The organism is Planomicrobium sp. CPCC 101110, from assembly GCF_007859395.1.
Classification (GTDB): Bacteria; Bacillota; Bacilli; order Bacillales_A; family Planococcaceae; genus Planococcus.
Genome location: NZ_VOHD01000009.1, coordinates 1 through 114,811 on the forward strand (window position 1 = coordinate 1; position 114,811 = coordinate 114,811).

At 46.3% G+C, this 114,811-nt stretch carries 114 protein-coding genes, 8 tRNA genes, 1 pseudogene and 1 other annotated feature (1 of these 124 cut by a window edge); of the genes and pseudogenes, 25 read left to right on the plus strand and 98 right to left on the minus strand.

Annotated elements, in window-relative coordinates; translation table 11 throughout:
- Positions 1–267: 267 nt before the first annotated feature.
- The 22 genes from FQV30_RS13970 to acpS form a co-directional block, all read right to left on the minus strand.
- Positions 268–341, minus strand: a tRNA-Gly gene (locus tag FQV30_RS13970).
- Between the two features lie 20 nt (positions 342–361).
- Positions 362–438 (minus strand) — tRNA-Arg (locus tag FQV30_RS13975).
- A 10-nt stretch (positions 439–448) separates the two neighbouring features.
- Positions 449–534 (minus strand) — tRNA-Leu (locus FQV30_RS13980).
- A gap of 121 nt (positions 535–655) precedes the next feature.
- Positions 656–730, minus strand: a tRNA-Gln gene (locus tag FQV30_RS13985).
- Between the two features lie 5 nt (positions 731–735).
- Positions 736–811, minus strand: a tRNA-Asp gene (locus FQV30_RS13990).
- A 3-nt stretch (positions 812–814) separates the two neighbouring features.
- Positions 815–891: transfer RNA gene (locus FQV30_RS13995), tRNA-Met, on the minus strand.
- Between the two features lie 84 nt (positions 892–975).
- Positions 976–1,050: transfer RNA gene (locus tag FQV30_RS14000), tRNA-Glu, on the minus strand.
- A 4-nt stretch (positions 1,051–1,054) separates the two neighbouring features.
- Positions 1,055–1,129, minus strand: a tRNA-Asn gene (locus FQV30_RS14005).
- Positions 1,130–1,323: 194 nt separating this feature from the next.
- Positions 1,324–1,785 carry a SprT family protein gene (locus tag FQV30_RS14010; protein ID WP_146500782.1) on the minus strand — a complete coding sequence of 154 codons (462 nt, stop codon included), beginning with the start codon at positions 1,783–1,785 and terminating at the stop codon, positions 1,324–1,326.
- Between the two features lie 26 nt (positions 1,786–1,811).
- Complete coding sequence (locus FQV30_RS14015; RefSeq protein WP_146500783.1) at positions 1,812–3,986, minus strand: Tex family protein; 2,175 nt, start codon at positions 3,984–3,986, stop codon at positions 1,812–1,814.
- Between the two features lie 56 nt (positions 3,987–4,042).
- Positions 4,043–4,642, minus strand: a complete 600-nt coding sequence (locus FQV30_RS14020) for a PP2C family serine/threonine-protein phosphatase (protein WP_146496765.1) — start codon at positions 4,640–4,642, stop codon at positions 4,043–4,045.
- On the minus strand, positions 4,642–5,424 hold the full coding sequence (gene sigB / locus FQV30_RS14025; RefSeq protein WP_106534570.1) for an RNA polymerase sigma factor SigB: 783 nt from the start codon (positions 5,422–5,424) through the stop codon (positions 4,642–4,644). The genes FQV30_RS14020 and sigB overlap by 1 nt, the downstream gene beginning before the upstream one ends.
- On the minus strand, positions 5,402–5,872 hold the full coding sequence (gene rsbW / locus FQV30_RS14030; protein ID WP_146496766.1) for an anti-sigma B factor RsbW: 471 nt from the start codon (positions 5,870–5,872) through the stop codon (positions 5,402–5,404). Before rsbW ends, sigB begins: the two co-directional genes overlap by 23 nt.
- 1 nt (position 5,873) lies before the next feature.
- A complete protein-coding gene (locus tag FQV30_RS14035; protein ID WP_146496767.1) occupies positions 5,874–6,203 on the minus strand; it encodes an anti-sigma factor antagonist in 330 nt (109 codons plus the stop codon).
- 90 nt (positions 6,204–6,293) lie between these two features.
- Positions 6,294–7,295, minus strand: a complete 1,002-nt coding sequence (locus FQV30_RS14040; protein WP_146496768.1) for a PP2C family protein-serine/threonine phosphatase — start codon at positions 7,293–7,295, stop codon at positions 6,294–6,296.
- 12 nt (positions 7,296–7,307) lie between these two features.
- Complete coding sequence (locus FQV30_RS14045) at positions 7,308–7,709, minus strand: anti-sigma regulatory factor (RefSeq protein ID WP_146496769.1); 402 nt, start codon at positions 7,707–7,709, stop codon at positions 7,308–7,310.
- A 2-nt stretch (positions 7,710–7,711) separates the two neighbouring features.
- Entirely contained in the window at positions 7,712–8,074 is a 363-nt protein-coding gene (locus tag FQV30_RS14050; protein ID WP_106534565.1) for an STAS domain-containing protein, read from the minus strand.
- The gene (locus FQV30_RS14055) at positions 8,071–8,901 is read right to left on the minus strand and encodes an RsbT co-antagonist protein RsbRA (RefSeq protein ID WP_146500784.1); all 831 of its coding nucleotides are present in this window, start codon (positions 8,899–8,901) and stop codon (positions 8,071–8,073) included. The genes FQV30_RS14050 and FQV30_RS14055 overlap by 4 nt, the downstream gene beginning before the upstream one ends.
- A gap of 183 nt (positions 8,902–9,084) precedes the next feature.
- A complete protein-coding gene (locus tag FQV30_RS14060) occupies positions 9,085–9,435 on the minus strand; it encodes a type II toxin-antitoxin system PemK/MazF family toxin (RefSeq protein ID WP_146500785.1) in 351 nt (116 codons plus the stop codon).
- Between the two features lie 4 nt (positions 9,436–9,439).
- A complete protein-coding gene (locus tag FQV30_RS14065; protein ID WP_146500786.1) occupies positions 9,440–9,724 on the minus strand; it encodes a transcriptional regulator in 285 nt (94 codons plus the stop codon).
- A 97-nt stretch (positions 9,725–9,821) separates the two neighbouring features.
- A complete protein-coding gene (alr, locus tag FQV30_RS14070; RefSeq protein WP_146500787.1) occupies positions 9,822–10,925 on the minus strand; it encodes an alanine racemase in 1,104 nt (367 codons plus the stop codon).
- Between the two features lie 15 nt (positions 10,926–10,940).
- Positions 10,941–11,294, minus strand: a complete 354-nt coding sequence (gene acpS, locus FQV30_RS14075) for a holo-ACP synthase (RefSeq protein ID WP_146500788.1) — start codon at positions 11,292–11,294, stop codon at positions 10,941–10,943.
- A 68-nt stretch (positions 11,295–11,362) separates the two neighbouring features.
- On the opposite strand from acpS, the gene FQV30_RS14080 reads away from it, so the two are divergent.
- A complete protein-coding gene (locus tag FQV30_RS14080) occupies positions 11,363–11,971 on the plus strand; it encodes a rhomboid family intramembrane serine protease (RefSeq protein WP_146500789.1) in 609 nt (202 codons plus the stop codon).
- 32 nt (positions 11,972–12,003) lie between these two features.
- Here FQV30_RS14080 and FQV30_RS14085 read toward each other — a convergent pair whose 3' ends face one another.
- The 7 genes from FQV30_RS14085 to FQV30_RS14115 all read right to left on the minus strand — a co-directional run bounded on the left by FQV30_RS14085 (position 12,004) and on the right by FQV30_RS14115 (position 20,373).
- The gene (locus FQV30_RS14085; RefSeq protein ID WP_146500790.1) at positions 12,004–13,512 is read right to left on the minus strand and encodes a PH domain-containing protein; all 1,509 of its coding nucleotides are present in this window, start codon (positions 13,510–13,512) and stop codon (positions 12,004–12,006) included.
- Positions 13,505–13,984: a PH domain-containing protein gene (locus FQV30_RS14090; protein ID WP_146500791.1), complete on the minus strand. Its 480-nt coding sequence runs from the start codon at positions 13,982–13,984 to the stop codon at positions 13,505–13,507. The genes FQV30_RS14085 and FQV30_RS14090 overlap by 8 nt, the downstream gene beginning before the upstream one ends.
- 346 nt (positions 13,985–14,330) lie before the next feature.
- The gene (gene cshA / locus FQV30_RS14095) at positions 14,331–15,854 is read right to left on the minus strand and encodes a degradosome RNA helicase CshA (RefSeq protein WP_146500792.1); all 1,524 of its coding nucleotides are present in this window, start codon (positions 15,852–15,854) and stop codon (positions 14,331–14,333) included.
- 335 nt (positions 15,855–16,189) lie between these two features.
- A complete protein-coding gene (locus FQV30_RS14100; RefSeq protein WP_146500793.1) occupies positions 16,190–16,888 on the minus strand; it encodes an alpha/beta hydrolase in 699 nt (232 codons plus the stop codon).
- A gap of 15 nt (positions 16,889–16,903) precedes the next feature.
- A complete protein-coding gene (locus FQV30_RS14105) occupies positions 16,904–18,262 on the minus strand; it encodes a UDP-N-acetylmuramoyl-tripeptide--D-alanyl-D-alanine ligase (RefSeq protein ID WP_146500794.1) in 1,359 nt (452 codons plus the stop codon).
- Positions 18,263–18,275: 13 nt separating this feature from the next.
- On the minus strand, positions 18,276–19,346 hold the full coding sequence (locus tag FQV30_RS14110) for a D-alanine--D-alanine ligase (RefSeq protein ID WP_146500795.1): 1,071 nt from the start codon (positions 19,344–19,346) through the stop codon (positions 18,276–18,278).
- Between the two features lie 253 nt (positions 19,347–19,599).
- A complete protein-coding gene (locus FQV30_RS14115) occupies positions 19,600–20,373 on the minus strand; it encodes a hypothetical protein (RefSeq protein WP_146500796.1) in 774 nt (257 codons plus the stop codon).
- Between the two features lie 158 nt (positions 20,374–20,531).
- Between FQV30_RS14115 and FQV30_RS14120 the strand changes: the two genes are divergently transcribed.
- Positions 20,532–21,719, plus strand: coding sequence for an FtsW/RodA/SpoVE family cell cycle protein (locus FQV30_RS14120; protein WP_146500797.1), 1,188 nt, complete (start codon positions 20,532–20,534; stop codon positions 21,717–21,719).
- A gap of 35 nt (positions 21,720–21,754) precedes the next feature.
- On the opposite strand, the gene FQV30_RS18245 is transcribed toward FQV30_RS14120, so the two are convergent.
- Positions 21,755–21,889, minus strand: coding sequence for an Lmo0850 family protein (locus FQV30_RS18245; RefSeq protein ID WP_255473478.1), 135 nt, complete (start codon positions 21,887–21,889; stop codon positions 21,755–21,757).
- 311 nt (positions 21,890–22,200) lie between these two features.
- On the opposite strand from FQV30_RS18245, the gene FQV30_RS14125 reads away from it, so the two are divergent.
- Positions 22,201–23,382, plus strand: coding sequence for an MFS transporter (locus tag FQV30_RS14125; RefSeq protein ID WP_146500798.1), 1,182 nt, complete (start codon positions 22,201–22,203; stop codon positions 23,380–23,382).
- A 26-nt stretch (positions 23,383–23,408) separates the two neighbouring features.
- On the opposite strand, the gene FQV30_RS14130 is transcribed toward FQV30_RS14125, so the two are convergent.
- Both FQV30_RS14130 and FQV30_RS14135 read right to left on the minus strand, forming a co-directional pair.
- Positions 23,409–24,266, minus strand: coding sequence for an SDR family oxidoreductase (locus FQV30_RS14130; RefSeq protein WP_146500799.1), 858 nt, complete (start codon positions 24,264–24,266; stop codon positions 23,409–23,411).
- 131 nt (positions 24,267–24,397) lie between these two features.
- Complete coding sequence (locus FQV30_RS14135) at positions 24,398–25,687, minus strand: MFS transporter (protein WP_146500800.1); 1,290 nt, start codon at positions 25,685–25,687, stop codon at positions 24,398–24,400.
- Positions 25,688–25,803: 116 nt separating this feature from the next.
- Here FQV30_RS14135 and FQV30_RS14140 point away from each other — a divergent pair, with 116 nt between their 5' ends.
- The gene (locus FQV30_RS14140) at positions 25,804–27,021 is read left to right on the plus strand and encodes a helix-turn-helix domain-containing protein (RefSeq protein WP_146500801.1); all 1,218 of its coding nucleotides are present in this window, start codon (positions 25,804–25,806) and stop codon (positions 27,019–27,021) included.
- A gap of 23 nt (positions 27,022–27,044) precedes the next feature.
- On the opposite strand, the gene FQV30_RS14145 is transcribed toward FQV30_RS14140, so the two are convergent.
- Together FQV30_RS14145 and FQV30_RS14150 are read right to left on the minus strand one after the other, a co-directional pair.
- On the minus strand, positions 27,045–28,580 hold the full coding sequence (locus FQV30_RS14145; protein WP_146500802.1) for an aminotransferase class V-fold PLP-dependent enzyme: 1,536 nt from the start codon (positions 28,578–28,580) through the stop codon (positions 27,045–27,047).
- A 13-nt stretch (positions 28,581–28,593) separates the two neighbouring features.
- A complete protein-coding gene (locus tag FQV30_RS14150; RefSeq protein WP_146500803.1) occupies positions 28,594–29,712 on the minus strand; it encodes an NAD(P)/FAD-dependent oxidoreductase in 1,119 nt (372 codons plus the stop codon).
- Between the two features lie 228 nt (positions 29,713–29,940).
- Here FQV30_RS14150 and FQV30_RS14155 point away from each other — a divergent pair, with 228 nt between their 5' ends.
- From FQV30_RS14155 to cls, 5 genes are all read left to right on the plus strand, one after another.
- On the plus strand, positions 29,941–30,789 hold the full coding sequence (locus tag FQV30_RS14155) for an MBL fold metallo-hydrolase (protein WP_146500804.1): 849 nt from the start codon (positions 29,941–29,943) through the stop codon (positions 30,787–30,789).
- Between the two features lie 186 nt (positions 30,790–30,975).
- On the plus strand, positions 30,976–32,241 hold the full coding sequence (locus FQV30_RS14160; RefSeq protein ID WP_146500805.1) for a glycosyltransferase: 1,266 nt from the start codon (positions 30,976–30,978) through the stop codon (positions 32,239–32,241).
- A complete protein-coding gene (locus FQV30_RS14165) occupies positions 32,183–32,908 on the plus strand; it encodes an HAD-IIB family hydrolase (RefSeq protein WP_146500806.1) in 726 nt (241 codons plus the stop codon). Before FQV30_RS14160 ends, FQV30_RS14165 begins: the two co-directional genes overlap by 59 nt.
- 206 nt (positions 32,909–33,114) lie before the next feature.
- Positions 33,115–33,948: a squalene/phytoene synthase family protein gene (locus FQV30_RS14170; RefSeq protein ID WP_146500807.1), complete on the plus strand. Its 834-nt coding sequence runs from the start codon at positions 33,115–33,117 to the stop codon at positions 33,946–33,948.
- A 159-nt stretch (positions 33,949–34,107) separates the two neighbouring features.
- Positions 34,108–35,562: a cardiolipin synthase gene (gene cls / locus FQV30_RS14175; RefSeq protein WP_146500808.1), complete on the plus strand. Its 1,455-nt coding sequence runs from the start codon at positions 34,108–34,110 to the stop codon at positions 35,560–35,562.
- Between the two features lie 43 nt (positions 35,563–35,605).
- Here cls and FQV30_RS14180 read toward each other — a convergent pair whose 3' ends face one another.
- The 7 genes from FQV30_RS14180 to FQV30_RS14210 form a co-directional block, all read right to left on the minus strand.
- Positions 35,606–36,511: a M15 family metallopeptidase gene (locus FQV30_RS14180; RefSeq protein ID WP_146500809.1), complete on the minus strand. Its 906-nt coding sequence runs from the start codon at positions 36,509–36,511 to the stop codon at positions 35,606–35,608.
- Positions 36,512–36,983: 472 nt separating this feature from the next.
- Entirely contained in the window at positions 36,984–37,229 is a 246-nt protein-coding gene (locus FQV30_RS14185) for a hypothetical protein (RefSeq protein WP_146500810.1), read from the minus strand.
- A 50-nt stretch (positions 37,230–37,279) separates the two neighbouring features.
- The gene (yidC, locus tag FQV30_RS14190; protein WP_146500811.1) at positions 37,280–38,062 is read right to left on the minus strand and encodes a membrane protein insertase YidC; all 783 of its coding nucleotides are present in this window, start codon (positions 38,060–38,062) and stop codon (positions 37,280–37,282) included.
- Between the two features lie 169 nt (positions 38,063–38,231).
- Positions 38,232–39,017 (minus strand): AraC family transcriptional regulator, encoded by a 786-nt coding sequence (locus tag FQV30_RS14195; protein ID WP_146500812.1) that lies wholly within the window; start codon positions 39,015–39,017, stop codon positions 38,232–38,234.
- Positions 39,018–39,309: 292 nt separating this feature from the next.
- On the minus strand, positions 39,310–40,209 hold the full coding sequence (locus FQV30_RS14200; RefSeq protein ID WP_146500813.1) for a diacylglycerol/lipid kinase family protein: 900 nt from the start codon (positions 40,207–40,209) through the stop codon (positions 39,310–39,312).
- Positions 40,210–40,341: 132 nt separating this feature from the next.
- Positions 40,342–40,686 carry a hypothetical protein gene (locus FQV30_RS14205; RefSeq protein ID WP_146500814.1) on the minus strand — a complete coding sequence of 115 codons (345 nt, stop codon included), beginning with the start codon at positions 40,684–40,686 and terminating at the stop codon, positions 40,342–40,344.
- 72 nt (positions 40,687–40,758) lie between these two features.
- Positions 40,759–41,217: a GNAT family N-acetyltransferase gene (locus FQV30_RS14210; protein WP_146500815.1), complete on the minus strand. Its 459-nt coding sequence runs from the start codon at positions 41,215–41,217 to the stop codon at positions 40,759–40,761.
- Between the two features lie 96 nt (positions 41,218–41,313).
- On the opposite strand from FQV30_RS14210, the gene FQV30_RS14215 reads away from it, so the two are divergent.
- Positions 41,314–41,802 (plus strand): GNAT family N-acetyltransferase, encoded by a 489-nt coding sequence (locus FQV30_RS14215; RefSeq protein WP_146500816.1) that lies wholly within the window; start codon positions 41,314–41,316, stop codon positions 41,800–41,802.
- 141 nt (positions 41,803–41,943) lie between these two features.
- On the opposite strand, the gene FQV30_RS14220 is transcribed toward FQV30_RS14215, so the two are convergent.
- From FQV30_RS14220 to mntR, 6 genes are all read right to left on the minus strand, one after another.
- The gene (locus tag FQV30_RS14220; RefSeq protein WP_146500817.1) at positions 41,944–42,516 is read right to left on the minus strand and encodes a DUF4064 domain-containing protein; all 573 of its coding nucleotides are present in this window, start codon (positions 42,514–42,516) and stop codon (positions 41,944–41,946) included.
- Positions 42,517–42,848: 332 nt separating this feature from the next.
- On the minus strand, positions 42,849–43,130 hold the full coding sequence (locus tag FQV30_RS14225) for a GNAT family N-acetyltransferase (RefSeq protein ID WP_146500818.1): 282 nt from the start codon (positions 43,128–43,130) through the stop codon (positions 42,849–42,851).
- Positions 43,131–43,149: 19 nt separating this feature from the next.
- Positions 43,150–44,118 carry a ring-cleaving dioxygenase gene (locus FQV30_RS14230; RefSeq protein ID WP_146500819.1) on the minus strand — a complete coding sequence of 323 codons (969 nt, stop codon included), beginning with the start codon at positions 44,116–44,118 and terminating at the stop codon, positions 43,150–43,152.
- 142 nt (positions 44,119–44,260) lie between these two features.
- Complete coding sequence (locus FQV30_RS14235) at positions 44,261–45,145, minus strand: DUF1002 domain-containing protein (protein ID WP_146500820.1); 885 nt, start codon at positions 45,143–45,145, stop codon at positions 44,261–44,263.
- Positions 45,146–45,199: 54 nt separating this feature from the next.
- Positions 45,200–46,060, minus strand: coding sequence for a CvfB family protein (locus tag FQV30_RS14240; RefSeq protein ID WP_146500821.1), 861 nt, complete (start codon positions 46,058–46,060; stop codon positions 45,200–45,202).
- Between the two features lie 22 nt (positions 46,061–46,082).
- The gene (gene mntR, locus FQV30_RS14245) at positions 46,083–46,505 is read right to left on the minus strand and encodes a transcriptional regulator MntR (RefSeq protein WP_146500822.1); all 423 of its coding nucleotides are present in this window, start codon (positions 46,503–46,505) and stop codon (positions 46,083–46,085) included.
- A gap of 164 nt (positions 46,506–46,669) precedes the next feature.
- On the opposite strand from mntR, the gene FQV30_RS14250 reads away from it, so the two are divergent.
- Positions 46,670–46,825 carry a lmo0937 family membrane protein gene (locus FQV30_RS14250; RefSeq protein ID WP_146496808.1) on the plus strand — a complete coding sequence of 52 codons (156 nt, stop codon included), beginning with the start codon at positions 46,670–46,672 and terminating at the stop codon, positions 46,823–46,825.
- Positions 46,826–46,865: 40 nt separating this feature from the next.
- Here the strand turns inward: FQV30_RS14250 and FQV30_RS14255 are convergent, their stop codons facing one another.
- Genes FQV30_RS14255 through FQV30_RS14265 form a run of 3 tightly spaced genes read right to left on the minus strand, consistent with a single transcriptional unit; the run spans position 46,866 to position 50,425 of the window.
- Positions 46,866–47,984 carry a GNAT family N-acetyltransferase gene (locus FQV30_RS14255; RefSeq protein WP_146500823.1) on the minus strand — a complete coding sequence of 373 codons (1,119 nt, stop codon included), beginning with the start codon at positions 47,982–47,984 and terminating at the stop codon, positions 46,866–46,868.
- Positions 47,985–48,006: 22 nt separating this feature from the next.
- A complete protein-coding gene (locus tag FQV30_RS14260; RefSeq protein ID WP_146500824.1) occupies positions 48,007–50,076 on the minus strand; it encodes a heavy metal translocating P-type ATPase in 2,070 nt (689 codons plus the stop codon).
- A complete protein-coding gene (locus FQV30_RS14265) occupies positions 50,054–50,425 on the minus strand; it encodes an ArsR/SmtB family transcription factor (RefSeq protein WP_146500825.1) in 372 nt (123 codons plus the stop codon). Before FQV30_RS14265 ends, FQV30_RS14260 begins: the two co-directional genes overlap by 23 nt.
- A gap of 215 nt (positions 50,426–50,640) precedes the next feature.
- Here FQV30_RS14265 and FQV30_RS14270 point away from each other — a divergent pair, with 215 nt between their 5' ends.
- Both FQV30_RS14270 and FQV30_RS14275 read left to right on the plus strand, forming a co-directional pair.
- Positions 50,641–52,104 carry a SulP family inorganic anion transporter gene (locus tag FQV30_RS14270; protein WP_146501096.1) on the plus strand — a complete coding sequence of 488 codons (1,464 nt, stop codon included), beginning with the start codon at positions 50,641–50,643 and terminating at the stop codon, positions 52,102–52,104.
- 12 nt (positions 52,105–52,116) lie between these two features.
- Positions 52,117–52,536: a universal stress protein gene (locus FQV30_RS14275; RefSeq protein WP_146500826.1), complete on the plus strand. Its 420-nt coding sequence runs from the start codon at positions 52,117–52,119 to the stop codon at positions 52,534–52,536.
- A 174-nt stretch (positions 52,537–52,710) separates the two neighbouring features.
- On the opposite strand, the gene FQV30_RS14280 is transcribed toward FQV30_RS14275, so the two are convergent.
- The 5 genes from FQV30_RS14280 to murB all read right to left on the minus strand — a co-directional run bounded on the left by FQV30_RS14280 (position 52,711) and on the right by murB (position 58,376).
- Entirely contained in the window at positions 52,711–53,043 is a 333-nt protein-coding gene (locus tag FQV30_RS14280; protein WP_146500827.1) for a fluoride efflux transporter FluC, read from the minus strand.
- Positions 53,040–53,393 carry a fluoride efflux transporter FluC gene (locus tag FQV30_RS14285; RefSeq protein WP_146500828.1) on the minus strand — a complete coding sequence of 118 codons (354 nt, stop codon included), beginning with the start codon at positions 53,391–53,393 and terminating at the stop codon, positions 53,040–53,042. The genes FQV30_RS14280 and FQV30_RS14285 overlap by 4 nt, the downstream gene beginning before the upstream one ends.
- A gap of 35 nt (positions 53,394–53,428) precedes the next feature.
- Positions 53,429–55,747, minus strand: a complete 2,319-nt coding sequence (locus FQV30_RS14290; RefSeq protein ID WP_146500829.1) for a penicillin acylase family protein — start codon at positions 55,745–55,747, stop codon at positions 53,429–53,431.
- Between the two features lie 140 nt (positions 55,748–55,887).
- Positions 55,888–57,363 (minus strand): potassium/proton antiporter, encoded by a 1,476-nt coding sequence (locus tag FQV30_RS14295; RefSeq protein ID WP_146500830.1) that lies wholly within the window; start codon positions 57,361–57,363, stop codon positions 55,888–55,890.
- Positions 57,364–57,458: 95 nt separating this feature from the next.
- The gene (gene murB, locus FQV30_RS14300; RefSeq protein WP_146500831.1) at positions 57,459–58,376 is read right to left on the minus strand and encodes a UDP-N-acetylmuramate dehydrogenase; all 918 of its coding nucleotides are present in this window, start codon (positions 58,374–58,376) and stop codon (positions 57,459–57,461) included.
- A gap of 205 nt (positions 58,377–58,581) precedes the next feature.
- On the opposite strand from murB, the gene FQV30_RS14305 reads away from it, so the two are divergent.
- Complete coding sequence (locus tag FQV30_RS14305; protein WP_146500832.1) at positions 58,582–59,103, plus strand: YceI family protein; 522 nt, start codon at positions 58,582–58,584, stop codon at positions 59,101–59,103.
- A 344-nt stretch (positions 59,104–59,447) separates the two neighbouring features.
- Positions 59,448–60,797 carry an MATE family efflux transporter gene (locus FQV30_RS14310; RefSeq protein WP_370512404.1) on the plus strand — a complete coding sequence of 450 codons (1,350 nt, stop codon included), beginning with the start codon at positions 59,448–59,450 and terminating at the stop codon, positions 60,795–60,797.
- Between the two features lie 48 nt (positions 60,798–60,845).
- Here the strand turns inward: FQV30_RS14310 and FQV30_RS14315 are convergent, their stop codons facing one another.
- The 4 genes from FQV30_RS14315 to FQV30_RS14330 form a co-directional block, all read right to left on the minus strand.
- Positions 60,846–62,396 carry an FAD-dependent oxidoreductase gene (locus tag FQV30_RS14315; protein ID WP_146500833.1) on the minus strand — a complete coding sequence of 517 codons (1,551 nt, stop codon included), beginning with the start codon at positions 62,394–62,396 and terminating at the stop codon, positions 60,846–60,848.
- A gap of 111 nt (positions 62,397–62,507) precedes the next feature.
- Positions 62,508–63,137, minus strand: a complete 630-nt coding sequence (locus FQV30_RS14320) for an FMN-dependent NADH-azoreductase (protein ID WP_186725670.1) — start codon at positions 63,135–63,137, stop codon at positions 62,508–62,510.
- 101 nt (positions 63,138–63,238) lie between these two features.
- On the minus strand, positions 63,239–63,940 hold the full coding sequence (locus FQV30_RS14325) for a DsbA family oxidoreductase (protein ID WP_146500835.1): 702 nt from the start codon (positions 63,938–63,940) through the stop codon (positions 63,239–63,241).
- A 175-nt stretch (positions 63,941–64,115) separates the two neighbouring features.
- Positions 64,116–65,042 carry a manganese-dependent inorganic pyrophosphatase gene (locus FQV30_RS14330; RefSeq protein ID WP_146500836.1) on the minus strand — a complete coding sequence of 309 codons (927 nt, stop codon included), beginning with the start codon at positions 65,040–65,042 and terminating at the stop codon, positions 64,116–64,118.
- 217 nt (positions 65,043–65,259) lie between these two features.
- On the opposite strand from FQV30_RS14330, the gene FQV30_RS14335 reads away from it, so the two are divergent.
- On the plus strand, positions 65,260–66,063 hold the full coding sequence (locus FQV30_RS14335) for a GNAT family N-acetyltransferase (RefSeq protein WP_146500837.1): 804 nt from the start codon (positions 65,260–65,262) through the stop codon (positions 66,061–66,063).
- A gap of 42 nt (positions 66,064–66,105) precedes the next feature.
- Here the strand turns inward: FQV30_RS14335 and FQV30_RS14340 are convergent, their stop codons facing one another.
- The 19 genes and pseudogenes from FQV30_RS14340 to FQV30_RS14425 all read right to left on the minus strand — a co-directional run bounded on the left by FQV30_RS14340 (position 66,106) and on the right by FQV30_RS14425 (position 85,484).
- Entirely contained in the window at positions 66,106–67,401 is a 1,296-nt protein-coding gene (locus FQV30_RS14340) for an arsenic transporter (RefSeq protein WP_146500838.1), read from the minus strand.
- Positions 67,402–67,416: 15 nt separating this feature from the next.
- Complete coding sequence (locus tag FQV30_RS14345) at positions 67,417–67,746, minus strand: ArsR/SmtB family transcription factor (RefSeq protein ID WP_146500839.1); 330 nt, start codon at positions 67,744–67,746, stop codon at positions 67,417–67,419.
- A gap of 207 nt (positions 67,747–67,953) precedes the next feature.
- The gene (locus FQV30_RS14350; protein ID WP_146500840.1) at positions 67,954–68,478 is read right to left on the minus strand and encodes a type 1 glutamine amidotransferase domain-containing protein; all 525 of its coding nucleotides are present in this window, start codon (positions 68,476–68,478) and stop codon (positions 67,954–67,956) included.
- A gap of 70 nt (positions 68,479–68,548) precedes the next feature.
- Complete coding sequence (locus FQV30_RS14355; protein ID WP_146500841.1) at positions 68,549–69,139, minus strand: DNA-3-methyladenine glycosylase; 591 nt, start codon at positions 69,137–69,139, stop codon at positions 68,549–68,551.
- A 21-nt stretch (positions 69,140–69,160) separates the two neighbouring features.
- Positions 69,161–69,931, minus strand: a complete 771-nt coding sequence (gene trpA, locus FQV30_RS14360; protein ID WP_146500842.1) for a tryptophan synthase subunit alpha — start codon at positions 69,929–69,931, stop codon at positions 69,161–69,163.
- On the minus strand, positions 69,928–71,724 hold the full coding sequence (trpB, locus tag FQV30_RS14365) for a tryptophan synthase subunit beta (protein ID WP_146500843.1): 1,797 nt from the start codon (positions 71,722–71,724) through the stop codon (positions 69,928–69,930). The genes trpA and trpB overlap by 4 nt, the downstream gene beginning before the upstream one ends.
- The gene (gene trpC / locus FQV30_RS14370) at positions 71,721–72,479 is read right to left on the minus strand and encodes an indole-3-glycerol phosphate synthase TrpC (protein ID WP_146500844.1); all 759 of its coding nucleotides are present in this window, start codon (positions 72,477–72,479) and stop codon (positions 71,721–71,723) included. The genes trpB and trpC overlap by 4 nt, the downstream gene beginning before the upstream one ends.
- Positions 72,476–73,468, minus strand: coding sequence for an anthranilate phosphoribosyltransferase (trpD, locus tag FQV30_RS14375; protein ID WP_146500845.1), 993 nt, complete (start codon positions 73,466–73,468; stop codon positions 72,476–72,478). The genes trpC and trpD overlap by 4 nt, the downstream gene beginning before the upstream one ends.
- Before the next feature lie 62 nt (positions 73,469–73,530).
- Positions 73,531–73,761, minus strand: a binding site (T-box leader).
- Positions 73,762–73,903: 142 nt separating this feature from the next.
- Complete coding sequence (locus FQV30_RS14380; RefSeq protein ID WP_146500846.1) at positions 73,904–75,052, minus strand: acyl-CoA dehydrogenase family protein; 1,149 nt, start codon at positions 75,050–75,052, stop codon at positions 73,904–73,906.
- Positions 75,053–75,262: 210 nt separating this feature from the next.
- A pseudogene (locus FQV30_RS14385) lies at positions 75,263–76,410 on the minus strand (thiolase family protein).
- 146 nt (positions 76,411–76,556) lie between these two features.
- Complete coding sequence (locus FQV30_RS14390; protein WP_146500847.1) at positions 76,557–77,465, minus strand: ABC transporter substrate-binding protein; 909 nt, start codon at positions 77,463–77,465, stop codon at positions 76,557–76,559.
- A gap of 13 nt (positions 77,466–77,478) precedes the next feature.
- Positions 77,479–78,117 carry an ABC transporter permease gene (locus FQV30_RS14395; protein ID WP_146500848.1) on the minus strand — a complete coding sequence of 213 codons (639 nt, stop codon included), beginning with the start codon at positions 78,115–78,117 and terminating at the stop codon, positions 77,479–77,481.
- Complete coding sequence (locus FQV30_RS14400) at positions 78,114–79,082, minus strand: ABC transporter ATP-binding protein (protein WP_146500849.1); 969 nt, start codon at positions 79,080–79,082, stop codon at positions 78,114–78,116. Before FQV30_RS14400 ends, FQV30_RS14395 begins: the two co-directional genes overlap by 4 nt.
- Positions 79,083–79,194: 112 nt before the next feature.
- On the minus strand, positions 79,195–80,838 hold the full coding sequence (abc-f, locus tag FQV30_RS14405; protein ID WP_146500850.1) for a ribosomal protection-like ABC-F family protein: 1,644 nt from the start codon (positions 80,836–80,838) through the stop codon (positions 79,195–79,197).
- A gap of 239 nt (positions 80,839–81,077) precedes the next feature.
- The gene (locus FQV30_RS14410; RefSeq protein ID WP_146500851.1) at positions 81,078–81,917 is read right to left on the minus strand and encodes a GNAT family N-acetyltransferase; all 840 of its coding nucleotides are present in this window, start codon (positions 81,915–81,917) and stop codon (positions 81,078–81,080) included.
- 180 nt (positions 81,918–82,097) lie between these two features.
- Positions 82,098–83,315: an MFS transporter gene (locus FQV30_RS14415; RefSeq protein WP_146500852.1), complete on the minus strand. Its 1,218-nt coding sequence runs from the start codon at positions 83,313–83,315 to the stop codon at positions 82,098–82,100.
- Positions 83,316–83,449: 134 nt separating this feature from the next.
- Positions 83,450–83,584: a hypothetical protein gene (locus tag FQV30_RS18255; protein WP_255473479.1), complete on the minus strand. Its 135-nt coding sequence runs from the start codon at positions 83,582–83,584 to the stop codon at positions 83,450–83,452.
- A 246-nt stretch (positions 83,585–83,830) separates the two neighbouring features.
- A complete protein-coding gene (gene zupT / locus FQV30_RS14420; protein ID WP_146501098.1) occupies positions 83,831–84,640 on the minus strand; it encodes a zinc transporter ZupT in 810 nt (269 codons plus the stop codon).
- A gap of 199 nt (positions 84,641–84,839) precedes the next feature.
- Positions 84,840–85,484, minus strand: a complete 645-nt coding sequence (locus FQV30_RS14425) for a uracil-DNA glycosylase (protein ID WP_146500853.1) — start codon at positions 85,482–85,484, stop codon at positions 84,840–84,842.
- 131 nt (positions 85,485–85,615) lie between these two features.
- Between FQV30_RS14425 and FQV30_RS14430 the strand changes: the two genes are divergently transcribed.
- Positions 85,616–85,957, plus strand: coding sequence for a P-II family nitrogen regulator (locus tag FQV30_RS14430; protein WP_146496842.1), 342 nt, complete (start codon positions 85,616–85,618; stop codon positions 85,955–85,957).
- A 12-nt stretch (positions 85,958–85,969) separates the two neighbouring features.
- A complete protein-coding gene (locus FQV30_RS14435; RefSeq protein ID WP_146500854.1) occupies positions 85,970–87,253 on the plus strand; it encodes an ammonium transporter in 1,284 nt (427 codons plus the stop codon).
- Between the two features lie 38 nt (positions 87,254–87,291).
- Here FQV30_RS14435 and FQV30_RS14440 read toward each other — a convergent pair whose 3' ends face one another.
- The 7 genes from FQV30_RS14440 to FQV30_RS14470 form a co-directional block, all read right to left on the minus strand.
- A complete protein-coding gene (locus tag FQV30_RS14440; RefSeq protein WP_186725671.1) occupies positions 87,292–87,915 on the minus strand; it encodes a phosphatase PAP2 family protein in 624 nt (207 codons plus the stop codon).
- A gap of 183 nt (positions 87,916–88,098) precedes the next feature.
- Positions 88,099–88,407, minus strand: a complete 309-nt coding sequence (locus FQV30_RS14445) for an antibiotic biosynthesis monooxygenase family protein (RefSeq protein WP_146500856.1) — start codon at positions 88,405–88,407, stop codon at positions 88,099–88,101.
- Between the two features lie 16 nt (positions 88,408–88,423).
- A complete protein-coding gene (locus FQV30_RS14450) occupies positions 88,424–89,368 on the minus strand; it encodes a siderophore ABC transporter substrate-binding protein (protein ID WP_146500857.1) in 945 nt (314 codons plus the stop codon).
- An 18-nt stretch (positions 89,369–89,386) separates the two neighbouring features.
- Positions 89,387–90,148 carry an iron ABC transporter ATP-binding protein gene (locus FQV30_RS14455; protein ID WP_146500858.1) on the minus strand — a complete coding sequence of 254 codons (762 nt, stop codon included), beginning with the start codon at positions 90,146–90,148 and terminating at the stop codon, positions 89,387–89,389.
- A complete protein-coding gene (locus FQV30_RS14460) occupies positions 90,145–91,095 on the minus strand; it encodes an iron chelate uptake ABC transporter family permease subunit (RefSeq protein ID WP_146500859.1) in 951 nt (316 codons plus the stop codon). Before FQV30_RS14460 ends, FQV30_RS14455 begins: the two co-directional genes overlap by 4 nt.
- Positions 91,088–92,038: an ABC transporter permease gene (locus tag FQV30_RS14465; RefSeq protein ID WP_146500860.1), complete on the minus strand. Its 951-nt coding sequence runs from the start codon at positions 92,036–92,038 to the stop codon at positions 91,088–91,090. The genes FQV30_RS14460 and FQV30_RS14465 overlap by 8 nt, the downstream gene beginning before the upstream one ends.
- Positions 92,039–92,250: 212 nt before the next feature.
- Positions 92,251–93,111 carry a DUF6612 family protein gene (locus tag FQV30_RS14470; protein ID WP_146500861.1) on the minus strand — a complete coding sequence of 287 codons (861 nt, stop codon included), beginning with the start codon at positions 93,109–93,111 and terminating at the stop codon, positions 92,251–92,253.
- 153 nt (positions 93,112–93,264) lie between these two features.
- Here FQV30_RS14470 and FQV30_RS14475 point away from each other — a divergent pair, with 153 nt between their 5' ends.
- Positions 93,265–94,983, plus strand: a complete 1,719-nt coding sequence (locus FQV30_RS14475) for an ABC transporter ATP-binding protein (protein WP_146500862.1) — start codon at positions 93,265–93,267, stop codon at positions 94,981–94,983.
- A gap of 113 nt (positions 94,984–95,096) precedes the next feature.
- Here the strand turns inward: FQV30_RS14475 and hflX are convergent, their stop codons facing one another.
- The 3 genes from hflX to putP all read right to left on the minus strand — a co-directional run bounded on the left by hflX (position 95,097) and on the right by putP (position 98,860).
- Positions 95,097–96,368 (minus strand): GTPase HflX, encoded by a 1,272-nt coding sequence (gene hflX, locus FQV30_RS14480; RefSeq protein WP_146500863.1) that lies wholly within the window; start codon positions 96,366–96,368, stop codon positions 95,097–95,099.
- Positions 96,369–96,458: 90 nt separating this feature from the next.
- Entirely contained in the window at positions 96,459–97,190 is a 732-nt protein-coding gene (locus tag FQV30_RS14485; protein ID WP_146500864.1) for a VOC family protein, read from the minus strand.
- A 149-nt stretch (positions 97,191–97,339) separates the two neighbouring features.
- The gene (putP, locus tag FQV30_RS14490) at positions 97,340–98,860 is read right to left on the minus strand and encodes a sodium/proline symporter PutP (RefSeq protein WP_146500865.1); all 1,521 of its coding nucleotides are present in this window, start codon (positions 98,858–98,860) and stop codon (positions 97,340–97,342) included.
- A 110-nt stretch (positions 98,861–98,970) separates the two neighbouring features.
- Between putP and FQV30_RS14495 the strand changes: the two genes are divergently transcribed.
- Complete coding sequence (locus tag FQV30_RS14495) at positions 98,971–99,339, plus strand: DUF2188 domain-containing protein (RefSeq protein WP_146500866.1); 369 nt, start codon at positions 98,971–98,973, stop codon at positions 99,337–99,339.
- Between the two features lie 34 nt (positions 99,340–99,373).
- On the opposite strand, the gene FQV30_RS14500 is transcribed toward FQV30_RS14495, so the two are convergent.
- From FQV30_RS14500 to desA, 3 genes are all read right to left on the minus strand, one after another.
- On the minus strand, positions 99,374–99,973 hold the full coding sequence (locus FQV30_RS14500; protein WP_146500867.1) for a response regulator transcription factor: 600 nt from the start codon (positions 99,971–99,973) through the stop codon (positions 99,374–99,376).
- Entirely contained in the window at positions 99,970–101,106 is a 1,137-nt protein-coding gene (locus tag FQV30_RS14505; RefSeq protein ID WP_146500868.1) for a sensor histidine kinase, read from the minus strand. Before FQV30_RS14505 ends, FQV30_RS14500 begins: the two co-directional genes overlap by 4 nt.
- Positions 101,107–101,239: 133 nt before the next feature.
- Entirely contained in the window at positions 101,240–102,259 is a 1,020-nt protein-coding gene (gene desA, locus FQV30_RS14510; protein ID WP_146500869.1) for a Delta(5) desaturase DesA, read from the minus strand.
- A 193-nt stretch (positions 102,260–102,452) separates the two neighbouring features.
- Between desA and FQV30_RS14515 the strand changes: the two genes are divergently transcribed.
- Entirely contained in the window at positions 102,453–102,683 is a 231-nt protein-coding gene (locus FQV30_RS14515; RefSeq protein WP_106533259.1) for a hypothetical protein, read from the plus strand.
- A gap of 40 nt (positions 102,684–102,723) precedes the next feature.
- Here the strand turns inward: FQV30_RS14515 and cydC are convergent, their stop codons facing one another.
- The 5 genes from cydC to FQV30_RS14540 all read right to left on the minus strand — a co-directional run bounded on the left by cydC (position 102,724) and on the right by FQV30_RS14540 (position 110,029).
- A complete protein-coding gene (cydC, locus tag FQV30_RS14520; RefSeq protein ID WP_146500870.1) occupies positions 102,724–104,430 on the minus strand; it encodes a thiol reductant ABC exporter subunit CydC in 1,707 nt (568 codons plus the stop codon).
- A complete protein-coding gene (gene cydD / locus FQV30_RS14525) occupies positions 104,427–106,151 on the minus strand; it encodes a thiol reductant ABC exporter subunit CydD (protein WP_146500871.1) in 1,725 nt (574 codons plus the stop codon). Before cydD ends, cydC begins: the two co-directional genes overlap by 4 nt.
- A 581-nt stretch (positions 106,152–106,732) precedes the next feature.
- Positions 106,733–107,482, minus strand: coding sequence for a ZIP family transporter (locus FQV30_RS14530; protein WP_146500872.1), 750 nt, complete (start codon positions 107,480–107,482; stop codon positions 106,733–106,735).
- A gap of 80 nt (positions 107,483–107,562) precedes the next feature.
- The gene (wrbA, locus tag FQV30_RS14535; protein WP_146500873.1) at positions 107,563–108,177 is read right to left on the minus strand and encodes an NAD(P)H:quinone oxidoreductase type IV; all 615 of its coding nucleotides are present in this window, start codon (positions 108,175–108,177) and stop codon (positions 107,563–107,565) included.
- 208 nt (positions 108,178–108,385) lie between these two features.
- Entirely contained in the window at positions 108,386–110,029 is a 1,644-nt protein-coding gene (locus tag FQV30_RS14540) for an AMP-binding protein (RefSeq protein WP_186725672.1), read from the minus strand.
- A gap of 159 nt (positions 110,030–110,188) precedes the next feature.
- Here FQV30_RS14540 and FQV30_RS14545 point away from each other — a divergent pair, with 159 nt between their 5' ends.
- A complete protein-coding gene (locus FQV30_RS14545) occupies positions 110,189–111,346 on the plus strand; it encodes a class I SAM-dependent methyltransferase (protein ID WP_146500874.1) in 1,158 nt (385 codons plus the stop codon).
- The gene (locus FQV30_RS14550; protein WP_146500875.1) at positions 111,343–111,597 is read left to right on the plus strand and encodes a hypothetical protein; all 255 of its coding nucleotides are present in this window, start codon (positions 111,343–111,345) and stop codon (positions 111,595–111,597) included. Before FQV30_RS14545 ends, FQV30_RS14550 begins: the two co-directional genes overlap by 4 nt.
- Before the next feature lie 35 nt (positions 111,598–111,632).
- Here FQV30_RS14550 and FQV30_RS14555 read toward each other — a convergent pair whose 3' ends face one another.
- Positions 111,633–112,061 (minus strand): hypothetical protein, encoded by a 429-nt coding sequence (locus FQV30_RS14555; RefSeq protein WP_146500876.1) that lies wholly within the window; start codon positions 112,059–112,061, stop codon positions 111,633–111,635.
- Between the two features lie 164 nt (positions 112,062–112,225).
- Between FQV30_RS14555 and FQV30_RS14560 the strand changes: the two genes are divergently transcribed.
- Together FQV30_RS14560 and FQV30_RS14565 are read left to right on the plus strand one after the other, a co-directional pair.
- Positions 112,226–113,149 (plus strand): ABC transporter ATP-binding protein, encoded by a 924-nt coding sequence (locus FQV30_RS14560; RefSeq protein WP_146500877.1) that lies wholly within the window; start codon positions 112,226–112,228, stop codon positions 113,147–113,149.
- Positions 113,118–114,071: an ABC transporter permease subunit gene (locus tag FQV30_RS14565; RefSeq protein ID WP_255473482.1), complete on the plus strand. Its 954-nt coding sequence runs from the start codon at positions 113,118–113,120 to the stop codon at positions 114,069–114,071. Before FQV30_RS14560 ends, FQV30_RS14565 begins: the two co-directional genes overlap by 32 nt.
- Positions 114,072–114,110: 39 nt before the next feature.
- Here the strand turns inward: FQV30_RS14565 and FQV30_RS14570 are convergent, their stop codons facing one another.
- Positions 114,111–114,811 carry the 3' portion of an alpha/beta hydrolase gene (locus FQV30_RS14570; protein WP_146500879.1) on the minus strand. The gene runs 22 nt beyond the window's last position, so only the last 701 of its 723 coding nucleotides appear in the window; its start codon lies off the right edge, out of view — the gene reads right to left on this strand; it ends in the stop codon at positions 114,111–114,113.

Genomic DNA, 114,811 nt, shown 5'->3' on the forward strand with positions numbered 1-114,811 from the left:
GGCGCTCGCCGTCCCGAAGGACGCGCGAATCGCTTGATCTAGCCAGGCTTGATCAGTAGTTGTTTGCTCAAGCCGCCAAAGCGGCTCTCGCAGAAATTTGTTTCGGCGTTCGGAACGCCTCAACAATTTTTGTTGACGTTTTGCTGTTCAGTTTTCAAGGTTCATTTTTCAGCTGTTTTTCACAGCAACTTTATTATCATAACCTGTATCTAATTCAATGTCAACAAGAAACTTGTTTTTCATTTGAACCGTTTGGTTTGGTAAAATTGGAGCGGGTGAAGGGAATCGAACCCTCATCATCAGCTTGGAAGGCTGAGGTTTTACCACTAAACTACACCCGCATATAAGATTAAGGAAAATATGGCGCGCCCGAGAGGACTCGAACCTCTAACCGCTTGATTCGTAGTCAAGTACTCTATCCAATTGAGCTACGGGCGCGTACGAAGTATGGTGCGGCCGAGAAGAGTCGAACTTCCACGGGATTTCTCCCACTAGGCCCTCAACCTAGCGCGTCTGCCATTCCGCCACGACCGCAATGAATTATTTTAGGGACAAACTCTATTGTACGCTATTCCTAATTCAAAGTCAACAGCATCTTGAAAACTTTTCGAGATCATCTGTTTGATGAATTTGGTGTGTCGACTGCAAAAAAAGATGGCTGGGGTACCTGGATTCGAACCAGGGCATGACGGGATCAAAACCCGTTGCCTTACCGCTTGGCTATACCCCAAAAAATGGCGGTCCCGACCGGGATCGAACCGGCGATCTCCTGCGTGACAGGCAGGCATGTTAACCGCTACACCACGGGACCATTTGGTTGCGGGGGCAGGATTTGAACCTGCGACCTTTGGGTTATGAGCCCAACGAGCTACCGAACTGCTCCACCCCGCGATAATGAAATAGAAATGCTTTTCTTCTATTGCAAGAAAAGTTATTGAAGAATAATTATCCTTTAAAATATGCTTCAAAAAATAATGGTGACCCCTACGGGATTCGAACCCGTGTTACCGCCGTGAAAGGGCGGTGTCTTAACCGCTTGACCAAGGGGCCTAAATGGCTCCGAAGGTAGGACTCGAACCTACGACCATCGCATTAACAGTGCGGTGCTCTACCACTGAGCTACTTCGGAATATTGTTTTCAGTCGTTCAAATCCGCTTAAGTACTTGTCGACTTTTTCTATTATAAAGACCTTATCAAGAATCGTCAACACCTTTTTTAAAATTACTTTTTATTATTTATCAGAGCCTGATTTATTATTGTGCGCCAACTAATTTCGAACAAAAAAGAGGCTGGCATAAACGCCCCAGCCTCTTCGTTCTTTTTTATTGGTTTTGCGCCGCTGACAGTTTGCCGGCGCATTTGCCGCACCGGTAGCGTTCTGTGTTCATCCGGATCTTTCGAACGTAATTCGTGTTGCATGACAGGCATGCGTATACATACCGTTTCGCCGATTTTCTTTTTGCCCGCGCTTCAATTGTAGAACAAAATCGCGGCGATCCGGTCTCTCTTAGCAGGTTTCTAAAATCGCTGTCCCGATGTTTGTATCCCCTGCCCTCTAAATGCAAATGATAATGGCATAGTTCGTGCTTTATAATCCCTTCAAGTTCTTTGAAGCCGAATTTTTCATACGAACTTGGGTTGATTTCGATATTATGGGATCTCAACAAGTACCTGCCGCCTGTCGTTCTTAATCTAGCGTTAAAAATTCCTGCATGGGCAAATGGTTTATGAAAAACGTTCAGTGATATGTCCTTGATCAGCTCCGTCAATTCTTCGTTCGTCATGATAGCTCCCCTATTAAAAGCAGGCTTTACGGCTGCCCTTGTGTTTGTTCTTTTGGCTGAAGCATTGTCAGGGCAATGCGCCCTTTGTCTTTTTCGACTTTTTCGACCCATGCGGTAACGATGTCCCCCACTGCCACAACTTCAAGCGGATGCCTGACGAAACCTTTCTTCAATTTCGAAATATGGACCAAGCCATCCTGCTTTACGCCGATGTCGACAAATGCACCGAAGTCGACAACGTTGCGGACTGTCCCTTGCACTTCCATTCCCGGGAGCAAGTCTTCCATTTTCAAAATATCGTTTTTCAGCAAAGGCTGCGGAAATTCATCGCGCGGATCGCGGAACGGTTTTTTCAATGCTTCCAGGATATCTTGCAATGTTATTTCTCCGACTTCCAGCTCTTTGCTCAAATCTGCGGCATTCAAAACTTCCAGTTTTGCAACAAGCTCAGGTTTCCCGACAGCTTTTTTGTCTGCTTCTACTAAATCCAACAGCTTTTCGGCAACGGCATAGCTTTCCGGATGGATACCAGTTGCGTCCAGCGGATTTTTCCCTTCCGGAATCCGCAAAAAGCCGATTGCCTGTTCATATGTTTTGGCACCTAACCGCGGAATTTTCTTCAACTGGGCTCGTGAAGTGAATCTTCCATTTTCATCACGCACTTTAATGACGTTCTCTGCCACCGTCTTGCTCAGGCCGGCTACATATTGCAGCAAAGAGGAAGAGGCTGAGTTGACGTTAACTCCCACTTGGTTTACTGCCGTCTCTACAACAAACGTCAATTGTTCCGCAAGCTTTTTCTGGGAAACATCGTGCTGGTATTGGCCGACACCGACAGCTTTGGGATCGATTTTCACCAGCTCCGACAAAGGATCTTGAAGACGGCGGGCGATGGACGCCGCGCTGCGTTCTTCCACTTGAAGATTCGGGAATTCCGCTCGCGCGATTTCAGAGGCCGAGTAAACACTGGCTCCCGCTTCGTTGACAATAACATAAGAAATATCGGCAGACGTTTCGGACAAGAAATCGGCAACGAATTGTTCCGTTTCCCTCGATGCTGTCCCATTGCCAATCGCCATAATCTCGATCGGATATTTGCCGGTCAAACCTTTCATGATTTTCTTTGCGCCCGCTTGATCGTTTTTAGGCGCGTGGGGATAAATGACCGCAACTTCAAGCAGCTTTCCGGTCTCGTCAATCACGGCGAGCTTGCAGCCGGTCCGGTATGCCGGGTCGACACCCAGAACCATTTTGTTTTTCATCGGCGGCTGCAGCAAAAGGTTGCGCAAGTTCTCGGAGAAGATATGGATAGCTTGGGCTTCTCCTTTTTCACTAAGCTCTGTCCGGATTTCCCGCTCAACCGACGTTTGGATCAAGCGTTTGTAGCTGTCTTCAATTGCTTCAGCCACAATATCACTTGAAGGCACTGAAGATTTGATCCATTTGTTTTTCATCAATGTTATGATTCGATCGGCCGGTGGCTGGATCGATACCTTCAAGACTTCCTCTTTCTCTCCGCGGTTAATGGCCAAGATTCGGTGAGGCACGATTTTTTGTATGGCTTCTTCGTATTCATAATACATTTCAAAAACTTGTTTTTCATCTTCGTGATTTTTTTTGGCTGCAGTCATGACTTTTCCATCTTTCCGTGTCATATAGCGGATTTTCTCACGGATGTCTGGATCATCAGCGAATGTCTCAGCCAAAATATCCTGGGCGCCTTGGATCGCATCCTCCGGGCTTTCCACTCCCGCTTCTTTGTCCACGAATTCAGCGGCTTTTGCCAGCGGATCTTCTTTTGTAAAAGCCATCAGCCAATCCGCCAGCGGCTCCAATCCTTTTTCTTTTGCAATTGTTGCCTTTGTCCGGCGCTTTTGCTTGTATGGACGGTACAAGTCTTCCAATCGCTGAAGGACAGACGCGTTTTGTATTTCTTTCTCCAATTCCTGCGTCATCTTTTCCTGTTCAGTGATTGAACGGATGACTTCTATTTTTCGCTGCTCTAAGTTCTGGATATATGTATAACGGTCATCAATCGCTTTGATCTGCACTTCATCGAGCGAACCTGTGGCTTCTTTTCGGTAGCGCGCGATAAAAGGGACCGTATTGCCATCTTCGATCAAAGCAATAACTTGTGCCACTTGGTTAGGGCGGACACCTGTTTCTTTAGCAATCAACGATTGGATTTGCTGCATTTCCATCAACTACACTCTCCTTTTTTTCCTTCTCCATTTTATCACATAAAAAAGAAGCCTTCTCACTTGAGAAGGCTTCCTGTAATGAATGTTGCATCGTCACCAGTTTGAATGGTGCCGAGTATATCGTAATAGAGGCGTTCAGGAATTCCAGCCTGGCGCATCATTGCTTTCGGGTTTCTCAAATCCACTCCATCGGAATGGATCAAAAATAAATCATTTTCCACATACGTATACAATTGCGTCCGCAATGTTTGTGGGCGTCCAGACAAATACCCCATAACCGGCAAAGGATAAATCATCTCTCCTGTTCCTTTTCGGTAAAGGTAAAAACGGATATTGCCTACACAGCTGTACTCCAAAGTTTTGTTCTTGAAATGCACTTTGAAAATCGCTACTGCCGCTCCCCGTTTTTGGACCATCAACTCATTGAAACGCAGCATCAATTGATCGATTGTTTCGTGATGGTATTCTCTTAGTATTTGTGGGATGACTTGTGAAGATTCACGCGCCACTGGCCCACTTCCAAGACCGTCAGCAATGGAGCAAATGAAATACTCGTCTGTCAGCACCGTGTGATAGCTGTCGCCAGACTCGTAATTTCCTTTTTTTGCTTCATTGAAGATGAAAGCTTCGATGAAACTATGATGTATGGCTTCCACTACGAAACTCCACCGGCCGCCAAAATGGCTTCTTGCAATTTTTTGATCGCTTTTCGCTGAAGCCGTGAAACGTGCATTTGGGAAATCCCGAGCTTATCGCCTGTTTCCTTTTGGCTGAGCTGTTCAATATACGTATACTGAATAATTTGTTTTTCCCGTTCCGAAAGCACATTCATAGCATTTGCCACAAGCATGCGCTGATCCGCTTTTTCATAGCCATCGTCTTCTTGGCCAACAACATCGAATAGTGTTACGGTGCTGCCATCCGAATCGGCTTCCAAAGAATGGTCCATCGAAAGGGCTTGATAACTTTTCCCCATCTCCATCGCTTCTAGCACATCATCTTCATCAACATCCAAATACTCGGCGATTTCCCAAACTTGCGGAGACCGCTGCAGTTCGCGCGTCAACACTTCAACTGTCGCTTTAATGCGCGGACCAAGTTCTTTTATGCGGCGCGGCACGTGAATAGCCCACGTCTTATCCCGTAAAAATCGTTTGATTTCGCCTATGATAGTAGGGACGGCAAAAGCTTCAAAACTTCTTCCAAACGATGGGTCGTAGCGGCGAATCGCCCCTAACAGGCCCAACATGCCTACTTGCGCAATATCCTCGTGGTAAGATTTGCCATTCGAGTACTTGCGCGCGATAGATTCGACCAAACGTTTGTAGTTGTTCACTAGATTAGTTTGGGCTTCTTCATCTTCGTTTTTTTGGTAAGCTTCAATCCACTCAAGAACTTGTTCTTTTGTAGGTTGATTAGGATGAGACCGTTTCGACATCCTCTTCCACCCGCTCTCCTCCAACGTACTTTGTCATAAAGACCGTTACGCCTTCTTGATGGTGCACTTTGACTTCATCCATTAACGTTTCAATCAAATAAAGGCCGAGACCTCCTTCGCGAAGAAAAGCTCCTTCTTCCTGGTCGTGGTAAGGGCCGACTTTTGCTTTCGTGTCTTCAAAGTCAAAACTTTGGCCGTGGTCCGCTACCATGATCTCGATTTTATCGCCATACAATGCACAGCCGATAACAACTTCGCCTTCTTCTCCTTCTACGTATGCATGCTGAACTGCATTTGTCACCGCTTCACTGGAAGCGATTTTCAAATCTTCAATATCATCATACGTAAAACCGATGCGGCTTGCCAAACCAGAAATGGTCAGCCTTGCGACACCTACATATTGCGACTTGGCCGGAACCCTCATTTCAACATAATCGAAAGGACGCATATCAATTACCACCTTTTCCAGCGGCTTCGATGTCCATAATGTCGCCCAAACCGGTTATGTCGAATAGCCGTTTCAAACGAGCAGAGAGACCTTTAAGCTTTACATGACCGCCTTTTGCATTGACTGTTTTATAAAAAGCTACAAAAACACCTAAACCTGTACTATCCATATAATTAACGTCGGAAAGATCCAACTCTGCATTTAATCCTTCATGATGTTGGTAATTCTCTAATTTGTCTCTAAGAACCGGTGCAGTGAACGCATCGATTTCTCCGCGGATAAATCCGGTCAAGACATTGTTCGCCTCTTCTAAATCCACTTGAATATTCATTTATTGACACCCCGTTTTTCTGTAATTCGCTCGAACTTATAAAGCCATCGTAAGTTTGTTTACCCTTACTTTAAAGCACTAAACCTGCTGCTAGATTTTTTTATAAATCACCAATGTAAAGTCGTCTCTAAGTTCCGCATTCTGCATGCGGTCCAGCTCATCATAAACATGCTGCACAATCACTTGGGCAGGTTCATCTTTTTTGCTTTCAATCAAATCAAAAATTACATCGCGTTCGATGAATCCTTCATCGGTCCGGCATTCGGTTACGCCATCCGTCATCATAACGACCAAGTCGTTCTTTTCAAGAGAAATTGTATGTTCTTCATAAGTGGCAAGCGGCGAAACGCCAAGCAGCAGCCCTTTTGCAGGAAGTTCAAAAAACTCGCGGGTTTTAGCCCGGTACAAGATGGCGGGTTCATGTCCTGCAGAGCCATAAGTCAAAGTCGCATCACTCGCCTTATATCTTCCATAAAACATGGAGACAAACATCGAATCGTCTATACTTTTTTCAACGATGCGGTTGATTGTTTCAAGCACTTGCTTCGGAAGTGCTGTCGAGTCATTTAAACTGTCCATGCCAAATTTGACCATCGACATGCATAAAGCAGCCGGCAGCCCTTTCCCGATCACATCAGCGACCGCTACCCCTGCATGGCCAGCTTGATCACTTATAAAATATATGTAATCTCCATTCATTTTGCGTGCAGGAACGGACAGCAAACCAATATCCAGCCCTTCAAGCGCCGGCAATTTCGTCTTCAGCAAGGTTTCCTGAACGTGGGCCGCTAAATCCATTTCCACTTTCAATTCCTCTTGGCGCTTCAGAAGGCTTTGGCGCTCTTGAAGAGCCAATCCGTAATTGATCATCATTTCAATTAAAAAATCGAAAGAATGCCAAACTTCCTCAGGCATGTCGCTATACAATTCCTGCATAGCGGCCTTGTGCATTGAGATTACTTCTTCAGGGGAAGTATTCTCAGAAATAAGTTGTCTGCTGAAGTTTTGGCCAACATACAAATTTTGCTCAGATTGTCTTTGCATGTACTGGTTTAATATCTCTTTATATTGGCTTTCGATTTTCTGAACCATCGGGCGCACCTCCTATCGGAGCCACTTTGTAGCTCTTATATCTGTCCCTTCGCCTAGGATCGTTTCAATTCTGAACTCATCCATCAGGCGCTTGACGCCAGGCAATCCAGCTCCTAAGCCTCCTGAAGTTGAAAATCCGTCTTCCATCACTTTCCGAATATCAGGAATGCCGGGCCCATTGTCAGCTGCAATGATTAAAATGCCTTTGACTCCATTTTCTGTTAAACGCTGAATTTCGATTCTTCCTTGGCCAGCATATAAATATATATTGCGGGCAAGCTCGCTGATGGCCGTAGTGATACGAGCCTGATCTACTGTGCCGAAGCCGAGCTCTTTAGCGACATTGCGTCCGAGTTGTCTTGCAGCCACAATATCCCATTCCGTTAAAATTTCTACCGAGGACTGGTTGCTCATTTTTAAGCCTCCAATTCCAATTGAAGTTTATCCAAACCATTTTCTAAATCCAGTGCTGTCATAACATCTTCAAGTCGAATTCCTAACTCGATCAAAGTGATAGCTACTGCTGGTTGGATACCGGTGATAACCACTCGCGCTCCCATAAGGCTTGACATGCTAATGACGTCTCCCAAGACCTTGGCAATGAAAGAATCGATAAAATCAACAGAAGTCAAGTCGATCACTACACCGCGAGCACTTGTTTCGTGCAATTTATTTAGCAAATCCTCCTGAAACTGAATTGCCGTTTGATCATCTAATTCCCACTGAATGGAAACAATCAATGTATCTCTTAATTTTAAGATCGGAATTCGAAAATTCATTGTTCTTCAACCTCCACAATTTCTCGATTTGTCCAAGCCAAGGCTTGTTCTACACCTCGCTGCAAAGTGCTTGTTGTTGTAAATTCGTTCAAATTGATGCCAAGAGTGACAATCGTTTGGGCGATTTCCGGCCGAATTCCGACTAGCATGCATTTGGCGCCGACAAGACGCACCGCGTCTGCTGCTTGAATAATATGATGGGCTACCATTGTATCGACTACAGGCACTCCGGTAATATCCAGCAACACTACTTCAGCGCGGTGTTTTACAACACCTTCCAACAGATTTTCCATAATCAGTTTAGCGCGTTCCGTATCGATAGTGCCGACAAGCGGCATGACAGATATTTTATCAAAAACAGGAATCAGTGAAGCCGAAAGTTCCTGCAACGCAATTTTCTGCAGGCTCACTGTCCGCTCCCATGTCTTTGAATATGTATCAATGGTGCTATCGCGTATTGGTGTCACCCAATTATTGAACTCCTCAATAAAATTACGAACACTGTCTTCATTTATAATCCCATCGCTCTCCATCCCGTGGTAAACCACTTCGACATAATGGGTGATTGCTTTCGTAACAAAAGTGATGGACCAGCCAAGGCGTACGACTTTCTCGGCAAAATCAGCCAGCCGGTTTTCATAGGCTTCATGGTTGTCCAATAAATTCGTAACCATCAAGTCAGAAAACTCTCTGCTCGTCTGATCCATCAAATCTACTGGCATCACTTGAAAAGAACGTTCACTTTCTTCATTTTTCATCAGTTCCTGCCATTTCGAAATAATCTCACTTGAGTTATTCTCGATGTAACTAGCTATTTGCTTGTTCATTTTTTTAAAAAACCCTCCCTGTAACCGCTATGTATAAAACACAAGTTATATACGCTTTCTTTATTGTATCGGAAAACTGTTTTTTTCACATCTATTTTATCGGCTGCCGCCTTACTTCTATATAAGGAATAACAGAAAACACCCAAAGAAACAAATCTCGGGTGTTTTAAAGGAGTATGTATGCTAGAACTTCACGAGGCCAACACTAATTTCCAGTGCTTCATCCACTTTTTCCATCAACGCATCGTCAAGTTGGGTAATTTTATCGGTAAGCCGGGATTTGTCTATCGTCCGCAATTGCTCAAGTAAAATGACCGAGTCACGTTCAAACCCGTATTTCTTGGCATTGATCTCCACGTGAGTCGGCAGTTTTGCTTTTTGGATTTGCGCAGTAATAGCAGCTATGATTACTGTCGGGCTAAACCGATTTCCTATATCATTTTGAATCACCAGTACTGGACGGGTCCCGCCTTGCTCGGACCCGATGACCGGTGATAATTCTGCAAAAAAAACGTCACCACGTTTTACAATCAAGTTGTCACCCTCCGCTTACGAGTCGCACCGTCGTGTGCTCCGCTTCGTATTCAGCGTGAGAACACTCACAAGCAATCGATAGGTTGATTTGCGACATTTCCACATAACCCTTGATCATCGCTTCTCGAATATGATAAGAATCGTACATGTTTTTCGTTACCCGATGAGTGGAAACATAAATATAATCCCCACGCTCTTGAACTTGTTCATCTGAAAAAGTAGTCAGTTCTGAAATCATTTTTTTAGGCAATTTAACAACCACCTCTTTTGTTTTGACTCTCTCGTACACAGCCGACACCTCCGAAATACCGTTCGTCTCTCTCTACTCTTTCTCATCTTAACACTGTCTGCCTTCCCTGAAAAGGCAAATCTCGAATTTCAAAAATTCAGCAATAGATCCGGGGCACTCTTTTCGTCAAGTTGACGGGGATTTCATAAGCGATGGTCCCTAGTTTTTCAGCCCATTCTTCTATCCGGATTTGTGCACCGGCTTGCCGGCCGATCAATTGAACTTTTTCGCCCACCGGCATTTTTTCCGGCAGCCGGATCATGCATTGATCCATGCAGATGCGGCCGACAATCGGCACCCTTGCGCCGCGCACCAAAACTTCCTGTCCCTGCAGCCCCCGGAGCATGCCATCTGCATAACCGATCGGAAGCGTCGCGATCCACTCGTCTTGTTCACAGCGATAAGTAGCTCCGTAACTGATCGTCTCTCCCGCTTTGACTTGCTTGACATGGATAATTTCCGTTTCCAGCCCTAAGGCTGGCGCCAGATCGAACGGCATGTTATTTTCTACATAAGAAGACGGCGCAATTCCGTATAATGAGATCCCCACACGCACAGCATCAAATGCCAGCTCCGGATGCAAGCTGGCTGCTGCGCTGTTTGAAACATGGACCATCAGCGCCGGATCATTTATTTCTTCGACAACAGACGCTATGGTCTTCACTTGCCGCTGGAACAAGTCGTTTTGATCCTCATCTGCTGTAGCGAAATGAGTAAAGATGCCGTCCAAAGAAAAAAAGCGGCTCCGAACCATCCGAAGCGCTTCACCCGCTTCTTCTGCCTGAACACCGACACGGCGCATGCCCGTATCTATTTTCAAATGGATCTTCAAGCGCGGAAGGTCCGGATCGATAGCTCTTCCAGCCATCAAGAGCCAATCGAGCGAAATGGCGGCAACTGTAATTCCAGTGCGCTGAGCAACCGGAATAAACGCTGCGGGTGTATGGCCCATCACCAAAATATTCGCCCGGATTTTACGCTCCACCAGCGCAAGCGCTTCGTCCGGCGTAGCGACAGCAAGCCATTCAACCCCGTTTTCAAGCGCTTTTTCGGCCACTTCCACCATACCGTGTCCATAAGCATCCGCTTTTACCACTGCAATGACTTTCGCTTTGCCGCTTCTCTCTTTGAAAGCCTGCAAGTTTTTCTGGATTGCATTCAAATCGATGACCGCTTTTGTCGGCCGGTAATATTCTGTCATATCATCCCTACTCACTTAAGTTGATTGCAGCAACACTTGTGCCGCTGCATATTCTTTCGTATGGGTAATCGAAACCAATCCGGTTTCAAGCTCCCGAAAATAAATCTCCGGTTTGCCATTGCCATCTTTTCTGATTTCAATATCCTGAAACGAACAGGATTTTCCGATCCCTGTCCCTCTAGCTTTCGCAAACGCTTCTTTTGCTGCGAACCGGCCTGCCAGAAACTCCGTCTTCCGGTTTGCTGAGAGCAAATCATATTCGGCGAGTTCCCGTTCCGTTAAAACACGCTCCCGGAACTTCGGCGATTTCTCATCCAATCTTCGAATCCGATCCAACTCTGTAATATCGAGGCCAATTCCAGTGATCATAATTGTTTCTCCTTTCAATCTTTAAGCTTAAAAAGGTATAATAATTCGTATGAAATAGAGGTGACAAGATGTTTTTACGTACAGAAAGCTTTTCCCAGTATATCCGGTTATATCCTGTCGTATCCGCATTGATCGCAATCAATGTGCTGATACATATTTTATCATGGGTTCCTGAAATTGGGGACCAAGTGTTTTACTACGGAGTCGGTTATAATTATTTTATCGCTGATGGCGAATGGTGGCGGTTTATCTCGCCGGTATTCCTCCACGGCAGCTTGATGCATCTGCTCTTCAATATGTTTTCGTTGTTTCTGTTCGGTCCCGAGCTGGAGCGGTTAACAGGCAAAGTCCGATTTATCACCATTTACTTGTTGGCAGGTTTCTTCGGATCGGTCGCTACATACTTTTTGCAGCCGCTCGATTATTCCCATGTAGGCGCAAGCGGAGCAATCTTCGGCATTTTCGGTGCGTTTGGAGCGCTATTGTACTACGGGGGGCGCGTCATGCCACAACTGAGGCAAATCATACTCCCCATCATCGTGATCAGCATAGTGATGACGTTCTTGACACCGAACGTGAATGCGACTGCCCATATCGCTGGAATGATTACCGGATTCCTCATCGGGCTCAGTTATTTCCACCCAAAACGAATTGTCAGTTGGAAAGCCAAAAAGTAAGGCAAGCCTAAACAACGGCTTGCCTTACTTTTTTATTGATCGGTTGTTTTGCTGTTGGAAGGCTCATACCAAGCCAGCACTCTGCTGGCATCGTCTCTTTCCATGTGGTCGATGCGAGCCGTCGCGCCAAGCATCCCGGACTTGATCGTCGCTTGAATGGAAGCCAAATCCTTTCGCCGTTGGAAATAACTTTGCGTCACTTCAATAGCTTGAATTCTCTTTTTCACCATGAAAAACGCATGTTTGCTGACTGTACGGAATTCCATCGTCAATTGCTTGCCGGTCAAAGCATAGCCGACTGTTCGGTGCTGCCAAATTGCAAACAGAATGACGGCCGGAAAAATAAGCAAAGACATCAAACCATAAGGATAAAAAAAGTAGCTTATCAAACCAACAACCGGAATCATCCAGAAGAAGTCAAGGCGGTAAAAGAAGTGCAGGCTCCGTTTAGGCGCCTTTTTCATCACTGGCTCCCATTCCATATCCGGAAACAAATCGCCGAGAATCGGAAGGATCGCTGATTTTTTTGCCAGCGGAAACAACCGGATCTTCTCGTCTTTGTCCCCAAAAGTTCCCCCGGCGCTTTCAACAGTCACTGCTGCATAGCCAAACCATTCACGAAGCGGGTTTTGAGAAATCTGGATTCCTTGAATCCGCTTGAACGGCACTGAGACTTTCTTTTTCTCCAGCAGCCCCCGTGAAATATAAATATGGTCTTCATCTGCCGAAATCGTAAATTGGTAGTTTGCGAAAATGGCCAATATAACCGAAATCACCCACGCCAACAATAGAATCAGGAAAATTGCCAATGCAACAATCAAATAACCGAATCGCAAAAACAGCATAACTTCCTGATAAACGGCGTCATACGGAATCAGATCCGAAAATTGCGAAAGAAATACAGCCACAGCTGAAATGACTACGCCAATTCCGCCGGAAGTCGTAGCAAGAATTATCAACTCTTTCATAGACATGCGATAAATGGTTTTGACCGTTTTCGCTGAAGTTTCCGTCTCTTCCCCAACCTCATTGTCCGCTTCAGGGAACGGTTCCCGGCTATGATGCTTGGCATACTCCATCTTTTTTTCTATCCGTTCGGCATCTTCACGGGAAATAGCGGTCAATTCCACATCCGCTTGACCAACTTTACCCGTCCCCGCCGTCTCCACCTTCACTTTCACCAAACCAAAAGGCCGGTGGAAAATTCCTTCCGTGTAATTCAAACTTTGAATTCGTTCGAACGGTATGTACCTCTTCTTCTTAACGAACAGCCCGTATTCAATGCGCAACTCGCCTTCTTCAAACCAATAGACGAACCTCCGCCATTTGATGAGGCCGCTGACCAGCATAAAGATCAACACAACACCCGCGATCAAAACCGGAATCAAGCCCTGCCATCCGCGGTCAGCAACACTTTCGCCCCCGCCCCTGAAAAGATTGACTCCAAAAATAATGATGAAGGGAAAAATAAGTTCCTTCAATCCTTTGATAAAATTCAAAAAGGCAGAAATCGGGTGCAGTTTATATCGAACATCAGACATCATCTTCCGCCACCCTCGCCAGCACAGAAATCCGGTTTCTCAATTCGTCCGCTTCCGCAGTAATCAAAGCGGGAATAGTATGAGTTGTAGCCGCTGTGGAAATGGATATTTCCGCTAGATCATATTTACGCAAAATCGGTCCCTGTTCTGTATCGACGTGCTGAACACGCACCATTGGAACCAAGGTGCGCTTCACAATGAACAATCCGTGCTGAAGTTCGATTTCCTGCTCCCTCACTTCATATCGCCAGCGCTTCCAGCGAATTTTCGGGAACAAGTAAATAAGAAGAAAACCAAGCGCTGCTGGAATGGCCGCGTAAATCGCATACAGCCACCATGGCCCATTGAAGAAATAAGTTACAGCAGCCGCTCCGCCGGCTATCAGCACAATTACTGCAGTTTCAATCACGCCGTAAACTCTCCATACTGTTAAGCCCTTTTTCGAAATCTGGTTTTTCGGTTGTTGGTCCATATATCTCTCTCCATTCGCCGTCATGCTTTATATACGATTTATCCAACAGAACGTTTCATGTTCTTCCAAACGGTTCAATGAGCCCCTACTGAATCATGCTTCACTTTATTGTACTTTATAACAGAGATATAAAAAAGGCGAACCCGAAACAGTTGCCTGTTTGGATTCGCCTTTTGTCATTCAGCTTCAGTACCCATGAGATAGGGATTTTCACTTTTCTTAATTGTCCAGACTTCAACGGCCAGGTTCTCGGGCCATAACCCATCCCGGCTGTGCGGCAAGGAGCGCCGCTTCACCAGTCTGTCTTATGCCTTTCGAACCTGAACGGCCGTTTTCGCTTTTTTAATTAAGATTCGTGACGGCGTGTGCGTCCTGGACGGCCGCCGCCAGCACTTCCACTTTCGCGGCGTCTGCCTGCTGCGCCTGAACCGCTGCGGCCCGATGATGGACGGCCAGCGTTTGCACCAGAACGGCTGCCTTTATAGCCGCCGCCTCCGCTGCGAGAACCGCTTCCGCCGCTCTTGCCTTTGTAACCGCCGCCTCCGCGAGAAGGCAGAGGACGCTCTTCAGAAATTTGAACTGGAGTATCTTCCGGTTCTTTCGTCATTGTTTTAAGAGCAGCTGCAATCAAATCAACAGCATCGAACTTCTCAAGCATTTCAGCCGCAAATGTACGGTAGTCGCCCAAGTTGTTTTTCTCTGTCATTTCTTGCAGTTGTTCCATAGCAACGCGTTTTTGGCCTAATACTGCTTCATCAGCAGTCGGCGGAATCAACGCTTCCATTTTTTTCTTCGTTGTTCTTTCAACGATTGACAGGTAGCCCATTTCACGTGGTGTTACAAACGTGACCGCGACTCCTTTTTTGCCTGCACGGCCAGTACGGCCGATACGGTGAACATAGCTTTCAGGATCTTGTGGAATATCAAAGTTGTATACGTGTGATACGCCTGAGATATCAAGTCCGCGAGCTGCTACGTCAGTTGCAACCAAGATGTCAACTTTACCTGCTTTGAATTGCTTCAATACAGACATGCGTTTTGCTTGGCTCAAATCGCCATGAATTCCTTCAGCAACATAGCCGCGGATATTCAAAGCATGAGACAATTCGTCAACCCGGCGTTTTGTGCGTCCGAAGACGATTGCAAGTTCCGGTTGTTGAACATTTATAAGGCGTGAAAGGATGTCGAATTTCTCGCGTTCTACCGACTTAACGAAGAACTGCTCGATGTTTTCAACAGTCATTTCTTTTGATTTGATTTTAACGATTTCCGGAGACTTCATGAATTTCTCTGCAATGCGGCGGATAGCATCCGGCATAGTTGCTGAGAACAACAATGTCTGGCGAGTTTCTGGCACGCTTGACATGATTGTTTGAATATCTTCAATGAAGCCCATGTTCAACATTTCGTCTGCTTCGTCAAGGATCAATGTGTTTACATTGTCCAATTTAAGCGTACGGCGGTTGATATGGTCCAAAAGACGTCCTGGTGTACCAACGATGATTTGTGGGCGGTTTTTAAGAGCACGGATTTGGCGGCCGATTTCTTGGCCTCCATATACTGAAAGAATGCGCACGTTTTTATCTTGGCCCAGTCTGTACAATTCTTCTGAAACCTGAATTGCTAATTCGCGAGTTGGCGCAATGATCAATCCTTGGACATTGCCGTCTTTAGTGTCGATTTTTTCGATCAACGGAATACCGAATGCAGTCGTTTTACCAGTACCAGTCTGTGCTTGTCCGATAATGTCCTTGCCTTCCATACCTAAACGGATTGTGCCTTCTTGAATTGGCGTTGCTTCTTCAAACCCCATGCGTTTTACGGACTTTAAAGTTGTTTCGCTAAGATTTAATTCTGAAAATTTTACCAAATTTTTTCAATCTCCTTTTGTCTTCATCTGATTTACAAATGGTGTACATTTTAGATGAAATCGTGACAAAGTCGAGCCTTTATGAGGAACTTTCACGTCGAAAATCATACTCTGTAGTTTTAAGTCAGAGGGGATGTGTGAACAGGAAAAGCTCGGGCGTTGCCGAGCGGTCTGATCGGCGGGTGTTTGATGCCCTATGAGTAGAACAAACCGTTTATGCTCAAAAAAATACTCTTCACAGGGAAGAGTGTTTCAAAAATGTATCCATTGCTTTCATTAGAATAGCACGATTAAGTTCCATATGCAATGAATACGCAAAGGTTCTAATAATCAGTTTACTCTTCCAGCTTTTTCATAAAATCCAATGCCTGGCGAAACCAATCATCGCAGTCGTCGCTGTAGCAGATCAAATGCTGCCCAGTCTCCGAATGGATGAGCTGCTTTTCTTCTGAACCGATGTGGTCATAGATGAAATCAGCGGCCGAAGCCGGAACAATGCCATCTTTTTTTCCTTGCACGATGCAGACCGGTATGCGGATCCGGCTGTAATAAGGCTTTACCATTTCCGCCACACGCAGGAATTGGACGGTTGCACGGATAGGGGTATGGGTCCATTTGTATTTATACATTTGGAAAAACCGATCCTCCGACAAGCCGCCTCTTACCGCACTGTTCAGGGACTTTGCCGCCGCTTTTAGAAATTGCGCGGGGCTGAAATACTTGGCCGCCGCGCTTAACAGCACAAGCCGGTCCACTTTATAGCGGGTTGCCAAGTGCATGGCGATAAGCCCGCCCATTGAAAACCCGACGATGATGATTCGGTCTGTTTCCTTTTTCAGTTCACGAAGCGCCAGTTCGGCTTCCATCATCCATTGCTCGGCCGTGCTGTTTTTCAAGAAAAGGGTCTCTCCGTGCCCGGGCAGGGCAGGAACTTTCACGACCCAATTTGTCTGTTCTTCGATATAGTCGGCAAAAGGCTGAACCTCAAAAGGCCCGCCCGTAAAACCGTGAATACATAAAACACCTGTCTTCAAACGGTTCTCCCCTTTTCACTGTTTTGTAAAAGGTTCGATAACATGCTCGAGTGCCATGCCGCGCGACCCTTTTACAAGAATGATGGAATCCGCCGTGATATTGTCTTGAAGCAATGAAATGATCGGTTCATAATCCGCTTCGCTCCATAGCAGTTTTCCATCAAAGGAAGAAACCAATTTATCGTGAAGCCATTTCATCCGCGGTCCGTATAGACAAACACCTGCTAAGTCGGAAGTGATGGATTTGGCAAGTGTTTCATGATATTCCTGTTCCTTGTCGCCAAGCTCGAGCATATCTCCAAGAACGGCCCATTTATCCTCTTTCATCGTCGTTTCACGGATAAAATTCAATGCCGCCTTCATCGACGAAGGCGCTGCATTATAGGCGTCGTTGATGAACGTCGCTCCATTGGCTGCCGGAATAATCTGCATGCGCATATCCGTCAGCGCCGCATCTTTCAGCGATTTCCGGATGTCTTCTTCTGACAGGCCGGCTTCTAAAGCGACTAGAATCGCTGCCAATGTATTTTTCACTTGATGCTCTCCAAGAACCGGAATGCTGAAGGCCGCATCGATAATGCCGCTGACCATGAAACTGCTGCCATTTTCAGTCGCTTTGATGTCGGTCACTGTCAATTCGTTATCGTCGCCGAAGCCGAATGACACCGCTTGGAGAAAATCTTCTACATGTGGACGAAGCAGCGGTTCATCGCCGTCGTAAAAGAGCTTGCCGTGCGTTTCAAGGCCAGCCGTAATTTCAAATTTCGCTTGGGCAATGCCTTCTCGGGATCCAAGGTCTTGCATATGGGCTTCTCCGATATTGGTAATGATGGCGTAATCCGGCCGTGCCAATTCCGATAAAAACTGGATTTGCCCGAAACCGCTCATGCCCATCTCCAATACCGCAAATTTCGTGTCAGCATCCAGGGACAAGATGGTCAAAGGCAAGCCAAGTTCATTATTGAAATTCCCCTGTGTCTTTTGCACTTTGAAGTAAGGCTTCAAGACACTCGCCACCAAATCTTTCGTTGATGTTTTGCCGTTTGAGCCGGTAATGCCAATGATGGTTGTAGACAATTCATCCCGGTACGCCCGCGCCATTTCCTGCAAGGCGGCTTGGCAGTCCTCTACAAACAGCAGCGGCAAATCCTCTGGCGGATTCGGCTCGTCGCGCTGCCACAAAGAGGCGGATGCCCCTGCTTCAATCGCCTGCCTTACATATTGATGTCCGTTGACTTTTTCACCACGGAAAGGAATGAACAAATCTCCAGGTTGAAGCGTTCTCGTATTAATCGAGACTCCTGTAATTTCAATGCCTTTTAAATTCGTCTTAATACCAAGCCACTTGGCTACTTGCTCAATCTTTTTTTTCATTTGATTTCTCCACTCAATCTATTTTAACTTGCAACTGCTGCTTTTCTTCATAACGTTCAATGGCCAGGCCAATCAATCGTTCAATCAGGTCCGGGTAAGCCAATCCGGTATTTTCCCATAGAAGCGGGAACATGCTGAATGGCGTAAAGCCCGGCAGCGTATTCACTTCGTTGATCAGGACTTCGTTTGTTGCAGTGACAAAGAAATCCGCTCGTACAAGTCCGGAGCAATCAAGGATTTTAAATGCTTTCTTGGCAGATTCAACAAGTTCTGCATAAACCCCTTCATCAAGCTCTGCAGGGATGATCATCGCCGTGTTGCCGTCTTTGTACTTCGCCTGGTAATCATAAAACGCTTTTAGCGGTTTGATTTCCCCGGCAACCGAACATTCCGGAATATCGTTTCCAAGAACGCCGATTTCGATTTCGCGTGCCACTACGCCTTGTTCGATAACGATTTTGCGGTCAAATTTCAACGCTTCCTGAACTGCCGCAATCAGTTCTTCCCTATTATCCGCTTTGCTGATGCCGACACTTGAACCTAGGTTCGCCGGTTTCACAAAGACCGGCCAGGATAACTCCGTCTCCACTTTGCTGATCCAATGGTCTTGATCGGTTTGCCATTCGTTTCTTATGAAATACACGTAAGGGGTTTGTTTCAAACCTGCCTGTTGAAACAATTGCTTCATGATTACTTTGTCCATGCCAGCGGCTGAGGCTAAAACGCCATTGCCGACGTATGGCAGATTCAACACTTCAAGCAAACCTTGGACAGTGCCGTCTTCCCCGTTAGGTCCGTGCAAAAGCGGAATGATGACATCCAGCCCTTTCTCCTGCTCTGCCGGAAGAAAGCCTGAAATGCTATTGGGATTGGAACCGCTGTCTGCAAGCTGAAGCTGCTCAATCGACTCTGCCGGCCCTTCAAGCAAACCGCCTTTAATCCACTCCCCTTCTTGCGTTATGTAAATCGGATATACTTCATATTTGTCAAAATTCAATGCTTGAGTCATAGCGTGGGCAGTTGATAAGGATACTTCATGCTCTGCCGACTTGCCTCCATATAATAAACCAATCTGTTTTTTCATCAGGTAAACCTCCGCTTTATCGAGTTGCTAATGCTGCTGTGCTTTTTCTTTCAAAACTGATTGCACATATTGCCTAGTTTATCACGAACCGGGAGCCACGACTAAACAAAACTAAGCTATGGTTTCCTTTTTTTCAACCACAAAAAAATAATACTCTAAGCGAGTATTATTTCCTAGGTTATGGGGCAATTCTTTTTTCTTCTTCAACTGAAGGGGCTGCCGAAAGTTTCCCGGCAGCCTGTAAAATGATTTATTATTCTTTCCACTGCTTCGCTTTGCGGTCAAAGACAATTTTCCGGCTGATATCCTGTTTCGTGTAATCCTGGATGTTCGACCAGAACTCATCCAGAAAGGAAATCTCTTCGACTGGACGCACATGAAGCTCAATGGTGTTTTTTGTTTTTTCCGGATCCGCCAATGAAATCAGGATTCCTTCCCGGTACTCTTTTCTCAGGGAGTTCAATATTTCAATCGGCAATTCAGGAATCAAATCTTTCGCTTTGCGTCGCCAGAAGTTCTGACCATTTTCTTCTCTTCTTATTAAGTGGGTAAAATAATTCCCGACAAGTTCGTTCAAACGGTCTAAGTGGCGGAAATAGATTTTTGTCGTCTGCTCTTCTTCACTCGACAAATAGATGAACTCATTCTGCAAAGTGGAATAGAAGGGCGGCCGCACTGTTTCTTTTTTATGTCCGATATATAAGAGTTCCGCTTGTTCTTGTGGCGTCAAAGAATTAAGCTGTTTTTCACTTTTGAAATCTATCCAGCAAAATTCGCTTTTTTTGTTTGCCCGCGCTTTTCGCAGCTGGGCGAATTCCTCCTGCGAAACAAATTCCATGTATGTGTGCATATTGAAAGACGCATCCTCATATGGGTGTTTCAGCAGCAATAAGTTTTTCGGCATCTTCATAGCATCCATAAAATGGGCGAAGGTAAGGCCGCTGAAAAGGGCAAACCGGTCAGCTTCATTCAAGTAGACATATAAATGCTGTATATAATAATCCGCGCCTAGCGGTCTCTTCACCATAATTTTCACTCCATTCCTATTTATTATACGGCTAATCAATTAAAATATGAAACATCAAAGCACTTCCAGACGTCATTACTTTTGGAGCAGGCAAATTTTAGGGCAATACGTTATAATAAATACCGAATCTCAATAATAAAAAGTACAGGTGAACGCAAATGCAAACAAACAAAAGCTTCGCTGACCGCATCGATTGGTCGCTCGCTTTTATATTATTTTTATTTTTTGTCGTCAGTCTGATCGCGATTTCGTCTGCACAAACAACTGGCCAATATGGTGCGAACTTTGTGCCGAAACAAGCTATTTTTTATATCGTCGCGACATGCATGATCGGTGTTCTTATGTATTTTGATCCTGATCAATACAAGAAAGCCGCGTATTATTTATATGGCTTCGGCATCCTTCTGCTGGTTCTCTTAATGCTGGCGCCAGAAGGGCAAGGGCAGATCGGACAGCCTGTCAACGGTGCGAAAGCCTGGTTCCACACACCGGTCTTCAATCTTCAGCCAGCCGAATTCATGAAAACCTTCTACATTCTGTCGTTGGCTAAAATGGCGTCTTCCCACCACGAAAAAAATCCGGTGAAGACATTGAAAACCGATTTCTACCTAGTGGGTAAAATTGCCGTCCTGCTGCTCATCCCGTTGGTTTTCATCATGCAGCAGCCCGATCTCGGAACCGCCTTGGTATTTATCGCGATTACGCTCGCACTGGTCATTGTTTCGGGAATTTCCTGGAGAATCATTTTGCCAAGTTTTGGCGGCGTTGCAGCAATCGGCGGCCTTCTGCTTTGGATGACGCTGAACATGCAGCAGTTTTTGACGGACAAGCTGGGGCTTCAACCTTATGCATTCGCCCGTATCTATACGTGGCTCGACCCTTATTCCTATGCGGACAATGAAGCCTATAATTTGATCGCCGCAATGAACGCAATCGGTTCAGGCGAAGTGTTCGGCAAAGGCTACCAAGGCCGACAGGTTTATGTTCCGGAAAACCATACGGATTTTATCTTTACCGTCATCTCGGAAGATTTCGGTTTTATCGGATCCAGCACCGTCATTATCCTCTTTTTTATGCTTATCTATCATTTGACCAAAATCACGCTGCAATTGAAAGATACGTTCAGCACATATGTATGTGCAGGCATTATTGCCATGATCACATTCCATGTGTTCCAGAATATCGGCATGACCATCCAGCTTTTGCCCATTACCGGGATTCCGCTTCCGCTCATCAGTTACGGAGGAAGTTCATTGATCGGCAACATGCTCGCTCTCGGCATTGTCTTCAGCATGAAATTTCACCATAAAAATTATATGTTCGGCAATCATAAAGAAGATGAATAAAAAACTCCGACGTTTAACGTCGGAGTTTTTTATGCTTATGACTGCGTTTGTGGAGATTGCGGCAAAGCAAGCGCTCTTAGTAATTCAACGCGTGATTTTGTGATTTTTACTTGGATTCCCAGTTTCGATAGATTTGAAACGATTTTGCGAACTTCTACGTCTTTCGCCATCCAGATCACCTCTTTATATTTTTCCATACTTTTATAACGAATCAGAACCTTAACGGTTTCATAAATAAAGGGAAAATATTTGACTTTTTTATGTCTATGTATATAATACCATGTTTTTTACGTTTTAAACTTTTCATTTTGATGACAATGTAAATTCTTTTCGAACTATTCGCCTTCTTTGATGGCTTTTAACTACGGAAGATTGTTGCAGACGCCCTATCCCGAAATTCTTTCGGGATAGGGCGTTGTTGCTAGCTTGAAACAAGGGTAGAATGGGAGTTGAGTCTTTTTAGAAAGCAGGAATTTTTGCAATGAAGAAAACTATTCTACTATTGATGTCGGTCCAATTTTTTGTTTATTTGGGGTTCGGCATTATCATACCGGTACTGCCGGAGGTTGTTGTCCAGCAGGGATACGCTGATATCCATGTCGGCGGATTGATTACGATTTATGCGCTTGCGTCCTTTTTCACTGCTCCGTTATGGGGAGCGCTTTCTGATCGAACTGGCCGCAAGAAATTGATTTTGACCGGCTTGGCGGGGTTTAGCCTGAGCTTTTTCCTTTCTTCCCTGTTTCTCGACCAGCTGGCTCTGCTTTATGCAGCGCGCATTGTCGGCGGCATCTTTTCAGGAGCTCTTTACACGGCAGTCACCGGCTTTGTAGCGGACATTACGGCTGATGAGGAGCGCAACAAATACATGGGCCTCCTCGGCATGTCAATCGGCCTTGGATTTATCTTCGGACCGGCAATTGGCGGTTTGCTTGGCAGCATCGCCCTTTCGCTTCCATTTACAGCTTCCTCTATTCTAGTCCTGCTGCTGATGGTTTATAGTGCGGTGTTTCTGAAGGAACCGGCACGGCGCGGTTCTGCCGCCAAGCGGGCGATTGTTCCTCAGGGCGGTGCGGCACTCTGGCATTACCGCATCCGTTATTTGTTTTTGTTTTCGTTTATGGCGACTTTTTTACTGGCCGGCCTGGAATCGACATTCCAATTGTTCCAAATTGACCAGATCGAAATCACTCCGCTTCAGCTTGGGTATCTGTTTATCGCCAGCGGACTGGTGGATGCCGCCATTCAGGGCGGTGTGGTCCGCCGAATAAAGAATGGACAGGAACCCAAATGGATCATTGGTGCTCAGCTAGCAACCGCAGCAGGCCTGTTTCTTCTGCCATTTACCGAGAACTTGTTTTTTGCGGGTGCAGCATTGAGCATCTTCACTGCAGGGAACGCCCTTGCCCGTACGTCTTTAGTGTCTTTGACTTCCAAAGAGTCCGGCGGAAAATACGGAACGGCCGCCGGCATGACTTACTCCATGGATAATATGGGACGCATTATCGGCCCCTTGTTCTTTACTTGGCTCCTTACGGTGCAAGCCGGTTCGGTATACTTGTTATCCGGCGCTTTGGCCATTGCAGCCATTTTATTGATTGTACTTTATCTAAGCTCCCCTAAAACTCTGCGCGACACAGAAAAAGCAAGTGCCTCCACATGAGGCACTTGCTTTTTATATGGCTCCGGTCAAACCGGCGTTCCGCCATTTATATGAAGAATTTGTCCAGTTACATATGAAGAGTCGTCAGATGCCAGGTAAACATATCCTGGCGCCAATTCATCCGGCTGCCCCGCGCGGCCGAGCGGCGTCTCAGACCCAAAGTCTTCCACGCCTTCCCCTTCGAATGTCGCCGGGATAAGCGGCGTCCAAATCGGGCCAGGCGCGACTCCATTCACCCGGATGCCCTCTTTTGCAAGAGACCCGGAAAGTGCGCGCGTAAATGCGACAATCGCTCCTTTTGTCGATGAATAATCAATCAGCGACGGCTCTCCTTGGAAGGCGGTGATGGAGGTCGAATTAACAATTGAAGCGCCCGGTTTCAAGTGGTCAAGGGCCGCTTTTGTCAGGTAGAACATGCTGAATATGTTCGTGCGGAATGTCCGTTCAAGCTGGTCCGCCGAAATGTCTTTCAACGATTTCTGAGGATGCTGTTCGGCAGCATTATTCACCAAGACATCAAGCTTGCCGAATTCATCAATCACCTTTTGGACCACTTCTTGGCAGAAGGCTTCATCGCCAATGTCACCTGGAATCAGCAAACAGCGGCGCCCTTCTTGCTCGACGAACTTCTTCGTTTCTTCCGCATCTTCGTGCTCATTCAAATAGGAGATTGCGACATCCGCCCCTTCTTTGGCAAAAGCGACCGCAACGGCACGACCGATGCCGCTATCCCCTCCTGTTATCAATGCAGTTTTCCCAGGCAAACGCTGTGCTTGCCCGGCTAGGTTTTTGGCAAAATCGGGCCTCGGGGTCATCTCTGTTTCATGGCCTGGCTGGCTTTCTTGTTCTTGAGCAGGAATGTGTTCCGGTTTATCTTTCTCCATCTTCATCACCCTTTCCAAATTTGCGTTGTCTTTGTCGATTTTCCCGTTATCTTCCAGCCTAAACCTGGAGTTTTACGGAAAAAACCCCAGCTCGTCTTTATCAAGCTGGGGGTCAAAGGCTGAAAGGAAACTTATTGAAGCTTTGGCAGTCCGGGAACTGGACTATCCAGTTCCGGATAAGCCTCTTTCATCACTGTCGGGCGCATCATGTAGAGGGTCAATAGGATAAGGCATAAGCTGCTTCCCCAGACAACAAACTGGGCCGGGATCATATCATACAATAATCCGAACAACAAATAGCCGACCGGCATCATCGCCATGCACATCGAATCCAATATGCCGAACACGCGGCCCCGATATTGTTCATCCACTTCTTTTTGCATCATTACGCCAATCGGTGTGTTGACAAAAATATTGGAGACGCCAAAACTGAACATTAAGATTGCCAGGTATCCGACATTCATTCCATAAGACAGATTCATGATCAACGGCATCGCCACCGCCCCTAACATAACTGACATGATGAGAATTGCTCTTTTTGAAAAGAGGAGCGGGAACTTCACTTCTTTTCTCAACGCAAAGTAAACCGATGCCAACAGCATGCCAGCTGCAATCGTCCCTTCAATAATGCCGAAATGCGCTGAACTGATTTCTAATTGCTGGACGGCAATGAACGGCAAGCCGATCATCATGGCAGAAAAAAAGAAATTGATGCCGACGGCTGTTGTCACAATGACCATGATCACGCGGTTAGCCTTTAAATATACCGCCCCTTCTTTCATGCTATTGACTATGGACTGCCGTTCAGGTCCCTCATTCTCCTCGGAATTTGTGAACAGTTTGAAGTTCATCGTCGATTCCAGCAAGACCGCTAGGGCATAAGCTGCCATCTGGATGGCCAAAAACATGTTCATGGAAACGAATCCGAAGAGCATGCCGCCAATGACCGGACCGCCCATTGCGGCAATCGACATCGCCGATTGGTTGAAGCCCATCGCTTTTTGAATGCGGTCCGGATCGATCAAGTTGGAAATTGAAGAGGTGAACGTCACACTCGTGAACATGGAACCGGCTGAAACAAGTGCAGTTGTTATATAGATGGCAGTCAGCGACAAGCCAGATGCCAAGCTATAGACCAGCAAGCCGGCAACCGCCAGGACGCTTGCCGCTTGCGACAAAATGACCAGCTTTTTCTTCGGGTAACTGTCTGCGGCATATCCGGCAAATGGTGCAATCAAGCTCCTCGGCAAGATGCTGCAAATCAAGCTGATGGCAAAACTCGCAGCCGATCCGGTAAGCGAGAGCACATACAAACTGATGCCGAATGTATAGATACTGCTACCAAACGTGGAAATAAGCTTGCTGATGGTGAAAGTGTACAGATGAAAAGTCGCTTTTCTTATCTTAGCGGCCTCGGTCATGATTTTCACCCTCCCTTAAAAGTTTAATTTAATTAAACAAAATATAACATGTAAAAACTGGCGTTGCAAACAAAAGTTTAATATAATTAAACTATATTGGAAAAGCAGGTGATGGAGTGGCTACTCTAGGCGAACGCATCAAGAAACTTCGAAAAGAAAAAGGCTTGACATTGCAGGCGCTTGCTGGCGAAGGATTAACAAAAGGCATGCTCAGCTTGATAGAAAACAATAAAGCGAATCCTTCAATGGAAAGTTTGTCATATATAGCGGAACAGCTTGGGGTTAATAGGAATGAGCTGTTAGAAGAAGTTTCCCCGAACGAAATGCGTGAATTGCTCCATGAAGTTGAGGGGCTTTATAAAGCGGAACAAAAAGATCCAAAAAATAATTTCAAGCCTATTATCGATAAAATAGAACCTTACGAAAGAAAAATGCCCTACCGCTACGAATCGGCAAGGCTTCTTGAAATATATAGCCATTGCCTTTACTATGCAAAGTCAGACCGATGGCAGCCGTTTTTGGAACAAGCAGAGGAAATGTATGAAGGGTTGCATATGATAAACAAAACTGCCGACATCCACACGTTCCGTGCAACTATAAAATTCATGGAACACGATTACATCCACTCTTTGAGAATGCTTCAGCAATCCCGCCAATCTTTTGAAGAGCGGGAAGCAGTTTTGGATTCGTTGAAAAAATTGGATTTCGATTATTTGGAAGCAGTTTTATATTGTGCCGTCGGCGATGCAAACAGCGCGCTCCGCATAATGAAAGAGGCAGTAGATTATGCAAAGGATAACAAGATTTTCTACAGAATAAATGATCTGTATAGAGTGATGAGTTTCCAGGCAGTTTTAAATGATGACAAAGAAAGCCGGGATTATTATGTGCGGAAGCTCCGCTTGTTTGCAGAGTTTTCGGATGACGAAGAAATCGGCCTTACCCTTGATTTGCTTGAAGCGCACTATAGAAATTCTTTCACACACGAATACCAGAAAGCTTACGATATTATTGACAAGTTTTTGGAAAAAGGCTCGACTATCGATGTCTCCCAATTTTACCTGGAGAAGGGCAAAGCTCTATATGGCATGGATAAGTTGGATGAAGCGCTTCATTGGCTTCAACTCCATAAACTTTCGAAATATCTCCACCACCCCTACGATTTATCGATGAACTACGAAAAAGACGCATACATGGCGTTGATCTTTGAAAAACAAGGCTGTCATGATTTGGCCGTGAAGCATGCGGAAATCGCGAAAGAAAATATTGATCCGATGCCCGATCTGCCATACAAAAAATTCATTTTGGATGTCCATAGGCAAATTACGCAATAAAAAAACCGCCGGTTGGCGGTTTTTTATGTGGCGGCATATGCTCGATAAACTTTATGGAACGCCATCAACGACTCCAAATCTTCCTCAAACCGGGGCTGGATGCAGGAAATTTGAAACAAGCAATGCGACTTCAAATAGCCGCTATTCGCATGCAATTCAAAACCGGACAACTGAGCAGCTTGCAAAAAGCCCTCAAATTCTTTTTCCGCCCGGAAAGTCATGATGGTTGGAAAATCCCCTGAGACAAGCGGCCAATCTTTTGTCTTTCGTTTCAGCAACTCTAAACGCTGTTCCAGCAGCAAATATCGTTCCGGATAAGCGTGCAATGCCCGGTTCAGGCTTTTCAGCAGCCCATCAGACAATGTGAATGGGATTTTACCGGCGTAGAGGCCCAAGTCCACATAAGAAGGCAGCCCTTCATCCGGTTCAATTTGATGATGGGCAAAAACGATGGCCGCCCCGCTCATGGTGCCAATCGCTTTTCCGCTGGCTGCTGCAGCAAGCCAAACGTTCTCAAGCGAGAAAGGTACGGCGCCAAAGCTGCTGACACAATCCAAACAAAGTTTGGCGCCTTGCTCTTTGCAAAGCAGCGCGATTTTTTCAAAATCGTTCAGCACCCCCGTGGACGTTTCCCCATGTACCATGAGTACCCAGCCGATGTCGCGGCTATGCAGGACCTTTTTTATCTTTTCGATCGAAAAAGGGCCGCCCCAATCCTCTTCCATAACATCAAAGTCCAGCTTCCAGCGATATGCCTGCTCTTTTAGCCGCCTGCCAAACTCTCCATTTACCAGGACAAGCCCTTTCGCCTTCAGCTTCAGCAATTGGGCAATCATTGCTTCATTTGCCAGCGTCCCGCTCCCGGACAAAAGATGCGGCGCTGCTGACGTCATTTTTCGCAATTGCCCTTTCGCTTCTTCAAGAAGTGCCGCGAAAGCCGCGGAGCGATGGGATACCGCTTCTTCGCCGAAAGGTGCAGCCAGTTTTCCGCTCAACTGGACAGGTCCCGGGAAAAAGGTTTTCTTTTTTGTTTGAAGACGTGCCGCCACTGATTCGCTGTATTGTTTGCGGGTTGTCACCATCGGCACAAAGACAGCATCTCCTTTGCCGACAGGTTCCGCGAAAGGACGAAAACCCAATTGGGCATATAGCTTCAATTCCCGTGTCGTCCCTGAAATCACTGCGGAGTCATATCCTTCTTCACAGCAAAAATCCGACAATGCGCGGGCTAACAAAAAGAAGACCCGTCCATTGCGGTGCGCTTTTCGGACAGCAAGTAGCCGGATTTCACACACTTTCCCAATATCGGGCAAATGACCCTCCACTTCCCCTATTTTCAAATCCAATGAAAAAGGACGTTCGGCGCGAAGCGCAATCATACCTACAAGTTCCGTACGTGACAGAACGATGATATAAGTATTTTGTTTGTGGAACGGATCTACCCGGATGCCTTCCTTGTTTTTTTCATGCTGCGGTATTTCTTCGACAAAGGTGTCATAATTCAATTTAGCTATGGCTTTGAATTCCGCTTCTGTCCTGGCGATTTTGCACCAATACAAGGCGAGCCCTCCTCTACCTCTTTTGGAAAACTTCTTCTATATCGTATAGACTCAAATCGATGTCCAGAGGTTCCCCGATTGCCAATTTAGCCAACTGCCCACCGAGATAAGGGCCGGCTGTAAGCCCGGAAGACCCTAATCCGTTCGCAGCATAAACGTTCGGGTGTTCCGGCACTTGGCCGATAAACGGCAATGCGCTTGGAGTTGATGGCCGGAAGCCAGTTCCCGCTCCCGTCATTTCCGCCGAAGCCAAGCCCGGAACGGCATCCAAAGTTCTGTTAAGGATGTGATGAACGCCCCCCGCTGTCAGTTTGGCATCAAACCCGGCATCGTTTTCATGGGTTGCCCCTGCAACAACGCGGCCATCTGCAAATGGCACGACGTATAAACCATTCGGCACCATTGCAACCGGCCAGTCACCTGTTTGTCGGCCTTCAACCTGCAAATGGAGAATCTGCGCTTTTTGCGGGACTATTTTAAGTTCCAAGCCAAGCGGTTCGAACAATTCAGAAGCCCAAGCCCCTCCCGTTGAAACAACGCTGCCAGCCCGAAACTCCTCTGTTTCCGTTTTTACTCCGATCACTCTAAAGCCGTCCATCCACAGTCTCGCATTTCCGTGGACCCGTTTCGCCCCTAACTTGACCGCTGCCCCAATCAAAGCGTCCCGCATCGCCCGGCCATCTACCCGGGCGGCGCCGCTTACGTACAGGGAACCATAGTCATCGGAAGCATAAGGAAACATTTGCTTCGTTTCTTTTGAAGTTAACCTGCGGATTTCACCCATTTCTGGAGCGTCCATCCGGCGTTCATATGCTTTTCGTTCCATTTTATCAAGCTTGCTTGCTTCATGAATGCTGACAATGCCGACCCGCTTATAGCCCGTCTCTTTTTCGCCCTGGCCTTCAAGCTGGCGGATCAGTTCCGGATAGTAAGCCGCTCCGCTTCTGGCAAGCCCATACCACGCCATGTTTCTGCGCTGGGAAATCCACGGGCAGACAATACCTGCTGCGACGCCGGTTGCTTGGCCCGTATCGCCGCGGTCGATTAATGTCACATCAGCCCCCGCCCTAGCCGCGTGAAAAGCTGCAGAAGCCCCTATAATCCCTGCTCCAATGATAACGATTGATTTCATGTAATTCACACCTATTTCCCAAAAGTTTTATCCGTATATCTTACCGCTATTTCACTAGAGACTCAAACCTCTCAGTAGGCGGCGAGCGCAAAACAACTTCCGATTCAGCGCTTTGCCGCGGAGAAGAACTCCGCTGTTTGAAGTTTCTCTTTACTGAGCTGATTCGAAAGCAGTATTTGGGGTAAAGCATTATTAGAAAGAAGCGAGGAAAACGGAGGAGGATTCAATATGGAGAGAAGCTCATCAACTGAAAGAGTATTGCCTGTCACTTCAGTGAAAGACGGTTCAGGCCGGGAAGTGATGCGTGATGTCTATTGCTTTACTACACAGATTGTCAATGTCTATTTTATCGGAAATCCCGCGGTCAGCAGTGAGTGGGTGCTTATTGACGCAGGTATGCCTGAATCAGGAAGCAGAATATTGAAAGAAGCTGAAGACCGCTTTGGGCCCGACCATAAACTGAAAGCGATCGTTTTGACACATGGCCATTTTGACCATGTGGGCGGAATTATCGATATACTTGCGAAGTTCCCGGTGCCGGTTTACGCCCACCCGCTCGAATTTCCGTATTTGCAAGGGAAAAAGGACTACCCGGAACCCGATTCTACAGTGCAGGGCGGTCTTGTAGCCAAGATGTCAGCGGCGTTTCCGAAGCAAGCGATCAATATTTCCGAACATCTTAAGGAACTTCCCGCAAGCGGCAATATTCCAGAGCTGCCTGGCTGGAAATGGCTTCACACTCCAGGCCATTCGGAAGGGCATATTTCCCTTTTCCGGTTCGAAGGCCGGATCATCATCGCAGGCGATGCTTTTGTAACGGTCAAGCAGGACTCCTTCTATAAAGTGCTTGTACAGAAAAAGGAAGTTTGCGGCCCGCCCGTCTATTTGACGACAGATTGGCAGAACGCCTGGGAGTCAGTCATTAAAATAGCCAACTTGCGGCCTTCCATTGCAGCTACGGGACACGGAAAACCGATGAGAGGCCCGAAAATGGCATCAGGACTCGTGAAATTAGTCAATCATTTCCCATATGTTGCAGTGCCCGATTACGGCAGATTCGTCGATAATTCCAAATAGCACTTTGTTTACGCCCCTTGGAAATCCTGTTTCCAAGGGCTTTCTTTTGTCTATTATTATCAATAGTGAAATGTAAATAGAAAATTCCGTAAATTAAATGTTTAAAGAGATGAGGGGATGGGTATTCAACTAACAGAGTCTCGGTTTTTTTAGATTCCGAGGCAATTAGAATGGAGATGAACTGAAATGAGAAAAAAAGTGCTCTTTATTTCGGATCATGGAGATCCACTAGCAAAACTTGGAGGCAAACAAGCCGGCGGACAAAACAATTATGTAAAACAATTGGCGTTAGCTTTGGAAAAAAGAGGATGGCAAGTGGATGTGGCAACGCATTGGTGTGACGAGACAGCCCCTCGGGTTGAAACGTTCGGAAAATCGTGCCGTGTTTATCGCATCAAAGCCGGATATAAAGGATTTGTATCGAAAAACGAAATGTATACCATGCTGCCCGCTTTCTATAAAGAAATGAAACAAACCTTACCTTTGGATTCTTACGATTTGGTCCATACCCATTACTGGCTGTCGGGACTGATCGGAAAAAAACTGAAAGAAGAGTTCGGACTGCCGTTCGTCTACACATCACATTCTCTAGGATGGGCGAAAGAAAAAGCGACAGGCATTCGAGATGAACGCCGTATGAAAGCTGAAGCAACCATTCTTCAATCTGCGGATCAAATTCTAGCGACAACCAAAAGCGAAAAACAGCTTATTCAGGAAAACGTCGCCTCTCCTTCTCCCATCAGCGTAATCCCCATCGGGGTTGACCAAGCATTCAAAGTGCGTGGAAACCGCAAACATTTAAGAAGAAAATTGGGATATGAAAGCCCCTTGTTTGTATTTGCCGGACGTTTGGAGGAAACAAAAGGAATCTACACATTGCTGCAGGCGTTTCAGCTGCTGGTGGCCAAAGGCGATTCATCCTACAATCCGCGCTTGCTGATTGCCGGCGGCGATGAAGAAGCCATTGATCCGGCAACGCGCATGCCTCTTGATAAAAGTTTGTGCTATGCTTTAAGAGGAATTGAAGATAAAGTGGAATTTCTTGGGCCGAAGTCGCAAGATGAACTGGCAACGTTGTTTAATGTGGCAACCGCAACTGTTGTTCCAAGTTTTTACGAATCGTTCGGCATGGTTGCGGCAGAAGCGCAAGCGTGCGGAAGCCCTGTCATCGCGTCTGATGTCGGCGGATTGAAAAATGTGGTGCGCGACGGAGTTACAGGATTGCTTGTCGAAACAAAAAACGAAGTGGATTTGGCCATTGCAATGGAAGTACTTGCTGCCAACACTTTGCTTGCAGAACGCCTAAGCCGCCAAGCCATCGATGTCGCAAACCAAGAATTCCAGTGGACATCTATTTCCAAAAAAATAGACGCTATGTATGAGGTGATCATTGATGAACGGAGTAACACATTTATTGGCAACCGACCTGGACAAAACCTTCGTCGGGGATAGGGAAGCTTTGAAAGAACTATTGGCGTTCTTCGAAGAACAGCCTTATCACGTAAACTTGGTGTACAATACCGGACGCCATTTCAAATCACTGCAAGGGTTGAGAGAAGCGGAAAACCTGCCCGCTCCCGACATTGCCGTTACAGATGTCGGAACAGAAATCCGCATTAGGAATGGCGAAGATTTTGAGCTGGACGAAGAATGGGACGCCCGCATGACCGAAAACTGGCGGCCTGAAGAAATCGAGAAAATTGCTTCCCAGTTTCCTGGGCTAAAAAAACAGCCGGTCACAGGAAAAAACCGTTCTTCCTACTATGTAACGGATGATGAAACAGCTGCTGAATTCGGCAAGCAATTAAGCGATGCAGGAATACAGCATAAATTCATCTATAGCGGCAGCAAATATGTGGATATCTTGCCTACCCATGGGGGCAAAGGCCAAGCGCTCCGCTATATCGTAGAAAAATATAACCTTCAAGATGCAAAATTGCTTGCTTCCGGAGATTCTGGAAATGACACGGAAATGCTTACGCAAGGCTTTCCTTCTGTCATTGTCGGAAACGCCCATCCTGAATTATTGGCTGTTCCGGAAGACCCGACAATTTACCGCGCATCGCGTGGATTTGCCGGAGGCATATTGGAAGGATGGAAGTATTTCCATTCAAAATAAACACCAAATCCTAAAGACTGTTCGTTGAAAAGCGATTGGCCCTTAGGATTTTTTTCTGCCCAAAAACTGCATTTAGGGTAATCATTTGTTTTTTTATGTATTTCGTTTATATTTAGTAGACAGGCACTTTCAAGATTTGGGGTTCCGCTCCATTTCACTCTATACATACGAGTTGCTATTTTGTCTACGAACAGGAGGAAATTGAGATGAGTAAAGTCTCGAATCTGCACAAAGAGTCCATGGTCATGTTAAAAGAAACAAGCCGGACTTTTTTCATCCCAATCAGTTTTTTGGAACCTACCTTGAAAAAGACGGTTGCATCCGCCTACCTTTGCATGCGGGCAATCGATGAAATCGAAGACCATCCAGAGTTGGACGACAAAGCAAAAAAAACCTTGCTGCTGACAATCAGCGAAATGCTGCAAACTTCGTTCGATCCACATGAATACAAATTGCTGCTTCAGCCTTATGAGCATATGCTGCCTCAGGTCAGCCTTCGCTTATACGATTGGATCAGTTTATGCCCAACTGAAATTGTTGATAAAGTGAAAGCTTCTACCGCGGAAATGGCAGGCGGAATGGCAAAGTGGGTGGAGAAAGGCTGGAACATCCAGTCTCGGGAAGAACTGGATGACTATACGTATTATGTTGCAGGGCTTGTCGGTACGATGCTTTCGGATTTATGGAAATGGCATGACAATACGGAAACCGACCCTGAACTTGCTATTGCATTCGGCCGCGGGCTGCAGGCGGTCAACATGCTCCGGAACTACGATGAAGATTTGGAACGCGGCGTCAGCTTCGTGCCGAAAGATTGGAACCGGGAAGATATGTTCAACTACGCAAACGAAAACCTTGCACAAGCTCAGCTCTACGTGAAATCCATTAAAAACAAACGAATCCTTATGTTTTGCAAAGTTCCGCTTGCATTGGCCCATAGCACATTGAAAGCCTTGAAGTCGGGCAAAGAAAAAATGAGCCGCCAAGAAGTGGAAAGCATCGTAGAACAATTGAAGCAAGATGAAAATATTAGCGAATAATTGAAGCGCACTCCTCTAACCGGCGAGTGCGTTTTATTATTTCCAGTTGGTGAAGAAAATAGGAAAAGTTGCTTATTCAAAATGACAATATTCTTCTTACTTTTGCGTAATTAGTCTATAATTAAACCAGAATCAAATTTAAAAATAAGGGGAATACACATGACAATATCCATTATCGGCATCCTCACGGCAGTCATTTTTGTCTTGAATATTTTTCTTGCCGCAGCACTTGTCTTTTTAGAACGCCGTGATGCCTCTTCAACTTGGGCGTGGATAATGGTCTTATTCTTCATTCCGATTTTCGGTTTCTTCTTTTATCTTTTACTTGGAAGACGGCTCCGAAGGAAAACCCTTTTCAAATGGGAAGGCCGGAAAAAAGTGGGAATTGAAAACTTAATCGCCCATCAAATGAATGCTTTGCACGATAACGAATTTCATTTTCGTGACGAGAATGCGCAATCCTATAAAGAGTTGGTTTATTTGCTTTTGCGGAACAACGGAGCCGTCTTGACCCAAGACAATTCCGTGCAAATTTTCAATGATGGCCGCGAGAAGTTCGATTCGTTGATTGACGATATCCAAAACGCCAAACACCATATCCACATCCAATACTATATCTTTCGCTTGGACCAGCTGGGCAATCGCATCATGGATGCCTTGATCGCCAAAGCAAAGCAAGGCGTTAAAGTCCGCCTGCTGTATGATGACATGGGTTCGCGCCGCCTCAGCAAACGAAAGTTCAAGGAATTTATCAATGCCGGCGGAGAAGTGGAAGTGTTTTTCCCAGCCATTTGGCCGCTTATCAACCCGCGCCTCAATTATCGCAATCACCGCAAGATCGTCGTCATAGATGGTCGGGTCGGCTATATCGGGGGTTTCAATGTCGGAGAGGAATATATCGGGCTCAGCCGGAAATTCGGCTATTGGCGGGACACCCACCTGAAGCTCCAGGGAAGCGCACTGCATCCGCTGCAGACCCGCTTCATCCTTGATTGGAACCAAGCCTCCGCCCGGAATGACATTGAATACGATGATGGTTATTTTCCTGCGATTCCGGAAAAAGGAGAAACAACGATCCAAATCGTCTCAAGCGGCCCTGATGAGGAATGGGAACAAATCAAAGATGGCTATTTGAAATTGATCAACATGGCTGAAAAGTCCATCTATATCCAAACGCCTTATTTTATTCCGGATGCCAGTTTCTACGATGCCATCCGAATCGCGGCTCTCTCTGGAATCGATGTCCGCATCATGATTCCAAACAAGCCTGACCACCCATTCGTCTATTGGGCAACTTATTCTTATGCCGGCCAGATGCTGCGGGCAGGCGCTCGGGTGTTCATTTACAACAATGGCTTTTTACATACGAAAATGATTGTCATTGATGGCAAAGCCTCGACAGTCGGTACAGCCAATATTGACGTACGGAGTTTTAAATTGAATTTCGAAGTCAATGCTTTCATGTACGACCAAAAGGTTTCTACCGAACTGGCCGAACTGTTCCACCACGACATGGAATTATCCACCGAATTGACGTATGAGAAATATTACAGCCGAACGCGCATGATCAAGACAAAAGAATCCATTGCCCGGCTATTGTCGCCCATCCTATAAAACAGAAAAAGAGTTCCAGAATGATATATTCTGGAACTCTTTTTTACACGCCTAAATATTGTTCTAGCGTAATGCCTTTGGAATGGATTTCCGTCGCGGCTTTTTTTCCTACATAACGGAAATGCCATGATTCGTGCATATAACCGGTAATGCTTTCGCTTCCTTCCGGATACCGCAAGATAAAGCCATACTTATGCGCATTTTTCGCCAGCCATTTCCCGCCTTTTGTATCACCGAATGAAGCCGAGGCCCAATGCTGTTCCTGGCCCGCTTCGCCAATGTCAAAAGCGAGTCCGGTCTGATGTTCCGAGTAACCCGGACGCGCGCTATAGCGGTCAGCCGCTTCTTGTCCGTCTTTTGCCACATAACCGTTATACAGTTCTTTTTGGCGGTTATAGTCGCGGTAGGTGCTGAACGCGACCAAATCTACCCCTTCTTGAAGCGCCTTTTCTCTCATTTCTTCAAACGCTGCACGGGCTTCTTTACCTTCTCCCGGCGCATATGTTTCAGGCAGCGGATGCTGTTTATTCGCCAGCAGGATGCCATTGATCACGGCCGGTTCTTCAGGAAGTTCAACCGTATCGGAATACACGGTGGCATCCTTTGTCGGCTCCGCTTCATCCGCCGCCTTTTCTTTTGTTTCCGTTTCTTTCGGTTCTTCTTGAGGTTCCTCTTGTTTTTCTTCCTCTTCCTGTTCCGGCGCTTCAGCCGTTTCCAGCTCTTGAGCTTTTTCTTTCACAGCTCCATCCCCTTCCGGCGGTTCTTCTCCAGGGCTTTGCGAAGTCTGCACTTCGTTTGTTGCGGCATCATCTATGTTGGCTGGACTATCTATGGATTGTAAATAAAACCACGCGGCGGCAGCTGCGGCTACTAATATTGATCCAATAATCAAAGACCACTTTATAAAAGGGTTCTTTTTTTGCTGATTCGGTGTGTAACGAGATGGCATAGTTTTCCTTCTTTCCCTTGACTTCTTTCCTATTCTACCATACAGCGGCTTCTAAATTCCTGCGAATTCAATAAGTTCACCGTATGTTATAAAGACTGCAAGAACCGCTTGGAGGTTGCAACGGCTAACTGGCAAAACCGTTTTTCCTTGATGCCAGTCCGTCCTTTTGGCATTATACATACGTTCAAACTCTTATGCCAGTTTTTTCTTCAACGATTCTTTTTTCTTGTTGCTCCTATGGCTGCCATAAGCGGAATAAAACTAATGAAACGCCAATTGACCCCCATAACCCTTCTCTTTTGCACGAATAAACTATTAGAAACATTACAAGGAGATGGGTATAATGAAACAAATATCTCAAAAAGATATAAAAAGTTTAATAGGGCGTTTAGACAATTTATTGGAACAGCGGCAAAAAGATAAGTATGAATATAAAAAAACGGCGCAGCCCCAATGAGGCCGCGCCGTTTTTTTATATAATAACAGTAACGAGGACAACTGCGAATAAAATAGCGAACATAATAGCCATGCCTGACATCCATTTCGCTTCCCGTTCCATTCCCTGCTTTTTCATTTGCCGGGCGCGGAAGCTGTTTGTAATGACAAACAGCAATGTCATCAACAGCACCGCTATATCCATATTTCCTTGAATCAAAAAAATCAAGGACGCAATGCTTAAAGTTGCCACGCTTATTCCCAACACCAATTTCCGGTTCATGTTTTCAACCCCTAAAAAAGAAAGCCGGCAACCAATGCCGGCTTTTCATATTATTTCTTCTCTTCAACTGATTCCAGCGCTTTTTCCGGATGCTCTGAATAGAATTTCCGGCCAATGAATGTTTGAATGATCAGCAAAATCCCTCCGACTGCCCAGTAGACCGGCAATGCAGCCATCGATGAAAATGAGACGAACATGATCATAATCGGCGAAATATAAATGAAAAGCTTCATTTGTTTCTGCTGCTGCTCCGGCATTGTCCACAGAGAAACTTTTGCCTGGAAGAAGTAGACAGCTCCGGCGATCAGTGTCATCAAAATATCCGGAGAACCAAGAGTAAACCATAGGAACTCATGCGTTTTGATTTCTTCTGGCGCGTATAGGATGGCAAAGTAAAGGCCCATGATAATCGGCATTTGAACAATGACAGGCAAACATCCCATATTAAGGGGATTCACGTCATGCTTTTTATACAGCCCCATCATTTCTTGCTGAATTTTCATTTGCTCTTCTTTGTCCTTTGTTGCTTTCAAACGTTTTTGGATATCTTCCATTTCTGGACGCATTCTATCCATTTTAACTTTCATGCCTTGTTGGCGCTTGTAGGTATTCAACATGAAAGGCATCAAAATCAAGCGAATAATCACCGTAATGGCAACAATAGCCATTCCATAACTTCCGTTGAACAGATTCCCTAAATAATCCAGAGAAAAAACAAACGGTTTAACAAACAGGTTGTAGAAAAAGCCTTCCTGATTTTCCACTGCGGAACATCCACTTAATAAAATCACTGAAACTGCTAGCATGAGCAGCAATGTTAATTTCTTTTTCACTTTAGTCACCTTCACCTTTTTCAACTATTAAGAAGTATACCCATAAGAACAATAAAATTCAATCAATGGATATTCCTCAGCCGACTTTTCGGCATTTTGTGGCAAAATTGCGAATGCTTTTCAGCCTCAAATGTTCTGAAGACAAGAAAAAAAGGAGAATTTCTTCTCCTTATTTTGCATTGGGCAGCGTATAGCGGAAATACGGAATATGCTGGCTGTCCCGGAATTGTTTTGGTGTGACTGATGTATATTTTTTGAAGATGCGGGTGAAATAGCTTTGGTTGCAGAAATGGAATTGCTTCGAAATATCTGAAATAACTTTATCAGAATGACGTAAATAATATTGCGACTCTTCGACCCGCCGCACATTCAAATACTCGACAAGCGTAATTCCTGCATGTTCTCTGAAGATGCGGGACAAGTGGCTTGTGGAAATATGAAAATGCTTTGCAATATCTTCCACAGATAAATCACGCTCGACTTCATCATTGATGAACATCACCACTTTATTGACCGTCTGGTGGCCAAAAGAAGGCTGTTTCCGCTCAGAGATAATTGACACGAAGAACTCGATCAATTCATCCGCTACATATAAAAATTCCGAATCGTTCATCCGGTTATCCACTAATTCAATGCAGGCAGCATTGAATGCGAATGCTTTTTTCGGCGGCACACGCATTTCATACAATTTGCGTGCCATAAGTGAAGACAACACAATGTAGTAGTTGCGGACTGCTCGGATAGTTTCTTTTCCAGCGCGTACCGATATCAAGTCTATCAATTCCCGCAATGTTTGTTTTGCCCGGTCTTTTTCAAGATGATGGATTTCATAAACCAATTGGGTTTCAATTTCAAAAAAGTTTTCCAATCCTTCGTAATGATTTAAATTCTCATTTTCCGCCATGAAAATTTTGGAAATGGTTTCTTGAATGGATGGTGCAGCAATAATATTCATCTTTTCCCCGTCTTTCTTTGTACAATATTTGCAAGCGCTCCCTCAACTATATACCGAAACGGCTCATAAGAACATAGTCAATCTCCTAACTTTTTAAATTTTTTTATGTAATTTGATTTAGGCTCTATTTTACTAGTTACTGATTAAAAGGAAATATATTCCCAAAATATATACTATATATAACGAAATACTCTCAAAATGGTTTCATTTTTGACCATTTATCTCCCAAATTTTTTCAAAAACAAAAAAGCAGCCAAAATGGTTAAATGGCTGCTTTTTTCCTATTGAACCTTTATTTCACTTCTACATCCGGCGGGATATGCGCTCGGATATGACGAGGCAATACTTCGATTTGGAAAGGGGTTGCACAGCCTTCATCGCCATCTATATTGCACGATAAAGGATTGCTCGTATTGATTGAAACTTTTGTGGTGTGGACTACTTCCACCGCGGGATCTTGTTCCAGCTTTCCAATCAACAGCGCTCCGGCAATCCGGATAAAAGCCGGAAGAGCGGCATTTTTCACGATATAGAGATGCAGCAGACCATCGTCGGTCAGCGCCTCCGGAGCCAATTTCTCAAAGCCTCCTACCGAGTTCGTCAATGCTACCAATACGAGTTTAGCTTCTCCTTTCCATACGCCGTGATCATGCTCAATCTCAAAAAACATTTCGGCGTCTTCGGTAATCGCTTTGAGGCCTTCTATGAAATAAGCGAAGGCTCCCAGTTTTGTTTTTTGTTCTGGGGTAACCTCATATGTTGATTCGGCAATTTGTCCAATCGCCAAGATGTTCATAAAGTATTGTTTTCCAACCTTTGCAATGTCCACCCACTTTTCCGAGCCTGTCTTCAAAGCTTCGATTGCCTCCGCCGGATCTAAGGAAACCCCCAATGCCCGGGCAAAGTCGTTGACGGTCCCAAGGGGAATCAGCGAAAACAAAGGCTGGTGCTCTTGTTCTGCAAGGCCTGATACGGCTTCGTTGATTGTGCCATCGCCCCCCATTGCCACCACAAAATCATATTTTTTATCACAAGCTTCTCTCGCAAAGCGGGTTGCGTCCCCCTTGCCTTCAGTCTCTCTCGTATCTACCATATAGCCCATCTGTTCCAACGTGAATTGAACATCCAAGCGATAATCGGCCGCTTTCTCTTTGCCGGCAGAAGGATTCAGTATAAACATTGCATTTTTCATCTAGTTACCTCCGGGATATAATGACTTCTTCTATATCTTTACCCGGACTATAGGCTTTACTAATCCACAATGGAAATATTATATGGAAGAATTAAAAAAAGATGGGGAGTTCCCATCTTTTTAAGCATCGCTCTAAGGGGTCTTGCTTTCCGGTGTTTCGGAATCCGTACGGCCAAATTGATCCCGGTCCGAATTCGCGGAAGTTTTCCCTTCTTGTTCCTTATCCTCATTGACGTATTGGACGCTTGTCGACTTGCCGTCATTTTGCGGCTTCCCGGATGAAGATTCCTTCGCAGGTGAAACGGCAGCATCCGTCTCTCCAAAGCCTTCTAAGTTTTGGGATTCCAGAAAATCGTTGACTTTTAACTTTGTATTGTTAAAAGCGATTGTGGCTTTTCTTCGATTTTCGGGGTTCTTAAAATACGCGTATGCGCCTGCAGCCAATCCTGCAATCAACAGGCCTCTCCGTTTTGCCATCTCAACCACTCCCATCAGATTTACCTTCTATTTACCCTGAACTTTTACGACTTAACCTGAAAAACGCACTATTTAAATGCTATTTTGTTTCGCCATGTATTTCATATCAACATGAGGAATCCCATCTTCATCATACGCTTCTGAAACCGGCTGGAAGCCGAAGCTTTCGTAAAACTCCTGTAAATATACTTGGCCCTGCAGCTGAATTTCCTCAGCCTTCCATTCCGATAGAATATATTCCATACAATGGGTCATCAATTGCTTCGCAAGGCCACGTCCTCTTGCTTCAGGATGTACTATTACCCTGCCGATTGATGGAATTTCATACTTTACTCCCGCTGGAACAAGACGCGCATAAGCGAGCGTTTTTCCGCCTTCTGCGTATTCAAGATGAATAGACTCCTGATCCAGGCCATCCAATTCCGGATATGGGCATTCTTGCTCCACTACGAAAACATCTACTCGCAGCTTTAAAATTTCATATAATTTTCCAACTGATAAATCATTAAAATGATAAGTTTTCCAATTCAAAAAATACCGCCTCCTTTTTCCTTCTATTATTCCACATCAGTGGCTATTCAGGGTATTATTTGATATGATGGCAAAAAGAATTTTAGAGGTGATTGCATGATTCGCACTGGCACAACAGAAGATATCTCTTCTGTGCAGGAAATTGCCTATACTAGCTGGAGTGATACGTATGAAGGAATCATTCCCTCCCCTGTCCAAAAAAGTTTTTTAGATAAATCCTACTCGTTCCCAATGATGGAAATGCGGTTAAAGAAAACAATTATGCTTCTAGCTGAACACGAAGGCCAGCCTGTCGGTTTTGCCAACTTTACTAAAGTCGATGAAGATGGAGATGCGGAGTTGATCGCCATTTACCTAAAGCCCGAATACCAGCGCAACGGCTATGGAAAAAAACTGCTGAGCAGCGGCTTGTCCCTTTTGCAAGGTTCTCAGTTATTTGTTTATGTGGAAAGTAAAAATCTGAAAGGCCGTCATTTTTACGAAACCAATGGCTTCAAGTTTGTGGAAGAGTTTGAAGAATTGTTCGAAGGCTACCCACTGCAGACAGCCAAATATGTATATGACCTAAAAGCACCCGCCTTGTAAGCGGGTGCTTTTTTAACGGTTTGAATTTTTGCAGCTGTTCTGCTCCAGGACAATCATCCTGTCACAAAAAGGAACTTCTGGCTATCTCAAAAACACCCGCTTATAAGCGGGTGTTTTTGCCGCATGACCGCTATATGGACTTTATAGCGGTCGATACGGTGTGTCTTCTTTTTTATGAAGCGCTTCATCTGTACGGGTTTCTGTGTGGTCCGTACGTTGGGAATGGCTGTCTGTGCGTGCGCCTCCGTTGTCGTCGCGGTAGCGCAAATCATCATCTCGTCTATGCTTTGCCCGGCGGACAAAACACATGATTGCAGCAATATAGAAAAGAATAGACGTCAAGGACAATACTCCCGCAAACAAGCCAGCGATGATAAAAAACGCACCCGCTAATTTTGCATTCTTATCCTTACGAAGATTGAGCAAAGCCAGTATCGCAAAAAGTGTACTGATTGCCAACAAAGCCACAAGCGTCCAGCCGACCACTCCAAAACTGGCTACAAAAGCGTCAATTGCCGCCTGGGCATCTTGAGGATTTGAGAAAGATGGATTATTCCTGATTTCTTCTTCGAATTGCTGGAATTGCGGAGAGTTTTGAAAGCTGCCCGAGTTGCTGATCAAAAGAATGGTGGAAACAATGACAATAAGGTTGAAGACTATGCCTATTATGCCTAACGCTTTTTCAGCGCCTCTGCTTACTCTGCCTTCGTTCATTTCGATCACCTCTTTTTAGTTTTTTCTTGCATGTATCATAAAATATCGTTTCTTGCTATTCCTTTCCCCTAAAAAATTTAATAAAACCTGTTTAAAGTTTCTAATCCCGGGTAATTTATTAATATCAAAGATTTGAGAGGAGTTCTAGAAAATGGAAAAAAAACTAATATTTAACCAAGCAGATTTCATGTACGGCATCGGTGGAGCTTCCATTTTGACAGCTATCGTTTTCTTTATGACAAGCCTATAAATTGGAGGAAAACATGAAAAACTACATAACCGAAACGTAAAAAAGCAATCCACTAGAGAAAATAGCGGATTGCTTTTTATGTTTACGCTTTTACATCGTCATACTCACTGTAACGCTCAAATGCTACAGCGGCGTATGTGCAGACAGGTTCCATCTTGTAATTTTTTTGGCGCGCGTAATTTGCCGCTTCATCCAGCAGTTTTTTCGCTATGCCTTGGTTACGCAGTGATTGATCGACATACGTATGCTCTATGACCATGACATTGGCCATTTGCGTCCATGTAATTTCCGCTTTTAGATCTCCAGCTTCTTTCCAGATAAAAGCAAATTCGTCATGGCCAAGTTCCGTGAATTCAAATTGCATTTTTCATCCTCCTCTTACCTTAGTCGTTAAGCGTTAATGGGCGTAAGGAAGCTTCGATCTGTGTCCGCTTTGGCTCCAGGAACGGCGGCAAAGCCAGTTTTTCCCCAAGTTCTTCCATTGGCTCATCGGTCGCAAATCCCGGTTCATCTGTTGACAGTTCAAACAAGATGCCATTAGGTTCACGGAAGTAGATTGCCTTGAAATAGTAACGGTCCACTTCCCCCGAAGTGACAAAACCGTTCGAACGCAAATACTCATTCCACTTACTATATTCCTCAAACGTCTTAACACGAAACGCAACATGATGTACACTGCCTCTGCCCGGACGTTCAGGCGGCAAATCCGTGCGCTCTTCTAAGTGTACTTCGCCGGCAGGCCCGCCTTTTCCTGTCGAAAACACTAAAATATCCGGCATGCCATCCACCGTTGAAGGATAGGAGCCGATTTGTTCAAAGCCAAGAATGTTCGTCAGCGTAGCAGCCGTCTTGCCGGCTTTGCGGACGGTAAGCTGGACAGGCCCCAATCCGACAATCGCAAATTCATCCGGGACCCCGCTTTTTGACCAAGGAATCCCGTATTCGATTCCGGATCCATCATCAACAACGAGCATAAGACGCGATCCTTCAAAATCTTGAAAAGTCAATGTAGGCCGGTTAAAACGCAGTTCGATTTCACCATGCGGCACGCCGTATCCTTCAAACCGGCTTATCCAATAATCCAAGGCCGCTTCGCTTTTCACGCGGAATCCTGTGCTGCTGATGCTTGATACACCAGGGTAAGTTCTGCCTGCCATAGGAATATCAAAATAGGTCATGTCTGTCCCAGGGGTCCCGACTGCGTCTGCATAAAACAGGTGATACGAAGACGTATTGTCCTGATTGACGCTTTTCTTCACCAAACGCATTCCTAATATACCGGTAAAAAACGCATGGTTTTTGTCTGCATTGGCTGTAATTGCTGATACATGGTGGATTCCTTCTAATTTCATTGAACTTCCTCCTTTTATTATCTTGAATTCGAGATATTAAAGTTATCTTATCACTTACTTTCCGATAGCGCAACAAAGGAAACTTCTTAATAAAAACAAAAAAGGCGAACCAGTATATCTGCCGGTTCGCCTTTTTACCCTATCAACTTAACAATGAACGAATGCCATCGATCAGCTTGTTAAAGAAATTCTTCACACTTTGCCAGAACCCGTCATCGTTGACAACTGTACCGATTTTGTCTTCAATCGTCTGGCTTAAATCATTAAGTTCGTTTGACCATTGAGAAAAATCAATGTCCAGATTCCGGATCCGGTCCATCAAATCCACCAACAATTGGCGATCTTCCGGACTCAGTTCGATTTGCAGCTTAACGATTTGCTCTTCTACGATCTTCTCTACTTCTTCCCGCGATTCAGGCTGTTGTTCAGCAATATCTTTCTTAATCTCTGTCAACAATTCGCTGACCTTGGCTTCGTCAACCCCACTGTCGGCGATTTCAGTCGCTACACCCAGTTCGTCGTTGGCTACATCTGTCCGCTCGGGGTCCAATTCTTCTCCGCCGTTCACTTCATAAGCCTTATAAATGCCGACAAGCGCCGAATGCCCAGTTACCGGTTTTGGTGCTGCCACTTCTACAGTCGCGTCTTTGATGCCTGCAGTCAGCATCGCATTGGCGTACATTTCCGTCGTTACTTGCGTGATGTTGTCAGGCGTGACAATTTGGACTACCATGCCTTTTCCTTCGTCTTGCCGCGTGATTTTAGCGGAAGAATACATACGCGCGCGCGAATCGCCGTCTTTAATGTATTTTACAAGGTCCTGCCCTGTCACTTCAATTTCTTCTACCTCACCTGTTGCTTCCAGGCTTTTTGCGACACTTTCTTTTTCAGTTGCTGATAAGTCGCCGCCATACACTGCGATTGGCAAGCCGAATTTTTCATTGATGCCGACGTTTGCCGAACCCATTGCCGGCGATAAGACCGATACTGCAACAACCATCGTAATGGCCGAAATCATTTTTTTCATTGGTTATAACCCCTTTCTCCAAATTAATACGAAACTTGCGGGGAAAAGGTTGCATTACTTGGTTAACTTTGTCCAACCTTCTTCTTGCACAATCCTGCGTGCTTTATATAAAGTGCCAAGCGCCCGCTTGAATGCGGCTTTGCTCATGCCGAACATTTCCTGGATTTCATCCGGTGATGATTTATCGGTGAACGGCATCTGGCCGCCTGACTCTTCCAGATAAGCCGTGATTTTTTCCGCATCGCTGGAAAGGCGTTCTTGCTTTCTAGGAAGCAAAGAGCCATTCAATGTTCGGTCTTCTTTAACGCCGATTACACGAACAGTTTTTTCTTCCCCAAGACGCGGTTCTTCCTCGCGTTCACTTTCGTGGACAAAGATACGGTACATTTCGGGAACGGAAAGCATAAATGAGCCGACCGGAAGCAAACGATAAGCGCGCGCTTTCAAATCCTTGTTGAACACCTCTTCCGGAGCCGGAATGGACAGTTCACTCACTGTTTCTTCCGTCGCAAGCCGGCCATACAAATCCCCGTAACGGTCGGTGCGCAATGTCATGAAAATATGGTCGCCCGGCTCTGGCCACAACTCTTCAATTTGGGGAAGATCGGCAGGAAGCACATATACTTCCCGCGTTGTGCCAATATCCACTACCAGCCCTTCCCGCTTTGATACTTTCAAAACCTTCGCCCAGCCGTATTGGCTTGGCAAAATATGCGGAATCATCGGTGTAGCTGAAATGCCGCCTTGGCGGTTGCGGTACATAAACACTTCTATTTCCCCGCCGATTTCTTGGCCTTCTTCAATCTCCGATGCATTCATAAGGACTTCATCCCCGGAACTGTTCGTCAATATCCATTGGGACCCTGACCGGTCTTTTATCTGTAATGTCGCTTTTAACCCTGGATGCAATGCCATTTATATATCCTCCTTGTATCGATTATTTCTCGTTTTGTTCGTTTTTCAGCTTTTCCAGTTCTTCCCTGAATGCCGGGTTTTCTTCCAGCACTTGAACCAGGTCGGCAATCCGGTTGATTGAATTCCAGCTCAAATGGTGTTCGATCCCTTCTACATCCCCGTAAATACGCTCTTCATCAACCCCGATCAGCCGCAGAAATTGCTCAAGCAGATCATGCCGTTTCACAAGCCGCTTTCCTAACTTCTGCCCTTGAGGAGTCAGCATAAGACCGCGATAGCGTTCGTATATCAGATATCCATCTTTATCCAACTTCTGGACCATCTTTGTCACGGAGGATGGCAGAACCGATAAAGCTTCCGCAATATCCGAGACACGTGCATATCCTTTTTGTTCAATTAGCGAATAGATTATTTCAATATGGTCTTCCATACTCGGAGTAGGCAAAATGATTTCCTCCCTAACGTGGCTCTCTTCAGTTTACTATACCCCACCCCATCGAACAACCGACTCCCGCGGGTCTGTAAATAGATTCATTTTTCCGCCGATGTTTGGCCGAGATCGAAACAGGGTACTTATTACTATGGAACCAGAAAGGATAGGTGAGGAACATGGGCCGCATACTTTGGATTATTTTAGTTGTAGTCATTGCTTTTTGGTTGATCGGATTTTTAATGGACGTTGCAGGTGGTTTAATTCACATTCTTTTAGTCATCGCAGCTATTATTTTGATTATCAACTTAGTGACAGGCAGACGGGGCGTTTAGCCTAAAGAAGCGGCGGGGGAAATTCCCCCGCCGCTTCTTTTTATTCTTTCACTTTTGCATACACACATGTATCGCGCAATTTGTTGCCGATTTTTGAAACGGAATCTTTCCGGAGGATGCCTTCAAGTTCAAACTTCAACCGTTCAGCTACAGCCCGGCTCCGGACATTCTCCGGATCGCAGCGTATTTCCACCCGATTGGCTTCGAGTTCTTCAAAGGCAAATTTTGTGATGCGGTCAACCGCTTCCGTAACATAGCCTTTCCCTTCAAAGCGGTTATCCACCCAATAGCCGATCTCAAACTTGCGGACTTCCCAATCAATCCGGTGAAGGCCGGAGGAACCGATAAATTCGCCTGTTTCTTTTGAGAAAAAATGCAGGCGCAAATCTTTGCGCAGCTGAAAATCAGCAATGGCTTCCACTAAGTTTGCCTCCATCTGCGCCAAATCCGGTTTTTTCTGGGCAAATGGCATCCATGGACGCAAAGCATCTATAGAATGGAGAACGGCTTCGTAGCTGAGTTTTGCGTCTTCTCGTTTTGGCATCCGGATCAGCAGGCGCTCCGATTCAAACTCTTCCGGAAAATCAAGCAAGATGGGGTTAAAAGTCGGTTCTTTGACAATCTCTACCGCGTCATCCCAATGGACAGGCGTGGTAATTCCTGCCTGCCAGTCTTCCCGGGTCATACCGTAAGTCACCGCGTCATAATAGCGGTTCTCTTTCGGGGAAAACCACGCTTGGCGCAAATGGGCTTCTTTGACAAAACCAGTCCGTTCAAATGCTTTGCGCATCGCGAAGTTATCGTGGCGCGTGTTGCCTTCCAGGCGTATTTTCCTTTCCGGCAGTGAAAACACATGATCGGCAATCATTTTCAACGCCTTCGGTCCATAACCTTTGCCACGGTAAGGGTCCGCAATCCGCAAATCAAAGAGCGGAATGTCATCTTGCAGATCAAAGATCTTCACTAATCCTACTTGCATGCCCTCGTCGTTTTCAATCCAGAACGTTGTCACTTGATCGGACTGATAGCCGCCTTCTTCAATTGTCTTTTGGATCAATCCCCGCACCGGATGTTCGATTCCGTGAAACGGCCATGAATTCGTTGTCATAAAATTGATAAGCTGTTCTTGCTCTTCCATAGTCCATTCAGTTAACTTCAAACCAAAATCCTCCAAGTACTTCTTACTTCTGAACTTTCACCAGCCGAAGCGCATTCAAGATAACGAGCAGCGTGGCACCCATATCCGCAAAAATCGCGATCCATAGCGTCAGCCATCCGGGAATTATCAGAAGCAAAGCAATTATTTTCAATCCTAATGCAAAAATGATATTTTCCTTTATTATACGCAAAGTTTTTCGGCTGAGTCGAATTGTATATGGAAGTTTTTCTAAATCATCGGCCATCAAAGCAATATCCGCTGTTTCCAGGGCGGCGTCTGTGCCGGCTCCGCCCATCGCAATACCGATAGAGGAAGCGGCGAGAGCCGGTGCATCATTGATTCCGTCTCCCACCATGGCAACACGGCCATATGTTTTTTGCAGGTCCTTGACCGCAGACAATTTATCTTCCGGCATCAATCCTGCCCGTATATCCGTCATGCCGATGCTTTCGCCAATGGCATTGGCAGTTGCCGGGTGGTCGCCCGTCAGCATAATGGTCCGTCGAATGCCCAGGTTTTTCAATGTCCGGATGATGTCCGGGCTTTCACTCCGAACAGCATCAGCTACGCCAATAGCGCCGATCAACTCCATTTGGGAAAAGACGGCCATGACGGATTTGCCGCTCTCCTGCAGTTTCCGGTATTGCTGCGGAATCCGAAAACCTTCTTCTTCCGCCCAATTCAGGCTTCCGACAAAAACACGGATGCCGTTGACAATGGCACTTGCACCTTTTCCTGTAAGCGATTGGAAATCTTCATGATCATAAATTTTGTCTGCTTGAACCGTGATGGCGCGGGCAAGAGGGTGTTGGGACATGGCTTCCACAGAAGCTGCGATTTTCACCACTTCATCTTTTGTATAGCCAGGCTCCGCAAATACATCTGTCATTTCCGGATAACCTTTTGTCAATGTGCCTGTTTTATCGAAAGCGATGGCCTGGATGCGGCCTGTTTCCTCTAAATGGATGCCGCCTTTGATCAAGACGCCTTGGCGGGCAGCGTTTCCGATAGCAGTAACAATGGCCACGGGCGTCGAAACTACGAGCGCACACGGGCATCCAACAACTAAAACAGCCAAACCCTGGTAAACCCAAAGCTCCCAGTTGCCAGTCACAACCCCCGGCACAATGGCCACTAGAAATGCGATGGCAATGATGGCCGGTGTGTAGTACTTGGCAAAACGGTCGACAAACTTTTGGGAAGGCGCTTTTTCCGCCTGAGCTTCTTCTACTAAATGGATGATTTTCGCAATGGTTGTATCTTCCACCCGTTTGGTGACATGAATTTCGAGTGCGCCCTCTTCGTTAAGTGTGCCTGCAAACACTTCATCCCCTTGTTCTTTCGAAACAGGAATCGATTCTCCGGTAATCGCCGCTTGGTTAACCGAGGAAGCGCCTCTTTGCACCGTTCCATCCATCGCAATTTTCTGTCCCGGCTTGACGATCAATACATCACCAATTTCGATCTCTTCAGTATCCAGTTCCAATAACTCGCCATTCCGCTGAATCAAAGCGCGGGCCGGCGCTAAATCCATCAATCCGCGAATCGACTGCCGCGCTTTGTTCATCGAAAAAGACTCCAGCGCTTCACTGACTGCGAACAAAAAGACGACTACCGCCCCCTCGCGCCACTCCCCGATAATGACCGCACCGATAATAGCGATGGTCATCAATGTCTTCATATCGAATTGGAGCTTCGACAAATTCTTGATCCCGGTCCAAAACATGCCATAGCCGCCGACCGCAATTGAGGCTCCAAACAAGCCGATCGCCCGCGGGTCGGTTTCGCTTGTCTGAAACGAAATGAACGTCCCTATAACCAGCAGTATGAACGATATCACCGTTTCAATCGTCTGGCGCCGCTTATAAAACGGCACATGCTCTACTTGCGCTTTTTCAGGATAAACGCGGATGTGGTCAAATGCCCCTGCTTTCTCGAGTTCCGCAATCGAAACATTTCCATCCACGGTCAGTTTTGAAGCACCAAAATTCAAGTTGACCGTATTGATTTCAGGCAAGGCCCGGACATTTTTTTCAAATTTAGCTGCACAGCTTGTGCATGACAAATTTTCAAGACGATAGGTTTTTTGCATCCCTGACACCCTCTTTCGCATGTTCATGGGCAATCTTCACAAGCTGGTGGACATGGTCATCGGACAACGCATAATACACTTGTTTTCCTTTGCGTTCAGACTTGGCTAACCCTCGATCGCGAAGGTAGCGCAAGTGATGTGAAGCCGTGGCTGTCGACGATCCGATCACCGCCGCAATATCGCAGACACACATTTCTTCTTCTATTGTCAGCGCATACGCAATACTTAGTCTAGTTTCATCTGCCAATGCTTTGAACAAGCTTGCCACATCGGACAGGTCTGCCATATGTGTTTGAACCTTTTCCACCACTTCGGGATGGACTGTTGTGATCTCACAAATTTCTCTCATAATAGAAACCTCCCTTTCATTCAAACAAACATTTGACTGTTGTCTTTAGTATAATTCCTTGAACACACTTAGTCAAACGAAGGTTTGAATGAAAAGCATTTACTCTTTCGAGAAAAAATGATAAAGTTCTTACGATTGCCATTACCCGGGACTTCTTTGAGAGTGGGAAGTCAAAACTATAATAATATAAAAGGAAGTGGAATTTTTTGAACACAATGTCATACAAAGAGCAATGGTTCGGCAATATCCGTGCAGATATTCTTGCCGGCATCGTTGTGGCTTTGGCTCTTATTCCAGAAGCAATCGCTTTTTCCATCATCGCCGGAGTCGATCCGATGGTCGGGCTGTATGCTTCGTTCTCTATTGCAGTAATCATTTCTTTCGTCGGCGGCAGGCCTGCCATGATTTCGGCTGCCACAGGAGCGATGGCACTTGCCATGGTCACTTTGGTCCGGGACCATGGGTTGGATTATTTGTTGGCTGCCACCATTTTAACAGGGATCCTCCAAGTGATTTTCGGCTATTTGAAAATCGCGCGGTTTATGAAATTCATCCCGCGCGCTGTCATGATAGGCTTTGTCAATTCACTGGCCATTTTAATCTTCCTGGCACAGGTGCCGTTCATTTTCGGCATTAACACGATTACGTATGTTTTCGTAGCAGTCACACTTGCTATCGTGTATATTCTTCCGCGTTTTTTCACAGCAATCCCGGCTCCGCTTATCGCCATTCTGGTTTTATCAGGAATTGTCATGTATGCGGGCATCGATATGCAGAATGTTGGAAGCCTCGGCACCATCAGCCAATCGCTGCCGACGTTCTTCCTGCCTGATGTGCCGTTCAACTTTGAAACTTTGCAGATTATTTTCCCGACAGCTCTTGCCTTGTCAATCATCGGTTTGCTGGAGTCCCTGCTGACAGCATCCATTTTGGACGACGCGACTGAAACGGATTCAGACAAGAACCAGGAAGCGCGCGGACAAGGAATTGCTAATTTCATCACCGGCTTTTTTGGCGGAATGGCAGGATGCGCAATGATCGGGCAATCGGGCATCAACGTTCAATCTGGCGGGCGTGGACGCTTGTCCACGTTCACTGCCGGCGCCGTGCTGATGTTCTTGATCATTGTCCTCGGAAACTGGGTTGTCCAGATTCCAATGCCGGTTCTTGCCGGCATCATGGTCATGGTATGTATCGGCACGTTTGACTGGAGTTCTTTCAAATATTTGGCAAGCGCACCAAAATCAGACGCATTGGTCATGCTGGTGACAGTTATTGTGGTCGTTTACACGCACGATTTATCAAAAGGCGTGTTTGCAGGCGTCATTTTGAGCGCTGTATTATTTGCTGCCAAAATCTCCAAAGTGGAGATCCGAAAAAAAGGATTCGAAAAAAGTTCGTCGAATGTCTATACAGTACACGGACAATTATTCTTTGCATCAACTCAAGATTTTGTATCATATTTTGATGCTGTAGAACCGGCTGAACATATCACTTTGGACTTTTCAGACGCAACCGTCTGGGACGACTCAGGTGTCGGGGCCATCGATCGTGTAATGAACAAATTACAGGCGAAAGCGCAAAAAGTGGAGATCACCGGGCTGAATGCTTCAAGCCGAAAACTTGTAGACAAATTGGCGACATACGGCAATGCAGGCAGAAGTTCAAGCCAACATTAAGGGGGATTTTGCATGTATCAAAAAATTCTTGTTGCAGCAGATGGATCCGAACATTCCATCAGAGCCGCCCGCGAAGCGGTGAAAATGGCCAAAGCGAATCCTGAAGCTGTCATTACCCTTCTTTATGTCATTGATTATGATAAAGCGCGAAGCGAAATCCTCCATGGCCAAAGCAGCGATGAAGTTCATTATGAGCGGCGGAAGCATTTATTGCCGCTAGAAGAGATTTTCAGTTCGGAAGGCATCAAGTTTGAAACGAAAACTTTGCATGGCACACCAGGGCCGACCATCGTCCAGCATGCCAATGAAATTGGCTATGACGTGGTGTTCATCGGCAGCCGAGGACTGAATTCTTTTCAGGAAATGGTGCTCGGCAGCGTCAGCCATAAAGTGGCCAAACGGGTCCAAGCACCTGTCATCATTGTTAAGTGAATTCAAAAAGGCGGCCAGGCATCTAGCTTGGCCGCCTTTTCTTCCAGAAAGAACCGCTCAGTCCGAGAAAAACGATGGACGTTTTTATTTCCTTAAGTTTTTCGGCTTTGCCTACGTTTGCCGATAAATCCTCAACATAAAACGGGCATCCTGTATCTTTGCAGGATGCCCGTTTTACTGGAATACGGTATAAGCCGCACCGAACAATACAATACCGCAGAGCAAAGTGGCAGCTGCATATGACACCCCACTCCGCCATTTTCCCTCTTCGATATCTTTGACCATATCAAGCGCCAATGTAGAAAAGGTAGTAAAAGCCCCCAAAAACCCTGTCATCCAGAAAACCGAAAGCTGTCCGCTCCCCATAAATGCACCGAGGGCGAATGAACCTAAGCTGTTGACAAGCCAAGTTGCCGTTTTGGGATGCCAAGTTTTCTTTTCTACGAAAACATAAAAAAAGTAACGCGCGACCGCCCCAAGAAATGCGCCCGCTGCAATGCCGATCATAAGCGGCCGCCCTTTCTGCCTGCCCATAGCCCAAAAGCTGCAGCCGCGATAGATCCCGCTGTCATGCATACCGCAAAGGCGATGCCTTCCATAAGCGAACGTTCCAAATAATGAAACCAATCGCTGGAGAAAGCGGAAAATGTGGTAAACGAACCGATGAGTCCTGTCGAGACAAACAACCGCAGTTCCGCTGGCTTGCCAGCAAGCTTTGCAGCCGCTGCGCCGATCAAAAAGCTTCCAGCCAAATTGACTGTCCATATCCCAAACCCGCCGGGTACTGCCGCGTAGATCCATGTCCGCAGCAACGCTCCCGCCATTCCGCCAAAACCAACCGCCAAAATCCGATTCACTTCAACCGCCTCAAATCATTTTCTCCTATTATAACTTACTCCGGCGATAAAATTAATGATGAGCCATCCACTTCTCCAACCAACACCGTTTCATGATATCTGCCTTCAATCCAGTCCTCGACTTGATTATGAAAATAAGGTGACTTCATGTGGCCGCTTTGCCCCGGCCCGACAATGTGGTATGTACTGGACAGATTGCTCAAGTCAGCGACAAACCGCCAGGAAGCGCCGTGATTGACATTGCCCGAAGAATCCGAAGCTGCCGCTTGGACCGTAATGTCCGAACCGCCGATCGGCACCGGATCGGGATTTAGAAAATGGGCGAAAACCGGTGAAGCGCCGGCTAACGGGTGAGGGAATGCCAGCTTGTGATTCTCCCCCCAGCTCCAGTCTTCATAGTTGTTGCCAAACGCTTCTTCTGTTTCGGCAATGCTTTCAGCAAACGAATCTGCAAGCCATTTTTCCACGCCTCCATACTCTGAAACCCATGCCCCTTCCCGCCCCGCAAAAGCATCGCGCATCATTTGATCCGTAATGTGGTTTTTCCCAGGCAGCATATCAAAAATATCTTCCGGAAATTCGTCGGCAAGCAGTGTGATCGGCAGCTGTCTGATCCACTGATGAAAAATGAGCGGTTGGGCTTGTTCTTGGCTGTCTATTTGATCCCATTGTTCAAGCATTTCAAGCAATTCATCAAAATCATCCGTCTCGCTCCGCACAGCCGCAATCATATTCCCCAAAAACTCAGCCGCATACAAATTCTTCTGATCCATTTGAAGCGCCATCATATCTTCTTTTGTCAAATTGCCCTTCCCTTCAAGCACTTCCGCTATCCGATTATATCGATATGGCTGGGCCCAAAAATTGGTGATATGGTATTTGTATGAGCTGTCCACCACTTTATTGTTCGCCGTAGCGAGAAATCCGCTTTCCGGATTGATGGCGCGCGGCAATTCGTCAAAAGGCACATACCCCTCCCAGCCATAATCAGCAGAATTTCCCGGAACCGGCAATTGGCCGTTCCCCGTCTTCCGAATCGGAATCCGGCCATTTGCTTTATAAGCGATGGTTCCATCGGTCGAAGCAAAGACAAAATTCTGTGCCGGGGCTTGAAAGTCTTCCAGAGCTGTTTCAAACTCTTCCCAGTTTGATGCTTTGTTGAAATCGAGGACTGCTTGAAGTTCTAATGTCGGTTCAAGCGCTGTCCATTGCATCGAAAACAAGGCTCCTGGATTTTCCTCCTCATACAAGACGCCAGAAATGACTGGGCCGTGGCGCGTGACGACCACTTCGAAATCTTCGGTCTCTCCATCTTTCACTTTGATCGGTTCATCGCGGACTTCCGCTTGCTCCCACTTGCCTTCGTAAAGGAACTGATGAGAATCTTTTGGATTCGGCGTTTCGATGTATAAATCCTGGACATCTGGCCCGACATTCGTCACTCCCCAGGCTATATGCTCGTTATGCCCTAAGATGATGCCGGGAATTCCGGCGAAAATAACACCGCTGACATTTTGCTCCGGCGATTCCAGGTGCATCTGGTACCAAATCGAAGGGGTGCTGAGACCAAGGTGGGGATCGTCCGCCAATAGCGGCTTTCCGCTTTCTGTTTTTTCTCCGGATAGGACCCAGTTGTTGCTGCCATTGAATTCCGGCGGAATAACGGCCCCTTTAAAATCTCCTGCCACTTTTACCGGCTGCTTCAAATTCGCTTCAATGATCGAAGGTGCATTTTCCGGATATTCGATGAACAGCTCTCTTGCTTTGTTTTCCGAGAATTCGTTCAAGACCCAATGCCTTATAGCAAGTGTCGACCAATTGCCTCCAAGGTCATATGCCATATATTTGCCGATGGCCAATGAATCTGTCGGTGTCCATTCCTCCGGTTCATAGCCAAGCAGCGAAAATTCAAAACTGAGTGTGCCTTCCTCTTTCGCTTCTCTTATGTACGCGTTGATGCCTTCTGCATGCCACTCAAGCACCTGTTTCGCTTCATCACTATATTCATCCCAAGATTTTTCAGCTGCGTTCCTCAAACTGAATGTCCGGAAAAACTTGTCGGTATCGATTGCCCCCTCTCCAACCACTTCCGCCAAGCGGCCGCTTGCTTGCCTGCGCGACAAATCCATTTGAAACATGCGGTCCTGGGCTTGCACATAACCTTGTGCCCGGTACAAATCCGCATCTGATTCCGCTTTAATATGCGGCACACCAACATCGTCTCGTATGATATCCACCCGGTTTTCCAATATGCCGACTGTCGTTTCCCCTTCAATTTTAGGCTTCGACCTGTTTATGAAACCGTTTACAAACAACAGCACGACGATAGAGAGAACCAATAGCGCACCCGCCATTCCAAGCAACCACTTCAGCCACGATCTTATCCTCCTATTTTCCGGCACTAAAGGCTCCCTCCTTTTCCTTATATCGTGTTTCATTCGACTGCAGCTGCCAAAAACCCTCTTCAACAAAGCAAAAACCCGCTATCAGCGGGTTAGTTGGCCATATCTTCTTCTCCAAGCACCATCTTCACTTTGGATACTTGTTTTTTCTCCGTCAAGACGTAAAGCACATCTCCAACTTTCAGTTTGGTTTTTCCTGTCGGCATGACAAGTTTCCCCGAGCGGATAATGGCACTGATAACGGTCTGTTTAGGCAAGCCGATGGTTTGGACAAGCTGGCCGGCAAATGGAGATTTTTCAGTCAGCTGAATTTCCAGCATCTCGGCATTCGCCCGGTCCATCGACACCAATTCCAAAGAATGAATGCGTTTCGGCTGCGGCGGCCCATTAAGCCCCAATTTTTTTGCCATGAAAGCAATAGTCGAACCTTGAAACAAAGCTGAAGTGATGACGATAAAGAACACAATGTTGAAGAACAAGAAGCTGTTGTCCACTCCTGCCAACAGCGGAAACGTTGCAAGGACAATCGGGACAGCCCCCCTCAACCCTGCCCAGGATAGGAAGATTTTTTCTTTTATGGAGTAATCGAAAAAAATGGTTGAAACGAAAACCGCAATCGGGCGCGCTACAAGCAACAGTACAAATGATAGAACGAGCCCTCTCCATATCAGGTCCCAATCAGCCAACTCGCTTGGGAAAACGAGCAAACCAAGCATGACGAACATCAAAATCTGCATGAGCCATGCGACTCCTTCATGAAAACTCACAATCGAATAGCTCTGTGTCAATTCCCGGGTTCCCATCACAAGAGCCGCGAGGTAGACCGCCAACAAGCCGCTGCCATGAAGTGTTGCAGCAAAACTGTAAATGAAGATAGCAAAACCTGCGGACAATACCGCATACAGACCGGAAGCATCCAAACTGCTATGGTTGATCGCCCATACCGCCACAAACCCCATCCCTATTCCGATAATAGCGCCAATTCCCATTTCCAAAACAAAATCCCCGACCATTTGCCCGACAGACGAATCTGGCGCCTCGATCAAGTGAATAAAAGCGATGGTCAAAAACATCGCCATCGGATCATTGGTCCCTGACTCGGCTTCTAGCGTAGAAGAGATTTTGGATTTGATATTTTGGCCGGCAAGAACCGAAAATACCGCTGCAGCATCAGTGGACCCAACAATCGAGCCAAGCAAAAAAGCTTCTATCCAATTGATATCAAGAATATAATAGGCTGTTATGGCGACAATTGATGTGGTAATGACCACCCCGACCGTCGCTAAAACAAGGGAACCGCCAAGCACCGGCCGAATGTGCTTCCAGCTCGCTTGCAGGCCCCCTTCGAATAAAATAAAGATCAAAGCGACAATGCCGACAAGTTGAGCAATTTCCGCGTTGGAAAAATAAATCAATCCAGATATGTCGCTTCCCAGGGACATACCGATAATCATAAAGAGCACGAGGGAAGGAACACCGGCGCGTGAAGAAACTTTTGTCATAAGGACACCGGCTAAGAGGAAAATGCCGCCAATCAAAATGATGCCGTTCGTCGAAAAATCTATCATTCTTTCCCCTCCGCCTCTTCTATATAGGAGAATTATAACATAGACATTTTTAAAAAATTAAAAGCGATGCCTCCATTACGGGCATCGCTTCTAAATTAGGCTAAATCTTCTCCGACAATTTTCACTTCCAGCTCCAGGTCAATGCCGAACTTCTCACGGACCGCCGCCTTCACCATTTCAATTGTCTGGATATAGTCGTTTGCTGTAGCGTTGTTTTTGTTGACAATGAATCCTGCGTGTTTGGTCGAAACTTCCGCTCCTCCAAAGCCTTTGCCTTGAAGGCCGCTTTCCTGTATCAGCTTGCCGGCAAAATTGCCAGGCGGGCGTTTGAATACACTGCCAGCCGAAGGAAATTCCAAAGGCTGCTTGGATTCTCTTTGATAAGTAAGTTCGCTCATTTTCGCATCAATCACGCTTTGCTTGCCGACTTCCAGATCGAATTCAGCAGACAGGACGTAATAGCCTTTTTTCGTGATAATGCTTTTCCGGTAGCTTAAAGCCAGCTCTTCTTTGGACAATACAAGCTTTTCGCCTTCCCGCGTCAACACAGTCGCTTGCCGAATGACATCTTTGATCTCCCCGCCGTACGCGCCTGCATTCATCGCCAGTGCGCCGCCGATAGAACCTGGAATGCCACAGGCAAATTCCATGCCTGTAAGCCGGTGCTTTGCAGCCGCTTTTGACACTTCCTTTATGTTCGCGCCGCCTTGGGCATAGACGCTCATGCCGTCTATTCGGATGGCCTGAAGGCTTTTCAGATTAAGGACGATTCCTCTGACCCCTCCATCGCGTACGACCATATTCGATCCATTTCCAAGAAGCAAAAGCGGTATATTGTTTTCGTATGCATATTTAACTGTCTCAGCAGTTTCATCTTCGGTTTTTGGCGTTACAAAAATATCAGCTGGCCCACCCATTCGCGTTAACGTATGCAGGTGTAGCGGCTCATCGATTTTCACCTGTTGTTCAGGCAAAAAACGGCGTAAATCTTCTAGCCATCTTTCTTTCGTCATCTAGAGCAAATCCCTTCTAATTCTTTTCACTTCTATCAGTATCCGATGTTCCGAGGTATTTGACAAGCTATATCCGGATGTTCCGTTCGAAAGTCATACAAAAAAATAATCTCGAATTCGAGAGTTTTTAATTAAAACTTATTGACATCGAGATATCTGTCCATTATAGTTATAGCAGAACATTAAATCCTAGGAGGCAATTCACATGAAAAAATGGACAGTAGACGCAGCACACTCAGAAGTTGGATTTTCCGTAAAACATATGATGATTTCAAAAGTCAAAGGCTCTTTCGGCGCTTATGATGCAACAGTTGAAGCAAACGAAGAAAATCTGCAAGGCGCTTTGATCGATTTCAAAATCGACGTGGCAAGCATCAACACAAACAATGCAGACCGTGATGGCCATTTGCGCAGCGCGGATTTCTTTGACGCTGAACAATTCCCATACATCACATTCAAAGCAAATGACATCGTGAAAAAAGGCGATGAATATGAGTTGACTGGCGATCTTACAATCAAAGGCATCACTCGCCCGGCTACTTTCGAAGTTGAATACGGCGGCAAAGGTACAAACCCGTGGGGCGTAGAAGTTGTTGCGTTCAACGCTGAAGGCAAAGTAAACCGCAAAGACTTCGGCCTTACTTGGAACCAGGCTTTGGAAACAGGCGGCGTATTGGTCGGCGAAGATATCAAGATTTCTCTAGACCTGCAAGCTAACCCTGCTTAAATAGAAAAGCGGCTCGATGGGCTAAGCACTTCAGCTGGACATTGAGAAGGTTTTGGACTGTAAGAAGACCCGGAATTCCGGGGACTTCCTGCAGTCTTTTTCTTTTGAGAAAAGCAATATCTATTGAATCACCGTTTTATATTTTCATTATATTCATAAAATATACTACTTTTTCCAGCAAAGTGCTTGAAAGAATATTGTTAATTCATATTTTATTTCAGATTATTACATCTTATAAAAATATATTACTAAAATTATGGATCTTCTATTGACTCGCTTTCTCGCCTGCCGTATGATGGACAACGTTGTTTATTTTTGAACCATATTAAAGGAGTAAGAACCAATTGATTGCAAAAGAAAATGCGAAGCAATTCACTTTGCCCGCATTAACGATACCGATATTTGCTGAGCTGTTATTGGCCATGTTGATGGGAAATGTCGACACCTTCATGCTTAGCCAGTATTCAGATGATGCAGTAGCCGCGGTAGGAATAGCAAATCAGATTATCTATTTGCTGATTGTCATGTTTGGATTTATCGTCACGGGAACCACTGTCCTAATGTCACAGGCATTGGGGGCGGGAAACAAGAAACGCGCCAGCGAGTTGGCTGCTGTTTCCATTGTTGCAAATCTAGGAATCGGAATAGTTTTAAGCGGAGGCATCTATCTTTTCCAAGGCCAAATCCTCGAATGGATGAATGTTAGCGGCCATGTCGCTCTTGAAGCCCAAAGCTACTTGACGCTTGTCGGAAGCTTCATGTTCTTGCAAGCCGCCATGCTGACACTCAGTGCGATCTTGCGCAGCCATGGATTTACGAAAGACGCCATGTATATAAATATTGCGATGAATGTATTTCATATTTTATTGAATTATGTAGTTTTGTTTGGGCCGCTCGGTTTTCCGGTACTGGGAGTGGCCGGTGTCGGAATGGCCACGACGATCAGCCGTTTGCTAGGTTTGGCCGCGTTTGTTTATATACTGAAAAAGCGGATAAAAGAACCGCTCGGTCTGTTCAAAGCGTTCAAGTTGCCAAAAACCCATTTGAAGGAATTGCTGCATATCGGCCTGCCTGCTGCAGCAGAACAGATCTCATACAACTTAAGCCAGTTCGTCACTATCTTCTTTATAACCACGTATATGGGAACTATGTTTGTCACTACACGCATTTATGCGTTTAATATAATGAGTTTTATCGTCCTGGGAAGCATGGCACTATCTCAAGGCACACAAATCCTTGTCGCCCGCCATGTCGGCGCAAAAGAGTATGATGATGCCTACAGGCGCTGTTTGGACAGCCTGAAGTTGGCAATTGCCGTGTCGGCGGTTTTGGCGATAGCTTTCTCGTTTGTCTCAGAGCCGCTGTTATCCTTGTTCACCAATGACCCGGCTATCGTTGAAGATGCTAAAAAGCTTATCTATTTGGCAATCATTCTAGAACCCGGCCGCGCGATCAATATGATGATCATTACGTCTCTTCGAGCCGTTGGAGATATGAAGTTCCCCCTCATTTTCGGCACTATGTCGATGTGGGGGCTGGGTGTGGTTTTTTCTTATGTGCTCGGCATCCATTTCGCTTACGGCCTTGTCGGCATTTGGATCGCTTCGATCATGGACGAATGGGTACGGGGATTTATCATGTTCTACCGCTGGCGCTCAAAAGCATGGGTCACGTATTTGGAAAACCGGCCATAGGAATATAACGATAAAAAAGCGGCTAATCAGATTGATTAGCCGCTTTTTTTATTGGTCGCCAAGTTTGTTCAGAGGTTTTACAGCCGGCCCTTCCAGGACTTCCCCAGTATAGGAGAACCGTGAACCATGGCATGGGCAGTCCCATGAACGTTCAGCATTGTTCCATGCGCACTCGCATCCCATATGGGTGCAAGTGGTGTCGACCAAATGGACTTGGCCGTATTTGTCCCGGTAGCCTCCAGCTCTTTTATTGCCTACTTTAACCAAGGCACCTTCATCCTTGCCTAAGCCATCGACCGTCTTGTACGGCAATTTAAGCTTGCCTTTGATCAGTTCTTTCGCTACGCCGCCATTGTCTTTCAGGAAGCTCAAGATATCAACCGCCTTCAATTTCGGCCGGGTCGGGTCGTAAAGTTCCGAGTAGCGGTTGGCGTTTCCAAGAATCTGGTCGGACAGCAACAGTCCAGAAACCGCACCATGGGCCATGCCCCACTTATGGAATCCGGTCGCTACAAGGATATTGTCATACCCTGCTGTAACGGTTCCGATATAAGGCACTTTATCAAGCGTTGTCATATCTTGGGCAGACCAGCGGTAAGGAATGTCTTCGATACCGAAATGCTCCTCCCCAAATTGTTCGAGGTTGCGGTAATGCTGCATCATTTCCGTTTTGCTCTTTCCTGTCGGATGGCCATCTCCTCCGATCAGCAGCAATTTTTCGCCGTCATCAGTGGTCGCATAGCGCAATGAACGCGACGGCATATCCGCGCTGACATACATATCGTTGGGAATAGGCCCGTTCGTCCGAACTCCGATAACGTAGGAACGGGTGATGTTCAGCCGTGAGAAGTACAAGCCATCCGAATCATTGAAAGGATAATGGGTCGCGACAATCACTTTATTGCATGACAGATGCGACATGTTTTCTGTTTGGATGACCGGGTCATTTTTCTTCAAAATCTTTACTGCACGGGTCTGTTCGTAAATTTTCCCTCCCAGCCGCTCAATTTCATGCACCAAGCCAGCCAAAAATTTTATGGGATGGAATTGGGCCTGATTGCGCATGATGATCGCCTGCTCCACCTCATAAGGGAGTTCAACTTCGTCTTTCGCAAGGCCTCCGTCAATGCCAAGCTGCTGATAAGCTTCCGCTTCTTTTTCGATAAGCTTGGCCCCTATTTTCGACTGGGAATAGACAAACGCGTTTTGATGCGAAAAGTCGCAGTCGATACTCAATTCAGATGCAGTCTGCTTGATCCAATTCATGCCTTCAAGATTTGCCTCATAATACAACCGCGCTTTTTCTTCCCCCATGATCTTGATCAATGGAAAATAGAACAGCCCATGCTGCGCCGTGATTTTAGCTGTAGTGTTGCCTGTTACGCCATCCATCAACTTCCCGGCATCGATCAAAGTAACTTTTCTTCCCGCTTTTGCCAACAGGTATGCACTGATGATTCCAGTAATTCCGCCGCCCACTACTGCAATATCGGTTGACTCGTTTTCTTGCAGCGCCGGAAAGCTTGGAAGGCCTTTAACGTCCCGCCAGTACGATTTGGGAAACTCGGGAACGCGGCTAGTGTTTTCTCCTTTTAACATACTCTTCCTCCTCACAACCTTTTTATAAGCTATCTACCCTATCCCTCCATTTTTAATCAATAGAAAAAGCCCAAAAGCGAATATACGCTTTCGGGCTTTTTTTATGGTCTATTAAGCTTTTATGCCTTGAAGCTGGCGAGCCGCTTCCTTTACGCGATCCATGCCTTCTTCAATAATTGACGGCGCTGCTTCCGGATCAAGAGCATGGCCTTCAATGATAACTTCTTTTACGTCTTGAATGCCAAAGAAGTTCATGATATTGCGGATATAATTGACACTCATTTCAGCCGGAGCCATTTCAGGAGTGGAATAGATGCCGCCGCGTGCATTTAAAATAATAACTTTCTTTTCAGGTACAAGACCGACTGGACCTTCTGCCGTATATTTAAACGTAACGCCTGCACGGTTAATGTAGTCGATAAAAGTTTGAAGAGCTGCCGGGATTGTCATGTTCCACAATGGGAAAGCAAATACGACAACATCTGCTTCCATAAATGCATCCATCGCTTTAGCAGAAGCAGTCAGAATGCGCTGCTCCAATTCGGTCATCGCTTCAGCTTGAGCCGATTTTTGCATTGCATCAAAAAAGTCTTGGCCGAAGTAAGGCATATCTTCTTTAAAGACATCAAATGTTGTTACATTAGTGTCAGTTCCCATTTCATTCATAAATACTTCATACATTTTACTAGACACGCCTTCAGTTGCTGGACGGTTGTTTGCTTTTACTACTAGTACGTTCATTATTTATAAAAACTCCTTTTATTCTAATTTTAATTATCTTTAATTCGAGACAATCTAATCATATATGAAATCAGCTTGAAAGTCCATTACTCTGCTCACGCTTATACTTCGCAGGAATCTCCAGTGCAATAACTTGTTTTGCTGCGCGGCTTTGACGCCGGGCGGATGCCTTCTTCCTCAGCAATTTCACTGATTGCTTCTATAAACGTTTCAAGCGGCTGAGCGCCTGACAAGGCATATTTGCGGTTGACCACAAAGAAAGGTACGCCCTGGATGCCGATTTGCCGGGCTTCTTCTATATCTTTTAGCACTTCTTCTGAAAATGCTTCAGAAGCGATAACTGCTTTCGCTTCTTCTCGCGGCAATCCCGCTTCTTCCGCAATATCAGCCAACACGCCTGGGTCGCCGATATTTTTCATCTCAGTGAAATGCCCATGAAGCAATTTTTCCGTGACTGCTGCGTCTTGTTCTAAACTTTCCGCCCATTTCGCCAAGCGATGGGCTGCAAATGTATTGGTATGAACCATATCCTTAAAGTTGAATTGGAGTCCGACTGTCTGGGCCTGTTCAGCAACACCTTGCGTCATTGCTTTTGCCTGCTCCACTGTCTGGCCCATTTTTGTTGCCAAGTGATCATATATCGAAATGGATGAATCGCTCGGTGCCTCTGGATCTAATTGAAAGGCTTTAAATGAAATTTCAGCCTTGCTTTCAAACCCGGACTGCTTTAATGCTTGTTCGAATGTTCGCTTGCCTATGTAACAAAATGGGCATGCATAATCTGACCAAATTTCAATTTTCATTTTATCCACCTCTTGCACCTACTATAACAACAGAAGACAACAGCCTCAATTTTTTTGCTTGTGCAAAGAAAAGCGCAGGCGCCTGTGCAGATTCGACAGGCACAAGACAGGCTGTAACAAGTTTCAAGTTGCACACAATATTTTCCCGCAAAAAAAGCTGACTCCCAAAAGGGAATCAGCTAAGCGCTTCAGTAATAACTGGTACGATTTGTTTTTTGCGTGAAACGACACCTGGCAGAAGCACACGATTATCCACAACACTCGATTTGAACGCAGATTCAATGATGCCGGCTTGTTCTCCAAGGACAATCCCGACCGAATCATTGTTTAAAATATCCGTTACGACAAACACGAAAAGTGATAAGCCTTTCTTCTCGATAACTTGCTTCATCAATACTTCCAGTTCTTTCTGGCGGCTGATGACATCATCTACCCCGATTGCATTGACTTGTGCCACTTCAAAGTGATGAGCGCCAGCTTCAAATTCTTTAGAATCCAATGACATCAAATCTTCCAATGTTTTATTGCTTAGATCGGCTCCTGCTTTGAGCATGGCCAAACCATATTCCGCCGCATCAATGCCTGCAATTTCCGCCAATTCGCGGGCAGCTTGGATGTCTTGCTCTGTGCAAGTCGGGGATTTGAACAAAAGCGAATCCGAAATGATGGCAGACAGCATAAGTCCTGCAATATTGGCAGGAACTGCTACACCGTTTTCTTTGAATAGTTTCAATAGGATAGTTGCTGTACAACCTACAGGTTCAGCACGGAAATAAAGCGGATCGGTTGTTTCGAAGTTTGCGATGCGGTGGTGGTCGATCACTTCGATCACTTGCACACTATCAATATCTTCTGCACTTTGCTGGCGTTCGTTGTGATCGACTAGAATCACTTGGGAAACTTCAGCCGCAACACGGGTAACAAGGCGCGGATGTTCAAAGTTGAATTGTTCAAGCGCGTAAAGAGTTTCGTTGTTCAATTCCCCTAACCGGATTGGTTCAACATCCATTCCGATTTCTTTTTTCAAATATGCATATGAAATAGCTGAACAGATTGAATCGGTATCTGGATTTTTGTGGCCTAATACAAAAGTTTTTGACATGCTATTGCCTCCTGGTCTTTATGGTTTTCCGTGATTATTCTACCATAAGTCGGCCTTTCTGAAATACCGGCAAGGGGGCAAATAGAAAGAAAAACTCTTTTTACATGAAATAAATAGAATTTTTAAATATTAAGGGAAAAATTGTGTACTTACCAATAGGACTAATGATATAATCATTGGTAATTATAATCGAATTAGGCGAAAAGGGGAGAAAATATTGACTATATTATTGGAAAAAAAATACATTCCATTGGCAAATTATTTTTCGTCTGCTACAAATCCATCAATTAGGCTAAGTTTTACTGAAATTGAGAAAATTATGGGCCAGCAATTGCCCAATGCCGCTTACTTGAATAAGAGCTGGTGGAAAAAAACAAAAGCTCCGGCGAAGCATTTTCACGCCTGGATTGATGCCGGTTATCTTGTTAAAGATGTCGAGCCGAACCGTTATGTGGTTTTTGAACGGATTGACCTTGCTAACGGCGGCGCAAATGGAGGCGCTGATATTGACGAAGACATCCTTTTGATCCGGACCGCTGAACATGGCGATGCCAGTTCACTTGTAACACTCCAAAAAACCGTGGAAGCAGAATCGGATTTTATGCTGTACGGCAAAGATGAACGCGTCCAGTCAACACAAAAAGTCCGGAAACAAATCATTGAATGGAAGAAAAACGGCTATTCCACTATTTTCATTGCCATCTTGAACGGTGAACACGTCGGCTATTTGATGGTCATCGGAAACGCAGCCCAGCGCGCAGCCCACAGAGCCGCCATCGTCCTTGGCATCCAAGAGAACGCCCGAGGAAAAGGAATTGCCTCTTCACTTCTTCAAAGAGCCGAGGAATGGGCGCTAGCAAAAGGAGTCACCCGCTTAGAATTGACGGTGGTTACGGAAAACACGCCAGCTATCAATTTGTACGAAAAAGCCGGTTATGAAAGAGAAGGCGTACGAAAAAAATCTCTCATCATTGACGAGCAGCCGTATGATGAATTTTACATGGCTAAATTTCTCGATTAAAAAAGAGGCTTGCATTGGCAAGCCTCTTTTTTATGCACTTTTTTAATTCAGGATCAACAGCCAGAAATATAGACCGGTCAATGTGATGAAAAGCGTCGGAATCGTCAGGATGATGCCGATTTTGAAATAATAGCCCCAGCTGATTTTTACGCCTTTCGCCCGCAATACATGAAGCCAAAGAAGTGTGGCCAGTGATCCGATCGGCGTGATTTTCGGCCCAAGATCCGATCCGATAACGTTTGCGTATATCAACGCGTCCCTAGTGACACCAGCCGTATTTGTATCAGCAATGGCAAGCGCGTCTATCATGACTGTCGGCATATTGTTCATTACCGAAGACAGAATTGCGGCGATAAAGCCCATGCCGATTGTTGCCGCATATAAGCCATGGCCCGCAGTCCAATCAATGGCCGTGGCAAGGACGGATGTAAGGCCAACGTTGCGCAGGCCGTAAACGACTACATACATGCCGATCGAGAAAAAGACAATCGCCCATGGCGCGCCTTTGATGACCGCCCGCGTATGGACAGCTTCGCTTCTGCGCGCGATGGCTAAAAACAGAATCGCTACGGCCCCGGCGATAAAGGATACCGGGATATCGAGCGGACCGCTAATGAAGTAGCCAATAAGCAAGATTCCGAGAACGGCCCATGACAAACGGAACATTTTCAAGTCTTTTATTGCTGAGCTCGGCTTTTTCAGCACACTACTGTCAAACTGCTTCGGAATGCTTTTTCTGAAGTATAAATATAGAACAAGCATGCTTGCCAGGATACTGAAAAGGTTCGGCACTACCATATGCAATGCGTATTCAGTAAAGCCTATGCCGAAAAAGTCGGCCGAGACGATGTTGACAAGGTTGCTGATGACAAACGGCAAAGATGCCGTATCCGCGATAAACCCTGAAGCCATGATAAACGGCAAAATCATGGCGTCTTTGAAGTTCAGCGCACGCACCATTGCGAGGACGATCGGCGTTAAAATGAGCGCCGCGCCGTCATTGGCAAACAGTGCCGCCACAACAGCCCCAAGAAATGTTACCAGGAAAAACATGCGCAGACCGCTGCCTTTGGCAAAACGGCCCATATGCAAAGCCGCCCATTCAAAAAACCCAATTTCGTCAAGAATCAGCGATATGATAATAAGCGCAACAAACGTTAACGTAGCGTTCCAGACAATTCCTGTCACGTCCCAGACGTCGCCAAAATCGACGACCCCAAAAATAAGCGCAACGACCGCGCCCCCGATTGCCGACCATCCGATCGACAAGTTTCTTGGTTGTGTAATCACTAAAAACAATGTAACAATAAAAATTATTCCAGCTAACCAAACCTCCACTACTGACCCATCTCCCTATTCACAAATTACTTTTTTTCCTTCTGCCGCCAATGATTCAATTGTCCGCTCCGGTTCCGGCAGCAAACTCAACAAATGAAGCAAGATCGGATATTGCGGATGCCGCGTATTCAGTGACCAAATAGTCCAGCGGCTCCGTTTTTCTTCCATGACCAATTCCGCCGCCTTCAGCTTCCGCATATGCTGCGAAATCGCTGGCTGGGTCATATCAAGAAGCTCTGTAAACTCGCAGATGCATAGCGCCTCTTTCATTAGGTATTTTAAAATAAGCATCCGGTTATGGTCACCGATCGCTTTCAAATACAATTCCATTTGCGAATATTCCATGCTATGCCACCTTCTTATTCATAATAGATTCATTATATAAGCAAATACTTATTGATAGCAAGAGACTATTTTAAAATGCCACAAGGTTACCGGAGGACAACAGAAACTTCTTTCCACCCCCTCCTTATCAGATGGTCTCGCCGCTTCCCGAAATTTCTCCATAAAAAATCCCGCCAGCAGCTGCTGGCGGGATTTCTGTTTTTAGTTTTATTGAGCTGATTGCTCAAGCACACGCAATGCCTCACGGTTGAATGCCGGAATATCGTCCGGTTGGCGGCTTGTCACCAATTGGTCCTGGCATACAGCGACTTCTTCGTCCACAAGCTCCGCGCCTGCGTATTCCATATCCACATGAATCGATTTATAGCCCGTCGCCTTGCGCCCTTCAAGCGCTTTTGCGGTAATCAGCAACTGTGGTCCGTGGCAGATTGCGAAGACAGGCTTCTTCGCGTCCATGAATGCTTTTGTGAATGAGACGAACCGGTCGTCCGCACGCAATTGGTCGGGAGAAAATCCGCCTGGCAAGAACAATGCGTCGTAATCTTCGGGATTCGCATCGTCAATTCCGGTGTCGATTGTCACCACAGCTTCGCCCTGCTTGCCGGTCACTTCTTTTCCCGCTTCTTTCTCAATCGTAAAGACTTCATGGCCTGCATCGTTAAATGCTTTCGATGGATCGGTATATTCTACATCTTCGAACATATCCGTGATTAGTGTTGCAATTTTCGCCACTATCTTTCACTCCTTCTGGTTAAGTATTCTCTTTTAATATTCCACACTGAGATTATCTTAAACATAGGGCTTAGCGAAACTTGGAAACAAATGGATTATCACTTTCCCAAAAGCGATAAGGATAGTTGACGGCTTCCTGTGAATTGCCGATGCCGACGCGCGGTCCGACAGCGATTGCGTGAACGGGATCTCCTTCGGCGATATACAGCGGCCGTTCCGAAAAATGATGGCCATAATACTTCATCGTTATGCCCATCGCCTTCGTCAATTTTCCCGGTCCGCTTGTCCATTGCCTGATCGGCAAGTGTTTGCCGCGCAGCTCCGCCATCAAATCAATTCCTTCAACCGGCTCCACCGCCCGTATTAAAATAGCACGCGGAGTGTCGACCGGGCCGCTGACGACGTTGATGAGCGTATGTGTATGCATTTGATATGTATAGACAAGACCAGGCTTGCCAAACATAATTTCCGTCCGTTTTGTGCGGCGGTTCCCAAAACTATGGGCCGCCCGGTCTTCCGCCCCCATATACGCTTCCGTCTCCACAATCCTCCCTGCAACAATTCCTTCCGGCAATTCATGGACGAGAATTTGCCCAAGCAGGCTGCGCGACAATTCAAGCGTCGGCGCTCCAAAAAAATCATCTTTCAGTGGTGTGAACATGCTGCATCCCTCCTATCGGCATTATACCGAAGAAGGGGCAGTTACCGCATCGATCAGGGGTGTGAGCTCTTCAATCTTGTTGTCATGGAACGCTTGGACAATGGCCGATCCAACAATGAAACCATCGACATCATCACGCAGCATATCGACATGCTGAACTTTTGAAATCCCAAAGCCTGCATAAACCGGAACGGAACTTTTCGAGCGGACACGCTTCATAAAATCCCGCACCTCTTCAGCCAAATGGTCGCGCGCACCAGTGATTCCGGTAACCGTGACAGCATAGACAAATCCTTCCGCTTCCTGCAGAATGGCTTCCATTCGCTGCTCCGTTGTTGTCAATGTTACAAGCTGAATCAGCGCAATGCCTTCTTGCCGTACAGCGCCTTGTACAAGGTCGCGATGTTCATAAGGGAGATCAGGGATGATTGTTCCCGAAACCCCTGCCCGCTTGCATTCTTTGGCAAATCGTTCAATGCCGAATTTAACCACCGGGTTCAAATAGGTCATAATGATGAGCGGCACTTTCACTTCGAACGTCCAGCTTGCCAATTCGTCCAGCACTTTCTGCAGTGTGATGCCTTCTTTCAGCGCCCGGTTGCCCGCGGCTTCGATAATGGCGCCATCAGCCACTGGATCCGAAAACGGTATGCCGATTTCTATCGCTGTCACTCCGGCATCTTGAAGGAATTTCACTTGTTCGCTCAATCGCTCCAATCCACCGTCTCCTGCCATAATGTAGGCGACAAACGCTTTTCTTCCCGACTTTTTCAAATCAGCCAAGCGGTTCATGCCAGTTCCCCCAATCTATCTGCATAAGTTGCCATATCTTTGTCGCCGCGGCCGGACACACAGATGACAAGCAGTTCATCCGAAGCCATTTCTTTTGCCTGTTTTTCCGCTTCTGCAATGGCATGGGCCGATTCAAGCGCTGGAATGATCCCTTCCAACCGCGAAAACGTAATGACTGCTTTCAATGCCTCTTCGTCTGTGATCGCTTTGTATTCCACTCGGCCTATATCCGCCAAGTAGGCGTGTTCTGGGCCGACTCCCGGATAATCCAAACCTGCCGAGATAGAGTGGGCTTCCTGCACTTGGCCCGCATCATCCTGAAGCAATTTCATGAATGCCCCGTGCAATACGCCTTCTGTCCCTTTCGTCATTGTTGCCGCGTGTCTTTCGGAATCCGCACCTTCGCCTGCCGCTTCCACACCGATCAATTTCACCGCTTCATCCTGCAAGAACGGATAGAACATACCGATGGCATTGCTTCCCCCGCCGATGCACGCAAGGACCACATCCGGCAAACGGCCTTCATGCTCTAAAATTTGGCGCTTCGTCTCTTCTCCGATCACGCTTTGGAAATCGCGGACCATTGTCGGGAACGGATGGGGCCCGAGCGCCGAACCGATCAAGTAATGCGTATCTTCGACATTTGTAACCCAATAGCGAAGCGCTTCGTTAACGGCGTCTTTCAATGTCGAACTGCCTTTGGTGACACTTTCCACCCGTGCGCCAAGGAGTTTCATGCGGAAGACATTAAGTTGCTGGCGTTTGATGTCCTCTTCCCCCATAAAAATGACACATTCAAGATCAAACAGCGCGCAAACCGTGGCAGTTGCAACACCATGCTGCCCAGCTCCTGTTTCTGCAACAATTTTACGCTTGCCCATGCGCATCGCAAGCAGCGCTTGGCCAATAGCATTATTGATTTTATGCGCTCCTGTATGATTCAAGTCTTCACGTTTCAAATAAATTTTCGGGCCGCCCCATGCCTCCGTCAGCCGTTTGGCGAACGTCAGCGGCTGCTCGCGCCCCACATATTCCTTCAAATAATGATGATATTCTTTTGAAAACTCCGGGTCTTGCTTTGCCTCTGTATAGGCATCTTCCAATTCCTTCACAGCCTTCATCAACGTTTCTGGAACGAATTGGCCGCCGTATTTGCCAAAAAACCCTACTTTTTCTATCGCCTGCTCCATCAAATCACCCTTTGCTTGTTGAATGAACTTCTGTATTTTCACACTGTCCTTTTTGCCGTCCGTTTCCACTCCGCTCGATACATCGACCATAAAGGGTTTGGTTTGCCCGATGGCAGACCGAACGTTCTCTGCAGTCAGCCCGCCTGCTACGATGAGGCGGGACGGATCAATTCCGCTTCCTTCGAGCAACGTCCAATCAAACACATTTCCGCTGCCTCCCCGATGGGCTGTACCAGGCGCGTCGACCAATACATAATCGGCCACTGATTTTTTCAACCGGCTGACATCTTCTTTGCTGCGTATGGAAAAAGCTTGAATGACCGGCACATCGATCGCTTCAACTAAACTGTCAGGTTCATCCCCGTGCAGCTGGACCATTGTCAGCGGTACTTTTTCGACCGCCTTCTCAATTTCTTCAAGGGAAGCATTTACAAACACACCAATTTTTTCAATATCAACTGGAGCATATTTCGCTAATTCACTTGCCCGTTCAATGGACACTTGCCGTTTGCTCGGCGCGAAAACAAAGCCGATGGCGTCCGCTTGATCGGCCGCTTTTACATGCGCCTCTTCCATCAATCCGCATATTTTCACTTTCGTCATCGAATCGCCTCACGAATCCACGTTCCGGGATTTTCCGAACGCATAAGCGCTTCGCCGACCAAGATGCCCGACGCTCCGAAACCATAGACAAGTCGGGCATCTTCTTTTGTATGGAGGCCGCTCTCGCTTATTAAAATCCGGCCGCTTTCAAAGGGAAACAGCTTTGCCAATTCGGCTGTCCGCTCCAACGATACGTTGAATGTCTTTAAGTCGCGGTTGTTGACACCGATCAATTCAGCATCCAGCTCCAATGCGGCAGCCAGCTCTTCTTCATCATGAACTTCAACCAATATTTCCAGGCCTCGGGATTTGGCGTACCGATACAACCGATGCAGCTCCTCTTTGTCCAAAGCTGCGACAATCAACAAAATGATTGTGGCTCCAGCATTTTTTGCACGGTCAATCTGAATTTCGCTAATCATAAAGTCTTTGCATAATACGGGGACAGACACCGCTTGCGCCACTTGGCGCAAATCATCGATCGATCCTTTAAAGTATGTTTCGTCTGTCAGCACCGATATTGCAGCAGCGCCAGCTTGTTCATACTTTTCCGCCTGCGCGACAATATCGACTGTTGTATGGATATCCCCTTTTGATGGAGACGCGCGCTTGATTTCAGAAATAACACCGTTTCTATTGCGCAAATGATCGGCCAACCGCGGCTTTTCCGGAAAAATGAAATCCGCAGCAGGGCTCGTTGTATAGTTCTGGATTTCTTGTCTTTTGGTGGCGATGATTTTATCTAAAATGGTCATACAAGCACTCCTGACGTAATACGGTGAAGCTCGAAAACGCGAGCTGTTTCACCGGATAAGATGGATTTCCGGGCTTGGAGGACACCTTCCGCAATCGAAGAAACGCGTCCGCTGACAAAGAGGGCGGCTCCTGCGTTTAGCGCAACGGTATCCAAATATGCGCTTTCTTTGCCTTCAAGCACATCCATGAAAATTTCCACATTGCGCTTCACCTCACCTCCGCGAATCGCTTCGATTGGTGCTGTTTCCAGTCCCGCTTCACGCGGATGGATCTTCACTTCCTGTATTCCTTGCTCATTGAAAATGATCATTTCATTTGTCCCGGCCAGCGACAATTCATCAAGTTCGCCAGCGCCATGGATAAGCGCCCCCCGTTTTCTTCCTAGACGCACCAGCGCGTCGGCCATTGGAGCCATCATATCGCGGCGGTATACACCGGTCATCTGCACAGTAATCGGCAGCGGGTTGGCAAGCGGCCCAACCAAATTGAAAATGGTCGGGGTGCCGATGCTCTTGCGCACAGCCCGCAGTGCGCCAAGGGCTGGATGGATAGCCGGCGCAAACAAAAAAGCGATTCCGGTCTGTTCAAGCATAGCTGGAATGGACTCGACATCCACTTCGGTGGAAATACCGAGCGCTTCGAGCACATCCGCGCTGCCAGTTTTGCTCGATACACTGCGGTTTCCATGCTTTGCAACCGTCATTCCACACCCAGCCAATACAAAAGCGGTCATCGTGCTGATGTTAAAGCTGAACGACCGGTCACCCCCTGTTCCACAAACATCAATAAGCTCACCATGGACTTGCGGCAATGCCACAGCTTTCTCGCGCATTGCCTTAACCATTCCCACTAGTTCATCTGCTGTCTCACCTTTTGCATGCAAGTCCGTCAAAAACTGTATGATTGTTGGTTCGTCAACATTTCCACTCAATATGTCCAATGATTTTTCATACATGCTGTGTTCTGTATAATTCTCAGCTCTGCTCATCATAATCTCTCCTCAACTCGTTTTGGGATGCAAAAATCCCCGCAACCGGACAATTATCCGGTTGCGGGGACGGGGTAAAACCGCGGTACCACCACGCATTAGTGCATTTTTGCACTCACTTAAACAGGCTCTTCGCCTTTCCCTTTAACGCAGGGCGTACGTCTCCCTTACTCGCTTCCGCTTTCAGGCCAGCTCTCCTAAGTCCATTCGCGCAAGTAATCCAATCAGCTTCCACCAGCCGCTGACTCTCTAAATGGATATCCCTGCCTACTCGTCTCGATCTTCGATTTTTCTGCTATCTATGCTCTGCTCTTCTAGGCTTTTCTCTCAAAGGGACTTGTCGGCTCGTTCAACAAGTTTCATTTATATTAAATTCTTTTGTTTATTCTGTCAAGTCAAAATAATGTACTCACTGGCATAACGCACTTCGTCCGCCTAGAGGCCCATCCGTTTGGCAATGATGGTTTTCATGATTTCATTGGACCCTGCGTAAATGGCGGCAACCGGAATGTCACGGTACCGCCTTGCTATTTTATACTCCTCCATATAGCCATAGCCGCCGTGCAGCTGCATGCATTCACCCGCAATTTTCTTCGCTGTATCCGTCAGCCAATATTTCGCCATTGACACTTTGGATACAATGTCTTTCCCTGCCATATGCTCTTCAATCAGCGACTCGAGGAATGAATGTCCGATTTCCACTTCGGTTGCCATTTCCACCAATTTGAATTGAGAGTTCTGAAAAGAGCTGATCGGCTTGCCGAACGCTTTTCTCGATTTGACATAATCGAGCGTCATTTCGAGCATGTCTTCCGAAGCGGTTTGCGCTGCAATGGCCACAATCAGGCGCTCTTGCTGCAGCTTTTCCATCAAGTATGAAAACCCTTTATTTTCAGCGCCTATCAAGTTCGCAGCAGGAACGATACAGTCTTCAAAATACAATTCCGCCGTATCTTGGCCATGCAACCCGACTTTGTTGAGCTTACGGCCTTTAGTAAACCCCGGCATCCCTTCTTCAATCATCAGCAAGGAAATACCCCGATGACTCGGTTCCGCTTCGGGATCCGTCTTAACAGCCGTTAAAACCAATGTGGAATTGATGCCGTTGGTGATAAAGGTCTTTTGGCCATTGACGATATAATGGTCCCCTTGGCTTACTGCTGTTGCCGAAAGGCTGGCCAAATCCGATCCTGCCCCAGGCTCCGTCATCGCAATTGCGGTAATATGCTCTCCCGAAACACACCCAGGGAGCCAACGCTTTTTTTGTTCCTCCGAACCGTATGCTTCGATATAAGGCACAGTAATGTCATTATGAAGCCCGACACCCGTGAGGCTCGCGCCAACACGCTCCATCTCTTCTCCAATGACAACAGCGTACCGGAAATCGGCGCCAGACCCGCCGTACTGTTCTTCCACTTGCGGACATAGAAAACCCATAGCGCCCAGCCTTTTCCAAAATGTTTTTGGTATCAAACGGTCTTCTTCCCATTTTTCATATTGCGGAACAGCTTCTTTTTCCAGAAATTTGCGCAAAGATTTGCGGAACAACTCGTGCTCTTCTTCTTCAAATCGATACTTGCCCATTCGTATTCCCCCTTATTTCAGCCGCATGCGAATGGCGCCGTCAAGCCGGTTACTTCCCTGTTCAACATGGCCTTTTCCGCACTGCTTTCTACCAATTGCGCGTATTCCGAAGAGCGCCTGAGACGAATTGCCGCTTTGCCAAGGCCAGAGGTCCCACCTTTATGTCCGCCAGTTTCATCGCCATCCCCCTTCCTTGAATGAAAACTGCGGCTACAGCCTTTCGATGATTGTCGCGTTCGCCATACCCATCCCTTCACAGACGGCCAGCAGTCCGTAACGCCCTTCGATGCGTTCAAGTTCATGGACGAGCGAGACCAATAGCTTTGTCCCGGTCGCACCCAGCGGATGGCCGAGGGCGATGGCCCCTCCCCCAACATTCAGTTTTGCAGGATCTCCTCCAATATCGGCAAGCTACGCGAGCGGAACCGGCGCAAACGCTTCGTTCACTTCATAACGGTCGATATCTTCAATCTTCAATTCTGCTTTTTCCAGTGCTTTTTTCGTTGCTGCAATCGGCCCTGTCAACATCAATGTCGGATCAGACCCGACCACCACACGAGAAATGATTCTCGCTTTCGCTTTTAACCCAAGTTCCTGTGCTTTCTCGCCGGACATCAGCAATACAGCTGAGGCACCGTCACTCATTTGGCTCGCGTTCCCGGCTGTAATCACACCGTTTTCATCAAAAACAGCCTTCAAGCTTCCGAGCACTTCAACAGCCGTTCCGGGACGCGGCCCTTCGTCCACAGACACTACTCGCTTCTTGCCGCCTTCACCGTCCACTTCCACCGGTACGATTTCACGTCCGTAGATTCCCTCGGCAATCGCCTGTTGCGCCCGTTCATGGCTTTGCACTGAATAAGCGTCCAATTGCTGACGGGTCAATTGCCATTTTTCCGCGATCCGCTCCGCAGACAAGCCTTGATTGATAATTTCGTATTGCGCAGTCAATTTCCCGCTCGGCTCCGCTCCCTGCATGTTTGAAAACATAGGAACGCGCGTCATGCTTTCAACACCGCCCGCAATGACAATATCCATATCCCCAGCCAAAATTGCCTGCGCTGCAAAATGCACCGCCTGCTGGCTCGATCCACATTGCCGGCCAATCGTGACGCCCGGAACATGAGCAGGAAGCCCGCAATCAATGCTGCTGTCCGCGCAATGTTGCCTCCCTGTTCACCAGTTTAGGACACACATCCTAAGATGACGTCTTCGACAACCCTTTTTTCTACACCTGCGCGATCCACCAATTCTTCCAGTACTTTAGCCGCCAGTTCGTCCGGCCTGATGCCCGCAAGCACTCCCTTGCCCCGGCCAACCGCTGAACGGACTCCTTCTATAATTACTGCTTCCCTCATTTCTTCACCCTGCTTCGCCAGTCATCCTCAAACCCGAAAGACTTCAGAATTGAATGACTATTCATTCAATTGCTGTTATTGTACAAGACACCGCCGACAAATACTATAAAAAATCCTGCAGAAGTTTCTGCAGGATCGGAAGGAAATTATTCTTCTATCAAGCCTTTTTCTATAAGAAAATCACGGGCTACGTCACTGGCGACTTCCTGGTCCTGGTCGACGCGGGCGTTCATGGCAAGCATTTCTTCTTCACTGATTTGACCGGCAAGCCCTTTCAGTACACCCTCCAGTTCCGGATATTCTTCAAGTGCCTCTAGGCGGACAACCGGTGCTGCATCGTATTTGGGGAAGAACGACAAGTCGTCTTCGGTTGTTTGAAGATCGAACAGGCCGATGCGGCTATCTGTTGTAAATGCCGGAATGACGTCAACTTCCCCATTCTTCACAGCTTCGTACATAATTGCGGGATCGAAGCTATCCATTTCCGAGAAGTTGAATGGGTATGTTTTCACCATATCATTGTAGCCATCCCCTTTACGCTCATAAAAGGGGTGCGGCGCTCCAAATGACATGTCTTCCTTCTGCGAAATCTCCGCAAGTTCCGAATACGTCTCCGCATCGTAGCCGCTGTCTTTCGAAAAAGCCAGCGTATAGCCGTTTTCAAATCCCAGAGGTTGCAGCCAAGTCGCATTCAGCTGTTCTTCATACCCTTGGCGGACGCGTTCCAGCACTTCTTCAGACGATTGGCCGGGAACAGACTCTTCTTTCAAAACATCCTTCAAACCGGTGCCGGTATATTCTACGTACAAATCAATATCTCCTTGTTCCAGTGCCGGAGTCAAAATCGCCACTTCTCCAAGGCCCTCTTTGTATTCCACTGCATAATCCGAGTTCGCCTCGATATACTGCCCTAAAATCTGGGGTAAAATGTATTGTTCGGTCCACGGTTTTCCGCCAATGACAATTGGATCCGCACTTTCTCCGCCCGTTTCCGAACCACATCCTGATAAAACCACCGACACTGCCAACAAAACTCCCAAAACGCTTTTTTTCATCGTGGAGCCCCCTTTAAATTTTCAGTCCTTTTGGCGTCACTTTCTTTTCGATCCATTTCAATATCCAATCAAACCCGATGGCAAGCAGAGCTACCGGCAAAGCCCCTGCCAAAACGAGTGAATTGTTGTAAGATTGCAAGCCGCGGTAGATAATATCCCCCAAGCCGCCCGCTCCGACAAAAGTGGCGAGTGTGGCAATGCCGACAGTAAGAACAGTGGCCGTACGTATACCTGCCATGATAAAAGGCAAAGCGAGAGGAAGTTCGATTTGCCGCAGGATCTGTGTTTGGGTCATGCCCATTCCGCGCCCCGCTTCAATAATCGACCCATCAACTCCCGTGATTCCGGTATATGTGTTCCTCAAAATAGGAAGCAGCGCATAAATGATGAGTGCAATCATCGCAGTAGGATAGCCGATGCCGAGAATCGGCACTAAAAATCCGAACAATGCCAGGCTCGGTATTGTCTGAAAAACTGCGGTTACGCCAATCACCGGCTCCGCATAGCGGCGATAACGCGCTATAAGGATCCCTAAAGGCAAAGAAATCGCGATGCCGACTGCAATGGCTATAAACGACAAATATATATGCTCAAAAAATGCGGTTTGAATCATTTCTTGGCGGCTGGCTAGGGTGTCCAGGAAATCCCTCATACTAGCGCACCATCTTCCTTGAAGAGGGCCGCTTTCAAAAGATCCTTTTCGCTCGCATAAGCAATGACTCGCCCATTTTCAGTAATAGCCAAGCGGTTGCTGCGGCTTTCGCCTAAACAAAGAACCGCCTCATCAATTGTTGAGGAAGAAGCGATTTTTTGCGCATCCCCACTCCATTCCTTGTCAAAAATCCCCACATACTCTTTCAATAGCCGCTCTCCAAACGACCGCTTTTGGCGAATTCGTTCAATGCCGATAAAATTCCGGACAAATTCATTTGCAGGATTATCAACCAGCTGCTGGGGCGTGCCGATTTGCTCAATCCGCCCTTTTCGCATAACAACGATTGTGTCGGCGATTTTTAACGCCTCATCCATATCATGAGTGACAAACACGATGGTTTTGTTGATGGTTCTCTGCAGATTTCGCAATTCGTTCTGCAGCTGCTCCCGGCTAATGGGATCCAAAGCAGAAAACGGTTCGTCCATCAGCACGATATTGGGATCTCCGGCCAGCGCACGGACAACGCCGATACGTTGTTGCTGGCCTCCGCTAAGCTCCAGAGGAAAGCGTTTCAGATAGGTATCTGGATCAAGCCCGACCAGATCTAGTAGTTCGCGTATACGGGAGGCCGTTTTTTCTTCTGGCCACGAAAGCAGCTTGGGAACAAGTGAGACATTATCAAAAATCGTCATATGGGGAAACAGCCCAATCCGCTGGATTACATAGCCGATAGAGCGTCGAAGCTCAACTTCATCCAGATCCGTTACAGGCTTCCCATCAATATATATATTTCCTTCTGTCGGTTTTTCCAGTTTGTTGATCATTTTCATCAATGTGGTTTTTCCGCAGCCACTGGGGCCGATGACGGCTGTCAATTGATGGGCTGGAAGAGTGAGTGAAACATTTTTCAGTGCATCAGTCCCGTCAGTGAACCGTCTGCTGACATTTTCAAAACGAATCATTGCAGCACCTCTTTCCTGTCTGATAGGTCCTTACCCTTAATCAAAAAAACTATTCACAGTTCGATTAAAGAAAAAACGGCTGCATTCAACAACCGTTTTTTCCTTTCGTATTCTAATTCGCTTGAATCGCCTGTATTTCCTTTGTTAACTGGTTGAAACGGGAATCCAGTTCTGCGTAATTTTTGTCGCCTGGCTGTATGAAGCTGAGTTTCCCCAAAATCGTCTGGCGCTCCGTTTCAAGCGCCAAGATTTCACTTTTCCGGCTTTCCTGGTGTTCTGCTTTTTTATCAAGCCACTCATTATAGCTTCCTTCATATTTAACCAAACACTCTTGGCTGAAAAGCAAAAGCCGATTGGCAAGCCGTTCCATAAAGTATCGATCGTGCGTTGCAATAAGAAGCGTTCCCTCAAACGTTTCCAAGGTTTTCTCCAATTGCTCGCGCGAAGGCAAGTCTAAATGATTGGTGGGCTCATCCAAAAACAATACGTTGCATTCGGCAAGCATGAATTCCATCAGCTTCAATTTCACCCGTTCTCCCATACTCATATGGAGAACCGGCTGATTCCAGTGCTCTTTACCAAACCCAAGATTATCCATCAATGTGCGGATTCTCCCGGCCTGTTCAAAACCGGACGGCGCAAACAATACGGATGGCGTTTTTTCTTCCGGCAAGTCAAAAACATTTTGGCTCAAATAACCGATTTTCATACCGGTTGTAGTCCAGACTTCCCCGGAAAAAGCTTGTTCTCCAAGCAACACTCCAAACAATGTCGACTTTCCACTGCCATTCTTGCCGACCAATCCAACGCGTTCCCCGTGTTGGATAGTAAAAGAAGAGTTCTTGAAAAGAGTGCGGCCGCCAAATTGGACTCCGGCATTTTTTAGTTCGATGACCCGTTTACCTTTTTTTGCTCCACTTGCTATTTCAAAGACCACCGATTTTTCTTCTTTCGGCCTTTCTATGCGCTCTTGTTCAAGTTCAGCTTTCAGCCGCTTTTGTTTGCTGCGGATCTGCACATCCATCCGCTTCGCTTTTGAGCGATAAAACTCCTTTGCAAATTCCTGCTTCGTAGAGTCCGCATGGGCTTTTGCTGACCAGGACTGCAATTCCGCCATTTGGCTTTCCACACGCGCAATCTTCGACTGCTGTTTTTCATATTTTCGCTGCTGCGTCAAACGGTTATGGGCTTTCTCAGAGAGGGCGGCACTGTAATTCCCTTTGTATGCAGCCAAATCCCCCTCTTCGATTTCCCAAATACGGTCAGCAATTTTATCGATAAAGTACCGGTCATGCGAAATGAAAATCAAAGTTCCTTTGTAAGCAGCCAATTGATCTATAACAACTTCCACGCTTTCCGCATCCAGATGATTGGTCGGTTCATCCAGCAACAGCAGTTCAGCCCTTCCTGCTAAAGCTTGCGCCAATCTTATTTTTATCCCTTCACCGCCGCTCGGTTTCTCCCGATTTTCAGGCACGCCCCACTCTTTCTCCAATTTACGTGCTTCCGCGTCAGTGGTGCGGCCAGGATTCCCTCTCACCTCTTGCTGCATGTAAACTATGCCCGGCGCCGCACCTTTCCATTCTACTCCCGCCCAACCTTCGGCAATCGCTTGAAGCAATGAGGTTTTTCCTGCTCCGTTCGGTCCCACCACGCCAATTCGCGCGCCTTTCGGGATGTCCGCATTCACCTTTTTCAATACTATCGATTCTCCATACTGTACAGCCAGGTTATTCAGCTTTCCTATAATAGCCATTGCTATTCCTCCTAGCCGGAGAAACAAAAAATTCCTCCGAGATAATCACCGGAAGAATTCGCATGCCTAAACAGCCCGCTCACGCAGGCATTTTTCTTGAAGATAGGCAGACGAATCCAATTTCTTTTGCACCATATATTTACGGTTCTACAGAAACAGGATTATATATCCATCGTCCATCCATCTTCCCTTCAGTTTGATGCGTCGATTATATCACATAATTCTGACGATTCCTATGATTATTCGAAAGACACATGCACCGGATTCGCTACTTGTTCAAAGCCGATTTCCCGATAGATTTTATTGGATGTCGGATTTTTCAAATCGGTATACAGCATAGCAAAATCATATTCAAACAATAACTCTTCTGTCACTTCAGCGACTAACGAGCGGGCATACCCTTTTCTCCGATGCTTGCGGGGCGTAAAAACAAAAGAAACTGTGATGCCCCTTTTTGATGGCCTCGTTTTTTTCATGCAAGACACCACTTCACCGTCCACTTCCCAAACGTAGACTTCTTTGTTTTCGATGAATTGGTTGATTTGGCGTGCCGCTTCCGCAGCGCTTGACACTTTTATCCCGGTCTCCACTTCAAACAGCAAACACCATTCCTCCAAAAGCGGCGCATCTTTTTTGTTTGCCACCCTCCATGTGCCTGGACTCTTTTCCAGGCCGTTCGCCACCGCATCAGCCCGGTACAACCCTTGATCCATCAACAGATGCGCTTTTTGGCCGGTTTCCGCTGTCCAGGCCAAAACGAATCGATTTGCCGTTTCCCGGTCTCCTATAACCCCATTCAATTCAACACCAGATTCGATAAGCAGTTTTGAAAGTTCGCTTTCTACTTCCGGCGTGTCCACAAAAGTGATCAATTGCAGCGGATGCGGCGGGGTCATCAAACAGGCCGCCAATACTACTTCCTCGTCTTCGGCGATAGCCAAAAAATAGTCCTCGTATTTCCCTTGTTTGATCTGATTCAGCACCCCTAAGAACAAACTATATATATCCTCATTTTCATAAAGGGCCGGTTCCACTTTTTCAGAAAAGGCTTCTGTTTCGGCATAGATATTCCAATTCATTTCTCCACTCTCTTTTCCTTTAATTTCGCATTACTAAAGTATTAGCTATTGCATGAGAATAACCTGCTAAAATATGAGAATTTTCATAAGTTTTTTATGAAGACCAGATCCGGTTTTCCAGGAAAAAGAGATGAACAGAAAAAGCTCAAGCCATCCGAAGACGAGCTGAGCTTTTATCCCTTAATCCAATTCCAGTTGTTTTGTCTCTTTCCCGAGGAAAGCAACCGCCAGTGCCCCTATGATGACTGAACCGCAGAAAATCGCGAAAATCAAACTGATATCGTAATCAGCCGCAAGAAGCGACCCTACGAGAAGCGGTCCGAGAATACCGCCGATGCGGCCAAAAGAAGCGGCCATTCCTGTTCCCGTCCCGCGAATAACCGTCGGATATTGCTCAGGCGAATATGCATATAACGCTCCCCAAGCGCCCAAATTGAAGAAAGAAAGGAAAGCCCCTGCAACGATCAATGTAGCAATGGCATCCGCATTGCCGAAGGCCAGTGCGCTGGCTGCTGTACCAAAGAGGTAAGTGACAAGGACAAATTTCCGCCCCATCCGCTCAATGAGCCAGGCCGCAGAGAAATAGCCAGGCAGCTGGGCAAGCGTCATGATCAAGACATACTGAAAACTTTGAATGAGGGAGAATCCTTTTAACACCATAACGCTTGGCAGCCACAAGAACATGCCATAATAAGAAAAGACTACCGTGAACCAGACAATCCATAACATCAGTGTTGGCCGGCGATACTTTTTAGACCATACGCTTTTGATGTTGGTTGAAATCGATTGAAGCCCTGTCTTTTTCGCTGTGAATTGGGGAGAGTCCGGCAAGTTGATCCGCAAATAAAGAGCATATAAAGCGGGAAGCGCCGTAAGCAGCAATGCGACACGCCAGCCGAACGACGGTATAACGAAGTAAGAAATTACTGCTGCAATCAGCCAGCCGCCTGCCCAGAAGCTTTCGAGCAGGACGACCACACGTCCGCGCTCCGCTGCCGGCACACTTTCCGACACAAGCGTTGAAGCGACTGGCAGCTCTCCTCCGAGCCCCATCCCGATGAAAAAGCGCAAAACCATAAAAGCTGCCAATGTAGTCGTGAATGCCGATAATCCGCTTGCTATCGAGAAAAGCAATAATGTGACGATAAATATCTTCTTGCGCCCTACGCGATCCGCGTATATACCGAATACAAACGCCCCGACCGCCATGCCGATGGAATTGACGCTGCCAATCCAGCCCATTTGCTGAGTCGTCAAATCCCAGTCTTGGTGAAGCGCAGCAATGACAAATGATAGTATCCCCACATCCATAGCGTCAAAAAGCCAGCCTAATCCCGCAATTCCAAGAAGTTTATTTTTTGATATTGATTCTACTTTCTTTTCTGTTAGCGTAGCCATTTCTTCTCCCCTTGTCTTTATACATGTAACTAACTGTCTTTACACATGTAACTAACTGTCTTTACACCTTTACTATACATTTCGGGAAATAAAGTGACAAGCCGCCAAGAAATGTTTAACTTTTCTAATTATTATCAGGTGGCTGGATTGATGGTACCGGTTGCCGCATCCATCGCCTTAACACTCGCCCTTATTGCGGCTTGCCGGGTTTTGTTTTCCGCTATGATTCTCGGTTCTTCCGTTTTTGAACAATCTTCTTTATTGCCCATACTCTACCCACAACTTCCGGAACGTAAACGATAGGGGCGAAGCCAGGTTGCCGCCGGTATTCTCATAGCAGATTCAGGAAGGCGCAATTCTTTAAAATTATCGCTACTGTCTTTTCTCTCCTGCCCCTCTATGGCCCAACCGATTGTTTCCGGTGATTCATCACAAATTTCTCCGACTGATTCAATATACAAAAAAAACGCCTTCTTATCTCATTCACGAGATAAGAAGGCGCTGGGTTTCAGCATTTATGCAATCAGCACCAAACTGATGGCCATGACCGCCATGCCCGCTATCAAGCCATAAATGGACAAATGGGCTTCATCATACCGTTTGGCTGCCGGCAGTAATTCGTCTATTGAGATAAACACCATGATTCCGGCTACACCAGCAAAAACGATGCCAAACATCGTATCACTCATGAACGGCATCAAAATCAGCCATGCCGCAATTGCGCCTACCGGTTCCGAGATCCCCGACAAGACGCTGTACTGAAATGCTTTTTTTCGGCTCCCTGTTGCATAATAAATCGGAACAGAGACGGCGATTCCTTCCGGAATATTGTGGATTGCCACTGCAATAGCAATTGCCACACCAAGACCCGGGTCTTGGATTGCAGACATGAAAGTCGCGATTCCTTCCGGAAAATTATGAATCCCGATTGCTAAAGCCGTGAAAATACCCATTTTGCGCAAATGGGCATACTGATCATTTGTCGGGCCTGCATCCATATCTTCAATCGTCTTGACTTCATGCGGATTTTCAAGCTGAGGCAAAATCCGATCCAAAGCTGCCATGAAAATCATTCCGCCGAAGAAGCCGGCAATTGTCAGCCAGTACCCCAATGAATCACCATGGGCATCAGTCAAAGCTGTTTTCGCTTTAACAAAAATCTCGACCATCGAAACGTAAATCATTACTCCTGCAGAAAAACCTAACGATATTGATAGAAATTTCGTATTTGTCCGCGATGCTAAAAAGGCGATCAAGCTGCCGATCCCTGTCGCCAGGCCAGCGAATAAAGTCAATCCTAGAGCAAATAAAACCGTAGTGTCCATAGCATCATCCACTTTCCGTTTCGCTTGAATATGAATATTGTACGGCAAAAGTTTCCTTAGAGCAACTTTTTTCAACTCAGAAAGATGTTTTATTTTTCATTTATTTCTTTCTTCAGTGATAATGTCTTGCCAAAAAGGACCCTCGTCTCTTCAGTAAAGAGGCGGGGGCCTTTTAAAAAAGCGGCTTTATATAACCCCTTTATTTTTTGGGTTTCAACAATTCCCCTAACTTTCGCCAATCATCATCTTTTAATGTCCGCACTGGCGGATTGTAGAAAACGCTTGCCGGATGAAACGTCGGAAAGATGTGATAACTGTCTTCAGAAGCTTCGAATGTCTGGGTTTCTTCATTCCATATTAAAATTGGCGTTTCCATCAAGACCCCATGTAATTGCGTGACTTTTGCCTGAGGGCCCACCAATCGCTGCAATCCGATATTTCCAAGAGTCACGATGATCGGCGGACGGATATCGTGAATTTCCGCATCCAATATTGGTGCATGGGCAATTATTTCTTTTTTTGTCGGTGCCCGGTTATATTTCCGTTTTACCACTTCGCCGTTGCGCTCTTTCTTTTGTCCCCATTTATACGGCCTGCTTCGAACTGCGCTCGTTATGTATACATCTTCCCTAGACAGGCCGATGCCTGCCAAAGAAGCCATCAACTCTTTTCCAGCTCTTCCGGTGAACGGAATGCCGGTTTCCACTTCATTTTCGCCTGGGGCTTCCCCTACCAGCATAAGCGCCGGATTCATCGGACCCTGGCCCCTTACAAATCCATCCACAGGAAAACCTTCAATGCGTTTTATCCCTTTTGCCGCCAGCTCATCTGAAATTCTATACATCGAATCACCTCTTAATAAGTTTATCACAATTATTAATGTCAGGTTTTCTAACATATTTGAAAATAAAAGCTTGCACTTTTAGAATGTTTTGATTATGATGTTAACAAACCTAACATAGAGGAGGACAAAACATGAAGAAAATCGAAACAATTATTCGTCCATCCGTCTTTTCTGATGTGCGCCAAGCATTGGCGCTTGAAGGAATCGACGGGCTTAGCGTCACAGAAATAGCTGGAATCGGAAAACAGGAAGGCCGAGTCGGCCTGTTCCGCGGTAATGCTTATACGATGGAATTTTCTCCAAAACTTAAATTAGAAATGGTAGTGGAAGATGACAAAGTGGAAGATATTGTCGAGGCGTTATTGCAGTACGCTTCCACCGGCCAAGTCGGGGACGGCAAAATATTTATCCTGCCAGTCGAGGAAGCAATTCGAATCAGAACACGAGAACGCGGCGCCGTCGCCGTCGGATAAGGGGGAAAACAAATGGAAGCAGTTCAAAGTTCAGTTGATATGTTATGGGTCATGCTCGGGGCTATTCTAGTATTTTTTATGCACGCAGGATTCTCAATGGTGGAAACAGGGTTTACCCGTTCTAAAAATACAGTGAACATTTTGATGAAAAACTTGCTTACAGTAGCCATCGGTTCAGTTCTTTTCTTTTTTATCGGTTTTGCACTTATGTTCGGCACCTCCGCCTTTGGCCTTATCGGCACTGATGGTTTTGCACTTTTGGGACGCGATGATATCGGATTTTTCGTTTTCCAGGCAGTTTTCGCTGCAACATGTGCCACAATCATTTCCGGAGCAGTAGCGGAACGCATGCATTTGTCGGCATATATTCTCCTGACACTTGCTATGATCGCCGTAATCTATCCGGTTGTCGGCCACTGGGTATGGGGCGGCGGATGGTTATCGCAGCTTGGATTCATCGATTTTGCCGGTTCAACTGTCGTCCACTTGACCGGTGGTGTTGCCGCTTTTGTTGCGGCTTGGAAACTCGGGCCGCGCATCGGAAAATATTCCGGAAAAACGGTCAATTCAATTCCAGGCCACAATTTGCCTTTAGGAGCCCTTGGCGTCTTCATCCTTTGGGTAGGCTGGTTCGGATTTAACGGCGCCAGCACACTGGCAGCGGATCCGGCGACTGTACCTTCAATCATCGCCAATACACTGCTTGCAGCTTCAGCCGGCATTTTATCCACAGCAGCTTACACACGCTTCAGATATGGCCGTATCGACGCTTCTCTTACAATGAACGGCGCTTTGAGCGGACTGGTCGGGATTACCGCCGGGTGCGCCAACGTATCGCTAATAGGTTCCATCTTCATCGGACTGATTGCCGGTATCGTCATGACAGAAAGCGTCCGTATTCTCGATTCGAAAATCCGGGTCGACGATCCAGTCGGCGCTATTTCTGTACACGGCATTGTCGGGATTTGGGGAACCCTCGCACTAGGTTTGTTCGATACAACCGGCGGTATTTTCTATGGCGGCGGAGCTGAAGTTTTAGGCATCCAAACAGTGGGCATTTTGGCTGTCATCGCCTGGACTTCAATTACAGCAGGCCTAGCAGTTCTTGCTATCAATGCCTTTATCCCGCTTCGCGTCACTGCCGAAGAAGAAGAAACCGGCCTTGATTTTACGGAACATGGTTCTCAAGCTTATTCTATGCAAGATGTCCTTAGAGGCACAGGCCCTGCCAGCGATCAAAGTTTCGCTGCACGGCTCAACCAATTGGGGGAAGATCCTTCTATTCAAAAGTTATAAACAAAAGGGCGATCCGATAAACCGGATCGCCCTTTTGTTTATTTTTGTAAGTGCTCTTTGAAAAAGCGCTCCCGCATTTCATACCAAATCGCAATTGCCACGAACCACGAATAGCCAGCGCACCATCCAGCCACGACATCTGAAAAATAATGTTCGCCCCCCGCTACACGGGATAGCCCAATGCCGCACACAAGAGCGGCTGCCGCTGTCCAAACCAGCCATTTTATCACCCTTGACGCCATGTGTTCCGTGATGAAATAAGCAACTGTAAAAACATAAAGCAACCCGACCATCGCATGTCCGGAAGGAAAGCTGAAACTTTCCAACCCATGAGGAAAATCCGGACGTTCCCGATCGTAAATGCGCTTTAGCAGTTGGTTTATCACATTTCCTGCACCCGCGGTTAAAAACACAAACAACATGCCGCGGTAATTTTTCCGATGAATCCACAAGTATACAATCAAGGCAACGCTGATTGTCATGATTGCCCATTGTTCCCCAAGCAGCGATAAACTATCTATTAAAGAGTTTCCTCCCAGAAGTTCAAAAGCGGCTATGTCTATTTGCCGAAACTGCACACTTGGAAAAGTAATTAGAATTGCAAAAAATACGATTAATGTCGCCATCCCAAGCGGGTAGAAAAAACTTTTGATGTTCCTCACCCTCTTTCGCATCAGTTGTTAATTTATTATAACCTAAATTTTGAAATAATTTGAAGAAAACGCGGCTGCCACATTTTCCAAGCCAAAACTTCTGCCCACTCCTTAGGCTCTCCTTCATCATACCCCTCTATTCAGGCCTATGAAAAAAGGTGAACCGCTAACGGTCCACCTTTCTTCTTCTCATTATTTTACGGCATGAACATGATATGTGCTTTGGGACGATTCAAGGACATGGTCCGGTTTCGGCTTTCCGAGATTCGCTTTATGCCCAGCGATATGTTCAGGGTTCTTTTCCCAGTTCTTCCACGCTTCTTCTGATTCCCAGCGAACGTAGACGACCACTTCTTCATCGCCCCGTCTGACGTTTTTCTTCAAAACCGCCAGATCGATAAACCCGGGCTGTTTTTCAAGTTTTCCTTCACCGGAAAACTTAGCCAAAACCGGCTCAGAAAACCCTTCTTTCACGACAATCTTTTTCATTTGTACGAACATACAATAACCTCCTTTTTTACTCGAATGCTGACTGGATTTCTTTCACCATCGCGCTGACAGATTGAAGTCCGCCACCCGACATGTACCAGTAGTCTGGATCCAAGTAAATGATTTTGCCATTTTTATAGGCATTTGTTTTTTGCACTAGCGCGTTCTCGAGAGAGTCTTTCGCGCTTGCGCCACCGCCTACCGCAGCGTTGCGGTCAACCACAAAAAGAATGTCCGGATTTTTATCTAAAATATATTCAAAAGTTATGCTTTGGCCGTGAGTTGAAACCTCAATGCCTTCATCCGCAGCCGGTACACCGAATACGTCATGGATGATGCCGAAACGCGATGCTGGTCCATACGCGCTGATTTTGCCTTCGTTCGCCAACAAAATCAATGCTTTTTCATCTGTTTTGCTTACAGCTTCTTTCACGCCTTCAATTTCCGTGTTGATTGACGCCAACTCTTCTTTCACTTGATCTTCTTTGCCGAAGATTTCACCTAGAAGAGTCATGTTGTCAGTGAAAGAATCCATGTAGTTGTTTGTATCAACCGCCATATGGATTGTCGGTGCAATGCTGGCAAACTCTTCATACATTTCTGCTTGGCGTCCAGAGATAATGATCAAATCCGGTTCCATTGCGTTGATCGCCTCAAAATCCGCCTCTTTTAACGTCCCGACATTTTCATACTTTTCTTTGTCTGAGTATTTCTCCAGATATGCAGGCACTGTTTCTTGCGGCACGCCTGCAACTTCAACACCCAACTGGTCCAAAGAATCCAAAACTCCGTAATCAAATACCACTACTTTTTTAGGATTTTTCGAGATTTCCGTTTCACCAAGTTCATGTGTCACTGTCATTTTTTCCGTAGATCCTTCAGCGGCGCTTGTTTCCTCCGCTCCACTAGACCCGCATGCAGCCAAGAAAGCAACCATCATCAATGCGAAAGCTAAAAGCAATAATTTCTTCATATGTTTCATCTCCTATTATTATGAATTAAAGTAAACGCAAATTCTGCAGTTGTCCATTTGTTGAATCGGTATATCCATGTCGTAAATTTCTTTCAAAGCAGCCGACTGAATAATTTCCGCCGTTGTTCCGTCTTTGATCACGCGGCCATTTTTCATAGCAACAATCCGGTCTGAATATACAGAAGCAAAGTTGATGTCGTGAAGCACAATCACCACTGTCTTGCCCAGATCATCGACCAAACGGCGCAAAATTTTCATGATTTGGACGGAATGTTTCATATCCAGATTGTTCAACGGCTCGTCAAGCAGCACGTAGTCAGTATCTTGGGCGATGACCATGGCAATGAATGCGCGCTGACGCTGCCCGCCGGAAAGCTCATTCAAATAGGAATGTTCAATGTCTTTCAGATCCATGTATTCAATGGCTTGGTCGACCATCTTTTCATCTTCGCCATTGAGCCGGCCTTTGGAGTAAGGAAAGCGTCCAAAAGAGACAAGTTCACGAATTGTCAAACGCACGTTCATGTAATTTGACTGTTTTAAAATTGATACCCGCTTAGAGAAATCATTCGATTTCATCTTTTTGGAGTTTGTTCGGTCAATCAGCACTTCTCCTGTATCAGCATCAAGCAAACGGCTGACCATGGAAAGAAGCGTTGATTTCCCGGCTCCGTTCGGCCCGATAAACGAAGTGATCTGGCCTTGCTGAATATTGACCGAGACATTTTCCACAACTTGCTTCTTTCCATAAAGCTTTGTCAATTCACGAACTTGTATCATTTAGATCGACTCTCCTTTAATAGTAGATAGATGAAGTAAATCCCACCGATGAAGTTGATGATAACACTCAATGTCGTGTTGAAAGTGAAGACCCTCTCCACTACCCATTGACCGCCGACAAGCGCAATCACACTGATGACTATAGATCCGAAAATAATTGTTGAATGTTTATAGGACTTGAAGAATTGATAGGATAAGTTGGCGACGATCAATCCAAAAAACGTAATGGGACCGACCAGCGCAGTAGCAATCGCAATCAGCACCGCCGCCAGTACAAGCATCTTTTTAACAAGGCTGTCGTAATTTACGCCAAGATTGATCGCCGTGTCGCGCCCCAGCGACAAAACATCGAGCGAGCTGTTGTACCGCCAAGCAAAAACGACCAGTGCACTGATGATTGCAAGCGAAGTCCATACCAAGTCCGAGTTAACGTTATTGAAGCTGGCAAACATCCGGTCCTGCACAAGCTGAAATTCATTTGGATCGATCAGCACTTGCAGGAATGTTGAGATGCTCGAGAAAAACGTTCCGCATATGATGCCGATCAAGAGCAAAAAGTAGATCGGATGGTTTCCTTTCTTAAAAAGCAACTGATAAAACAGCAAAGCGAAGACGACCATGACAGCTATGGATAAAACGAAATTCAGCTGCTTGTTGATTAGCGTCACATGGCTTGAGCCAAGAAAGAAAATCAATAAGGTCTGAAGGAGCATGTAAAGGGAGTCGAGGCCCATGATGCTCGGCGTCAATATCCGGTTATGGGTGATCGTCTGGAATACGACCGTAGCGTAGGCAATCGCAATCCCGGTCAGCACCATCGCGAACACTTTCACCCCGCGCCGCGGCAGTGCGTAATCAAAACTGCCATTCAAATCCTGAAAAAGGTAGACGCCGCATGCCAGCATCGCTAAACCGACAAGAACCATCAGTTTATGTAAATCACGCATATGCTTTCCTCCTAAACAACAAGAAGAGGAAAATAAAACTTCCAATGACCCCGACCATCAAACTGATGGAGATTTCATATGGATAAATAAGAACCCTTCCCAAAATATCGCAAACCAACAAGAAAATCGCTCCTAGCATCGCCGTATGCGGCAAGGTCTTCTGCAAGTGGTCGCCTTTGAAAATTGATACGATATTCGGGATGATCAAGCCCAGAAACGGTATGACCCCAACTGTCAAAACAACCGTAGCCGTAATCAGCGCGACAAGCGTCAATCCCAGGTTGACAACGCTTCGGTATTTCAACCCCAGATTTTTGGAGAAATCCTCCCCCATCCCAGCAACCGTAAAGCGGTTGGCGTAGAGATAAGCGATGATAAAGACCGGCAAACTGATGTACAGCAATTCGTAGCTTCCTTTCATGATCATCGAAAAGTCGCCTTGCATCCAAGCAGCCATGTTCTGGATGACATCAGCACGGTATGCAAAAAAGGTCGTGATTGAAGACAAGATATTTCCAAACATCATCCCGACAAGCGGAATGAAAATAGCATCCTTGAATTTTATGCGATTGAGAATTTGCATAAAGAGGAAAGTGCCGGCAAGTGCAAAGCCGAACGCCAACGTCATTTTCTCAAGCATCGATGCATTGGCGAACATCAGCATCGATACCAGAATTCCGAGCCGGGTGGCGTCAAGTGTACCTGCGGTTGTCGGAGACACAAATTTGTTGCGGCTTAGCTGCTGCATAATGAGTCCTGCCATACTCATACCAGCGCCCGCAAGCAAAATCGCTGCCAGCCTTGGCAGACGGCTGATCAAGAAAATTTGTGTTTCTTCAGATTGGAAATCTAGCAAATCGGTGATACTGATGCTGCTGACTCCGACAAACAGCGAGACGAACGACAGTATGATCAATGCTGGTATTAAATAACGTTTTTTCATTACTGCCCTCATCCTTGTTAGAAATGTTTGAAACTTTCATGCGAGTGATAATCATTATCACTTGTTTACAAGCTTTAGTATAGCAGTTTGGTAAAAAGAGTCAATGATTTAGTGAGAATTATTTTCATTTAGGTGGGATTTTTTTAATTTGTTCAAATTTATCAATTCCAACAAAAAAGAGCCTGCTTTTCAGCTGGCTCTTACGAATGCCTTCATTCCAATATTTGTGCTTGTTCGGTGACTTTATCCGGCAAAGTGATTTCGCCGATTTCATCGTATTTGCTGTATACCGCTTCCACACTGGACTGAACCGACATGGTTTCCTCATCTATTTCCACCTCAAGATCCGCATCCATTTTCAAGTTTTTTACTCTGAATGAGTTTTTATCGAGGCGGAATTCGTAGCGGCTAGAACGAATGTTCATTCCTTCACTGTTCATCGGTGTCCCTATTTCCATTTGGCCAAACGTTTTTTTCAGCTGCTCAACCATTAATGGATAGAATTCTTCGCCAGATGATTCTAAACGCAGTATATATTCTTCGCCCGTCTCTTCCAAAGCGAAATCCTTAGCAAAAGCACCAAGCTCTTTCAGTTGATGTGCGGGATCCGCACTCTGCTGGTCGGCGAGCAGCTTAAAATCCCCAACGGCTTCATCCTGCAATTTCAGCCACATGTCCAGCGGGGCTTCATACATGTACAATCCCTCTTCAGTAAAATACATTTCCATGGAAGCAGGTGTTTCGTTTTGAATATCATCGGACCTAATCGAGGTTTCCGACTGGTGATGGAAAGCTTCCGGATTCCTGATAATATCCATATTCGCATCGATTGCCACATCTATCTCCATGCCCTCCGGCTGCATCTTCATATGCTGATCCGTTAAAATATCGGCGTGCAGGCTGTCCGCTTCCTCCGCCGCTTCCTGTGACTTCACATAGACTTCTTCGGCCGTAAATCCACCAGATGCCTCTTTACTTGCTTCACCGCCCGCTTCCGGCTGTGCCGTCTGGCCGCAAGCTGATAAACTAAACGCCAGTGCCGCTCCACTGATGAATGGGGTCCATTTCTTCAAATCAATCATCCTTTCATGGTTTGCCTTATGGGTTAGTACGTGCAACACTTCTATTTAGTTGCAGAAAATATTTCGATTGGCGAATTTCCATTAGTTAATTGGCAAGTTTTACATTATACTTTGATTTATGGCAAAACTTAAGAGGTGGTTTTTTTGAAGTTAAAGCAGTTTTTCACATATTACAAACCCCATAAACGTTTGTTTATCATCGATTTTTCAAGCGCTATTATCGTAGCGATTTTGGAGCTCGCTTTTCCGCTCGCTGTCCAATGGTTCATTGATTCCCTATTGCCAAGCGGTGAATGGAATTCTATCGTGACTGTCAGCGTCCTATTGCTTGCCGTGTTCTTGCTCAGCACGTTTCTGCAGTATATCGTCAATTATTTGGGCCATAAACTCGGCATCAATATTGAAACGGATATGCGGGAGGAGTTGTTCACCCATGTGCAGCGCCAGTCTTTCCGCTTTTTTGACAATACAAAGACCGGACATATCATGAGCCGTGTAACGAATGATCTGTTCGATATCGGCGAACTCGCCCATCATGGTCCGGAAGATTTCTTTATCGCTATCATGACCTTCTTCGGGGCTTTCAGCATCATGTTCTGGATCAACCCGAAACTCGCGCTTGTCACATTGATCGTCATTCCGTTCCTTATTTGGCTAATCACCTACTGCAACATTAAGATGAACCAGGCTTGGAGCAGCATGTACGGCAAAATCGCAGATGTCAACGGCCGCGTGGAAGACAGTGTCTCTGGAGCGCGCGTCGTGCAGTCATTTACAAACGAAGAGTTTGAAATCAACCGTTTCAAAAAAGATAACGATAGGTTCCGAACAGCAAAACTTGTCGCTTATAAAGTAATGTCCGCTACCCACTCCAGCATTTATATGATGACGCGGCTGCTGACGCTCCTTGTCCTGGTATACGGAGCTTGGCTGAACTATCAGGGGAGCTTGACTTATGGCGAACTTGTCAGCTTTGTATTGTTCTTGAACGTTCTAATCAAACCGATTGATAAAATCAGCGCACTTTTGGAGCTGTACCCAAAAGGCATGGCCGGATTTGGCCGCTTCCGTGAATTGATCAACCAAGAGCCGGAAATTTTCGACCGTGAAGATGCAATTGCCGTCGACAGGCTAAAAGGCAATATCCGCTTCGATAATGTCCATTTCGGCTATGATGACCATAAAACGGTATTGAAAGGCATTGATTTGACGTTAAAGGCAGGAGAAACAATTGCGTTTGTGGGCCCCTCTGGAGCCGGCAAGACCACTATTTGTTCTTTGATTCCGCGTTTTTATGATATCCAAGAAGGTTCCATTACGATTGACGGCATCGATATCCGGGATATGACAACGAAGTCACTTCGTTCCCATATCGGCATTGTGCAGCAAGATGTGTTTTTGTTTACAGGAACAATCAGGGAAAATATCGCCTACGGCAAACAAAATGCCACTGACGAAGAAATTTTGGCGGCTGCTAGAAAAGCGCATTTGGAAGATTTCGTATCCAAGCTTCCGGAAGGCTATGAAACCCAAATCGGTGAACGCGGCTTGAAACTATCGGGCGGCCAAAAACAGCGGTTGGCCATTGCGCGTATGTTCCTGAAAAACCCGCCAATCCTGATTCTTGATGAAGCGACTTCGGCGCTCGACACAGAAACAGAACGGATCATCCAAGAAGCTTTGTCCGAACTTGCTGAAAACCGCACAACGCTCATTATCGCCCACCGCCTGGCTACCATCCGGGATGCGGGCCGTGTGATCGTCGTGACCGAAGACGGCATTGCAGAACAAGGCGGCTACAGTGAACTGCTCGAACACAACGGCATCTTCGCCAACCTGCACCGCATCCAGTTCCAGCAATGAAGCAGCGCAGCGATGCAGAACAGGGGCACTATTTTCATAAGGAATCCCTGCAACATCCCAAAACACCTTCAACAGTTAAAAAGCGCCTCTCCATAAACGGAGAGGCGCTTTTTTTATTTTCCAATGACAAATTCTTCGAAACGGTCGTAATCGGCCTGGCTCAATTCCACTTTGAGAAGCGTGCCGTTTTCCTCGTACTCGGTTTCTTCGATTGTCGCGTATTCGTTCAAGTAAGCCACAATATCCCCCCGTTCAAACGGCAAGATCATCCGGCATGTAACATGGTCGGAAAAAATGTGCCGTTTGATCAGTTCCAGCAATTCATCAAGTCCGCTGTCTTCTTTAGCGGCTATCCACAATGCATCCCCTGTTACTTTAGGGTACGGGATTCCAGCCAGGTCCGATTTGTTATAGACAAAAAGGGTCGGTATATCTTTGACGCCGACTTCACGCAACGTCGAATGGGTAACATCCATCATGTGGCGGTATTCTTCGTTCGATACATCCACAACGTGCAGCAGTAAATCCGCATTTCGCGCTTCCTCTAATGTGGACCGGAAGGCGTTGACCAAATGATGGGGCAGTTTGCTGACAAATCCGACGGTATCCGCAAGCAGGAATGACTTGTTGTCCTCCAGGCGAATTTGGCGTACGGATGTATCAAGTGTCGCAAACAGCATATCTTTTTCGAACACTTGCTTTTCTTCACCCTGTCCCGTTTTTGTAAGCAACTCGTTCATAATGGTAGACTTCCCTGCGTTTGTATACCCGACAAGCGAGACGACCGGCATTCCTTTTTTGGTACGCTGTTTCCGCTGGGTAACCCGCTGGTCTTTGATCTGCTCCAGCTCTTTGCGAAGTTTCGAAATCTGGTCTTCAATCTTCCGTCTATCGAGTTCCAGTTTCGTTTCACCAGCACCACGGTTTTGATAACCGCCGCCGCTGCTTCCCCCTTGCCTGCCGAGAGAAGCGCGCAATCCGACCAGACGCGGCAGCATGTATTGAAGCTGGGCCAATTCGACTTGCACCTGAGCTTCGCGCGTTTTGGCGCGTCGTGAAAAAATATCTAAAATCAACAGTGTACGGTCAATTACTTTGCATTCAAGCTCTTCTTCCAAATTACGGATCTGAGACGGCCCAAGCTCATCATTGAATATGACCAAGTTCGCTCCCGCTTCTTCATACAGAGCTTTGATTTCATCAACTTTCCCTGTACCGACGTAATGGGAAGGATTGATGCGTTCCAAATTTTGCACGACTTCCCCGACGACTTCCACTTCACAAGCTTCCGCTAAGTTGCGCAGCTCTTCCATTTCATAATCAAAATGGATGTCCTTCTGAAGCTGGACGCCAACAAGTATCGCTTTTTCTTTTAGTAGATCCATTTATGATCCTCCTTTTCCTTAAAGGAAACCCTTTATGCAACAAGGCGACTTTCAAGCTCTTTATACTAGGCAGTTGAATAGATGCCGCATTTAGTTACCTTTGTTATTCCCTTTTTCCGGCAGCCAATAAACCCCATCGGCGAAAGTCACTTCCTGCTCTGCAGCTTTAAAGGCCACCTTTTCCAACCGCTCTTTTTTTCCATGGGCTGATTGGAATTCAATGCGGCAATTTGCCAAATCCAGCTTTCCGCCGAGCAGCTTCGTCCATTTTTCAGTATGGGCGGCAACGTCATTCACACCGAAAATGCATTTCTCCACTTCCAGCATTTCGCTTTCGGGCAGAAGCGCGCCGCTTTGCCTCAAGTTTTCGAGGCGGACTGCGTCCCTTTCTTGCCATTGAATGAAAAACGGACATGGCAGTTGGTCTGAAACTGCTTCTTTGATGAATAGCATTTTCCATCGAATCAGCTTGCCGGCACTTGTCCGCCGCTCCGCATCAAGAACTCCGGAAGTTTCAAATCCCTGATCCTGTAATCGCTTGTCTAATTCCTCGATATTATCCGTACGAAGACAAACTGTACCAAACCCTGACTTGTCATGAAGGAGCAATTCAGTCAGTGGATGATGGGCCTGTTTCGCAATGGCTGGATTTTCTACAGCCAGCCATTCTATGTAACAGTCTTTGGCGTAAAAAAGGGCGTTGTGGGTTCCCCACTGTAAATGCTGCCCCCCGAGCACTGCCGGGAATTTCAGCCGGTTCCAGTAATCCACAGTTTCTTGAGGATGCTCTTCGGTAAAGTGCACAATATGATCTAAATACAAAGCTTCTCTCCCCTTTGCTCTCTTATTGCTTCAATTATACGTCATGTTGAAAAAGATTCCTTTAAATTCACGGGGAAGCTTGTTCACATGCCAACAAAAAAGGCTTTAGAGGCAACTTTCGCGTTGCCTCTAAAGCCTTTAATGACTGTTTATGCTCTTTCTTTGATCAAACGTTCCGTTTCATCAAACTCTGCTGTAATCTCCTTGTTCGGTTTGTAAGTGATCAAACTTACAATCAACGTCACAACCAAGCAAAGAAGGAAGCCCGGAATGATTTCATAAACACTGCCGATGAAGTTAGTGGCCGCGGTAGCACCAGGATCTTCAGCTGCTGTGCCTATTGAGTCCCAGATGATAACTGTAGCGGCGCCGACAACCATACCCGCCAAAGCGCCCCATGTCGTCAACTTTCTCCAGAACAGAGCCAACAAGATAAGCGGACCAAACGCAGCTCCGAAACCAGCCCAAGCATAAGCTACCAAGTCAAGGATTGTCGCATTTTGTTCCCAAGCAAGGAAGGCGGCAATCAATGAAATGACCAATACAGCCAAACGGCCAAGCGTTACATACTGTTTGTCCGTAGAAACTTTCTTGAAAGCGATTTTGTACAAATCTTCAACCAGCGCAGATGATGTAACAATCAGCTGGGATGAAATAGTACTCATGACCGCTGCCAGTACAGCCGCCAGCATAAATCCGGCAATCAATGGATGGAAGAAGATTTGGCCTAGAACGATAAAGACGCCTTCAGGATCTCCCAAGTTCGCATTCGGATTTTGCTGGAAATAAGCTAGACCCACCAAAGCTGTTGCAATAGCTCCGAAAAGGCTCAAAATCATCCAGCCAATTCCGATGCGGCGAGCCTGGCGCACTTCTTTCAAAGTTTTGATCGCCATAAAGCGAACAATGATATGCGGCTGGCCAAAATAACCGAGGCCCCACGCCACTGCTGAAATTACTCCGACCAGAGAAGCCCCTGTCGTGAAGTTCAACAATGCAGGATCAACCTCCCGTATGCTTGCAGCAGTCTCACTGAAGCCCCCTGTAGCCACAATCCCAATAATAGGAACAGCAATCAGCGCCAAGAACATCATCAATCCTTGAACAAAGTCCGTATAGCTTACCGCAAGGAATCCGCCGAAAAGTGTGTAAGCGACTACTACAGCTGACACAATGACCAGGCCAAGGTGGTAATCCAGGCCGAATGAGCTTTCAAAAAACACGCCTCCGGCAACCATTCCCGAAGAAACGTAAAACGTGAAAAACACTAAAATGATAATTCCTGAAACTACCCGCAGCAGACGTGAATTGTCTTTCAGGCGGTTCTCCAAAAAGCTGGGAATGGTGATTGAATCTTTCGTGATGAACGAATATACGCGCAAACGCGGCGCTACGAAAAACCAATTCAAGTAAGCTCCGATTGTTAAACCAATCGCAATCCAAGCTTCAACCAGGCCGCTTACATAAATAGCTCCCGGCAACCCCATCAATAGCCAGCCGGACATGTCGGCCGCCCCGGCACTCAATGCGCCGACTGCAGGCCCAAGCCCTCTTCCTCCAAGCATGTAATCTGTTAAATTGGCTGTTTTCTTAAACGAATACCATCCGATGAACAGCATAGCTGCCATGTAAACGGCAAGAGCTATGATTTGAAAAACTGAATCTGACATTAATACTCCCCCTCAGATTTTTAGTGTAACAGGTTCTTTAACCTTGTCTATATTTTTTTTGTTTTATTTTTCAGACTAAGGGGGAAAAGAAACTCAAGGAGGCGATCATTGTGCCATGGAGCAACGAAAATTATCCGGACTCATTTAAAAACTTAAACGACGATGTGCGCAGCAAAGCAATTGAAATTGCAAATGCACTTCTTCGGGATGGGTATGAAGAAGGCCGCGCCATTCCCATTGCCTTGGATCGTGCGCGCAAAAGCGTCCACGGCGAAGAGGAGCAGCCTGTTTATGAAATCCGCGCCCATGACGATGGCTGGCAGCTCAAGAAAAAAGACAGCAAAAAAGCCATTTTGATCGAAGAAACAAAAGCGGAACTGATGGGTGAAGCAAAGCGCTACGTTAACAAGCACAACGGGGAATTGCGTATCTTCACAGAAGACGGAACACTTGAGGACACACTGTATAAAGAAAATTAGACAAAAAATCCCGGTGCTGTTTAGCAACGGGATTTTACTTGAACCAGCCTTTTTCTTTGAACCGCGATATCGCTTCAATGCGATTTCCGACTTCCAGCTTGTCTAATATTGTGGAGATGTAGTTCCGGACCGTTCCCGTCGTAATGAACAGCTCTGACGCAATTTCTTTTGTGTTTTTTCCATCAGCCACAAGTTTCAATACTTCCTGTTCGCGGTCAGTCAACGGGTTTTCATCGCCATATGCCAAGTCGATCAGCTCCGGAGCATACACCCGGCGGCCCGCTATGATGGAACGGATGGAAGTGGCCAAATCTTCACTTGGGCTATCCTTCAGCAAGTAGCCGCTGACTCCCGCTTTTCGTGCCCGTTCAAAATACCCAGACCGTGCAAAAGTCGTTAAAATGATCGTTTTGCAAGGGTGGTCCTTTAATATTTCTGCCGCATCGAGACCGCTTCTCAACGGCATTTCAATATCCATAATGCAGATATCCGGCTGAAGTTTTTCAACAAGCGCAATCGCTTCTTCCCCGTTCGACGCCTTGCCGACAACTTCCATATCCTCTTCTAAATCCAACAGCGACCCTAATGCGCCAAGCAGCATGCGCTGGTCTTCCGCTAAGACAATTCGTATCATACCAACTTCTCCTTTGAATTATAGAGAATAACATTCGGAACCCGAATGTTCAAAATCGTGCCTTCCATCATTTTGATTTCCAGTGTGCCGTTGACAAACTCCAACCGCTCGCGCATTCCTGCCAAGCCATTTCCTTGAGTCAAACTGCCCCCTTCAGAAAGACCTATCCCGTCATCCTGTACCTGGACCAGCACTTCTTCAGGTTTCTGCTTGATCAGCACGCTGCAGCGGGTGGCTTGGCTGTGCTTAACCACATTGGTCACCGCTTCTTTCAGGCACATGCTCAGGACATTTTCCACCAGCAAAGGTGTATTGGTCAGCTGCGCATTTCCATACAGCACAAAATCAATATCCGCCGCTTTTAAAATCTGCTGGATGCGGAGCAGTTCGTCTTCCAGCCTGGTTCCCCGCATATTCGAAACCAGTTCTCGCACCTCTTTTAATGCAGTACGCGCAGTCTGCCGGACATCATTGATCTCATCCATGGCCGCTTGAGGATTGCGGTTGATCAATTTACTCGCCAAATCACTTTTAAGGCCAATCAGGGAAAGTTTTTGTCCCAGTGTATCATGCAAATCCCTGGCAATCCGCTCTCTTTCTTCGATGATCATCAGCTGGGAAATCCGTTTGTTCGCATCTTCAAGCTGGCCTTCCAATTTTTCACGCTTATTGCGGTTATAGGTATTGAAAGGCAGTAAAATTACTCCAATCACTGTAAGGAGCATAAATGGAAATTGAGACGTATACAGTTCCTGGTGTTCAATAAGACCTAAAATGACCGCGATGATTGTCGTGCCGATATGGATTCCATAAACGATGAAAAAACCGACTTTATGGCGAATATTCCCGATGAAAAACGCTAAAAACAAGGACAAATATACGTATCCGAACAAGAATGTCATAATAATATTGATCGCTATCTCCAGACTAATCCAGACATAGACCATTCCGGACTTGGAATTGAACGAAAGCCGATACGCCAAGAAGAACAGCAGCAACAGCAAAATGCCCACTGTAATTTCTGTAAACGATGAAGACCTGAAAATAAAGAAGAACGGCAACACACAAAAAGCAATCCAGGCATAAAGGCTGAGCCATGAATTTTTCGGAAATATTTGATACCAGCTTTGCATAAGCTCCCCCTCTTCTTTCTATTAGTCATATCATATCAAAAGATGATAAAAAGTGCAGGCGTTCAAACAATCTTGACATCTCTCTTTTTTCACAAAGAAAAAACCATTCACGAAGAATGGTTTTTCTTAACATTTATTCGGTTGCTGTTTTAGAGTCGTTTACAAGATGCTTGATGTCTTTAAACGTAACGAATGTTTTGTTTTTCGCATCGTATACTTTATAACGCAACGATTTTAAGCTTGATTTGATCGTGATAGTTGTTGCTTGTTGAAGCGGCGGAGTTGATTCGTGCGCTTTTTCCAAGTTGTAGTTCGGAACCCGCGGGCTTAAGTGATGAACATGGTGGAAACCAATGTTTCCTGTTACCCATTGCAAGACTTTTGGCAGCTGGTAATAAGAGCTTCCTTCTACAGCAGCCTTCACATAATCCCATTCGCTTTCGTCTTCGAAATATGAATCTTCAAATGTATGTTGAACATAGAACAGCCAAATGCCAAGCGCCCCAGCTACAAACATTGTCGTTCCTTGAACGATGACGAATGCCTGCCAGCCAATTGCCCAAATCAATGCTGCATAGATAGCCACAAGCAAGAAATTGATCAAGTAAGTGTTGTTGCGTTCTTTGCTGCGCGCATCTTTGCGGTTGAAACGGCTTGATACTAAAACTAAGAACAATGGTCCAAATCCGAACATGACAAGCGGGTTGCGGTACATGCGGTACTTGAAACGCTCCCATTTAGACGCTTCTACATATTCTTCAATCGTCATAACCCAGATATCTCCAACGCCTCGTTTGTCGAGGTTTCCGCTTGAAGCATGGTGAATCGAGTGTTCACGTTTCCACTTTTCGTAAGCAAACAATGTCAGAACGCCGGTAATTGTCCCTACCACGGCGTTTGCTTTTTTATTTTTGAAGAACGACCCGTGCGTGCAGTCATGGAAGATGATAAATGTCCGAATAACAAACCCTGCTGCTACGATTGAACAAGCGATTGTCAACCAGATGGATACATCTAACGCCTGATAAGCCAAGAACCAAAATAAAATGAACGGTGGAATGGTATTGATCAATTGTCTAACACTTGCTTTTACATCGGCTTTTTCGAAAGGTGCCACGAATTTACGTAATTGCGCTGTTTTTTCTCTGCTCATGTCTTCCTCCTTAAACAGGCTTTCTGCCCGAATAACTTATTGTCCTTATCATAAAGTTAAAAGCAAGTTCAAAAAAGACATAAACGTCTAGTTTAGATATGACACTTGTCATATCTTTTCTTCTTTTCCCTGCTATTTTTCCCCTTTGGTGTATAATCTAATAGTCAGATAATTCAGAAGAGGAGGGAACGGCATGACCGGACTGATAGCCGTCATAATGATTTTTTCAATCCCGCTCGCTGGCATCATCACCTCGCACCTTCAGACACAGGCAAAATTGAAAAACAAAATGATTGAAAAAGAACTGGAACTTGAAAAACTCAAACATGATAATTTTGTCATTGAAACACAAAAGATGCGGCTTGAATTGGAGCAGATGAAGCTCGAAGACGCCAGAAAAGGAAATGATTTTCTGTTGAAATGAAAAAAGAGCGGACTGCATGCAGTCCCGCTCTTTTTTTGGTTTATGCAAATACGCTTTTTTCGATTTGCTTCAAACCGTAGAAGTAGCCACGGCGTTCCATAAGGTCGTCATATGAACCTGTTTCCACAATCCGCCCTTGTTCCATGACAATGATTTGGTCCATCCTTTCAAGCCCTGTCAAATCATGGCTGATAACGACAAACGTATCTTCTCTTCCTTGTTCGAAAAGACAGCTGTAAATTGCTTTTGCGGTCATGCTGTCTATAGATGAAACTGGTTCATCGAGCAGCCATAGCGCTTCATTTTTCAGCATGGCCCGAGCAATGGCCAGCCTTTGTTTTTCGCCGCCCGACAAGTTCTGGCCTTTTTCCTCAACTTTCATTGACAAAGAAAACGCCCCAAGCTCCACTTTTTCAAGCACATCTTCCATTTGTTCATCGGTAGCTTCTTCGCTGGCGATAGCCAGATTGCTTCGAATGGTGCCAAAAAAGAAGTGGTTTTCCTGCAGCACGGCGTTGATCCGGCTCCATAGCTTTTCTTGATCAAAGCTATGGACGTCCTCTCCATTTACGAGGACCGCACCGGCATCAGCTTGTATAGTATGAAGCAGAACTTGCATCAATGTTGATTTTCCGGATCCGCTTGGCCCCACAATCGCCGTTTTAGACCCTGCCGGCAATCGAAGCGACACTCCATCCAATGCCGGCCGCTCTTCTTGAGGATACGTGTATGAGACGTTTTTCATGGTTATTTCTATCCGTCCAGGCTGAAGATTCTTTTCTCCTTTGTTTTGAACAGGCTCTTCAACCACTTTGTCCAAGCGGCTTGCGGCTTTTCGGCTTTCTTCAAAGTAAGCGGGAAACACTGCCATAGGCGTTACATTTTCAAAGACAGCTAACGACAGCATGACAAGCATCGCCAAATACAAACCTTCCAATTCACCGGCCGCTGTAAAATAAGCCCCCAATCCCAGAACTATCAGCGATATGAGCATTGCCGCAAGAGCATTGATGGACTGGCTGTAATTCTCCCACAGCCCTTCGTTTCGCTGTTCTTTTTCATAGCCATCGACCAACTGGTGCAGCTGCTGCTCCTGCTGTTCCAACTGCTGATAAATTTTCAGGTCGCGAAAGCCATACAAGAATTCAGTAGCTTCCGTCGACAAAGCCGCACGGCTCGCTCTTGTTTTCGATGCGGTTTTGCGCTTTTGCCAAGCAAACAAAGCCGGCACTACTACCACAGTCAGCAAGAAGCCTGTGAATAGCACAACAGCTATCGCCGCCGAGAAAAAAGAAGCAAAGAAAATCGTGCTCGAAAATACAATCGCCAGCACAACCGGCGGATAAAAAACGCGCAGCAAAAAGTTTTGCAAGCTTTCCACATCCCCAACAATACGGGCCAGCAAATCGCCGCTCCGATAACGCTGGAACAAGTTCGGAGCAAGCGGGGAAAGCTTCTCGAAAAACGACACCCGCAAATTGCTTAGCATAGTGAAGGTCGCCCTATGGGAATACAAGCGTTCGGCATAGCGGCTGAGCGCAGAAACAAAACCGAACAATTTCAAGCATGCAGCCATCACAACCAAAGTCGTCATCTGCGTGGTCAACGCCGCTTTTGAAACCAAGTAACCGCTTGACGCAAGAAGCGCCACTCCGGCGATGCCTGCTATAAAACCAAAGACCACCGCAAGCGAAACATCTTTTTTCTCCATAATCGTCAATTTGAAAATATGCTTGAGCTCTTTCATTCAGCAGCTCCTCCTTGCTGTACAGCAACCATTTCACGATATGGGCCATGGCTATCCATCAATTCCATATGGCCTCCAACGGCTGATAACCGGCCGTCTGAAAGGAAAAAAATCTGGTCCGACCGGCTGATTGTATGAAGCCGGTGAGCAATCGTTATGACTGTGGAACTTTTGGCAAGTTCCGCCATGGACTCCTGCAGAATCCGTTCAGTCTGTAAATCGAGCCCTGTTGTCGGTTCGTCAAACAAAATGACGGAAGGCTTTTTCAAAAAGGCACGAGCCAGAGCAATCCGTTGTTTCTCTCCTCCGGATAATCCACGTCCGGCTTCGCCGATTTCTGTATCAAACCCTTTTTTAAGAGATGCCACCAATTCGGATATGCCCGCTTTTTCTGCCGCCTCTGCCACTTCCTCTTGGGTCACTTCCCTGTTTGCGCCGATTATAATGTTTTCTTTGATGGTTCCCGCAAAAAGGTATGGATTTTGTGAAATGTAGCTCAACTGGTCAAACCAGGATTTCTCGCTAATCTCTTCTCGCGGGATACCGTTGATCTTTACCGTTCCAGCGCTCGGGGGCAAAAGCCCGGCAATCAAATGCATGAGCGTGGTTTTTCCTGAGCCGCTTTTGCCGATGATCGCCACTTGGCTATGGGGAGGGATTTCCGCTTGCACCGGATGCAAAGCAAACCCGTCACCATACTGGAAAGCCACTCCATCAAGCTGGATATGAGGCGGTTCAGAAGCCAGGACTTCTTGTCCCCACTCGGTCTTGCGTTCTTCTTGTCCCAATTCCATCGACAATAGTTTAGCCGCCGCCATACTGCCTCTTGCTGTATGGAACGCGCTCCCGAAGTCTTTCAGCATATTAAAAAAGTCCGGAACCAGGAGCATCATGAAAAATGCGGTAAAGAAAGTGATATTTTGGAATACGACGAGCCGAAGCCCTATTTCCAGGGCGATAATTCCAATGCTGAGCATTGAAATATATTCAAGCATAAGCGAAGACAAAAATGCCGATTTCAAAACACCCATTGTAGCATCACGGAAAGCCAGGCTGTTTTTTTGGATAAGCTGTTTCTGTTTGTTTGCTTGTCCATAGAGATTGAGGGTGGTCAACCCTTGCAGAACATCCAAAAAAGTTCCCGAGAACTGGCCAAGCTGCTCCATCTTTTCGTCAGCTTTCACTTTCGTCCGCTTCCCGACGATCGCCATAAAAACCGGGATGAACGGTGCAGTTATCAAAATGATGACACCCGTTACCCAGTGCTGATAAAAGACCACTGCCAGGAGCATCAAAGGAATCGTATAGGTTTGCATTATTTGCGGCATATACTTGCTGAAAAAGCCATCCACTTCATCAACCGAATCCATCAGCAAACTCACCTTTTTGCCCGACTGGCCCTGAGCCGCAGCCTGAAGCGGATTCGCCGCAAATGAACGGATCAATCTTTTCCGCAATTCACTTTTGATTTCTGCGGCGAGCTGGACGCCCGTTCTTCCAAGCATATATCCGCAAGCCCCCCGAAGCATAATCGCGCCAGATAGACCGCCAAGCAATGGGATGATTGTGTTGAAAGAATCACCTTTGATAAAGACCCCGTCTACAATCCATACAAAAAACAATGCTTGCATAATGATGGCTAGCCCTTTTAGGACCGAAGCCGCCCCTAGCAACGCCATGGTTCTTTTTCGCTCAAACGCCATTTGTTTCAGATCAATCATGCCGTTCTCTCCTTTTATGCCGCAATATTGCTTATGCTTCCATTATAAAGCATCCCTATTTAAAACCCTTTGCAGTTGCCCTGTCCCTCCTTATGTTAAGGGGAGTTTGTTACAGCCATGTTCACAATATCGGCCAAAAACTGCAGTTTGCCAGACAGCTTAGTTGAAAACAAGTTAACCATTAAGGATGTTAGCCTTCCGCAAAACAGCTGCTCGAACCTCTGCCATTTAAGCCTTTTAATTTTCACCTCAGCCCGCAAACAAAAAAAGCCCATGAAAAGATTCATGGGCTTTTGATGGCTGCTGAATATCCGTTAAACTTTTTGTTCCCGGACAATTGAAATCACTGACTTTATCAAAGAAATGTCCTTTTCGATTTGAAGCTTCAAAGATCTATTGGCACATTTCCGATATTCACCGTAAAGTTTATGCAATTCAGTTTCAAAAACAACTCGTTCTTCTTTTGTCAGCAAGTTGGCCACCTCAAAGAATCGTAGTTTTAAAGGCTCATCTCTTTCTACCTATATTATCCGTAATTATAGCAGACAAGAAATGAAATAGCCAGAAAATTAGAACATTTTTCACAGCAAAAGCAATAATATGGAATATCCGAACAAACCTAGGCAAAAAGCAGTAAAGCTGCTTTCACGTTCCTCCGGCAACTCTTCTTTCAACACATTCAATATAATGCCCCCTGCAAGCAGCGCAACAAGCACAGATATTACAAGTTCATTCACTTCGGTGAGTACCCCGATTAGCCAGCCTATCAGGATGGCAGTGGTTAACAGCCATCTTCCGTATTTGTCGTAATCCTCTTTATGGGTGGCACGAAGCCCTCTGTCATTGGTAATGAAGTGAACGCCCATTGCCACAAAGAAAAAAACCATTCCCCATTCTCTAGTGTACTCTTCACGAATAAGAAGATAGCCGATGATTGCATTGTAAAGTGTAAACGAGCCTATGTGGACCCAGAAAACTCCGGCCGGTGATTCTTCGTCTTCTTCCGCTTTTTTCGGTGCCCTATGTTTTGAAAGCCTGGAGGAGACAGCCATTTTTTCCAACCCATAAAATAGCACAAGCCCTATCATTGCAATAACATATATATGGCTTTCTAAAAAGCTCCAAAAACCCGACTCCAGCTCTTCTTGCAGCGTTTCTTGATATCTTCCCAGATCAGGCAGCAAATGCAAAAATACATAAGCCACCGAAATGCCACCTGCAACGGACAAAAACCGGCTGCGGGGCACCTCTTTCAAGAATCTCATGTTTTTGGAAAAAATATGAATTAGTATAAATCCAATTACAAAAACAAAACTGAGCCAAAACGTCATAAACGCTTTCCTCCTTTAATCTGAAGTATAAAAAACAGGTGAGGAAGAAATCGCTCACCTGTTCTGCATTTATACCGCCATTACTGGCTTTGTCCGTTTTTCACCCAACCAGCCACTTCTATCGTGTGCCTCGCCTGCAGTTTCACGGCATCTTCGACGTCTTCAACCATTTGGCCTTGTTGGTCAACAGTAACGCTTGTACCGTAGGGATTCCCTCCGGCTTTGAACAGCGCTGCATCCCGGTACCCGGGTGCCGCAACAATAGCGCCCCAATGGAACATAGTCGTATAAACAGCTAAAATGGTCGCTTCTTGTCCACCATGCGGATTTTGAGCGGAAGACATGGCGCTTACCACTTTGTTCGCCAGCTTGCCCTGCGCCCATGCACCGCCTGTGATATCAAAAAATTGCTGCGCTTGAGAAGAGATATGGCCATAGCGCGTCGGAAAGCTGAAGATGATTGCGTCTGCCCATTCCAGCAACGCCACTTCCGCTTCAGGGACATCTTGAGTAGCATCAAAGTGTGCCTGCCAAGCCGGATTTGCTGCAATTGCTTGCGGCGGCGCATTTTCCCGCACTTTTGCCACTCGCACTTCAGCACCAGATGCAGTTGCCGCTTCTTCTGCCCAGCGCGCCATTTGATAATTGGTTCCTGTAGAACTGTAGTAAATGATTGCTAACTTAACGTTTTCCATTTTAAGTTCTCCCCTTTTACTATAAGATCCGTGACAGTTGCCATAGTTTCAAGTATTCCGATTTAAAGATTTTGCTTACTGTAGTCATTTCCCCCCTCTGAAGTTTTGTTAAACACAATTCAAAAGATCCCTGTCTTTTCTGTTTCTGGATTCCATAAAAAAGAAATCCTTAACAAAGAAGGATTTCTTTTTTTTGGAGGTTCAATTCTCATACTTCCGTTTTTTGGCTGCGTTCTATCGCCAGTTCGCGCAATTTGAATTTTTGGATCTTTCCGGATGCTGTCATCGGATACTCTTTTGTAAACTCGATATAGCGCGGAATTTTATGGCGGGAAATTTTACCGGTGCAGTAAGTACGCAGTCCATCCGCGTCCATATCATGCCCTTCCTTAAGAATAATCCATGCCATCAGTTCTTCTCCGTATTTTGGATCCGGCACCCCAACTACTTGCACGTCCTGGACGGCTGGATGGCTGTACAGGAACTCTTCGATTTCACGCGGATAAATATTTTCGCCGCCGCGGATTACCATATCTTTGATCCGGCCAGTGATGGCAATATAGCCGTCCTCATCTTCAACTGCAATATCGCCGGTATGGAGCCACCCTTCTTCATCAATTGCGTTCTTTGTCGCTTCTTCGTTTTTGTAATAGCCTTTCATAATATGATAGCCCCGTGTGCAAAGCTCACCGGGAACACCGGCAGCTGCTAGCTTATTGGTCACCGGGTCGACAATCTTCACTTCCACTTCCGCATGCGGCTTGCCAACAGTGGCTACACGTTTTTCAATGGCGTCATCCGAGCGCGTTTGCGTAATGACTGGCGACGATTCTGTCTGGCCGTAAGCAATGGTGATTTCTGCCGCCCCCATTTCGTTGATGACTTTTTTCATCACCTCAATCGGGCATGGGGATCCAGCCATGATTCCGGTTCGCAGCGTCGAAGTATCGAACTTGGCAAAATCCGGCGAGTTTAGTTCCGCGATGAACATTGTCGGAACGCCGTGAAGCCCTGTGCATTTTTCATCTTCGACCATCTGCAGGACGCGATTTGCTTCAAATTGCTCCGCTATCACCATCGTCGTAGAATGGGTAACCGCAGCCATCGTTCCAAGGACACAGCCGAAACAGTGGAAAAATGGCACCGGAATGCATAAGCGGTCATGCTCTGTCAAATTCATGGTATCGCCGACCAATTTGCCATTATTCACGACGTTTACATGCGTCAACATCACCCCTTTAGGGAAACCGGTCGTGCCGGAAGTGTATTGAATGTTGATAACATCATCCGGATTCATCGACTCGAAGCGGCCTTCCAGCTGCTTGTCCGACACCCCTTCTGCAAACGCTTCCAATTCACTCCAAGTAAAGATGCCCGGATAATCGTTTTCTCCCATTAAAATCACCCGTTTGAAATGGGGCAGTTTGCCGGTTTTGATTGCGCCTTTTTCAGCCATTTTCAGTTCTGGACAAACTTGGTTAAGCACATCTATATAACTGGTGCCTTTGAATTCCTCTCCAAGGATCAATGTGGTGGCGTCCGACTGGTTCAACAAGTATTCCAGTTCATTCGCTTGGTAATTTGTGTTTACCGTCACGAGCACCGCGCCCATTTTGCCGGTCGCAAACTGGCTCAGCAGCCACTCCCGCTTGTTATCTGACCAGATTGCCACATGCTCCCCTTTTTCGATGCCTATTCCGATAAATGCTTTTGCTAACCGGTCTGTTTCTTCATCGAACTCTTTATACGTTTTTCGGATGCCATACTCCGGATAAACATACGCTTCCGTTTCCGGATGCCTGGCTGCTTGCTCGCGTACGATTTGCCCCACTGTCTTTTGCAGAATTGCCATCATCATACCCCCAATATGTCACTTTTCATTCCCTTCCATATTATCATAAAATTTAGAATACGGCGGCAGAAAACCTGATTTTTACTGTGCCGCTCATTCGCCCTTTCCTCTACAATCATGATAAAATAAGGATATTCTGGCTAAATGAAAGGAACTGCAATGGAACTACAAACAATGCACGCTCAACTTGCCGAACGCTTAAGAGGCCGCGCTCTTGTTTCTGCGACCATCAGCCAGCCCCGGTTAAAGTCAAATGACGTTAAACGCATAAAATTAAAACCCGTTAATATAAGAAACGAGTACCGGATTCAATTTGAATATCAGCATGAACATGTGCTAAAACACGAAAACTTGTCAATAGATGAAGCAGCTGCAAAGCTGGAAAGCATTTTTGGCGATTTCCGCCAGGCGCTGTTTCAATTCACCGAAGAAAAAATTCAGGTGCAGCTTTCCAAGAAATTCAAAGTGTCCTGGAAGTCCGAAGGAACCTCAGCAAAAACCGTCGAGCTTTCACATAACCGCAAAAAACAATATTTGCTGGAAGATGGAATTCCCTATCCGTTTTTGGTACGCCTAGGAGTTCAAAGCGCAGATGGCAAAGTAAAAAAACAAAAATACGATAAGTTCCGCCAAATCAATCGTTTTATTGAATTTATCGATGATGCGCTTGAACATTTGCCGAAAGGCCGGACAGTACGGATTCTCGATTTTGGTTCAGGAAAATCCTACTTGACGTTCGCCCTCTATCATTATCTGCGGATTGAAAAAGGCCTGGACCTTCGGGTAACCGGTTTGGATTTGAAGAAAGAAGTGATTGAAGAATGCCAAAAAATCGCTGATGATCTTCAGTATGATCAGTTGGAATTTTTAGTCGGCGACATCAATGAATACAACGAAGAATCCGCAGTCGACATGGTGGTCACACTCCATGCCTGCGATACCGCAACGGACATGGCGCTTTCCCGGGCAGTCAAATGGAACGCCAGTGTCATTTTGAGCGTCCCTTGCTGCCAGCATGAACTGAACAGCCAGATTGCCGCTCCCGGACTCGGGCTTATGCTTCAGCATGGATTGATCAAAGAGCGCTTTAGTGCTCTCGCGACCGACTCTGTCCGCGCTGAAATCCTGTCGCTTGTCGGCTATGAAACGCAGCTGATGGAATTTATCGATTTGGAAAACACACCGAAAAACATTCTGATCCGGGCATATAAAACCGGCAAAAAGCCGGCAGCCGGACAATTGGAACGCTATAAAGCGTTCACGCAGCTTTTGTCCGCAGATCCTTTCCTGGAAAACGAATTGCAGCACTTGCTATGACGAAACAGAAACTGCTGAACGGCATCATTCTCGCATTCTCGGTTATCTTTGTCCGGTTTATCGACGTCCGCATTTACAATATGCACGTAGTGTTGGTGATTTTGCTGATCGTTGCATTGACGGCGGGGTTATCGAAGCTTGCCGCGCGTCTTCCTTCGTTAGAAGAACCTGTTGCCAGGCGCAGCGCCATAGCCATAAACTTTGCCGTCCTCCTGGCGCTCGTACTGTCTTTTTTCGCTCTGGAATTGTAAGAGCCCGCAAAATTTTGCGGGCTCTTTTTATATTTTTAAGGCTGATTGGAATTTGGTTTTTCTTTCTGGTGTTCCTTGATCGATTCGTCGATATAGGCTTTTACGGGTTCTAAAGTCAGTTCCAGCCCGTTCTCCTCGCTCGCTTGAAGATATTTATCGAAATAGTACAGGATCGTTTCTTCTGCCATATCCGATTGCAAGCTGAGGGCTTCAGAAATATAAAGGATTCCTTCCCTCGTAGCCATCGGCGCTTCAAGGCCTTCTTTTTCACGTTCTTCGACTCCTTCAATCCCGAGCACCAGTCCTTGTTCGGCCAATTCATCCATCGCCTGTCCGTACTTCTCTTCGCCTATTTCTTCACGCAGGCGCCTGTCGAGCTCTTTCACTTCTCCTATCGCCGCACCGCGGTAATATTGCACATAATAAGCCATTAAGATTTGTTCTTTGTCTTGAAATGCCGCCATTTGAATCCCTCCATTTTCCTGCTCTTTAAGTTTCGTATTCCCTGATTCCCCACTCATTATGCATGCTCTTTCAAACCCTGAATTCCAGATTGTGAAAATCCCGAAACTTTAAGCGGGTTGATTCGTTATTACTACCAAGAGATTATCGAAAGCAGGTGAGGAAGTTGGATGGAAAACCGATTGTGCAATTGAAAAACCTTTCAAAAACCATTGGCAAAAAGAAAATCATCAAAAACTTGAACCTGGATTTGTATCCTGGCCAAATCACCGGATTCCTAGGGCCAAACGGCGCCGGAAAAACCACGACAATCCGCATGATGGTCGGATTGATGCAGCCCACATCCGGAGATGTGATAATTGATGGACAATCCATCCAGAACGATTTTGAAGAAAGCATCCAGAAAGTCGGGGCCATCGTCGAAAATCCTGAAATGTACAAGTATATGAGCGGGTATAAAAACTTGCTGCATTTTTCCCGCATGCACAAAGGCGTTTCAAAAGAGCGCATCGGCGAAGTTGTCAAACAAGTCGGTATGCAGAATCGCATCCATGAAAAAGTGGGCTCTTATTCACTTGGCATGCGGCAGCGGTTAGGCTTGGCGCAGGCTCTTCTCCATAAACCTAAATTCCTGATTTTGGATGAACCGACGAACGGGCTGGATCCAGCAGGAATTCGTGAATTCCGCTTGTATTTGCAGAAGGTCGCAACCGAAAGCGGCGTCGCCGTTTTTGTCTCCAGCCATTTGCTGTCTGAAATCGAATTGTTATGCGACCGCATTGCAGTTATTCAAAATGGTGAACTGATCGATATCAAAAACGTCAACGAACTTCATCATTCCCAGTATTACTTTCAGGTTGAGCCGCTGGAGCTGGCAGAAGAAGTGCTGTCCGGCATCGGTTTCCCTCTTGCCAGGCATGATGGAGGCTTGGTGATTGATACAGAAGAGCAGCATATTCCAGGTGCCATCCAAATGCTCGTTTCAGCCGGAGCCAAAATTTATACTGTCCAGCCTTACCGTGCAACGCTTGAAGACCAATTCCTTGAAATGACTGGAGGTGGCCAGATTGCTCAAGCTCATGCAAAATGAATGGATGAAATTGTGGAGCAAAAAAGCGAGCTGGATGATGGTCTTTCTACTGGTCCTATTACTGTTCGCTTCAGCCGCCATCGGCAAGTACGTGAATTCAACAGCGAATGAAGGCGTTGAAGAATCGTGGCAGGCTGTCACTGCCGCTCAACTCGAGGTCAACAAGGCGATGATCATGGACCCCGCTATGAATGATGCGCAAAAAGACTATCACACGGGACAAATCGCCATCGCGGAATACCGCCTCGAAAATGATGTCCGCCCTTTCGAATTCACCAGTATGCAGCAAGGTGTCATTGACGCCCATGAAATGTTGTCTATCGTTACATTATTCACGGTTATCATTGCAGCCGGCATTACAGCTTCCGAGTTTTCCCAGGGCACTATTAAAATGCTGTTGACACGGCCTGTAAGAAGATGGAAAGTCCTGACCTCCAAATACTTGACGACTATGGTTTTCGCCGTATTATTATCGGTCATCACCTTGTTCACCGCCGCATTGGCTGGTTTGATCTTTTTTGGCATTGGAGAAGGGACATTCCTCGAATGGAACGGTTCTGAAGTGGTGGAAGGGTCTTACTGGCTTGAAGCGGTCAAACTGTTTATCCTTAGCTTTGCAAGTGTCTGGATCCTCGGCACTTTCGCTTTCATGCTGGGCACTGTTTTCCGGTCAAGCTCACTCGCAATCGGATTATCGATTTTCTTGATGTTCACCGGCATCCAAGCGGTCTTCTTACTGAGCAACTATGAGGTCATTAAGTATTATTTGTTTACACATACGGATTTGACGCAGTTTTACAACGGCTTTATGCCGGTTCCTGATATTACAATGACCATGTCGCTTATTGTGCTGGCTGTCTATTTCCTCCTGTTTCTTGGCATCAGCTACTGGACCTTTTCCAAACGCGATATTACGGCATAATCCACTGAAAAACCGCCTGTGAACGCACAGGCGGTTTTTTTAACGGCTGCTCATCCAAGAGCCCAAAGCTTCTGCCACTTGATTTTGCTGATCAATCGGCGCAATGTCTGCCGCATTGTCCCCTTTTTGTTTTCCATACAATCCAAATTGGGCATGGTTTCCCCCTCTTATTTCTATAAAAGTGCTTTCCTGCGAAAAGAGGGCGCGATTCTCTTTGATGTCAGCTATTGTCGCTAAGCCGTCATTTTCAGCATAAATGGAAAGCATGGGCAGGGATCCTTCAGAAAAATCCGAAGCGGGATACGAGCCGAGGAAATAGAGGCCAGCCATTTTTCCTTGATGCTTTTGGGCATACATCGAAGCTGCAACGCCGCCTAAAGAATGCCCGCCGATAAACCATTGGTCGATTTCCGGATGGCTGCTGATGGCCGCATCAGCTTTGTCTACACCGAAAATGCCAAAATTTAAGGGCATTTGCGGAACTACGACTAAAAATCCTTGCTCACTTAGTTTTTCCGCTAAATAAGCGTAAGCCTCTTCCTGCACTTTAGCTCCTTGATAGAAGATGACTCCTTTCCCATTCGCTGTTCCCGGCCGAAAAAGAAGCCCTTCTTCCCCTGTTTCAATCTCCTTCATATTCACTTGCTCTTTTAACACGCCGCTGGGGCTATATTGAAACTGTGCATAGATGAAAAAAGCGCTTGCGCTTAGCACGCTCAGCAGCACAAGCACCTGTAAAA

What these genes read in the sequence shown, in the direction of transcription:
- FQV30_RS14010 (WP_146500782.1), bottom strand. Translation starts at nt 1,785, where the DNA reads ATGACGAACGAAGAATTGACGGAGCTGATCAAGGACATATCACTGAAC.
- FQV30_RS14015 (WP_146500783.1), bottom strand. Translation starts at nt 3,986, where the DNA reads ATGGAAATGCAGCAAATCCAATCGTTGATTGCTAAAGAAACAGGTGTC.
- sigB (WP_106534570.1), bottom strand. Translation starts at nt 5,424, where the DNA reads ATGTCGAAACGGTCTCATCCTAATCAACCTACAAAAGAACAAGTTCTT.
- rsbW (WP_146496766.1), bottom strand. Translation starts at nt 5,872, where the DNA reads ATGCGTCCTTTCGATTATGTTGAAATGAGGGTTCCGGCCAAGTCGCAA.
- FQV30_RS14035 (WP_146496767.1), bottom strand. Translation starts at nt 6,203, where the DNA reads ATGAATATTCAAGTGGATTTAGAAGAGGCGAACAATGTCTTGACCGGA.
- FQV30_RS14040 (WP_146496768.1), bottom strand. Translation starts at nt 7,295, where the DNA reads ATGGTTCAGAAAATCGAAAGCCAATATAAAGAGATATTAAACCAGTAC.
- FQV30_RS14045 (WP_146496769.1), bottom strand. Translation starts at nt 7,709, where the DNA reads ATGAGCAACCAGTCCTCGGTAGAAATTTTAACGGAATGGGATATTGTG.
- FQV30_RS14050 (WP_106534565.1), bottom strand. Translation starts at nt 8,074, where the DNA reads ATGAATTTTCGAATTCCGATCTTAAAATTAAGAGATACATTGATTGTT.
- FQV30_RS14055 (WP_146500784.1), bottom strand. Translation starts at nt 8,901, where the DNA reads ATGAACAAGCAAATAGCTAGTTACATCGAGAATAACTCAAGTGAGATT.
- alr (WP_146500787.1), bottom strand. Translation starts at nt 10,925, where the DNA reads ATGACAGAATATTACCGGCCGACAAAAGCGGTCATCGATTTGAATGCA.
- acpS (WP_146500788.1), bottom strand. Translation starts at nt 11,294, where the DNA reads ATGATCACTGGAATTGGCCTCGATATTACAGAGTTGGATCGGATTCGA.
- FQV30_RS14080 (WP_146500789.1), top strand. Translation starts at nt 11,363, where the DNA reads ATGTTTTTACGTACAGAAAGCTTTTCCCAGTATATCCGGTTATATCCT.
- FQV30_RS14085 (WP_146500790.1), bottom strand. Translation starts at nt 13,512, where the DNA reads ATGTCTGATGTTCGATATAAACTGCACCCGATTTCTGCCTTTTTGAAT.
- FQV30_RS14090 (WP_146500791.1), bottom strand. Translation starts at nt 13,984, where the DNA reads ATGGACCAACAACCGAAAAACCAGATTTCGAAAAAGGGCTTAACAGTA.
- FQV30_RS14105 (WP_146500794.1), bottom strand. Translation starts at nt 18,262, where the DNA reads ATGAAAAAAAAGATTGAGCAAGTAGCCAAGTGGCTTGGTATTAAGACG.
- FQV30_RS14110 (WP_146500795.1), bottom strand. Translation starts at nt 19,346, where the DNA reads ATGAAAAAACAGATTGGTTTATTATATGGAGGCAAGTCGGCAGAGCAT.
- FQV30_RS14115 (WP_146500796.1), bottom strand. Translation starts at nt 20,373, where the DNA reads ATGGTGAAGAGACCGCTAGGCGCGGATTATTATATACAGCATTTATAT.
- FQV30_RS14120 (WP_146500797.1), top strand. Translation starts at nt 20,532, where the DNA reads ATGCAAACAAACAAAAGCTTCGCTGACCGCATCGATTGGTCGCTCGCT.
- FQV30_RS18245 (WP_255473478.1), bottom strand. Translation starts at nt 21,889, where the DNA reads ATGGCGAAAGACGTAGAAGTTCGCAAAATCGTTTCAAATCTATCGAAA.
- FQV30_RS14125 (WP_146500798.1), top strand. Translation starts at nt 22,201, where the DNA reads ATGAAGAAAACTATTCTACTATTGATGTCGGTCCAATTTTTTGTTTAT.
- FQV30_RS14130 (WP_146500799.1), bottom strand. Translation starts at nt 24,266, where the DNA reads ATGGAGAAAGATAAACCGGAACACATTCCTGCTCAAGAACAAGAAAGC.
- FQV30_RS14135 (WP_146500800.1), bottom strand. Translation starts at nt 25,687, where the DNA reads ATGACCGAGGCCGCTAAGATAAGAAAAGCGACTTTTCATCTGTACACT.
- FQV30_RS14150 (WP_146500803.1), bottom strand. Translation starts at nt 29,712, where the DNA reads ATGAAATCAATCGTTATCATTGGAGCAGGGATTATAGGGGCTTCTGCA.
- FQV30_RS14155 (WP_146500804.1), top strand. Translation starts at nt 29,941, where the DNA reads ATGGAGAGAAGCTCATCAACTGAAAGAGTATTGCCTGTCACTTCAGTG.
- FQV30_RS14160 (WP_146500805.1), top strand. Translation starts at nt 30,976, where the DNA reads ATGAGAAAAAAAGTGCTCTTTATTTCGGATCATGGAGATCCACTAGCA.
- FQV30_RS14165 (WP_146500806.1), top strand. Translation starts at nt 32,183, where the DNA reads ATGAACGGAGTAACACATTTATTGGCAACCGACCTGGACAAAACCTTC.
- FQV30_RS14170 (WP_146500807.1), top strand. Translation starts at nt 33,115, where the DNA reads ATGAGTAAAGTCTCGAATCTGCACAAAGAGTCCATGGTCATGTTAAAA.
- cls (WP_146500808.1), top strand. Translation starts at nt 34,108, where the DNA reads ATGACAATATCCATTATCGGCATCCTCACGGCAGTCATTTTTGTCTTG.
- FQV30_RS14180 (WP_146500809.1), bottom strand. Translation starts at nt 36,511, where the DNA reads ATGCCATCTCGTTACACACCGAATCAGCAAAAAAAGAACCCTTTTATA.
- FQV30_RS14185 (WP_146500810.1), bottom strand. Translation starts at nt 37,229, where the DNA reads ATGAACCGGAAATTGGTGTTGGGAATAAGCGTGGCAACTTTAAGCATT.
- FQV30_RS14195 (WP_146500812.1), bottom strand. Translation starts at nt 39,017, where the DNA reads ATGAATATTATTGCTGCACCATCCATTCAAGAAACCATTTCCAAAATT.
- FQV30_RS14200 (WP_146500813.1), bottom strand. Translation starts at nt 40,209, where the DNA reads ATGAAAAATGCAATGTTTATACTGAATCCTTCTGCCGGCAAAGAGAAA.
- FQV30_RS14205 (WP_146500814.1), bottom strand. Translation starts at nt 40,686, where the DNA reads ATGGCAAAACGGAGAGGCCTGTTGATTGCAGGATTGGCTGCAGGCGCA.
- FQV30_RS14215 (WP_146500816.1), top strand. Translation starts at nt 41,314, where the DNA reads ATGATTCGCACTGGCACAACAGAAGATATCTCTTCTGTGCAGGAAATT.
- FQV30_RS14220 (WP_146500817.1), bottom strand. Translation starts at nt 42,516, where the DNA reads ATGAACGAAGGCAGAGTAAGCAGAGGCGCTGAAAAAGCGTTAGGCATA.
- FQV30_RS14225 (WP_146500818.1), bottom strand. Translation starts at nt 43,130, where the DNA reads ATGCAATTTGAATTCACGGAACTTGGCCATGACGAATTTGCTTTTATC.
- FQV30_RS14230 (WP_146500819.1), bottom strand. Translation starts at nt 44,118, where the DNA reads ATGAAATTAGAAGGAATCCACCATGTATCAGCAATTACAGCCAATGCA.
- FQV30_RS14235 (WP_146500820.1), bottom strand. Translation starts at nt 45,145, where the DNA reads ATGAAAAAAATGATTTCGGCCATTACGATGGTTGTTGCAGTATCGGTC.
- FQV30_RS14240 (WP_146500821.1), bottom strand. Translation starts at nt 46,060, where the DNA reads ATGGCATTGCATCCAGGGTTAAAAGCGACATTACAGATAAAAGACCGG.
- FQV30_RS14250 (WP_146496808.1), top strand. Translation starts at nt 46,670, where the DNA reads ATGGGCCGCATACTTTGGATTATTTTAGTTGTAGTCATTGCTTTTTGG.
- FQV30_RS14260 (WP_146500824.1), bottom strand. Translation starts at nt 50,076, where the DNA reads ATGCAAAAAACCTATCGTCTTGAAAATTTGTCATGCACAAGCTGTGCA.
- FQV30_RS14265 (WP_146500825.1), bottom strand. Translation starts at nt 50,425, where the DNA reads ATGAGAGAAATTTGTGAGATCACAACAGTCCATCCCGAAGTGGTGGAA.
- FQV30_RS14270 (WP_146501096.1), top strand. Translation starts at nt 50,641, where the DNA reads ATGTCATACAAAGAGCAATGGTTCGGCAATATCCGTGCAGATATTCTT.
- FQV30_RS14275 (WP_146500826.1), top strand. Translation starts at nt 52,117, where the DNA reads ATGTATCAAAAAATTCTTGTTGCAGCAGATGGATCCGAACATTCCATC.
- FQV30_RS14280 (WP_146500827.1), bottom strand. Translation starts at nt 53,043, where the DNA reads ATGATCGGCATTGCAGCGGGCGCATTTCTTGGGGCGGTCGCGCGTTAC.
- FQV30_RS14290 (WP_146500829.1), bottom strand. Translation starts at nt 55,747, where the DNA reads ATGGCGGGTGCGCTATTGGTTCTCTCTATCGTCGTGCTGTTGTTTGTA.
- FQV30_RS14295 (WP_146500830.1), bottom strand. Translation starts at nt 57,363, where the DNA reads ATGATAGATTTTTCGACGAACGGCATCATTTTGATTGGCGGCATTTTC.
- murB (WP_146500831.1), bottom strand. Translation starts at nt 58,376, where the DNA reads ATGACGAAAGAAAGATGGCTAGAAGATTTACGCCGTTTTTTGCCTGAA.
- FQV30_RS14305 (WP_146500832.1), top strand. Translation starts at nt 58,582, where the DNA reads ATGAAAAAATGGACAGTAGACGCAGCACACTCAGAAGTTGGATTTTCC.
- FQV30_RS14315 (WP_146500833.1), bottom strand. Translation starts at nt 62,396, where the DNA reads ATGTTAAAAGGAGAAAACACTAGCCGCGTTCCCGAGTTTCCCAAATCG.
- FQV30_RS14320 (WP_186725670.1), bottom strand. Translation starts at nt 63,137, where the DNA reads ATGAACGTACTAGTAGTAAAAGCAAACAACCGTCCAGCAACTGAAGGC.
- FQV30_RS14325 (WP_146500835.1), bottom strand. Translation starts at nt 63,940, where the DNA reads ATGAAAATTGAAATTTGGTCAGATTATGCATGCCCATTTTGTTACATA.
- FQV30_RS14330 (WP_146500836.1), bottom strand. Translation starts at nt 65,042, where the DNA reads ATGTCAAAAACTTTTGTATTAGGCCACAAAAATCCAGATACCGATTCA.
- FQV30_RS14345 (WP_146500839.1), bottom strand. Translation starts at nt 67,746, where the DNA reads ATGGAATATTCGCAAATGGAATTGTATTTGAAAGCGATCGGTGACCAT.
- FQV30_RS14355 (WP_146500841.1), bottom strand. Translation starts at nt 69,139, where the DNA reads ATGTTCACACCACTGAAAGATGATTTTTTTGGAGCGCCGACGCTTGAA.
- trpA (WP_146500842.1), bottom strand. Translation starts at nt 69,931, where the DNA reads ATGAACCGCTTGGCTGATTTGAAAAAGTCGGGAAGAAAAGCGTTTGTC.
- trpB (WP_146500843.1), bottom strand. Translation starts at nt 71,724, where the DNA reads ATGACGAAAGTGAAAATATGCGGATTGATGGAAGAGGCGCATGTAAAA.
- trpC (WP_146500844.1), bottom strand. Translation starts at nt 72,479, where the DNA reads ATGACCATTTTAGATAAAATCATCGCCACCAAAAGACAAGAAATCCAG.
- trpD (WP_146500845.1), bottom strand. Translation starts at nt 73,468, where the DNA reads ATGAGCAGAGCTGAGAATTATACAGAACACAGCATGTATGAAAAATCA.
- FQV30_RS14380 (WP_146500846.1), bottom strand. Translation starts at nt 75,052, where the DNA reads ATGGGCAAGTATCGATTTGAAGAAGAAGAGCACGAGTTGTTCCGCAAA.
- FQV30_RS14390 (WP_146500847.1), bottom strand. Translation starts at nt 77,465, where the DNA reads ATGAAAAAAAGCGTTTTGGGAGTTTTGTTGGCAGTGTCGGTGGTTTTA.
- FQV30_RS14395 (WP_146500848.1), bottom strand. Translation starts at nt 78,117, where the DNA reads ATGAGGGATTTCCTGGACACCCTAGCCAGCCGCCAAGAAATGATTCAA.
- FQV30_RS14400 (WP_146500849.1), bottom strand. Translation starts at nt 79,082, where the DNA reads ATGATTCGTTTTGAAAATGTCAGCAGACGGTTCACTGACGGGACTGAT.
- abc-f (WP_146500850.1), bottom strand. Translation starts at nt 80,838, where the DNA reads ATGGCTATTATAGGAAAGCTGAATAACCTGGCTGTACAGTATGGAGAA.
- FQV30_RS14410 (WP_146500851.1), bottom strand. Translation starts at nt 81,917, where the DNA reads ATGAATTGGAATATCTATGCCGAAACAGAAGCCTTTTCTGAAAAAGTG.
- FQV30_RS14415 (WP_146500852.1), bottom strand. Translation starts at nt 83,315, where the DNA reads ATGGCTACGCTAACAGAAAAGAAAGTAGAATCAATATCAAAAAATAAA.
- FQV30_RS18255 (WP_255473479.1), bottom strand. Translation starts at nt 83,584, where the DNA reads ATGGGCAATAAAGAAGATTGTTCAAAAACGGAAGAACCGAGAATCATA.
- zupT (WP_146501098.1), bottom strand. Translation starts at nt 84,640, where the DNA reads ATGGACACTACGGTTTTATTTGCTCTAGGATTGACTTTATTCGCTGGC.
- FQV30_RS14425 (WP_146500853.1), bottom strand. Translation starts at nt 85,484, where the DNA reads ATGTATAGAATTTCAGATGAGCTGGCGGCAAAAGGGATAAAACGCATT.
- FQV30_RS14430 (WP_146496842.1), top strand. Translation starts at nt 85,616, where the DNA reads ATGAAGAAAATCGAAACAATTATTCGTCCATCCGTCTTTTCTGATGTG.
- FQV30_RS14435 (WP_146500854.1), top strand. Translation starts at nt 85,970, where the DNA reads ATGGAAGCAGTTCAAAGTTCAGTTGATATGTTATGGGTCATGCTCGGG.
- FQV30_RS14445 (WP_146500856.1), bottom strand. Translation starts at nt 88,407, where the DNA reads ATGTTCGTACAAATGAAAAAGATTGTCGTGAAAGAAGGGTTTTCTGAG.
- FQV30_RS14450 (WP_146500857.1), bottom strand. Translation starts at nt 89,368, where the DNA reads ATGAAGAAATTATTGCTTTTAGCTTTCGCATTGATGATGGTTGCTTTC.
- FQV30_RS14455 (WP_146500858.1), bottom strand. Translation starts at nt 90,148, where the DNA reads ATGATACAAGTTCGTGAATTGACAAAGCTTTATGGAAAGAAGCAAGTT.
- FQV30_RS14460 (WP_146500859.1), bottom strand. Translation starts at nt 91,095, where the DNA reads ATGCGTGATTTACATAAACTGATGGTTCTTGTCGGTTTAGCGATGCTG.
- FQV30_RS14465 (WP_146500860.1), bottom strand. Translation starts at nt 92,038, where the DNA reads ATGAAAAAACGTTATTTAATACCAGCATTGATCATACTGTCGTTCGTC.
- hflX (WP_146500863.1), bottom strand. Translation starts at nt 96,368, where the DNA reads ATGGATCTACTAAAAGAAAAAGCGATACTTGTTGGCGTCCAGCTTCAG.
- putP (WP_146500865.1), bottom strand. Translation starts at nt 98,860, where the DNA reads ATGTCAGATTCAGTTTTTCAAATCATAGCTCTTGCCGTTTACATGGCA.
- FQV30_RS14500 (WP_146500867.1), bottom strand. Translation starts at nt 99,973, where the DNA reads ATGATACGAATTGTCTTAGCGGAAGACCAGCGCATGCTGCTTGGCGCA.
- FQV30_RS14505 (WP_146500868.1), bottom strand. Translation starts at nt 101,106, where the DNA reads ATGCAAAGCTGGTATCAAATATTTCCGAAAAATTCATGGCTCAGCCTT.
- desA (WP_146500869.1), bottom strand. Translation starts at nt 102,259, where the DNA reads ATGAGCAGAGAAAAAACAGCGCAATTACGTAAATTCGTGGCACCTTTC.
- FQV30_RS14515 (WP_106533259.1), top strand. Translation starts at nt 102,453, where the DNA reads ATGACCGGACTGATAGCCGTCATAATGATTTTTTCAATCCCGCTCGCT.
- cydC (WP_146500870.1), bottom strand. Translation starts at nt 104,430, where the DNA reads ATGAAAGAGCTCAAGCATATTTTCAAATTGACGATTATGGAGAAAAAA.
- cydD (WP_146500871.1), bottom strand. Translation starts at nt 106,151, where the DNA reads ATGATTGATCTGAAACAAATGGCGTTTGAGCGAAAAAGAACCATGGCG.
- FQV30_RS14530 (WP_146500872.1), bottom strand. Translation starts at nt 107,482, where the DNA reads ATGACGTTTTGGCTCAGTTTTGTTTTTGTAATTGGATTTATACTAATT.
- wrbA (WP_146500873.1), bottom strand. Translation starts at nt 108,177, where the DNA reads ATGGAAAACGTTAAGTTAGCAATCATTTACTACAGTTCTACAGGAACC.
- FQV30_RS14540 (WP_186725672.1), bottom strand. Translation starts at nt 110,029, where the DNA reads ATGGCAATTCTGCAAAAGACAGTGGGGCAAATCGTACGCGAGCAAGCA.
- FQV30_RS14545 (WP_146500874.1), top strand. Translation starts at nt 110,189, where the DNA reads ATGGAACTACAAACAATGCACGCTCAACTTGCCGAACGCTTAAGAGGC.
- FQV30_RS14550 (WP_146500875.1), top strand. Translation starts at nt 111,343, where the DNA reads ATGACGAAACAGAAACTGCTGAACGGCATCATTCTCGCATTCTCGGTT.
- FQV30_RS14555 (WP_146500876.1), bottom strand. Translation starts at nt 112,061, where the DNA reads ATGGCGGCATTTCAAGACAAAGAACAAATCTTAATGGCTTATTATGTG.